Source organism: Vibrio sp. 10N.286.45.E10 (assembly GCF_002874195.2).
GTDB lineage: Bacteria > Pseudomonadota > Gammaproteobacteria > Enterobacterales > Vibrionaceae > Vibrio > Vibrio crassostreae.
In genome coordinates this window covers 2,076,178-2,191,520 of the sequence record NZ_MCWD02000001.1, presented here as the reverse complement: position 1 = coordinate 2,191,520, position 115,343 = coordinate 2,076,178, and the positions used below count along the sequence as shown (strand labels likewise).

Annotated in this window: 96 protein-coding genes, 3 tRNA genes and 2 pseudogenes (1 of these 101 running past the window's edge); 59 read left to right on the top strand and 42 right to left on the bottom strand. The window is 44.6% G+C overall.

Features of this window, described 5'->3' with window-relative positions:
* Positions 1-11: 11 nt before the first annotated feature.
* From odhB to sucD, 3 genes are all read left to right on the top strand, one after another.
* The gene (gene odhB / locus BCU34_RS09600; protein ID WP_009847318.1) at positions 12-1,220 is read left to right on the top strand and encodes a 2-oxoglutarate dehydrogenase complex dihydrolipoyllysine-residue succinyltransferase; all 1,209 of its coding nucleotides are present in this window, start codon (positions 12-14) and stop codon (positions 1,218-1,220) included.
* Between the two features lie 206 nt (positions 1,221-1,426).
* Positions 1,427-2,593 carry an ADP-forming succinate--CoA ligase subunit beta gene (sucC, locus tag BCU34_RS09595; RefSeq protein WP_010436793.1) on the top strand — a complete coding sequence of 389 codons (1,167 nt, stop codon included), beginning with the start codon at positions 1,427-1,429 and terminating at the stop codon, positions 2,591-2,593.
* Complete coding sequence (gene sucD, locus BCU34_RS09590; protein WP_004734209.1) at positions 2,593-3,465, top strand: succinate--CoA ligase subunit alpha; 873 nt, start codon at positions 2,593-2,595, stop codon at positions 3,463-3,465. Before sucC ends, sucD begins: the two co-directional genes overlap by 1 nt.
* Positions 3,466-3,581: 116 nt before the next feature.
* Here sucD and znuB read toward each other — a convergent pair.
* Together znuB and znuC are read right to left on the bottom strand one after the other, a co-directional pair.
* Positions 3,582-4,368, bottom strand: a pseudogene (znuB, locus tag BCU34_RS09585) (zinc ABC transporter permease subunit ZnuB).
* Complete coding sequence (znuC, locus tag BCU34_RS09580; RefSeq protein WP_048617861.1) at positions 4,368-5,147, bottom strand: zinc ABC transporter ATP-binding protein ZnuC; 780 nt, start codon at positions 5,145-5,147, stop codon at positions 4,368-4,370. Before znuC ends, znuB begins: the two are co-directional and overlap by 1 nt.
* 83 nt (positions 5,148-5,230) lie before the next feature.
* Here znuC and znuA point away from each other — a divergent pair, with 83 nt between their 5' ends.
* From znuA to BCU34_RS09555, 5 genes are all read left to right on the top strand, one after another.
* Entirely contained in the window at positions 5,231-6,115 is an 885-nt protein-coding gene (gene znuA, locus BCU34_RS09575; protein ID WP_102433588.1) for a zinc ABC transporter substrate-binding protein ZnuA, read from the top strand.
* Between the two features lie 247 nt (positions 6,116-6,362).
* Complete coding sequence (locus BCU34_RS09570) at positions 6,363-9,746, top strand: helix-turn-helix domain-containing protein (RefSeq protein WP_057622315.1); 3,384 nt, start codon at positions 6,363-6,365, stop codon at positions 9,744-9,746.
* A 751-nt stretch (positions 9,747-10,497) separates the two neighbouring features.
* Positions 10,498-10,719, top strand: coding sequence for a FeoA family protein (locus BCU34_RS09565; RefSeq protein ID WP_004734203.1), 222 nt, complete (start codon positions 10,498-10,500; stop codon positions 10,717-10,719).
* Entirely contained in the window at positions 10,720-12,993 is a 2,274-nt protein-coding gene (gene feoB, locus BCU34_RS09560) for a Fe(2+) transporter permease subunit FeoB (protein WP_102480711.1), read from the top strand.
* Complete coding sequence (locus tag BCU34_RS09555) at positions 12,990-13,220, top strand: FeoC-like transcriptional regulator (RefSeq protein WP_048660845.1); 231 nt, start codon at positions 12,990-12,992, stop codon at positions 13,218-13,220. Before feoB ends, BCU34_RS09555 begins: the two co-directional genes overlap by 4 nt.
* 66 nt (positions 13,221-13,286) lie before the next feature.
* Here BCU34_RS09555 and BCU34_RS09550 read toward each other — a convergent pair whose 3' ends face one another.
* The 3 genes from BCU34_RS09550 to argS all read right to left on the bottom strand — a co-directional run bounded on the left by BCU34_RS09550 (position 13,287) and on the right by argS (position 16,220).
* Positions 13,287-13,814, bottom strand: a complete 528-nt coding sequence (locus BCU34_RS09550) for a YqhA family protein (RefSeq protein WP_102433590.1) — start codon at positions 13,812-13,814, stop codon at positions 13,287-13,289.
* Positions 13,815-13,951: 137 nt separating this feature from the next.
* On the bottom strand, positions 13,952-14,380 hold the full coding sequence (locus BCU34_RS09545) for an HIT domain-containing protein (protein ID WP_048660843.1): 429 nt from the start codon (positions 14,378-14,380) through the stop codon (positions 13,952-13,954).
* A 106-nt stretch (positions 14,381-14,486) separates the two neighbouring features.
* Positions 14,487-16,220 (bottom strand): arginine--tRNA ligase, encoded by a 1,734-nt coding sequence (gene argS / locus BCU34_RS09540; protein WP_048660842.1) that lies wholly within the window; start codon positions 16,218-16,220, stop codon positions 14,487-14,489.
* 347 nt (positions 16,221-16,567) lie between these two features.
* On the opposite strand from argS, the gene BCU34_RS09535 reads away from it, so the two are divergent.
* Entirely contained in the window at positions 16,568-17,164 is a 597-nt protein-coding gene (locus BCU34_RS09535; protein ID WP_102433591.1) for a VOC family protein, read from the top strand.
* A gap of 288 nt (positions 17,165-17,452) precedes the next feature.
* Here the strand turns inward: BCU34_RS09535 and purU are convergent, their stop codons facing one another.
* On the bottom strand, positions 17,453-18,286 hold the full coding sequence (gene purU / locus BCU34_RS09530; RefSeq protein ID WP_048660881.1) for a formyltetrahydrofolate deformylase: 834 nt from the start codon (positions 18,284-18,286) through the stop codon (positions 17,453-17,455).
* Positions 18,287-18,567: 281 nt separating this feature from the next.
* Between purU and BCU34_RS09525 the strand changes: the two genes are divergently transcribed.
* The 8 genes from BCU34_RS09525 (at position 18,568) to rnd (ending at position 26,577) form a co-directional block, all read left to right on the top strand.
* Positions 18,568-18,768, top strand: coding sequence for a hypothetical protein (locus tag BCU34_RS09525; RefSeq protein ID WP_102480712.1), 201 nt, complete (start codon positions 18,568-18,570; stop codon positions 18,766-18,768).
* A 160-nt stretch (positions 18,769-18,928) separates the two neighbouring features.
* Entirely contained in the window at positions 18,929-20,857 is a 1,929-nt protein-coding gene (locus BCU34_RS09520; RefSeq protein ID WP_048660840.1) for an ATP-dependent DNA helicase, read from the top strand.
* A gap of 59 nt (positions 20,858-20,916) precedes the next feature.
* Positions 20,917-21,618: a tRNA (adenosine(37)-N6)-threonylcarbamoyltransferase complex dimerization subunit type 1 TsaB gene (tsaB, locus tag BCU34_RS09515; protein ID WP_048664625.1), complete on the top strand. Its 702-nt coding sequence runs from the start codon at positions 20,917-20,919 to the stop codon at positions 21,616-21,618.
* Positions 21,619-21,709: 91 nt separating this feature from the next.
* Complete coding sequence (locus BCU34_RS09510) at positions 21,710-22,015, top strand: hypothetical protein (protein WP_017074520.1); 306 nt, start codon at positions 21,710-21,712, stop codon at positions 22,013-22,015.
* Between the two features lie 39 nt (positions 22,016-22,054).
* On the top strand, positions 22,055-22,615 hold the full coding sequence (locus BCU34_RS09505) for a Slp family lipoprotein (protein ID WP_048664623.1): 561 nt from the start codon (positions 22,055-22,057) through the stop codon (positions 22,613-22,615).
* Between the two features lie 47 nt (positions 22,616-22,662).
* Positions 22,663-23,514: an alpha/beta fold hydrolase gene (locus BCU34_RS09500; RefSeq protein ID WP_048664622.1), complete on the top strand. Its 852-nt coding sequence runs from the start codon at positions 22,663-22,665 to the stop codon at positions 23,512-23,514.
* A gap of 106 nt (positions 23,515-23,620) precedes the next feature.
* On the top strand, positions 23,621-25,315 hold the full coding sequence (gene fadD, locus BCU34_RS09495) for a long-chain-fatty-acid--CoA ligase FadD (RefSeq protein ID WP_048660836.1): 1,695 nt from the start codon (positions 23,621-23,623) through the stop codon (positions 25,313-25,315).
* Between the two features lie 143 nt (positions 25,316-25,458).
* Positions 25,459-26,577, top strand: coding sequence for a ribonuclease D (gene rnd / locus BCU34_RS09490; protein ID WP_102433594.1), 1,119 nt, complete (start codon positions 25,459-25,461; stop codon positions 26,575-26,577).
* Between the two features lie 113 nt (positions 26,578-26,690).
* Here rnd and minE read toward each other — a convergent pair whose 3' ends face one another.
* The 3 genes from minE to minC are packed head-to-tail and all read right to left on the bottom strand — an operon-like array spanning position 26,691 to position 28,457.
* The gene (gene minE, locus BCU34_RS09485; RefSeq protein WP_004737949.1) at positions 26,691-26,954 is read right to left on the bottom strand and encodes a cell division topological specificity factor MinE; all 264 of its coding nucleotides are present in this window, start codon (positions 26,952-26,954) and stop codon (positions 26,691-26,693) included.
* Positions 26,955-26,960: 6 nt separating this feature from the next.
* Positions 26,961-27,773: a septum site-determining protein MinD gene (gene minD / locus BCU34_RS09480; protein ID WP_009848498.1), complete on the bottom strand. Its 813-nt coding sequence runs from the start codon at positions 27,771-27,773 to the stop codon at positions 26,961-26,963.
* Positions 27,774-27,794: 21 nt separating this feature from the next.
* A complete protein-coding gene (gene minC / locus BCU34_RS09475; RefSeq protein ID WP_017629530.1) occupies positions 27,795-28,457 on the bottom strand; it encodes a septum site-determining protein MinC in 663 nt (220 codons plus the stop codon).
* Between the two features lie 220 nt (positions 28,458-28,677).
* On the opposite strand from minC, the gene BCU34_RS09470 reads away from it, so the two are divergent.
* The 5 genes from BCU34_RS09470 (at position 28,678) to BCU34_RS09450 (ending at position 34,436) form a co-directional block, all read left to right on the top strand.
* The gene (locus BCU34_RS09470; RefSeq protein WP_017062372.1) at positions 28,678-28,968 is read left to right on the top strand and encodes a YcgL domain-containing protein; all 291 of its coding nucleotides are present in this window, start codon (positions 28,678-28,680) and stop codon (positions 28,966-28,968) included.
* Between the two features lie 30 nt (positions 28,969-28,998).
* Positions 28,999-29,997, top strand: a complete 999-nt coding sequence (locus BCU34_RS09465) for a lytic transglycosylase domain-containing protein (protein ID WP_102433616.1) — start codon at positions 28,999-29,001, stop codon at positions 29,995-29,997.
* A 134-nt stretch (positions 29,998-30,131) separates the two neighbouring features.
* Positions 30,132-31,052: a LysR family transcriptional regulator gene (locus BCU34_RS09460; protein ID WP_080967320.1), complete on the top strand. Its 921-nt coding sequence runs from the start codon at positions 30,132-30,134 to the stop codon at positions 31,050-31,052.
* Positions 31,053-31,257: 205 nt separating this feature from the next.
* Positions 31,258-32,457, top strand: a complete 1,200-nt coding sequence (locus BCU34_RS09455) for a NupC/NupG family nucleoside CNT transporter (RefSeq protein ID WP_019826134.1) — start codon at positions 31,258-31,260, stop codon at positions 32,455-32,457.
* Positions 32,458-32,621: 164 nt separating this feature from the next.
* Positions 32,622-34,436, top strand: coding sequence for a cation:proton antiporter (locus BCU34_RS09450; protein WP_102478253.1), 1,815 nt, complete (start codon positions 32,622-32,624; stop codon positions 34,434-34,436).
* A gap of 117 nt (positions 34,437-34,553) precedes the next feature.
* On the opposite strand, the gene folD is transcribed toward BCU34_RS09450, so the two are convergent.
* Positions 34,554-35,411 carry a bifunctional methylenetetrahydrofolate dehydrogenase/methenyltetrahydrofolate cyclohydrolase FolD gene (gene folD, locus BCU34_RS09445; RefSeq protein ID WP_017629535.1) on the bottom strand — a complete coding sequence of 286 codons (858 nt, stop codon included), beginning with the start codon at positions 35,409-35,411 and terminating at the stop codon, positions 34,554-34,556.
* Between the two features lie 211 nt (positions 35,412-35,622).
* Between folD and BCU34_RS09440 the strand changes: the two genes are divergently transcribed.
* Together BCU34_RS09440 and aroC are read left to right on the top strand one after the other, a co-directional pair.
* Positions 35,623-35,699, top strand: a tRNA-Arg gene (locus BCU34_RS09440).
* 270 nt (positions 35,700-35,969) lie between these two features.
* Positions 35,970-37,055, top strand: coding sequence for a chorismate synthase (gene aroC, locus BCU34_RS09435; RefSeq protein WP_004734182.1), 1,086 nt, complete (start codon positions 35,970-35,972; stop codon positions 37,053-37,055).
* A gap of 112 nt (positions 37,056-37,167) precedes the next feature.
* On the opposite strand, the gene BCU34_RS09430 is transcribed toward aroC, so the two are convergent.
* Positions 37,168-37,791 carry a trimeric intracellular cation channel family protein gene (locus BCU34_RS09430; protein ID WP_004734183.1) on the bottom strand — a complete coding sequence of 208 codons (624 nt, stop codon included), beginning with the start codon at positions 37,789-37,791 and terminating at the stop codon, positions 37,168-37,170.
* A gap of 299 nt (positions 37,792-38,090) precedes the next feature.
* On the opposite strand from BCU34_RS09430, the gene BCU34_RS09425 reads away from it, so the two are divergent.
* From BCU34_RS09425 to BCU34_RS09415, 3 genes are all read left to right on the top strand, one after another.
* Positions 38,091-38,621, top strand: coding sequence for an elongation factor P hydroxylase (locus tag BCU34_RS09425; RefSeq protein ID WP_102433596.1), 531 nt, complete (start codon positions 38,091-38,093; stop codon positions 38,619-38,621).
* A gap of 9 nt (positions 38,622-38,630) precedes the next feature.
* Entirely contained in the window at positions 38,631-38,894 is a 264-nt protein-coding gene (locus BCU34_RS09420) for a YfcL family protein (RefSeq protein WP_017632537.1), read from the top strand.
* Positions 38,895-39,069: 175 nt separating this feature from the next.
* Positions 39,070-39,591, top strand: coding sequence for an NADPH-dependent FMN reductase (locus tag BCU34_RS09415; protein WP_017632536.1), 522 nt, complete (start codon positions 39,070-39,072; stop codon positions 39,589-39,591).
* A 120-nt stretch (positions 39,592-39,711) separates the two neighbouring features.
* On the opposite strand, the gene mnmC is transcribed toward BCU34_RS09415, so the two are convergent.
* Entirely contained in the window at positions 39,712-41,862 is a 2,151-nt protein-coding gene (gene mnmC / locus BCU34_RS09410; RefSeq protein ID WP_102433598.1) for a bifunctional tRNA (5-methylaminomethyl-2-thiouridine)(34)-methyltransferase MnmD/FAD-dependent 5-carboxymethylaminomethyl-2-thiouridine(34) oxidoreductase MnmC, read from the bottom strand.
* A gap of 56 nt (positions 41,863-41,918) precedes the next feature.
* Between mnmC and fabB the strand changes: the two genes are divergently transcribed.
* Positions 41,919-43,145, top strand: a complete 1,227-nt coding sequence (gene fabB, locus BCU34_RS09405) for a beta-ketoacyl-ACP synthase I (protein ID WP_057622324.1) — start codon at positions 41,919-41,921, stop codon at positions 43,143-43,145.
* Between the two features lie 79 nt (positions 43,146-43,224).
* Here the strand turns inward: fabB and BCU34_RS09400 are convergent.
* Positions 43,225-43,518: pseudogene (locus BCU34_RS09400) on the bottom strand (hypothetical protein).
* 86 nt (positions 43,519-43,604) lie between these two features.
* Between BCU34_RS09400 and BCU34_RS09395 the strand changes: the two are divergent.
* The 9 genes from BCU34_RS09395 (at position 43,605) to purF (ending at position 56,899) form a co-directional block, all read left to right on the top strand.
* A complete protein-coding gene (locus BCU34_RS09395) occupies positions 43,605-44,738 on the top strand; it encodes a 4-phosphoerythronate dehydrogenase (RefSeq protein WP_048660828.1) in 1,134 nt (377 codons plus the stop codon).
* 12 nt (positions 44,739-44,750) lie between these two features.
* Positions 44,751-45,764 carry an aspartate-semialdehyde dehydrogenase gene (locus tag BCU34_RS09390; protein ID WP_102478340.1) on the top strand — a complete coding sequence of 338 codons (1,014 nt, stop codon included), beginning with the start codon at positions 44,751-44,753 and terminating at the stop codon, positions 45,762-45,764.
* A gap of 207 nt (positions 45,765-45,971) precedes the next feature.
* Positions 45,972-50,825, top strand: a complete 4,854-nt coding sequence (locus BCU34_RS09385; RefSeq protein ID WP_102478341.1) for a FimV/HubP family polar landmark protein — start codon at positions 45,972-45,974, stop codon at positions 50,823-50,825.
* 193 nt (positions 50,826-51,018) lie between these two features.
* Complete coding sequence (truA, locus tag BCU34_RS09380; protein WP_004734161.1) at positions 51,019-51,813, top strand: tRNA pseudouridine(38-40) synthase TruA; 795 nt, start codon at positions 51,019-51,021, stop codon at positions 51,811-51,813.
* 176 nt (positions 51,814-51,989) lie between these two features.
* Positions 51,990-52,916 carry an acetyl-CoA carboxylase, carboxyltransferase subunit beta gene (accD, locus tag BCU34_RS09375; protein ID WP_010436898.1) on the top strand — a complete coding sequence of 309 codons (927 nt, stop codon included), beginning with the start codon at positions 51,990-51,992 and terminating at the stop codon, positions 52,914-52,916.
* Between the two features lie 42 nt (positions 52,917-52,958).
* The gene (folC, locus tag BCU34_RS09370) at positions 52,959-54,221 is read left to right on the top strand and encodes a bifunctional tetrahydrofolate synthase/dihydrofolate synthase (RefSeq protein ID WP_102478342.1); all 1,263 of its coding nucleotides are present in this window, start codon (positions 52,959-52,961) and stop codon (positions 54,219-54,221) included.
* Positions 54,222-54,797, top strand: a complete 576-nt coding sequence (locus BCU34_RS09365) for an SPOR domain-containing protein (protein WP_048660824.1) — start codon at positions 54,222-54,224, stop codon at positions 54,795-54,797.
* 61 nt (positions 54,798-54,858) lie between these two features.
* A complete protein-coding gene (locus BCU34_RS09360; RefSeq protein ID WP_009848678.1) occupies positions 54,859-55,350 on the top strand; it encodes a CvpA family protein in 492 nt (163 codons plus the stop codon).
* A 34-nt stretch (positions 55,351-55,384) separates the two neighbouring features.
* A complete protein-coding gene (gene purF, locus BCU34_RS09355) occupies positions 55,385-56,899 on the top strand; it encodes an amidophosphoribosyltransferase (RefSeq protein WP_048660823.1) in 1,515 nt (504 codons plus the stop codon).
* Positions 56,900-56,975: 76 nt separating this feature from the next.
* Here purF and BCU34_RS09350 read toward each other — a convergent pair whose 3' ends face one another.
* On the bottom strand, positions 56,976-57,851 hold the full coding sequence (locus BCU34_RS09350; RefSeq protein ID WP_048660822.1) for a LysR family transcriptional regulator: 876 nt from the start codon (positions 57,849-57,851) through the stop codon (positions 56,976-56,978).
* A gap of 228 nt (positions 57,852-58,079) precedes the next feature.
* Between BCU34_RS09350 and BCU34_RS09345 the strand changes: the two genes are divergently transcribed.
* The 7 genes from BCU34_RS09345 to recR all read left to right on the top strand — a co-directional run bounded on the left by BCU34_RS09345 (position 58,080) and on the right by recR (position 64,022).
* Positions 58,080-59,183 (top strand): response regulator, encoded by a 1,104-nt coding sequence (locus tag BCU34_RS09345; RefSeq protein WP_048660821.1) that lies wholly within the window; start codon positions 58,080-58,082, stop codon positions 59,181-59,183.
* A 148-nt stretch (positions 59,184-59,331) separates the two neighbouring features.
* Positions 59,332-59,469: a hypothetical protein gene (locus BCU34_RS09340; RefSeq protein ID WP_017067606.1), complete on the top strand. Its 138-nt coding sequence runs from the start codon at positions 59,332-59,334 to the stop codon at positions 59,467-59,469.
* A 74-nt stretch (positions 59,470-59,543) separates the two neighbouring features.
* Positions 59,544-59,915, top strand: a complete 372-nt coding sequence (locus BCU34_RS09335; protein WP_029225617.1) for a YbaN family protein — start codon at positions 59,544-59,546, stop codon at positions 59,913-59,915.
* Positions 59,916-60,076: 161 nt separating this feature from the next.
* On the top strand, positions 60,077-60,622 hold the full coding sequence (gene apt, locus BCU34_RS09330) for an adenine phosphoribosyltransferase (RefSeq protein ID WP_019823185.1): 546 nt from the start codon (positions 60,077-60,079) through the stop codon (positions 60,620-60,622).
* Positions 60,623-60,640: 18 nt separating this feature from the next.
* Complete coding sequence (gene dnaX / locus BCU34_RS09325; RefSeq protein ID WP_057622326.1) at positions 60,641-62,863, top strand: DNA polymerase III subunit gamma/tau; 2,223 nt, start codon at positions 60,641-60,643, stop codon at positions 62,861-62,863.
* 152 nt (positions 62,864-63,015) lie between these two features.
* Positions 63,016-63,345, top strand: a complete 330-nt coding sequence (locus tag BCU34_RS09320) for a YbaB/EbfC family nucleoid-associated protein (protein WP_017062338.1) — start codon at positions 63,016-63,018, stop codon at positions 63,343-63,345.
* Positions 63,346-63,422: 77 nt separating this feature from the next.
* Complete coding sequence (gene recR, locus BCU34_RS09315) at positions 63,423-64,022, top strand: recombination mediator RecR (protein ID WP_019823189.1); 600 nt, start codon at positions 63,423-63,425, stop codon at positions 64,020-64,022.
* 99 nt (positions 64,023-64,121) lie between these two features.
* Here recR and BCU34_RS09310 read toward each other — a convergent pair whose 3' ends face one another.
* From BCU34_RS09310 to BCU34_RS09300, 3 genes are all read right to left on the bottom strand, one after another.
* Positions 64,122-64,769, bottom strand: a complete 648-nt coding sequence (locus BCU34_RS09310; protein ID WP_102478343.1) for a porin family protein — start codon at positions 64,767-64,769, stop codon at positions 64,122-64,124.
* 229 nt (positions 64,770-64,998) lie between these two features.
* Entirely contained in the window at positions 64,999-65,688 is a 690-nt protein-coding gene (aqpZ, locus tag BCU34_RS09305) for an aquaporin Z (RefSeq protein ID WP_102433604.1), read from the bottom strand.
* A gap of 93 nt (positions 65,689-65,781) precedes the next feature.
* On the bottom strand, positions 65,782-66,030 hold the full coding sequence (locus BCU34_RS09300; RefSeq protein WP_017059389.1) for a YkgJ family cysteine cluster protein: 249 nt from the start codon (positions 66,028-66,030) through the stop codon (positions 65,782-65,784).
* Positions 66,031-66,189: 159 nt separating this feature from the next.
* On the opposite strand from BCU34_RS09300, the gene BCU34_RS09295 reads away from it, so the two are divergent.
* Entirely contained in the window at positions 66,190-66,627 is a 438-nt protein-coding gene (locus BCU34_RS09295; RefSeq protein WP_017059388.1) for a YcgN family cysteine cluster protein, read from the top strand.
* Positions 66,628-66,786: 159 nt separating this feature from the next.
* Here BCU34_RS09295 and BCU34_RS09290 read toward each other — a convergent pair whose 3' ends face one another.
* The 5 genes from BCU34_RS09290 to rlmA form a co-directional block, all read right to left on the bottom strand.
* A complete protein-coding gene (locus BCU34_RS09290; RefSeq protein ID WP_102478344.1) occupies positions 66,787-68,364 on the bottom strand; it encodes an alkaline phosphatase in 1,578 nt (525 codons plus the stop codon).
* Positions 68,365-68,557: 193 nt separating this feature from the next.
* On the bottom strand, positions 68,558-70,444 hold the full coding sequence (locus tag BCU34_RS09285) for a BCCT family transporter (RefSeq protein ID WP_060982255.1): 1,887 nt from the start codon (positions 70,442-70,444) through the stop codon (positions 68,558-68,560).
* A 128-nt stretch (positions 70,445-70,572) separates the two neighbouring features.
* Positions 70,573-70,926 carry a hypothetical protein gene (locus tag BCU34_RS09280; protein WP_048611520.1) on the bottom strand — a complete coding sequence of 118 codons (354 nt, stop codon included), beginning with the start codon at positions 70,924-70,926 and terminating at the stop codon, positions 70,573-70,575.
* Positions 70,927-71,192: 266 nt separating this feature from the next.
* Positions 71,193-72,146, bottom strand: coding sequence for a ChaN family lipoprotein (locus BCU34_RS09275; protein WP_102433607.1), 954 nt, complete (start codon positions 72,144-72,146; stop codon positions 71,193-71,195).
* 75 nt (positions 72,147-72,221) lie between these two features.
* A complete protein-coding gene (gene rlmA / locus BCU34_RS09270) occupies positions 72,222-73,037 on the bottom strand; it encodes a 23S rRNA (guanine(745)-N(1))-methyltransferase (RefSeq protein ID WP_048660809.1) in 816 nt (271 codons plus the stop codon).
* A gap of 204 nt (positions 73,038-73,241) precedes the next feature.
* On the opposite strand from rlmA, the gene BCU34_RS09265 reads away from it, so the two are divergent.
* Complete coding sequence (locus BCU34_RS09265; protein WP_017063437.1) at positions 73,242-74,210, top strand: nucleoside hydrolase; 969 nt, start codon at positions 73,242-73,244, stop codon at positions 74,208-74,210.
* An 86-nt stretch (positions 74,211-74,296) separates the two neighbouring features.
* On the opposite strand, the gene BCU34_RS09260 is transcribed toward BCU34_RS09265, so the two are convergent.
* Positions 74,297-75,181 (bottom strand): D-hexose-6-phosphate mutarotase, encoded by an 885-nt coding sequence (locus BCU34_RS09260; RefSeq protein WP_102433609.1) that lies wholly within the window; start codon positions 75,179-75,181, stop codon positions 74,297-74,299.
* Between the two features lie 242 nt (positions 75,182-75,423).
* A complete protein-coding gene (gene gap / locus BCU34_RS09255) occupies positions 75,424-76,419 on the bottom strand; it encodes a type I glyceraldehyde-3-phosphate dehydrogenase (protein ID WP_017059382.1) in 996 nt (331 codons plus the stop codon).
* A gap of 319 nt (positions 76,420-76,738) precedes the next feature.
* Between gap and msrB the strand changes: the two genes are divergently transcribed.
* Positions 76,739-77,176, top strand: a complete 438-nt coding sequence (msrB, locus tag BCU34_RS09250; protein WP_080967323.1) for a peptide-methionine (R)-S-oxide reductase MsrB — start codon at positions 76,739-76,741, stop codon at positions 77,174-77,176.
* 179 nt (positions 77,177-77,355) lie between these two features.
* On the opposite strand, the gene BCU34_RS09245 is transcribed toward msrB, so the two are convergent.
* Positions 77,356-78,162: a DUF2989 domain-containing protein gene (locus BCU34_RS09245; RefSeq protein WP_102478318.1), complete on the bottom strand. Its 807-nt coding sequence runs from the start codon at positions 78,160-78,162 to the stop codon at positions 77,356-77,358.
* A gap of 113 nt (positions 78,163-78,275) precedes the next feature.
* Here BCU34_RS09245 and BCU34_RS09240 point away from each other — a divergent pair, with 113 nt between their 5' ends.
* Positions 78,276-78,557 carry a YeaC family protein gene (locus BCU34_RS09240; RefSeq protein ID WP_010437067.1) on the top strand — a complete coding sequence of 94 codons (282 nt, stop codon included), beginning with the start codon at positions 78,276-78,278 and terminating at the stop codon, positions 78,555-78,557.
* Positions 78,558-78,700: 143 nt separating this feature from the next.
* Here the strand turns inward: BCU34_RS09240 and ansA are convergent, their stop codons facing one another.
* Positions 78,701-79,717 (bottom strand): asparaginase, encoded by a 1,017-nt coding sequence (gene ansA, locus BCU34_RS09235; RefSeq protein WP_019823767.1) that lies wholly within the window; start codon positions 79,715-79,717, stop codon positions 78,701-78,703.
* A gap of 118 nt (positions 79,718-79,835) precedes the next feature.
* Entirely contained in the window at positions 79,836-81,686 is a 1,851-nt protein-coding gene (sppA, locus tag BCU34_RS09230) for a signal peptide peptidase SppA (RefSeq protein WP_102478319.1), read from the bottom strand.
* Positions 81,687-81,965: 279 nt separating this feature from the next.
* On the opposite strand from sppA, the gene BCU34_RS09225 reads away from it, so the two are divergent.
* From BCU34_RS09225 to BCU34_RS09215, 3 genes are all read left to right on the top strand, one after another.
* The gene (locus tag BCU34_RS09225) at positions 81,966-83,975 is read left to right on the top strand and encodes an NADPH-dependent 2,4-dienoyl-CoA reductase (protein WP_165886704.1); all 2,010 of its coding nucleotides are present in this window, start codon (positions 81,966-81,968) and stop codon (positions 83,973-83,975) included.
* Positions 83,976-84,181: 206 nt separating this feature from the next.
* Positions 84,182-84,730 carry an NAD(P)H nitroreductase gene (locus tag BCU34_RS09220; protein ID WP_017070328.1) on the top strand — a complete coding sequence of 183 codons (549 nt, stop codon included), beginning with the start codon at positions 84,182-84,184 and terminating at the stop codon, positions 84,728-84,730.
* A 115-nt stretch (positions 84,731-84,845) separates the two neighbouring features.
* Entirely contained in the window at positions 84,846-86,840 is a 1,995-nt protein-coding gene (locus BCU34_RS09215; RefSeq protein ID WP_102478320.1) for a DNA topoisomerase III, read from the top strand.
* Positions 86,841-86,858: 18 nt separating this feature from the next.
* Here the strand turns inward: BCU34_RS09215 and BCU34_RS09210 are convergent, their stop codons facing one another.
* Positions 86,859-87,860, bottom strand: coding sequence for a DUF3080 domain-containing protein (locus BCU34_RS09210; protein ID WP_102478321.1), 1,002 nt, complete (start codon positions 87,858-87,860; stop codon positions 86,859-86,861).
* Between the two features lie 7 nt (positions 87,861-87,867).
* The gene (locus tag BCU34_RS09205; RefSeq protein WP_102478322.1) at positions 87,868-88,554 is read right to left on the bottom strand and encodes an SDR family oxidoreductase; all 687 of its coding nucleotides are present in this window, start codon (positions 88,552-88,554) and stop codon (positions 87,868-87,870) included.
* Between the two features lie 261 nt (positions 88,555-88,815).
* Here BCU34_RS09205 and BCU34_RS09200 point away from each other — a divergent pair, with 261 nt between their 5' ends.
* A complete protein-coding gene (locus BCU34_RS09200; protein WP_102478324.1) occupies positions 88,816-89,736 on the top strand; it encodes a histone deacetylase in 921 nt (306 codons plus the stop codon).
* A gap of 65 nt (positions 89,737-89,801) precedes the next feature.
* On the opposite strand, the gene BCU34_RS09195 is transcribed toward BCU34_RS09200, so the two are convergent.
* The 4 genes from BCU34_RS09195 to BCU34_RS09180 form a co-directional block, all read right to left on the bottom strand.
* Positions 89,802-89,892 (bottom strand) — tRNA-Ser (locus BCU34_RS09195).
* Between the two features lie 445 nt (positions 89,893-90,337).
* A tRNA-Ser gene (locus tag BCU34_RS09190) sits at positions 90,338-90,428 on the bottom strand.
* 138 nt (positions 90,429-90,566) lie between these two features.
* The gene (locus tag BCU34_RS09185) at positions 90,567-92,375 is read right to left on the bottom strand and encodes a DUF3413 domain-containing protein (protein WP_102433622.1); all 1,809 of its coding nucleotides are present in this window, start codon (positions 92,373-92,375) and stop codon (positions 90,567-90,569) included.
* A gap of 28 nt (positions 92,376-92,403) precedes the next feature.
* Complete coding sequence (locus BCU34_RS09180; protein WP_017068253.1) at positions 92,404-92,631, bottom strand: YejL family protein; 228 nt, start codon at positions 92,629-92,631, stop codon at positions 92,404-92,406.
* Positions 92,632-92,715: 84 nt separating this feature from the next.
* On the opposite strand from BCU34_RS09180, the gene yejK reads away from it, so the two are divergent.
* From yejK to BCU34_RS09165, 3 genes are all read left to right on the top strand, one after another.
* Positions 92,716-93,720 carry a nucleoid-associated protein YejK gene (yejK, locus tag BCU34_RS09175; protein ID WP_102478325.1) on the top strand — a complete coding sequence of 335 codons (1,005 nt, stop codon included), beginning with the start codon at positions 92,716-92,718 and terminating at the stop codon, positions 93,718-93,720.
* Between the two features lie 105 nt (positions 93,721-93,825).
* A complete protein-coding gene (locus BCU34_RS09170; protein ID WP_102478326.1) occupies positions 93,826-95,223 on the top strand; it encodes an Hpt domain-containing protein in 1,398 nt (465 codons plus the stop codon).
* A 76-nt stretch (positions 95,224-95,299) separates the two neighbouring features.
* A complete protein-coding gene (locus BCU34_RS09165) occupies positions 95,300-96,478 on the top strand; it encodes a chemotaxis protein (RefSeq protein ID WP_102478327.1) in 1,179 nt (392 codons plus the stop codon).
* A gap of 112 nt (positions 96,479-96,590) precedes the next feature.
* Here the strand turns inward: BCU34_RS09165 and nhaC are convergent, their stop codons facing one another.
* Positions 96,591-98,027, bottom strand: coding sequence for a Na+/H+ antiporter NhaC (gene nhaC, locus BCU34_RS09160; protein WP_017063453.1), 1,437 nt, complete (start codon positions 98,025-98,027; stop codon positions 96,591-96,593).
* Positions 98,028-98,527: 500 nt separating this feature from the next.
* Here nhaC and asd point away from each other — a divergent pair, with 500 nt between their 5' ends.
* Entirely contained in the window at positions 98,528-99,646 is a 1,119-nt protein-coding gene (asd, locus tag BCU34_RS09155) for an aspartate-semialdehyde dehydrogenase (protein ID WP_017629874.1), read from the top strand.
* A 410-nt stretch (positions 99,647-100,056) separates the two neighbouring features.
* On the opposite strand, the gene BCU34_RS09150 is transcribed toward asd, so the two are convergent.
* Entirely contained in the window at positions 100,057-100,899 is an 843-nt protein-coding gene (locus tag BCU34_RS09150) for an ion transporter (RefSeq protein ID WP_102478337.1), read from the bottom strand.
* A 148-nt stretch (positions 100,900-101,047) separates the two neighbouring features.
* Entirely contained in the window at positions 101,048-101,686 is a 639-nt protein-coding gene (locus tag BCU34_RS09145) for a YchE family NAAT transporter (protein ID WP_004734056.1), read from the bottom strand.
* Between the two features lie 639 nt (positions 101,687-102,325).
* On the opposite strand from BCU34_RS09145, the gene adhE reads away from it, so the two are divergent.
* Positions 102,326-105,031, top strand: coding sequence for a bifunctional acetaldehyde-CoA/alcohol dehydrogenase (adhE, locus tag BCU34_RS09140; protein ID WP_048659757.1), 2,706 nt, complete (start codon positions 102,326-102,328; stop codon positions 105,029-105,031).
* 192 nt (positions 105,032-105,223) lie between these two features.
* Here adhE and BCU34_RS09135 read toward each other — a convergent pair whose 3' ends face one another.
* The 3 genes from BCU34_RS09135 to sodB all read right to left on the bottom strand — a co-directional run bounded on the left by BCU34_RS09135 (position 105,224) and on the right by sodB (position 107,521).
* On the bottom strand, positions 105,224-105,907 hold the full coding sequence (locus BCU34_RS09135) for an SDR family oxidoreductase (RefSeq protein WP_048659756.1): 684 nt from the start codon (positions 105,905-105,907) through the stop codon (positions 105,224-105,226).
* 278 nt (positions 105,908-106,185) lie between these two features.
* The gene (locus BCU34_RS09130; protein WP_276606082.1) at positions 106,186-106,689 is read right to left on the bottom strand and encodes a VC2046/SO_2500 family protein; all 504 of its coding nucleotides are present in this window, start codon (positions 106,687-106,689) and stop codon (positions 106,186-106,188) included.
* A 247-nt stretch (positions 106,690-106,936) separates the two neighbouring features.
* Positions 106,937-107,521 (bottom strand): superoxide dismutase [Fe], encoded by a 585-nt coding sequence (gene sodB / locus BCU34_RS09125; protein ID WP_004734050.1) that lies wholly within the window; start codon positions 107,519-107,521, stop codon positions 106,937-106,939.
* A gap of 269 nt (positions 107,522-107,790) precedes the next feature.
* Between sodB and BCU34_RS09120 the strand changes: the two genes are divergently transcribed.
* Both BCU34_RS09120 and BCU34_RS09115 read left to right on the top strand, forming a co-directional pair.
* A complete protein-coding gene (locus tag BCU34_RS09120) occupies positions 107,791-108,129 on the top strand; it encodes a Grx4 family monothiol glutaredoxin (protein ID WP_004741702.1) in 339 nt (112 codons plus the stop codon).
* Positions 108,130-108,227: 98 nt separating this feature from the next.
* Positions 108,228-108,857 carry a DsbA family protein gene (locus tag BCU34_RS09115; protein ID WP_102478329.1) on the top strand — a complete coding sequence of 210 codons (630 nt, stop codon included), beginning with the start codon at positions 108,228-108,230 and terminating at the stop codon, positions 108,855-108,857.
* A 42-nt stretch (positions 108,858-108,899) separates the two neighbouring features.
* On the opposite strand, the gene BCU34_RS09110 is transcribed toward BCU34_RS09115, so the two are convergent.
* From BCU34_RS09110 to BCU34_RS09100, 3 genes are all read right to left on the bottom strand, one after another.
* The gene (locus BCU34_RS09110) at positions 108,900-113,240 is read right to left on the bottom strand and encodes a transporter substrate-binding domain-containing protein (RefSeq protein WP_102478330.1); all 4,341 of its coding nucleotides are present in this window, start codon (positions 113,238-113,240) and stop codon (positions 108,900-108,902) included.
* A 46-nt stretch (positions 113,241-113,286) separates the two neighbouring features.
* Positions 113,287-114,630 carry a response regulator gene (locus BCU34_RS09105; RefSeq protein WP_240698009.1) on the bottom strand — a complete coding sequence of 448 codons (1,344 nt, stop codon included), beginning with the start codon at positions 114,628-114,630 and terminating at the stop codon, positions 113,287-113,289.
* 412 nt (positions 114,631-115,042) lie between these two features.
* Positions 115,043-115,343, bottom strand: partial view of a Na+/H+ antiporter family protein gene (locus BCU34_RS09100; protein WP_048659751.1) — the 3' portion only. It continues 1,025 nt past the right edge of the window; only the last 301 of its 1,326 coding nucleotides appear in the window; its start codon lies beyond the right edge, outside the window; the stop codon is at positions 115,043-115,045.

The window sequence follows — 115,343 nt, the reverse complement described above, 5'->3', positions numbered from 1 at the left end:
AAAATACAGACATGACAATTGAAATTCTGGTTCCAGATTTACCTGAATCTGTGGCTGATGCAACAGTAGCGACTTGGCACAAAAAACCAGGCGAAGCGGTTGCACGTGATGAAGTCATTGTAGACATCGAAACAGATAAAGTAGTTCTAGAAGTACCGGCTCCTGAAGCGGGTGTTCTGGAAGCTATCATCGAAGAAGAAGGTGCTACGGTACTTTCTAAACAGCTTCTGGCTAAAATCAAGCCGGGTGCTGTCGCTGGTGAACCAACGAAAGATACAACGGAAGATACAGAAGCTTCTCCTGATAAGCGCCACAAAGCGGCTCTTACAGAAGAGAGCAACGACGCACTAAGCCCAGCTGTTCGTCGCTTGCTTGCAGAGCACAACCTACAACCAGCTGACGTTAAAGGCACTGGTGTTGGTGGTCGTATTACTCGTGAAGACATCGACGCACATCTAGCAGCAGCGAAAGCGGCTCCGGCAGCAGCATCTGCACCAGCAGTTGAAGCGCCAGCAGCAGCTCGTAGCCAAAAACGCGTACCTATGACTCGCCTACGTAAGACAGTTGCAAACCGTCTTCTAGAAGCGAAGAACAGCACAGCAATGCTGACTACTTTCAACGAAGTGAATATGAAGCCAATCATGGACCTTCGTAAGCAGTACAAAGACCAATTTGAGAAGCGTCACGACACGCGTCTGGGCTTCATGTCTTTCTATGTGAAAGCAGTAACAGAAGCGCTAAAACGTTTCCCAGAAGTGAACGCTTCTATCGACGGTACAGATATCGTTTACCACAACTACTTCGACATCAGCATGGCAGTATCAACGCCACGTGGTCTAGTAACTCCAGTACTGAAAGACTGTGACACACTAGGTTTCGCTGACATCGAAAAAGGCATCAAAGAGCTAGCAATCAAAGGCCGTGACGGCAAGCTAACTGTTGATGAGCTGATGGGCGGTAACTTCACTATCACAAACGGTGGTGTATTTGGTTCTCTAATGTCTACGCCAATCATCAACCCGCCTCAAGCGGCAATTTTGGGTATGCACAAAATCCAAGACCGTCCAATGGCTGTTGATGGCAAGGTAGAGATTCTACCAATGATGTACCTAGCGCTTTCTTACGACCACCGTTTAATCGATGGCCGTGAATCAGTTGGTTTCCTAGTGACCATCAAAGAGCTTCTAGAAGATCCTGCACGTCTGCTGTTAGACGTTTAGTATCGCTAAAACGTCTAGTTAACCCCGTTAGCTAGACGTAAAAAGTTTCAAAGGCTAGGCTGCTCAACGTCTGGCCTTCACTTGAACTGTAAAGCCATTAGAAAATGGACAGCAGTTTATTTGAGAAGACCCTACAGACGTAACACAGGAAACTGTGTCGTTATGGAAATAATAATCCCTTAAGGGAAAATAAACGGAATATCAAAATGAATTTGCATGAATACCAAGCCAAACAGCTGTTTGCAGAATTCGGTTTGCCTGTACCAGAAGGTTTCGCATGTGATACTGCACAAGAAGCTTTCGAAGCTGCAGGTCGTATCAGTACAGCCAAGAAAGTCGTTAAGTGTCAAGTACACGCTGGTGGCCGCGGTAAAGCGGGCGGTGTAGAGCTACATGACACCAAAGAAGGCGTTAAAGAGTTTGCACAAAAGTGGCTAGGTAAAAACCTAGTGACTTACCAAACAGACGCTAATGGTCAGCCTGTAACCAAGATCCTAGTTGAAGAAGCATCAAACATTGCTAACGAACTTTACCTAGGTGCTGTTGTTGACCGCGCAACGCGTAAAATTGTATTCATGGCGTCAACTGAAGGCGGTGTGGACATTGAGAAAATCGCTGAAGAAACTCCAGAGTTGATTCACCAATCAGCGATCGATCCTCTAGTGGGCCCTCAAGCTTACCAAGGCCGTGAACTGGCGTTCAAACTTGGTTTAGTTGGCGATCAAATTAAACAGTTCGTTAAGATCTTCATGGGTCTTGGCCAAATGTTCTCTCAGTACGACCTAGCGCTGCTAGAAATCAACCCGCTTGTAATTACTGGCGAAGGCAACCTTCTTTGTCTTGACGGCAAGATCAACATTGACTCAAACGCAATGTACCGTCAGCCAAAGCTTCGTGAAATGCACGATCCTTCACAAGAAGACGAGCGCGAAGCGCACGCAGCTCAGTGGGAACTGAACTACGTAGCACTTGATGGCAACGTTGGCTGTATGGTTAACGGTGCAGGCCTTGCTATGGGTACGATGGATATCGTAAACCTACACGGCGGCAAGCCAGCAAACTTCCTTGATGTAGGCGGCGGCGCAACAAAAGAGCGTGTAGCTGAAGCATTCAAGATCATCCTTTCTGATGACAATGTTAAAGCAGTACTAGTAAACATCTTCGGTGGCATCGTTCGTTGTGACATGATCGCTGAAGGTATTATTGGTGCAGTTAAAGAAGTTGGCGTAACAGTTCCTGTCGTTGTTCGTCTAGAAGGTACAAACGCAGACCTAGGTCGCGAAGTACTTGCTAATTCTGATGTTGATATCATTGCAGCTGAATCTCTAACAGATGCTGCTCAGAAAGTTGTTGCTGCTGCGGAGGCTAAATAATGTCTGTATTAATTAACAAAGACACTAAAGTAATCTGTCAGGGTTTCACTGGCGGTCAAGGTACATTCCACTCAGACCAAGCTATCGCATACGGCACGCAAATGGTTGGTGGTGTTTCACCTGGTAAAGGTGGTCAAACTCACCTAGGCCTTCCAGTATTCAACACAGTACGCGAAGCAGTAGAAGTAACTGGCGCAACAGCAACAGTTATCTATGTACCAGCTCCTTTCTGTAAAGATGCAATCCTAGAAGCAATTGATGCAGGTATCGAACTGATCGTAACGATCACTGAAGGTATCCCTACAACAGATATGATCGACGTTAAAGTGAAGCTAGAAGAAACTGGCGTTCGCATGATCGGTCCTAACTGCCCAGGTCTTATCACTCCAGACGAGTGTAAGATTGGTATCATGCCTGGTCACATCCACAAGAAGGGTAAAGTAGGTATCGTATCTCGTTCAGGTACTCTTACGTACGAAGCAGTTAAGCAAACAACAGATGAAGGCTTTGGTCAGTCTACATGTGTTGGTATCGGTGGTGACCCTATCCCAGGTTCAAACTTCATTGATATCCTAAAACTTTTCCAAGAAGACCCAGAGACTGAAGCAATCGTAATGATTGGTGAGATCGGTGGTACTGCGGAAGAAGAAGCTGCTGAGTTCATCAAAGCAAACGTAACTAAGCCAGTTGTATCTTACATCGCTGGTGTTACTGCTCCTCCGGGTAAACGTATGGGCCACGCTGGCGCAATCATCTCTGGCGGTAAAGGTACTGCTGAAGATAAATTCGCAGCACTAGAAGCAGCAGGCGTTAAGACTGTTAAGTCTCTTGCTGACATCGGTAAAGGCCTACGTGAAATCACGGGTTGGTAATCAGCTGGCTTTTATCGATTGAGATAGAAGTTAACTGAACGATATTAAAAAGGCTTGGTCACTGACCAAGCCTTTTTTGTCTGTTTTCAATCTTACGAGATACGAAAATCGTACGCTTAAGCGCGACTTCTAATCATTTGAGATAACATAAACATTGCTGCAGCACTAATAACAACAGACGGGCCTGCAGGCGTATCATAGAACCAAGACAAGCTTAGTCCTCCGAACCACTGCGATAGAGCCAATAATCGATGCGATGAAGGCCATTTGCTCGGGTGTATTCGCGAATTTCCTTGCTGTAGCCGCAGGGATGATCAGCAGCGATGTCATGATTAACGCACCAACAAACTTCATACCGACAGCAATCACGATACCAACAAGCAACATCAAAATCAGACGCATTAAATCAATGTTGATGCCATCAACTGCCGCTAGGTCTTCGTTAACCGTCGTGGATAGTAGTGGTCGCCAAAAGATAGCAAGCACCAATCCAATCACAGCAGCACCCGCATAGATGAACACTAAATCAGTCGGCGATACCGCAAGCAAGTCGCCAAATAAGTAACTCATTAGGTCAACTCGAACGTTGTCTAAGAAGCTTACCGCTACAAGGCCTAAAGAGAGCGCACTGTGCGCCAAAATACCGAGTAGGGTATCGGTCGCGACCAGTTTTTGTTTTTGCAATGTTACGAGCAACACAGCCAGCATCAAACAACAGATCAGCAGCGCGAAGTACAAGTTAATGTTGAACAGGAAGCCAAGTGCTAATCCCATCAAAGAAGCGTGAGCAAGCGTGTCACCAAAGTAAGCCATCTTGCGCCAAACCACGAATGAACCTAGTGGGCCTGCAATCAGTGCAATACCCAAACCCGCCATAATAGAGGGAAGAAGAAACTCAAGCATTAGTGGTGTCCGTGTTTATGGTTTGAACATTCATGTGCACCGCCCGTTACTGGTTGGCCTGCAAGATCATGATGGTGATGTTCGTGTTGGTGGTGATAAAACGCTAGCGTCTCTTGGGTCGCGGTGCCAAAGAGCGCAATATACGAAGGATGGTGTTTGATGTCTGCAGGTGCACCTGAACAGCAAATGTGGTGGTGCAAACAGATAACATCGTCTGTTTTTGCCATCACTAAATGCAGGTCGTGCGAAACCATAAATACGGCACAACCAAAGCGGTGACGAATGGTGTCAATCAAGTCATACAGGTCAATTTGCCCTTGAACGTCGACTCCTTGAGCCGGTTCATCAAGAACCAGTAGGTCTGGTCTTCTTAGTAATGAACGAGCAATGAGCACACGTTGGTTTTCACCGCCTGATAACTGGTGCATGTTGCTCTTTTGCAGATGTTCAGCACCAACGAGCTTCAATGCTTCAAGGATTTCTTGCTGACTGAACTTGCCAGTGAGCTTTAGAAAACGCTCTACGTTGAGCGGTAGTGAGTCATTGAGCTTTAATTTTTGTGGTACATAGCCAATTTTCAGTTTTTTGGCTTTTGTTATTGTGCCTGAAAATTTGGTCTGTAAACCCAGTACCACTTTTACTAATGTCGACTTTCCTGCACCGTTTGGCCCAATCAGGGTGGTGATTCTGCCGCGCTCTAAATTTAGAGAGATGTTGTCTAGAACTTTTCGACCGTCAAATTCGACGCTCACAGAATCTAGTTGGATTAAGTTATCCATGAATAGAACTCATTTGCAATTCGCTGATGTTATAATGTAACATTTACCTCAAGCCTAAGCTACTTTTCTATTATCGAGGGATTATGTCACGTTCATCTTTTATACTTGCTACTTTGCTTTTAGCGCCAAGTGTCGCAAGTGCCAATACTATTCTAACAAGCTTTAAACCAATTCAAATGATTGTGACGGAATTAACGCAGGGCGTTAGTGAACCGGATGTGTTGATGAACAGCAATGCTTCGCCGCACGATTATGCGCTTAAGCCATCTGATGTCAAAAAAGTTCACAGTGCCGATATGGTTATCTGGTTTGGCCCTGACCTAGAAGCCTTTTTGACTAAGGTGATTGGTTCAAAAGAAAACGTTATCAAGATCAGCGAGATTCCAGGAATTAACTTGCGAGAGTTCGGACACGATGACCACGATGCTCATGAAGGACATAATCATGGTAGCCATGACCCGCATTTTTGGTTAGGTATCGATCAAGTTGAAGTGGCCGCAAAATACATCTCAGCAAAGTTGATTGAATCTGACCCTGATAACGCAATGGCGTATCAAGAGAACCTAGATTCATTCCTGATTGCTTTAAAAGAAAAGCAGCAGTCTATTCATGAACAACTTGCGCCAGTGAAAGACAAAGGTTACTACGTATTTCACGATGCGTATGGCTACTTTGAGCAAGAGTTTGAACTAAATAACTTAGGCCACTTTACGGTGAGCCCAGAGCGTAAACCGGGCGCAAAAAGCCTGATTGCTATCAAGAAAACCTTGGTGCGTGACAATGTTCAATGTGTATTCGCAGAGCCTCAATTTACTCCGGCTGTGATCGAATCGGTGACTCGTGGAAGTAACGCTAAACAAGGCCAGCTTGATCCGATCGGTTCAACGGTTGAAGTGAAGAGTGGAAGTTATTTCGATTTTCTTCAGCAACTTACAGATAGCTACACAAGCTGCTTAAGTGGGAAGTAATTCATAACGAGTATTCTTTACTCTACTTTGCTCTCGTTAATTTATGAATGATGCCGCTTTTTGCGGCATTTTCGTGACCGTTAAGATAAAACCTCCTAACAAATAGCAAACCTCCTTTCTCCTTTTCTAATTTCCGCTAAAATAGAAAGATAATAATAATCACAAAAAAACTCAGTTTTTGGTTCAGCAACGATAAGACGTTGTGGTGCCCAAAATTTCATGCGTTGTTGCTGTTCAGGATTAAGAGTTGTATCGAATTATCTTTAAAATGTTCATGTTTATGAGCATTTCATTTAGCGTTCTAGCGGTAAATACATCACCCTCCGTTTTCTATCCTTTGCCCGTTCAAGCGCAAGGGAATTTTCTTGCGGCTAAAAACTTGTACCTAGGTGCTGGAGGTGGGCTTTGGGTTCATGATGTGCATGGAAAAATACTTTTTTACGATGGCCGAACCTTATTTCCTCGCAAAGGTAGCTTGCTGCAATTTTCTTCAGAAAGAGTCGCGTTTCTTAATGATGAGTTTTGGACATTTTTCGACAACGAGGTGTATCGACATAGCCCAGGAATTGGCAATGAATTGGCGTTTAGCCTAAGTCCCGGCGCTGAAATAACGAATATCGGTGCATCAGGCGATTATATTTGGGTCACTGACGGCAGTAATTTTTATACCTACAACACTCAATCTTTAGAATTCAACACGTACTCTTTACTTAAATTGTACCGATACAATAACAGTAGTGACATTGCGATTAACGATGCGGAGTGGGTGCTGTCAAAGTGGGTACTGGCGACCAGTTCAGGTGTTTACCTTTCAGAGAATCAAGAGTTTACCCATGTCACCGCATCAAACAAGAGCCATATTGAGACGGTTTATTTTTCGAATGCTCGACGTGAGTTAGTGATTGGTACCTTAAATGGTGCTGTGATTGTTGATCTCGCGAACCCAGATAAAGAGACCATCGTTAAAGGGTCGCATGTTCTCTCGTTGGCCGAAACTTCGGACCAGTATTGGATTGGTACAGAGCACGGCCTTATTAGCTACAATTTTATTACGGGACAAATTACTCGATTCAAACAAGCCGCCAATCAAGACTTCTCGTTACCGGGTGAGAAAATATATTCATTGATCAATGACCATGCTGGTGGCATGTGGATTGCGACAAACAACGGTATCCGATATTTCTCACTGTTCAGCAAAACTTTTTCGAGAACGCCCCTAACTGGTATGGGCATGCATTCGAGTAGTGTGGTGATCAACAAAGTACTGCCTGTCAGTGACCAGTTATCTTGGGTCGCGTCTTCAATGGGGCTCTACTTGGTTGATTCTGAAAGTGAAGAGAATCCAATTCGTGTTTACTCTAATTCCGTTAATGATTTTGAGATTTTTGGCTCGTCAATTTGGTTGGCGACCGAAGAAGGCATCATTAGTCTAAATACGGAAACGCTACAACCTGAAGCCCTTGATTTACCAAGGCCGATTAAGGGAGTACACGTTGAAAACTTTGCGCTTCAGGCAGACAACGTACTTTGGATGACTTCTGGGCAAAACCTTTATTCGTTATCTATCGAAACCATGAAACTAACGAGCTATGGCACTGACTGGTTAGTCGACAAGTTTTTGCCTGCGAAGATCACTGATCTCAATATAGGCTTGCTCGGTCGTATCTATATAGGCACTGACCATGGCTTCTACTCGTTCATTGATAAACGAATTAGTTTTAGTCGTTCCAGCGAGCGTTTTGGCAAAGTCGTCGATATTGAAAAAGCGAAGGATGGGGCTCAGTGGTTTGCAAGCAGTTATGGCGTGTATCGAATCCCTGATGACAGCTCTATTATTCAAGAAATCACGCTTGTTGAAGATAATATTAGCCCTAACTGCTTGATAAGCGATGATAATGGTGTGTGGTTAGGCTCTTCGAAAGGCATCAGTTATTACGGGTTGGATGGACAGTTGCATAAACACATCGGTTCACCATTTGGTTTGATCACCAATGAATTGGCGGCGGGAGCATGTGCTCTGTTTTACAGCGAAGAGAGCCAATCTTCGAGGTTGGTTTTCGGCTCAAAGTATGGCGTAGTCAGCGCATTATCCAACGAATTACTGGTATCAACAACACCTCATAGCCGTGCCTTATTGAGTAAGATAAGTGTCGATCAACAAACGGTATCTCTTGGCGGAAGAACGGCTGAACTGGATGAGATCCCTTATGGTTCCTCGATGGGTTTTAAGCTAGGCATCTTACCAGCAACGTTCGCGCCTGCGATGGAGTATCGACTGAGCGATGATGAACCTTGGAGTGAGTTTGAAGGGGGATTGTTAACGCTCGACCATCTTCTTCCTGGAGATTACACACTTGAAGTGAAGCCGGTTAAGGACTCCCATTACCGCTTTGTGTCAACGAACCAAAGTTTTTCGATTGCGGAGCCTTGGTATCTGACGAATTGGGCTGCAGCAAGCTCTCTGATGTTACTGATTGGCGTTGTAACTATCTTGGTGTTTTGGCGTTCGCGTTATGTCACTTTTGCCAACAGGCACTTAAAAGCGCAAGTTGCATTGAAGACGGATCAATTGAGACACCAAAGCCGTATACTACTTACGACCAATCAACAGCTTAAAAAGCAGCTATCGGTTAAGAATGCGCTTGTATCTCACACTGCCAATGAACTCTCTTCTGAAGTGAATCATATTGCTGCGATGATCCCTAATTGGAATGACGAGCACGGGAAGTCGCCAATTCTAACCTTGAAAAATGGCTTAGCTCAATTGAGTAATACCCCTCAAGGGGAAGGGCAAGTTTGTTACGATATAATTTTAATCTTAGAGGCGGTACTCAAAGCTTGGCAAGATGACTTAGCCAAAGCCGGTATTGAACTGGATATTAAAGTCGAAACAAAGCAACGATATGTCTCTTTGCTGTATTTTAATCTCGATATTATCTTCAATAGCTTGGTTGCGAGCATCATCAAGAGAAACTTTAAGTCTCAGAGTATGGTGGTTCTGGTTGAAGAGGTTAAGGAGCATCTTGTTGTTACCATTCGAGATCATGGGATGCCTTTCCCTAAACTGGCATCAAGTATGAGTGACAATACCGGAAAGTCGACCGATCTTAACATCGAAAAGCTGCCTCTATTGATGAATCAAAGCGGTGGCGAGCTTAACGCCTTTGTTTCGGAATCTCAAAATAAGGTTCAGCTTTCGTGGCCAATTGAATATCAAGTACTCGATAATCTTGAAGCCAGCACAATTGAACAGATTGAAACCATTAAACTTACCGCTTCAACGCCAGAGCAGCAAAAACTGACAGCGGAACAAGAGTGGAAGAACAGAGTGTCTCAGCTTGTGAGTGAAAACTACGCTGATGCTGAGTTCAGCACTGCAACTGCTGCCAAGTATTTGTTCATGTCTGAGAGAAGCTTGCAGAGGCGCTTTAAATTGGCTTACAACAAGACCTTCAAAGAGCACTTGAATGAAGTACGTCTAGAGCATGCGTGCGAGCGCTTACTCGCTGGAGAAAAGATATCTGACGTCGCTTTTGATTCGGGTTTCAATGACCCTTCCTATTTCAGTCAAAGGTTTAAGCACCACTTTGGTATGTCACCATCTAAATTTGCGGAAAACAACGAAGAGTAGTGAGCTGCAGATAATAGAACATAGATAAAGATACTTTAGCCTCGACATTCGTGTTGGGGCTTTTTTATGTTCCTACGAGATACGAGATACGAGATACGAGATACGAGATACGAGATACGAGATACGAGATACGAGATACGAGATACGAGATACGAGATACGAGATACGAGATACGAGATACGAGATACGAGATACGAGATACGAGATACGAGATACGAGATACGAGATACGAGATACGAGATACGAGATACGAGATACGAGATACGAGATTAATATGGAGTGCAAAAAGGTTGTTGGGATAAAACAAAAGAGAAGAAAAAAAATATCGTGGTATAGCCGGGGGGACTATACCACGGGTGCCAATGACACCTTCGCTTGCTGCCGGAGTGATATAGCAAAGCCATATCACCTCTGGAATAAAATTAAAGAGAAGGAGTTTCTCTTCGATGGAATAACTATACGTTCAGGTACTTATTTTACTTATAAAATTAACGACAGAAGGCTATGAGAAAACCGACATTATTTTAAGTGATTGATAATTTTCAGTTTGTTTTTAGCGGGGGCGACTTGTACTAGTGAGGTAGTTCTCGCTAATTGTTGAAAGTAACGTTTTTGACGTAAACGTTTTTAACGAAATTTACGAGTATGTATTTTCGAAAACATTGATTTCACACAATGGAATTGTGGACATGTATGTGTATCATGGCGGTAATAACAATCTTTCTCATTATCAGTCACGAATTGGGTATTTATGAAACTCTCACAACTAGAGCAAGGAAAGGCGGCTTCTATTGTTGCACTAACAGGTTTAACTCCAGACGTAAGAAAAAAACTTATGGTCATGGGTATGTTGCCAAAAACCGAGGTGACGCTTATCCGCCGTGCACCTATGGGGGATCCGCTTCAAGTTGAAGTGAGAGGTGTTTCGATCGCCATTCGTGAAAGCATTGCAGAACAAATCGAGGTTATCTAAATGGATTATCAAGTTCTTACCGTTGGTAACCCGAATAGTGGTAAAACAACACTGTTCAATGCACTAACTGGTGCCAAGCAGCACGTTGGTAACTGGGTTGGTGTCACCGTAGAAAAGAAGACGGGTTTATACTCACACGCAGGTGATCAGTTCCAGCTTACCGACTTACCCGGTATTTATGCGCTAGACAGTGGTAATGACGCGAACAGCATCGATGAATCTATCGCGTCTCGCGCTGTTCTGACTCACCCTGCAGATGTGATCATCAATGTTGTTGATGCTAGCTGTCTAGAACGAAGCTTATACATGACATTACAACTACGTGAGTTGGGTCGCCCAATGATCGTTGTGTTGAACAAAATGGATGTATTAAAGCGCGAGCGTCAGGTGATTAACCTTAAAGCGCTAGAGAAAGAGCTAGGTTGCCCAGTTCTGAGCTTGTCCGCAAACGACAAAGGTCAAGTAGTTCGCTTTAAAGAACGCCTTCATAAACTGCTTGTTCAGGGTGTGAGTCTTGACCCTATCTCTATTGATTACGATGTCGCGTTAGAAGCTCTCATCCCTTCTGTTGAGTCACAATTTGATGATGCTGACGTATCTCACCGAGCGCTCGCGATTCGTGCTTTAGAAAATGACTACTTGGTATTGAATGGACTGGCTCCACAAACTCGCACTCAAATTGACAATGTGCGTCTAGGTGCCGATTTCGATATTGACCTTGCTGTTGCTGACGCTAAGTACACTTTCTTACATGACCTTTGTAAACGTGTTCGTCGCAGCGAAGGTAAACTAAGCCGAAACTTTACAGAGAAAGCAGACCAATTCATTTTGAACAAATGGGTCGGTATTCCTTTCTTCTTCGTCATCATGTACTTAATGTTCATGTTCTCTATCAATATCGGTAGTGCGTTTATCGATTTCTTCGATATTGGTGTTGGGGCAATATTAGTTGATGGTGGACACCACTTATTGGATGGTCATTTGCCGGTTTGGTTAGTTACTATACTTGCTGATGGTATTGGCGGCGGTATTCAAACCGTTGCGACCTTTATTCCAGTTATCGCAGCGCTTTACCTATTTTTAGCGGTGCTAGAAAGTTCAGGCTACATGGCTCGTGCTGCATTCGTACTCGATAAAGTGATGCAAAAGATTGGTCTGCCGGGCAAAGCATTTGTCCCACTTGTACTAGGGTTTGGTTGTAACGTGCCTTCAATCATGGCAACTCGTACTCTTGACCAAGAGCGCGAACGTAAATTGGCAGCATCAATGGCGCCGTTTATGTCATGTGGTGCTCGTTTACCGGTATACGCATTGTTCGCAGCGGCATTCTTCCCTGGCGCTGGCCAAAACGTAGTATTCGCTCTGTACATCATGGGTATCGTTGCTTCTGTATTTACGGGGCTGTTCCTGAAAAATACGATCTACCCGGGTAGCAGTGATAGCTTAGTGATGGAAATGCCAGATTACGAACTGCCGACAGTGCAAAACGTAATGCTGAAAACTTGGCAGAAGCTAAAGCGTTTCGTACTGGGCGCAGGTAAAACCATCGTGATGGTTGTGGCTATTCTTAGCTTCCTAAATTCACTAGGTATTGACGGTAGCTTTGGTAACGAAGACAGCGAAAATTCAGTACTTTCTAAGGCAGCTCAAGTAGTGACCCCTGTATTCCAACCAATTGGTATCACAGAAGAAAACTGGCCAGCAACAGTAGGTATCATCACTGGTATCTTCGCGAAAGAAGCGGTAGTCGGCACGTTGAATAGCCTTTACACAACACCATCAGACGAAGAAGCAGCTGAATTCGATTTGGCAGCAAGCTTGCAAGAAGCGGTAATGACGATCCCTGAAAACCTATCAGGCTTGAGTTACTCAGATCCGCTAGGTATTGAGGTTGGCGATTTAAGCGATTCAGGCGCAGTTGCTGAAGAGCAAGAGGTAGACTCATCAATCTTCGGTAACCTAAAAGACAAATTTGTTTCTGGTCATGCTGCATTTGCTTACTTAATCCTTATCTTGCTTTACACGCCTTGTGTGGCAGCTATGGGTGCTTACGTTCGTGAATTTGGTCAAATGTTTGCACGCTTTATTGCGGTTTGGACAATGGCGCTTGGTTACTTTGGTGCGACCTTCTACTACCAAGCAGCAAACTTTGCTGCACATCCGGTGACAAGTGCAGTGTGGATGGTGGCAATTGCTGGTGGTTTTGTGGTGACGTATCGCGTGTTCAAGAAAGTCGGCAGTAAGCAGAAAGCGCTAGAGGTGCAAGTCGTATGATTTTAACTGAACTTCATCAATACATTGATAGCCAAGGTGTTGCGGCTCGTAAAGAACTCGCTGCAAAGTTTGGCATGAGTGAAGATGGCGTCGATGCGATGTTGAGTGTGTGGGTTAAGAAAGGGAAAGTATCTCGCTTGGTCGACACCAACAAGCATGGTCATACAACACGTGTTCGCTACACCATCAGCAAACAAGATGGCCTGTCGCTGAATGTGATGATGTAGTTTGGTCAATATCTAATAAAAAACCGCAGCCTATGAACTGCGGTTTTTTTGTTTGTGTTTATAGACTTAAGACTCTTTGGTCTCACCTAACCCAAGAACTTTAAGGCCGATACTCAGTAACAGTATGGATACTGGAAGAACCAAAATGTCCCATCCAATGCTGTCGAAATTAACGAGCACAAGCTCCAAAAATTTCACGAAGAGAATGATGATAATCACTTCAGCCAAAATGTTTTTCAGGTGACCAATGTTGGGTGTTTTTATCCAACTCAGTACTTTGCTTTTATTGATTTGCTGGTCACTTTTCGCGGTATTACTTTTATCCGAGATGAATAAAGTGAACACACCGTGAGAAAAGATGAAGAGTACAAAAGCAATCAAGAATGTATCCAGAGACTTAATCAAGTACGAGATCGCGATATCTGTTGTGTCTAAATGCGCGAGCGATTCTGGTGGTACCTGATTGAGCATGAAGATCGCAAAAGCAGAGTAAGTCTTGGTTGCTCCCATAAAGAATAAGAGTAGGGAAGCGAGCATAGAACAGATGATGGCGATCCAGCTGATATGACGAAATAAGTTGAAGGTTTGTTTCATGATGCTCTCTCTATGTTGTGTGCAAGAGAGTATACGTGGGAGTCTATGTTGTGATAATTGGGTGTTTTTGTGAATCATTATTACGCAGTGGTAATAATGGTGATACCTAGCTAGGAGGCATCACCTGTGTCAGAAGGTTAAGCTTTCTTAAAGATAGAGCTTAGTGACAGAACGTTCTGAATACGAGTCAGAATAGCAGCTTGCTCTTCTTCACTACGTTGTTCACCTTTGGTGTTGCCCCATACAGGACCAGGCCAAGCAATGTCATCTTTGAAACGCGCAATATGGTGAATGTGCAGTTGTGGCACCATGTTACCCAGCGCGCCTAGGTTGAGCTTATCCGGTTGGAACGTTGCTTCTAGTGCTTGGCTTACCGCTTGAGATTCATGTAAGAACTGCTGTTGCTCTTTCATTGGTAGGTGGTGCAGCTCTTTCAGGTTGGCACGTTTTGGTACCAAGATAACCCAAGGCACTGCGTTATCTTTGCTTAGTAGTACTAGGCTCAGAGGAAACTCGCCGATAAGCGTGGTGTCTTTCGCTAACTGTGGGTGAAGTTCAAAGCTCATTATTATTATCCATTTCGATTTCTTGAATTCAGTATACGTTAGATAAAACAAAAGGTTGATGCTCTCACATCAACCTTTGTATTTATTCTTTGTAACCCTAAGGGAATTACATACGCTCTAGAGTATCGATACCTAGAAGCGATAGACCTTGCTTGATAGTCTTCGCTGTTAGTGCAGCAAGCTTCAGACGGCTCTGCTTAACAGTTTCGTCTTCAGCAACTAGGATAGGGCATGCTTCGTAGAAGCTAGAGAATTGACCCGCTAGTTCGAACAGGTAGCTACACATGATGTGTGGTTGACCTTCACGAGCAACAGACTGTACCGCTTCTTCGAATTGTAGAAGTTTCGCGATAAGTGCTTTCTCTTTCTCTTCAGTGATTTTAATTTCACCCTCAAGAGAGTCCATAGAAATGCCAGCTTTAGCAAAGATTGAAGCAACACGAGTGTATGCGTATTGCATGTACGGTGCTGTGTTACCTTCGAACGCAAGCATGTTGTCCCAATCGAACACGTAGTCAGTAGTACGGTGCTTAGAAAGGTCTGCGTACTTAACCGCTGCCATAGCAACCGTGTTAGCGATCACTTTCTTCTCGTCTTCTGCTAGTTCTGGGTTCTTAGATTCGATCAGTTGTGCTGCACGAACTTCTGCTTCATCAAGAAGATCAGCAAGACGAACAGTACCGCCTGCACGAGTCTTGAATGGCTTGCCGTCTTTACCTAGCATCATGCCGAACGCGTGGTGCTCAAGAGAAACAGATTCTGGGATGTAACCTGCTTTACGAACGATAGTCCAAGCTTGCATTAGGTGTTGGTGCTGACGTGAGTCGATGAAGTAAAGTACGCGGTCTGCGCCTAGCTCTTCAAAACGGTATTTTGCACAAGCAATGTCGGTTGTTGTGTATAGGAAGCCGCCGTCACGTTTCTGGATGATAACGCCCATTGGGTCACCATCTTTGTTTTTGTATTCGTCTAGGAATACAACTTGTGCGCCGTCATCTTCTTTAGCAAGACCTTGCTCTTTCAGATCCGCAACGATAGTTGGCAGCATGTGGTTGTACATGCTTTCGCCCATTACGTCATCACGTGTTAGAGATACGTTTAGACGATCGTAGTTGCGTTGGTTTTGAATCATTGTAACGTCAACAAGCTTCTTCCACATCTCTGCGCAGAACTCGTCGCCGCTTTGCAGTTTCACAACGTAGCCACGTGCTTTAACTGCGAACTCTTCGTCTTCATCGTAAAGCTTTTTAGACTCACGGTAGAAACCTTCAAGGTCAGCAAGTTCCATTGAAACTTCGCCAGACTCGGCCTGAACGCGCTCAAGGTTTGCGATAAGCATACCAAATTGAGTACCCCAGTCACCGATGTGGTTAGCACGGATAACGTTGTGGCCTAGGAATTCTAGAGTACGAACAACTGCATCACCGATGATAGTTGAACGTAGGTGACCAACGTGCATTTCTTTAGCAACGTTTGGTGCAGAGTAATCTGCAACAATAGTTTGCGTTTCAGCAACTGCAACACCAAGGCGAGAGTCAGCCAATGCTGCGTCTGCTTGTTTTGCTAGGAAAGCTTCATCTAGGAAGATGTTTAGGAAACCCGGACCTGCGATTTCAACTTTAGACGCGATACCGTCTAGGTTTAGAACGTCCAATACTTTTTGAGCAAATTCTCGTGGGTTAGTGCCTAGTCGTTTAGCAACGCCCATAACGCCGTTTGCTTGGTAGTCACCAAACTGTGGTTTTGCAGATTGACGAACAGCAGCAGGAGAGCCTGCAGGTGCGCCAGCGGCTTCTAGAGCCTGAGATACTTTGTCATTAATAAGTGCTTGGATATTCACACGCGTTTCCTTCAATTCAAGGATGATAAGAGTGGCCGTTAATTCTTGGTCATTAAACTGGTTAATTATGCTTCTAGTTAACGATTTAATGCCAAAATCAGCAGCAGACTCTGTTTAAGTTCACAGAAATGGCGGTAATCATACCAATTTTGTGGGGTTTCTTATAGGTCGAATTGATAGAAAATTAACATTTCCTGAGTGGTTTTTGACAATCGACTTTTACCAAGACGCGTTTGCATGTTTAAGGATCGGAAAGAACATAGTTATTGAGTATCTTTTGTAAAAGCAACGCTTGTTGCAAAAGGCAAAACTGATAACATGCAGCCATTATTTGGAGAACGCAGACAATGATGATGAGCCTGAAGCAAGCTGAACTAGAACCACAACAAATGATCGCCCGCCTTGATACCTTTATGGCAAAAATCGAGAACCTAGGAAATACACTGGGTTTAGATTTAAGCTTTGCTCAAGCGGATCATATTGCGCTGCGAGTCAATGACACTGAGTTAGCCAAATCTGCGCATCAAGCATGGTCTGAGTACGGCTCTACCATTTCAGAGGCGATGATCAATGGTCGTCCAATTGTGGTGTTGGCTTTCGATGAACCCTTGCAAAGCCTTGGCTGGAAAATTGAATGCTTGGAGTTGCCATATCCAGCAGAAGGTAAGATTTACCCAAGCCAAGATTGGGAACATGTAGAGTTTGTGATTCCGTCTCATGCCCAAACGGCTGATGAGTATCTAGCGGATCTTAAAGAAACTTACCCGCAGTTCGCTGCTAACTTTGAAACGCTGGCTGAGCAAGGTATTAAGATCAAACTCTCTAGTCCGAAAGGCGAGGGGGAACGCTTGAATAACCCAACAGTGGCTTTTAAACATCAAGGGATTTGCATCAAGCTGCACCCACACTCACTTAAGCGTATTGTTGAATCTGAACAGGCTTAATTTGAGTAGAGAGTCGCTAGGAAAAGATTCCTGAACTCGCCTAGGCTCGTCGGAATGACGGATGTGGGCTAGGCTTGTGCCTTACAATCATTCGGTTTGAGTGGATTGTTTCCGAGCCATAGTTTTTGCTAGCTAGAGAACGACGTCATTCCCGATAGCGACGAAGGAGCGTAGTCGGGAATCTCTTAAAGTTACCCTGAACATTAAATATAAAAAACGCGCAGTGGGTTAACCCTATTGCGCGTTTTTTATTGGATTCTAGCTGGAAGTCGAACTTAAATTAGCAACTTACAGAATCACAGTCTTGTTGCCGTAAACAAACACGTGATCATTGATCACCTTGTTTAGCGCCTTACTCAATACGTTCTTCTCTACGTCACGACCCGCTTGCGCCATGTCTTTCGCGCTGAAGTTGTGATCCACTGGAATAACGTCTTGCTTAATGATCGGTCCTTCATCGAGATCATTAGTCACGAAGTGTGCCGTTGCACCAATGATCTTTACGCCACGCTCATACGCTTGTTGGTATGGCTTCGCACCGATAAACGCTGGCAAGAAGCTGTGGTGGATATTGATGATCTTGTGGTTGTACCTTTCAACAAATCCCGGAGTCAGTACTCGCATGTACTTAGCCAAAACAAGGTAATCAGCCTCGTATTGGTCAATCACTTCTAGCATCTTCTTCTCATGCTCTTCACGGTTTAGCCCTTCGTGAGAAACATGGTGGTAAGGGATGTCAAAACGCTCGGTTAGGCTTTGTAGAATGTCATAGTTGCCAACCACTGCTGCGATTTCCACGTCTAAACTGCCATCGAAGTTCTTCATTAGAATGTCGCCAAGGCAGTGCGCCTCTTTGGTCACGAGTATCACAACACGCTTGCGAGATGAATCAACAAGTTTACGCTTCGTATTTTGTGGCAGCGCCTGGTCTAAATCGGCAAGCAAGGTTTCGTCATTGAAATACCCTTCAAGCTCGGTGCGCATAAAGAAGTGGCCACTTGTGTTATCTACGAACTCATTGTTGTGAATAATATTGAGTTGGTGCTTATAACAAATGTTGGTGATCTTAGAGATGAGGCCCGGGGCATCAGTACAATGTGTTAGTAAAGTTTTTCTTTCCATTTGCATCTTACTTCCATGAAATATTTTTATTCTTCAAATTAAATGCAGGCCGTCGAACGGTGAACTGAGCCGCAATATCACCGTTATAATTAATCTATTATCAAGTTGGTTTCAACAAATTCTGCTGCTCATTTATCGCTTTGATAAATTGTTTGATGTGGAAATATCAGTTTTTAGATAGGAAAACAGGCAGAAGCTTCATTTTTAAAGTTTTGACCGTAGTACGCATTTGAACTTCAACCGAGGCATTTACGCCTTGGCCAAAAATAGAGGTGATACTTATGGATAAAGAGTTACTAGCCAAAAAACTGTACTGCCAACGAGTGAATTCATTGGCGAGAGGTACCGAGTTAGATGGTAATATTCTAGATGAAATGTGGGAAAGTAAGACCCCACCAACCGATGCAGTGAAGGCCATACAACCTTGTGATAACCATTTTGAAGGCGCCTCTTGGTTGTCACGTTATCTAAGTCGAAAATAAAAATGACTCTCTAATTCTTACTTCTTCAGTTCTTACCTTTAAGGTAACTCAAGTCACGTCAAACTAAACCAAACACCTCCGGTGCGAAGTCATTCTTGATTCGCGCCGGCTCACTAAACCTGCCATAATTCGTCTTCTATTTTTCTAAACTTCGTACTCTATGATATCTAAAACGTTTTCTGCTGATGGTGCTCTGGGTAAAGCGATCCCCGGGTTTCAGCCACGACAAGCTCAGCTAGACATGGCTGAAGCGGTTTCACAAGCTATTGAGCAACAGAGCCAATTAGTTGTTGAAGCGGGAACGGGTACCGGTAAGACCTTTGCTTACTTAGTGCCAGCGTTGCTTAGTGGCAAGAAAACCATCATTAGTACGGGGTCTAAAAACCTTCAAGAACAGCTGTTTCACCGAGATTTACCATTGATGGTCGATGCGCTTGGCTTTTATGGTCAGGTTGCGTTACTTAAAGGGCGTTCAAACTATTTGTGTTTGGACAGACTCAGCCGTCAAATGATCGAGAGTCATGGTGCTCATACCGATCCAACACTGCTGGCTCAGTTAGTCAAAGTTCGTAGTTGGTCGTCATCCACTCAAACGGGGGATTTAGGCGATTGTGATGATATCGCTGAAGACAGCCCAATCATTCCTACGATTACTTCCACTAACGACAACTGCTTAGGTAAAGAGTGCCCAAGCTACACCGATTGCTTTGTGCTTAAGGCGCGTAAAAAAGCGATGGATTCGGATGTGGTTGTTGTAAACCATCACCTATTCTTAGCGGACTTAGCGATTAAAGAAACCGGGTTCGGTGAGCTAATCCCAGAAGCAGACGTGTTTATCTTCGATGAAGCCCATCAGCTTCCCGATATTGCCAGCCAATACTTTGGTCAGTCCGTGTCGAGCCGACAGATTAATGAGCTCGCTAAAGACATCGAGATCGCCTACCGAACCGAAGCGAAAGACATGCGTCAGTTACAAAAGGTGGGGGACAGGCTTGTTCAGTCAGCTGCCGACCTACGTATTGTGTTGGGCGATACCGGCTTTCGTGGTAACTGGCGTGAAGCACTAAAGTCTGAGTCAATTGCACGAGAACTTGTTCGTCTACAAGATGCGTTGCAACTGGCCGTCGATGTATTGAAGCTAGCATTGGGTCGAAGCCAACTGTTAGACACCGCTTTTGAACGTGCGAACATGATTAAGTCACGCATTGAACGTGTGTGCGATGTGTCGATTACGGGTTACTCCTATTGGTATGACACAACACCAAGGCAATTCGCTTTGCACATCACACCACTGTCGGTTGCGGATAAATTCCATGAGCAAATCGAACTTAAACCGGGCGCTTGGGTATTTACCTCAGCAACCTTGGCGGTGTCAGATGATTTCGATCACTTTACCTCTCGACTTGGCTTAAAGCCGTCGGCTCAGTTTTCACTGCCGAGTCCATTTGATTATCCGAATCAGGCACGTTTATGTGTGCCTCGTTATCTTCCAGAACCCAATAGTCCGGGTTTGGCGGATAAGTTAGTTCGAATGCTGACTCCGGTGATTGAGCAAAACCAAGGCCGCTGTTTTTTCTTGTGTACTTCACACAGCATGATGAAAGAGTTGGGTGAGCGATTCCGAGAAACCCTCACTGTACCAGTCCTATTACAAGGTGAGACAAGCAAGCAAAAAACCTTAGCCGAGTTCATGGAATTAGGTAACGCATTGCTCGTAGCTACCGGTGCTTTCTGGGAAGGGATAGATGTTAGGGGCGACGCATTAAGCTGTGTTATCATCGATAAATTGCCCTTTACCGCCCCTGATGACCCTTTACTTAAGGCTCGAATCGAGGACTGTAAATTAAAAGGGGGTGATCCTTTTGCACAGGTACAGTTGCCAGACGCCGTGATTACCTTGAAACAAGGTGTAGGCCGATTGATACGTGACAAGCGCGATAATGGCGCTTTGATTATTTGCGATAACCGATTGGTGACTCGCGATTACGGTGGCATATTTTTGGCGAGTTTACCGCCTATCCCACGTACCCGTGATTTAGGGGTCATTAAAGAATTCTTAGCTAAAGACCATTCAATCGCTGCTGAGTAATTGGCATTGTTGAGCTTAGCCATTATTTTTAGATTAGATAACAGATATTTGAGACACAAATGAGCGCGAAAATTCTTGCAGTAGATACCGCAACTGAAAACTGTTCAGTTGCATTAGTAATGGGTGACCAGGTGTTCGCACGTAGCGAAGAGGCTCCTCGAGACCATACAAAAAAAATTCTACCTATGGTTGATGAAGTACTGAAAGAAGCGAATGTCGCTTTAACCGATATTGATGCTATCGCGTTTGGCCAAGGTCCAGGCAGTTTCACGGGTGTACGTATTGGTATTGGTATTGCTCAAGGCTTGGCTTTTGGTGCGGATTTACCGATGATCGGTGTCTCTACACTGGCTGCGATGGCGCAAGGCAGCTACCGTAAATTTGGTGAAACTCATGTTGCGACAGCGATTGATGCGCGTATGAGTGAAGTGTACTGGGCTCGCTACAGCCGTGAAGAAGATGGTCGTTGGACTGCGGTTGATGCAGAGTGTGTTACACCACCGAGTGAGTTGGCAGCGCAGCTTGAAGCGGACTCTGAAACATGGGCAAAAGTCGGTACAGGTTGGGAAGCGTACGCAGAACATATGGATACTCTAGCGATCAACACCAAAGCATGTGAAGTGCTATTCCCAGAAGCTCAAGATATGGCTTTCCTTGCTCAATTCGCTTATGCAGAAGGCAAGGCGGTTGCAGCAGAAGAGTCTGAGCCTGTTTATCTTCGTGATAAAGTGACTTGGAAAAAACTGCCTGGCCGCGAGTAAATACATATTATTTTGGCTCTGCATTTACTTTGCGGAGCCGCTATTAAAGCCAGACACAAAGTCATTAAATTAGGTACAAAATTTCTTAAGCATGGTTTCAATAAACGGCTTACCTCCTTCTTCGATAGGCAATACATCCAAAACCAATCGAACCAATAAAAAGAATGAGGTAAAAAAAGGCGATGCAAAAACCTCAGTTGGTCAGCCAACTAAGGTCGCGAATGCTGTCTCGCATTCCATTCGCCAAGTCAAAGAATCTGAGATTCACAAAGCTCAGGTTCAGTATGATCTTCCAGAAGGGCGTGGTCGACGTGCGATGGAAGAGTATATGGATGTGATGAATCAAGCTAAAAAAGAGGAACTTGCGAAGCTTATTGGAGTCGATATTTACATCTAGCTTTGTGCTTTTATTTATCCTGTTCTAAGGACCGGCATTATGTTTTCTCTCATTTCTAAATCTCGCTTATTCTTCCTTATCGCTTTCTCTTCGATGGTGATGGGGTGCTCCTCGCTACCTCAAGAACTTAATGCAAACTCTGAACAAGTGGTCACCGATTACCAAGAGTGGGTTAACACAGTGCCTGATGCGGGTGACGTTCGCTTGGGTGGCGTGATTGCTAAAGTAACCAACTTGAAAGATAAGACTCGAGTTGAAGTGGTTAATTTACCTATTTCAAGCAATGGTAAGCCAGATATTGACGCCGAGCCAAAAGGACGTTTTGTTGGTTACATTGATGGCTACGTTGAACCATTGAGCTTTGCTGAAGGCCGCTTAGTCACTTTAGTTGGCACATCAAATGGCACTGAAGATGGCACCATTGGTGATTACCCTTACACCTTCCCAGTCATGAATGTCTACAATCAACGTTTATGGCAGATCACTGAGCGAGTGGTTATCAACGATTTTTCGCCGAACTATTACTCTTGCCGCAGTTTGCATTGTCGCAGTTTTCAAACCATGCCTAAGTCAGGGCGTGTGATTCAAGATGTGGAATAGTCGAACCTTACCCCGACACACTTAACGACAGGGACAACTTAAAATCAATGATTGAAAAGTCATACTCCCTTGCGAGCGGGACGCTTGCCACACAACAGATAGGCAACCCACAAACGACCGCAACGACGGTCGTTTTTATTCATGGGTGGTTGGATAATTCGTCCAGCTTTAATCAGGTTATACAGCAAGTCGCTAAGTTTGCGCCCAATGCTCACCTTGTTGCTATCGATCTCTTCGGACACGGCTTCTCGTCGCATAAATCGGGAAGTTATTACCCATTTCATGATTATATTGATGACTTGCATCAGTTGGTGACTAAATTATCGCCAAACAGACTGGTACTGGTAGGACATTCACTTGGTGCATTGATAGCAAGTTGCTATAGTGCCGCCTTTCCTGAAAAGGTGTCAGGATTAATTCAAATTGAAGGTCACGGACCTCTTTCTGAAGCTCCCCACGAAACAGTCTCTCGCTTGAGGGATGGGGTACTCAGTCGTCTTCGACAGCGAAGAAAGCCTTCACGTCCTTTGGCAAGCCTTGAGGATGCTATTAAGCTGAGAGCTCACGCCAACCAAATTAATGCTGAATTAATCGCTCCTATTGTTGAGCGAGGTATTGTCGAGTTCGAGAACTCTTGGCAATGGCGATGCGACCCTAATCTAAAATGTGACTCGTTATATCGAATGTCACAGGCGCACGCTGAAGCGATTATGGCGGCTATTGAATGCCCTCAATTAATAATCCTAGGGAATGGTGGATTCCGACATTTGCAGCATAATCGCTACAAATCAGTGCATAGTCCTCTGCATATAGAGACTGTTCCTGGCGGACATCATTGTCATTTAGAGAGCCCAGAGCTAGTTTCAGAGCTAATTCTTGGTGTAGTTAACAAAATTTAAACAAGTGTTTGAGCCTTTTAGTGCTCATGCACTAAAGCTGTGCTGTAATACCGCAATGATAAAAAGCGGCGAAGCAGTCGTCAGCTGATAAACGAGGAGTAACATCGTGGATAAACCTTGGCTTTCACGTTATCCAAGTGACGTACCAGAAACGATCAACCCAGATCAGTACCCATCTCTTGTAGAAATGTTTGAACAGTCGGTACAGAAGTACGCAGACCAACCTGCATTCGAGAACATGGGCTCGATTATGACATTCCGTAAGCTAGAAGAGCGCAGCCGTGCTTTTGCCGCTTACCTGCAGAATGACTTGAAACTGAAGAAGGGCGATCGCGTCGCGCTAATGATGCCAAACCTACTGCAATACCCAATTGCACTGTTTGGTGTATTGCGTGCCGGTATGATTGCAGTGAATGTCAACCCACTGTACACACCTCGTGAGCTTGAACATCAACTGAACGATTCTGGTGCAAAGGCGATTGTTATCGTATCTAACTTTGCGAGCACGCTAGAGAAAGTGGTTGATAACACGCCGGTTAAACACGTAGTTCTAACTAGCCTAGGGCAAATGCTGCCACGCGCGAAAGGTACAATTGTCGATTTCGTAGTGAAGTACGTAAAAGGCATGGTGCCTAAGTATGACCTGCCGGGTGCTATTTCATTCAGAAAAGCACTGCACAAAGGTCGCCGTCTTCAGTATGTGAAGCCGTTTATGGCGGGTGATGACATTGCATTCCTGCAGTACACGGGTGGTACAACGGGTGTAGCTAAGGGCGCAATCCTAACGCACCGCAATATGATTGCGAACGTACTTCAAGCGAAAGGGGCTTACGGTCCTGTTCTGCAAGAAGGCCGCGAGTTGGTTGTAACAGCACTGCCGCTTTACCACGTATTTGCACTGACCGTGAACTGCTTACTGTTTGTTGAGATGGGTGGTCGTAACCTTCTAATTACTAACCCTCGTGATATTCCAGGTTTCATTAAAGAGCTACAAAAGGTTCCGTTTACCGCGATTACTGGCGTAAATACCCTGTTCAATGCGTTGGTAAATAACGAAGATTTCCATGAATTGGATTTCAGTAACATGCGTTTATCTGTTGGCGGCGGCATGGCGGTTCAACGCGCTGTTGCTGAGCAATGGAAGAAAGCAACAGGCGTTCACCTATTGGAAGGCTATGGGTTAACCGAGTGTTCACCACTGGTAACGGGTAACCCATACGATCTAAAAGACTACACAGGTGCAATCGGCCTACCTGTACCATCGACAGAAGTTCGTATTGTTGATGATGAAGGGAAAGTAGTAGGCAATGACCAAGTGGGTGAGTTGCAGGTTCGTGGCCCTCAAGTGATGCAAGGTTACTGGCAGCGCCCTGAAGCGACTAAAGAAGTGATCGATCAAGACGGTTGGCTATCTACAGGTGACATCGTTAAGTTTGATGACGAAGGCTTGTTGTACATCGTAGACCGTAAGAAAGACATGATTCTTGTGTCTGGATTCAACGTTTACCCGAACGAGATTGAAGACGTAGTGGCTCTGCATGGCAAAGTGTTAGAAGTAGCAGCTATCGGCCAGCCTCATGAAGTGTCTGGTGAGCTGGTTAAGATCTACGTTGTTAAGCGTGACCCTAGCCTAACCAAAGAAGACATTATCGCGCACTGTCGTGAGCACCTAACGGGTTATAAGATCCCTAAATTAGTCGAGTTCAGAGATGATCTTCCAAAGACTAACGTAGGTAAGATCTTACGCCGCGTACTGCGTGAAGAAAACGATGCAGAACTTGCGAAACGCGCTAGCGAATAATTAGCCCGTTTACGCGAAAGTACTGCACCATAACCATTGAGGCGCTTAATCTAAGCGAGCGCTGAAAAATGGTGTTAGAATGCCGACAGTTAATGTCGGCATTTTTGTATCCGGCGATCAAATAGAAACCAGTGAGAGTTTTTGTGGATTATCAAATCATTACCCAATTGAAAGACCTTGAGCGAGTTTGCCAACAAGCACGTGAAGCCGATGTCGTTATGCTTGATACGGAGTTCGTTCGTACAAGAACCTATTACCCTCAATTAGGCTTGATTCAGTTATTTGATGGTGAAACGCTGTCACTGATTGACCCTATTGCTCTTGGTGAAATGACACCATTTGTTGGATTGTTGAAAGATGCTTCTGTTCTGAAAGTACTGCACGCTTGCGGTGAAGATTTGGAAGTGTTCCAGAACGCATTCGGTTGTACGCCAACTCCAATGGTCGACACACAGATCATGGCGGCTTTCTTGGGTCATGGTTTATCAACAGGCTTTGCTGCTCTGGTTTCAGAGTTTGTCGGTGTCGATCTCGATAAGAGTGAATCTCGCACTGACTGGCTAGCGCGTCCGCTTTCTCAAAAGCAATTGGACTACGCGGCGGCAGATGTGCATTACCTGATGCCAATGTACAACAAGCTTCTTGAAAAAGTGATGGAAGCTGGCTGGTGGGAAGCGGCTCAACAAGAGTCTGATTTACAAGTTGCCAAGCGCATCCGTAAAGTAAACCCAGATACTGCCTACCTTGATATTAAAGGGGCATGGCAGCTTAAACCTAAGCAGCTAGCGATCTTACGACCTCTAGCAACTTGGCGTCTAAAAGAAGCAATCAAGCGCGATTTAGCGCTGAACTTTGTCTTCAAAGAACAAGACCTATGGGCTGTGGCTCGTTTCGCGATGAAAGATCCTAAGCACATGGAGCAAGAAGGTTTTGATTACCGCTCTGTACGCCGCCATGGTGCGAAGATTAGCTCAATCGTTAAGTTGGCGGAACACACGCCTGAAGAAGAGTACCCAGCACCAGTAGAACGTTTAATGGACTTCCCTGGCTACAAGCAACTTTTCAAAGTGCTGAAAGATGAAGTGAAAACAGCATCACAGCACAGCGGTTTGGCTACGGAATTCTTAGCATCTAAGAAGCAACTTAACCAAGTGTTAAGCTGGGTGTGGAAGCACGATCGTAACCCAGAAAAACTGCCTGATGTTATGCAAGGCTGGCGTTTAGATCTGGTTGGCGAAAAGCTGAATAAAGCGATTAAGTAACCTGTTCTTGTTCTAAGAGTTAGCCAGCTACAGATATAAAATGCAGACACAAAAAAGAGAGCCTAGGCTCTCTTTTTTATTTAATCTGCTGACTACTTACAAGATAACGAAGATCACTTATCGTCTTCTGGTAGCTTAACATTCAGCTCTAATACTGAGATGTCGTCATCTTTGTGTTCGAACGTCAGATCAACCATTGATGGATCGACCTCAACGTACTTTGCAATACACTTCAAGATGTCTTCTTTCAGTTGCGGTAAGTACGATGGAGCAGGGTCGTCATGACTGCGGCGCTCAGCAACAATGATCTGCAAACGCTCTTTGGCTAGGTTTGCGGTCGTCTTTTTCTGTGGTCTGAAAAACTCTAGTAATGACATTGCGTATTAGCCCCCGAACAGTCTTTTGAAGATGCCTTTCTTCTGTTCCGTTAAGAAACGGAAGTCCACTTGGCTACCTAGTAGTCGCTCTACAGTATCATTGTAAGCCATACCTGCGTCGGTTGCTTCGTCAAAGATAACTGGAACACCCTTGTTCGATGCATTCAGTACCGCTTGGCTCTCTGGAATCACGCCCAGTAGAGAGATGTGTAGGATCTCTTCAACGTCTTCAACACTTAGCATCTCACCTTGAGTTACGCGTGCTGGGTTGTAGCGAGTCAGTAGAAGGTGTGTTTTCACTGGCTCTAAGCCGTCTTCTGAACGACGAGATTTAGAGTCAAGAATACCTAGAATACGGTCTGAGTCGCGTACAGAAGAGACTTCAGGGTTAGTCGTTACAATCGCTTCATCAGCAAAGTACAACGCCATTAGAGCGCCTTGTTCGATACCCGCAGGAGAATCACAGATGATGAAATCAAAGCCCATTTCATCTAGCTCATCAAATACGCGACGAACACCGTCTTTGGTTAGTGCATCTTTATCACGAGTTTGAGAAGCAGGAAGAATGAACAGGTTCTCTGTGCGCTTGTCTTTGATCATCGCTTGGTTCAGCGTAGCTTCACCATTGATAACGTTAACGAAATCGTAAACGACACGACGCTCACAACCCATGATTAAATCTAGGTTACGCAGACCGATATCAAAGTCGATAACTGCGGTTTTCTTCCCTTTTAAAGCCAGACCTGAGGCAATAGCTGCACTAGAGGTCGTTTTGCCTACCCCGCCTTTACCTGACGTTACAACGATAATGCGTGCCATTCTGTTTTCCTTTTATTTCTCTTATATTGCGAGGACGTCAACGTGTAATACATCGTTTGCCATACTGAACATGGTTTTCTTCTGCCAGTACTCGCTTTCAATTTGATCGCTGAGCCAGTAATTTCCCGCAATGGAAACCAGCTCGGCTTGTAAATCATTACAAATTATTTTTGCTTCAGTTTGACCACTTGCACCTGCAATCGCGCGGCCGCGTAATGTGCCATGTATATGGATGCTGCCATCGGCAATCACTTCTGCACCCGCACTCACATGGCTAAGGATCAACAGATCGCCATCTTTCGCATAAACCTGCTGACCAGAACGAATTGGGGTTCGAACCACCTTAATCGGCGCCATCTTAGCCGGTGCTTGCGATGGAGATTTACTTGCCGTCATGACTGCAAAGCCCGCTTCTTTCGCTAGATTTTGCATACGCTTATCAGAACAGCCAGCCACGCCAACCGGGATCATGCCCGCTTGAGAGATACCATTTTTCAGTTGCACAAAATCGATATCGCCTGCGACTTTACTGATGTTGATAACAACAGGCGCGGCGGCGAAAAACGTAGGTGCTTGGTCTACCTTCTCTTGAAGAAAAGACACTGCATTTTCGACTTGATCATCGGATAAGTGCAAAACAGATAGCGTAAAGCTGCTACCTTTTAGATCTGGGTTACTAGACATCGAAAAACTACAGGACCTCAATAGCGAATTGGTACAATTTCTTTATCAATAAAATAAAGGGCATTGCCTGAAACTAGGTTTATCATGTTATATTCCCAAACCAAGCACAGCAAGTAATCTTGTTGTCAAATGGACGTTTTGTTCCCAATATTTCCCTAACATAAACTATTGATCTCGCAAGTGAGAGTTTTGTAGTCATAATCAATTAAAAAGGTTTGTCATGCTGTGTTCTATATATAAAAGCTCAAAGAAAGAAGGAACATACCTTTATATCCCTAAGAAGGATGATTTTTCACAAGTTCCTGACGCATTGATGCAAATGTTTGGTAAACCTAGTTTTGTAATGGTAATTAAAATGGATGGCCGTAAACTGGCTCAAGTGAACATCGAAAAAGTGAAAGAATCACTGAATACCGATGGTTTCTTTTTGCAGGTTCCGCCACCACCAGTTAACGAACTTGAGCTTCATAAAGAGCGTAAAGCTCAACAGAAATCTCAAGACGAAGAGTGATAGCCACCTCAATTCAAGGAGGAGTGATTGTTGAGTAAATTTTCGAAAACCATATTGGCTGTGTCGGCATTACTATTGGGTAATAGCTTGACCATTAGCTCAGTGCACGCTGAAGAATTGAGCTTCGAACAATATGTAGAAAAACTAAAGCAACAAGGCCGTGAAGAAGGCATCTCTGAAACGATCATTGATGAAGCCTTTGATGGTGTAACGTTTAAGCCAAGAGCGGTGAAAGCCGACAAGAATCAACCTGAGAAAAAACTGACTCTGGATGAATACATTCCACGAGCAGTGCCTGATTGGAAAGTGAAGCAAGCCAGATCACTTTATAAGAAGCATTACACAGCGCTAAAGCGTATTGGTGATGAATATGGTGTTCAACCAAGATTCATTGTCGCGCTATGGGGTGTTGAGAGTAACTTTGGTAAGTTCACTGGTAACTACAGTGTTATCGATGCGCTAACGACCATGGCTTACGAAGGACGCAGAGAAGCGTTTTTCCGCAGCGAAGCGATGGCGGCGTTGAAGATTCTTGATCAAGGCCATATTGCACCAAAAGAGATGAAAGGCTCTTGGGCGGGCGCAATGGGTCAGCCTCAATTTATGCCAAGCTCATTCTTAGCATATGCGGCTGATGGTAATGGCGACGGTAAGAAAGACATTTGGGGCACTGAAGAAGACGTATTTGCTTCAGCGGCAAATTATCTCAGCCAATCAGGATGGGATGACAAATATACTTGGGGTCGTCAGGTTCATGTTCCGTCATCTGTGTCGATCGATTTACAAGGTCGAACTGAAGACAAAGCGAAATACTTAAAAGAGTGGTCTGAACTCGGTATTAAGCGTTATGACGATCGCCCACTGCCAACACTTGATGAAGACATTAAAGCTTGGTTAATCATGCCGGATGATGAAACCGGACGTTCGTACCTCATTTATAACAACTACAATGTGTTAATGAAGTGGAATCGTTCTTACTACTTTGCTTTGGCAGTAAGCCACCTAGCCGACAGAATTAAGTTTGATTAATTGGCATAGCTTGCTTTGATAGCATTTGGCTTACCATAGGCAGAACGAACTAAAGGACTCTTCGGAGTCCTTTTTGATTTTATATTTTAGAGATTTGAGAAGGTGGCCTTGTGCTAACAGATAGAGCTGCACAGATGGTGATATTCCATGCGTTAATTAAGCATGAAGGCTTTACCAGTGCTGCAAAGAGCTTAAATGTTTCAGTGTCTCATATCAGCAAGCAAGTCGCTTTGCTTGAAGACTCGATAGGAATCAAGCTGGTGCAAAGGACGACACGAAGCCTCACGCTTACCGAAGCGGGAGACGTGTTCTATCAACACTGTGAGCAGCTGTTTAACACGGTGAAATCAGCTCAGATGGATATGGACAGCCAGCGCGATGATATCTCTGGAATACTGCGCGTCGGTTTGTCGCAGTCATTTGGCACGCTGCATATCATTCCCGCGATCGACCAACTCAGACAGCTTTACCCACAGCTGAGAATCGAGGTTCACTTGTTCGATTATAAGGTGGATATGATTGAAGAGCGTTTGGATCTCTGGATCACCAACAATGAAGACTTGCCTGAAGGTTACATTGCGCAGCGATTAGCCGACAGCCAGTTTGTAGTGGCTGCATCACCGGATTATCTGATTAAGGCCGGGACGCCGCATGTGCCTTCTGATCTGATTGACCACAATTGCCTTATCTATCGCAGCCGAGAGCGAGATTACACATCGTGGGCGTTTGATAACGGGCAAGAAAACCTTAGTGTTAAAGTCGCGGGCGATTACTCAGTCGATTTGGCTGAGGCTGTACGAGACGCAGCAGTATCAGGGTGGGGTGTTGCTTATTTGGCGACTTACTTAGTGAAAGAAGAGTTTAGAACGGGTAAGTTGATTCAAGTATTACCAGAGTGGAGAGCCAGTCAGCTGATGCCATTCTATGCTGTTTACCCAAGCAGAAAGAACATGCCGAAGAAGCTTTCAGCGGTGATTGAGTTCATTAAAGATCATATAGGGTCGCCGACGTATTGGGACAAAAACCTCAAAACTTGTGTTGAACTGCATCGCTAACTGTTTCCTAATCTATAAATATAATTTCCATATGGAAAAAGTACGCTTTTTAATCAAAGTTAATTATTAAAATTCAATAACTTAATTATACTCATAGTTAAACCTTGATTATCCCAACATCACGTTAACAACCTCAGCTTGCCGCAAACGATTTCCTCTATAGAATGCGTCGCCTTTCCTATCTATAACTTTTAGGTTGACGCACATGGCTTCCCTACTTGGAATTATCACTATTTTAGTTGCCGCTTGGTTACTATCTACGGACAGAAAAAATATTCCACTAAGAACAGTCTCTTTGGCTTTCTTATTACAAATCTCATTCGCGCTGTTGGTTCTGTATGTACCAATGGGTAAAGAAGCGTTGAATGCAGCCACAGGTGCGGTATCTAGCTTGATCAACTACGGTCAAGAGGGGATTAACTTTCTATTTGGTGGCCTAACGAATAACGGATTTGTTTTCGCGATTAATGTTCTTGGCATCATTATCTTTTTCTCTGCATTGATTTCAGGTTTGTACCACATTGGCTTTATGCCAAAGGTGATCAACCTTATTGGTGGTGCGCTACAGAAGTTCTTGGGTACAGGTCGTGCAGAATCACTGTCTGCGACTGCCAATATCTTTGTCGGCATGATTGAAGCGCCATTGGTGGTTAAACCTTACCTAAAGCACATGACGGATTCACAACTGTTTGCTGTGATGGTGTGTGGTTTGGCTTCTGTAGCTGGTGGTACGTTAGTGGGTTATGCATCTCTTGGCGTTGACTTAAACTTCCTGATCGCTGCGGCATTCATGTCTGCACCAGCCGGTCTACTGATGGCTAAAATCTTAGTACCTGGCAGCCCAGATGACGCTCAAGAAAATATTGAGTCTGATGTAGAAATTCCACGAGCAACAAACGTAGTTGAGGCAATGGCAGATGGGGCTATGTCTGGACTTCGTATTGCCGTTGCAGTGGGTGCAACACTTCTTGCCTTTATCAGTGTGATTGCAATGCTGAATGGCTTGCTAGGTATTGTTGGTGGCTGGTTTGGCGTAAACCTAAGCTTCGAACTTATCCTAGGTTATGTGTTTGCACCCGTTGCATGGCTAATCGGTGTACCGTGGTCTGAGGCTGTGGTTGCAGGTTCATTGATCGGTAACAAGATTGTCGTGAACGAGTTCGTGGCTTTCATCCAACTAATGGATGCTAAAGAGGCACTGAGTGAGCACTCTCAAGCGATCGTAACTTTTGCTCTATGTGGCTTTGCTAACATCTCTACCATGGCAATTTTGATCGGTGGTTTGGGTAGCTTAGTTCCAGAGCGTCGCTCTTTCATCTCACAATATGGCTTCAAAGCAATTTGTGCGGGTGTGTTTGCTAACTTGATGAGTGCAGCGATTGCTGGTGTTGTACTTTCTCTGTAGCTAACTGATCATGACTTTACTCTCCCTATAGTAAAGTGACTGATTAATCACAATAATATTCGGTTAGCGTGAAAAAGAGAGCCTATAGTGTAAGAACGTAGGCTTTCTTATTTCATTGAATAGTTTGTACCACAGGGTGTGGTGCAAACCTTTTAGGGGCACAAATGGATTTGTCGATTACTTCTTCTTTGGCGTTAATTGGACTCTTGTCTTTAGCTTGTCAGCTGCTCGGTTGGCGTTTACGTCTTCCCGCGATTCTTCCTCTCCTTATCGTCGGCCTATTGTTAGGTCCTGGCTTGAATATCTTAAATCCCGATGCCATTTTTGGTGATGTGTTGTTTCCTATGATTTCATTAGGGGTTGCCATCATCCTGTTTGAAGGGGCATTAACCCTAAATTTTAAAGAAATCAGAGGCCATGGCCGGATGGTGACTCACCTCGTGAGTTTCGGTATGTTGATTACCTGGGCCTGTATCGTGGTGGGTGCTTACTACTTTGTGGACTTTAGTTGGCCGTTAGCCGCATTGTTTGGTGCATTAGTCGTGGTAACTGGCCCAACGGTGATCGTACCCATGCTTCGCAGTATTCAGCCTAAATCTTCTCTAGGCAGTATCTTGCGATGGGAGGGGATAGTGATTGATCCCATTGGCGCTCTGTTTGCTGTTCTGGTTTATGAATACATCGTCTCTTCGGCCGACCCTACAGGACATGTACTTTCAGCTCTGGGACTAACCTTAACCATTGGTTTAGGTTTAGGGATCATCGGTGGCTATTTGATTGCCAAGATGCTGCAAGGGCATTGGGTACCGCACTATTTACGTAATGTGGCTGTATTGACGCTAATGCTCGCTGCGTTCTCTTTCTCGAATGACTTGAGTGAAGAATCGGGTTTATTAACCGTGACCATCATGGGGATCTGGCTTGCCAACGTGAAAGGCTTGGATATCGAAGACATCATCGAATTCAAAGAAACCCTGACCGTATTACTCATTTCAGCGTTGTTTATTCTGTTAGCGAGTAGACTCGATTCAGGAACCTTCCTCTCGATAGGTTGGGGCGGTATTGGTTTATTAGCGGTGGTTATGCTGGTGGCTCGCCCGTTAAGTGTGTGGATCAGCGGGATCGGCACGGATCTTACCTCTGCGGATAAATGGTTTTTGAGCTGGATGGCGCCGCGCGGGATCGTTGCAGCCGCGGTTTCTTCTCTGTTTGCAATCAAGCTTCAAGAAAAACAATTAATAGAAGGCGCAGACCTGCTGGTACCAATGGTGTTCTTGATCATCATCGGTACAGTTGTGATTCAAAGCCTCACCGCGAGTTGGTGGGCAAGAAGGCTAGGTGTGACTCAAGAGAAGGCACAAGGCGTTATCTTCTTTGGTGCGACTCAGTTTTCACGCCAGTTTGCCAAAGTATTGGCGACACACAACATCAATAGTGTGCTTGCCGATACCAACTGGGAAAGCATTCGCTTAGCACGCATGGATAACTTGAATGTCTACTTTGGTAACCCAGCTTCGAGTCACGCTGAAAATAATCTGGAATTGGATGGAGTAGGGCGTGCGATGATCGTCTCGCCTTATCGTCAAACCAACCCATTAGTTAGCATGCACTATCAAGACGAGTTTGGTGAAAATAAGGTGTTTGAGCTTGAGTCATCAGAGAATAAACATGAAAGGCATCAGGTGAACCGCGATGGCAACAGAAGCTTGTTTTCGGAAGGAGTTACCTATTCCAAGCTTAACTCGTTGATGGCTCAGGGTAGCCAAATTAAAAGTACAGGTTTGACCGAGGCATTTGATTTAAACGAGTTTAACGCGCTGTACCCTAAAGCCATTCCTCTTGGGGTGATTACTGGCGGTGATTTCCGTGTAATTACACAAGGATCTGAGTTGGAAAAACTCATATCAACGGAGTGTGAGCTTATTAGTTTATTACCGCCTTCTGAACAGACGGAAAAAGTCGAGAATCCAGATAAGTAGCGAATAGCAGTGCATCAAAAGCGAGTCGCCCTGTTTCAAAACGAATGTCTAAGTATCAAAAAAGCCGCAGCGTTCATCACGTTGCGGCCTTCTAATTTTATTTATATGCGCTGCGGATTACTTCGAGTGAAATTGCTCACAAGCGATCATGGTGTTCTCGATTAGGCTCGCCACCGTCATTGGACCAACACCACCCGGTACAGGCGTGATGAAGCTTGCGCTTTCTTTCGCTACGTCGTATTCAACGTCACCCACTAGTTTGCCAGATTCCAAACGGTTGATACCCACATCGACCACAACAGCGCCTTTCTTGATCCAAGCACCTGGAATGAAGTTTGGCTTACCTACTGCAACTACAACAACGTCTGCTTGACGCACGTGGCCTTCAAGGTCTTTGGTGAAGCGGTGACATGTTGTCGTTGTACAACCTGCTAGAAGGAGCTCTAGCGTCATTGGGCGACCTACGATGTTTGATGCGCCAACGACAACCGCGTGCTTACCACGTAAATCGATGTTGTAACGGTCAAGCAGCGTGATGATGCCTTTTGGCGTACAAGAGCGAAGCTTAGGCATACGCTGAGCCAAACGGCCGACATTGTATGGGTGGAAGCCATCAACGTCTTTTTCTGGCGTGATACGCTCAAGAACGTGAGTGCTATCAATACCAGCAGGTAGAGGCAGTTGAACCAGAATACCGTCGATCTCTGGGTCTTGGTTCAGTTGGTCTACCAGTGTTAACAATTCGTCTTCTGTCGCAGTGGCTGGCAAGTCGTAAGATTTAGACACGAAGCCAACTTCTTCACACGCTTTACGCTTACTTCCAACGTAAACCTGAGAAGCAGGGTCTTCACCCACTAAAACAACCGCTAGGCCCGGAGCGCGTAATCCAGCTTCAGTACGAGCTTTTACACGTGCAGCAACTTCGGAGCGAACCGTTTGAGAAATTAGCTTTCCATCAATATTTTGAGCAGTCATGAATTTCCTTAGTATTGATATTCAAGTTAGTGGCTGATGTTTTTGGCGCATTATTCCAGAAAATCTTTTTGATTACCATCAAGCAAACGTTTGCTTTGTTCTATTTTCCAACACTTATATGTTTGTTGCCCTTTTTTTACTCACTTAGATCAGAATGTTACATAAAGCCGTTGCTTTACTGATTCGAATTCGTATAATTCGTTCCTGTAGCGCGCCCTTAGCTCAGCTGGATAGAGCACCTCCCTTCTAAGGAGGTGGTCGAAGGTTCGAATCCTTCAGGGCGTGCCATTATTTAAAGAAACCCGATAACTCTCCGAGTTGTCGGGTTTTTTGCTTTCTTACCATAATAAAAATACTCTTCTCAAAGCGCCACTCATTTCCCCGCGTTATTCATTTCATTCGGCTCATGTAATAGAAAGTTAAAATTGTTCGTTTTTTGGGGTTTACATCATTTGGTAATAAAGCCACTATGAATTCACGAAGAATAGACAAGTAAAGCTGTTAGCCAGTCGGTTTCGGAATCAAACCTTCTGCTCAATAGCTGATTTAGAGGAAGTAATGGCAGGAAACAGTATCGGACAACATTTCCGCGTGACCACGTTCGGAGAAAGTCACGGTATCGCACTAGGATGTATCGTAGATGGGTGCCCACCAGGATTAGAAATTACCGAAGCAGACCTTCAAAGAGATTTGGATCGTCGTCGCCCTGGTACTTCTCGTTATACAACGGCTCGCCGTGAAGCGGATGAAGTGAAAATCTTATCAGGTGTATTTGAAGGCCAAACTACGGGCACTTCTATTGGTCTATTGATTGAAAATACAGACCAACGCTCTAAAGACTATTCCGAAATTAAAGACAAGTTCCGCCCAGGCCACGCTGACTATACGTACCATCAAAAGTACGGTGTACGTGATTACCGAGGTGGTGGTCGTTCTTCAGCTCGTGAAACTGCAATGCGCGTTGCTGCAGGTGCAATAGCGAAGAAATACCTAAAACAAGAATTTGGTGTTGAAATCCAAGCATACCTTTCTCAAATGGGTGATATCTCAATTGATAAAGTGGATTGGAACGAGATTGAAAACAACGCTTTCTTCTGCCCAGATGCCGACAAAGTACCAGAATTTGATCAACTGATTCGTGACTTGCTAAAAGAAGGCAACTCGATTGGTGCGAAGATTCAAGTGGTTGCGACTAAAGTGCCTGTAGGCCTTGGTGAGCCAATTTTTGATCGTCTAGATGCTGACATTGCTCACGCTCTAATGAGCATCAATGCGGTGAAAGGTGTTGAGATTGGTGATGGCTTTGACGTCGTTAATCAACGCGGTAGTGAACACCGTGATCCATTAACGCCAGAAGGTTTCAGCAGCAACCATGCTGGCGGTATCTTAGGTGGTATTTCTACTGGCCAAGATATTGTTGCAAGCATTGCGCTTAAACCAACATCAAGCATTACCGTTCCTGGTGACACGATCACTAAAGACGGTGAAGCAACGCAACTAATCACTAAAGGTCGTCATGACCCATGTGTAGGTATCCGTGCCGTGCCGATCGCAGAAGCGATGTTAGCGATTGTATTGCTTGATCACTTGCTACGTCACCGTGGTCAAAACTTTGGTGTGACAACTGAAACGCCAAAAATCTAGTTCTGCTTCGTTGTAATCAGAACAGATTTGAAACTGATTTGATAAAAACAAAGAGGGTTGCTTCGTGATGAAGCAACCCTTTTTATATTCTGCGTAATTGAGAATATATCATTTAATGTACCGAGCTTTCAGGATCAAGCTGGAACGAAGGTAAACGCCACTTGAATCGTACAGCTGCCATACGCAGCAAGTAACCAACTACAAGCGTCACAATCGTCGCGGTTACGTCGTTAATGCCAAGTTCAAGCAAACCTAGATATAAACCTGAAGCGACAAGTGCAACAGAGGCATACAGCTCTTCATGCAACACCAATGGTGTTTGACGACAGATAAGGTCGCGCAGTAAACCACCAAAGACACCCGTGACTAGCGCAGACACCATGCAGATCATTGGATGTAGACCCATGGTCATCGCTACTTTAGTACCAATGATACTGAACACGATAAGCCCTAGTGCATCTAAACGAATGAATAGCCCTTTGAGCTTGATAACCCATTTAGCCAGTCCGGTTGTAATAACACCTGCGATACAGGTGATTGCCAGATACTGTGGGTTTTCAACCCAACCTAAAGGGTAATGGCCGAGTAAGATATCTCGTACTGTACCGCCGCCAATTGCCGTTGCACTGGCAACCAACATTACACCAAACCAATCCATTTTTTGTTTGCCAGCACTGAGAGCGCCGGTCATGGCTTCTGCCGTGATGCCAATGATATACAAAACACTTAGTAGCATTGCTGTAGCTCTATAATATAGGTCTATAAATTGGAGTCTTATAGGCCTTAGGGATATAAAAATGAAGCGCGAGTGTAGTAGTAAAAACGCTGATTGACGAATGAATATTTGTACCGTGAATGGGTGTTTCAGATTAGCTAAACTAATCATTCGCCTCAAAGTAGTGTAATCTGGGATCAGCAATCGATTGTCACAGTAAAGTATTGGGGGCAACCTAATGCCATTGCTCGTGATAGGGCTTTACCGAGCGCTTAAAAAAACGCAAAATGCCCCGGTTCTTTTTACTTAAATTTGATTTTATGACGCACCAATACCCAGACATCATCGATATTTTCAATCAAACCTTTTTCGAGAGTTACAATACCAAACTCGAACTGGGTGCAGACGAGCCTATTTACCTGCCAGCCGATGGGGAGGTTCTTCATCACCGTATCGTATTTGCTCGCGGATTTTATGCGTCTGCACTTCACGAGATAGCGCACTGGTGTGTCGCTGGTCCTGAGCGTCGTTTGTTGGAAGATTTTGGCTATTGGTATGAGCCTGATGGTCGAACTGAGTCGGTTCAAGCTGAGTTTGAAAAAGTAGAAATTCGCCCACAAGCGTATGAATGGATCATTGCGATGAGCGCAGGCTTTCCTTTTAATGTCAGCTGTGACAATCTACACGGCGATTTTGAGCCAGATCGTTTGGCCTTTATGAATAAAGTACACAGCGAAGTCATGGGTATCTTTGAAGCTGGCCTTCCGCCTCGCGTAAAAATGCTCTCTGAAGCATTACGCAGCTTCTACGATGTAGAACCTTTATGTACTAGCCAATTTATTGTGAAATAAGAGAATATTATGATTATCGAATTTGAAGAAAAACTACTTGAAGTAATTGATGCTCGCATTGAAAACGCATCAGACGATGAACTGTTTGCTGGTGGTTACTTACGTGGTCATATTTCTCTGTCAGTGGCTTCATGTGAAGAAGAAGGCATTGAAGACGTAGCTGAAGTAAAAGCACGCATCGAGAAGAGCCTAGATGACGCTCGCTCTGAACTAACGCCAGCAGATCGCACCATCGTTAATGACCTTTGGGTTGAACTGCAAAACCAAGCTTAATAGCTAACAATTTATCACTATCCGCTCAGTCCCTTCCTTTCCATTTTGCTGAGCTGTTAATTATTTGAGACTCATTCGAAATTTTTGAATGAGTCCGTTCAATCCTTGTGATGGTTCCATTTTCTGACTACGTTATTCTAATCCCACTTAACGGATTTACAGAAAAGGTCACATCATGAAAGTTATCGCATTCGGCGCAAGCACAAGCTCTACTTCTATCAACAAAACTCTAGCAACTTACGCAGCTAACTTGATTGAAGGTGCTGAAGTTAAAGTTCTAAACATCAACGATTACAACGTTCCTATGTTCAGTGAAGACACTGAAAAAGAGATTGGCCAAGCGGAAGGCGCACAAGCATTCTTACGTGATTTAGCTGAAGCAGATGCGTTTGTTATCTCTTTTGCTGAGCACAACGGCCACTACCCAGCTGCGTACAAAAACCTATTTGATTGGGCGACACGCATTGAGCGCTCTGTGTTTGGCGAGAAGCCGGCGGTTTACTTAGCGACTTCACCTGGCCCAGGCGGTGCACAAACGGTACTTGGCGCAGCAACAGGTTCAGCGCCATACTTTGGCGGAAACGTAAAAGCGTCAGTTTCAGTACCAAGCTTCTACGATAACTTTGATTTTGAGTCTGGTTCTATCAGCAACGAAGAGATTGCTCAGCAGATCAAAGACGCGGTTGCTAAGCTGTAAATACAAGTTAGATCAACACGAACAACAAAAAGCCCGAGGGACATAATGTCGCTCGGGCTTTTTAGCTTTTAGTTTCAGGTATTTCCAATATTTAGATATTCAGAATAGTTGAACTAGAAACTACTGATTTGTTTTTGAGTGCTTATCTGCAACCCAGCCAGCGGTTAATGCTTTACCTTTACGCAGCCTGCGTACCCACATTCTGCTTGGGTGAATCGCTTCAAGCACATCGACAGGTAAGGGAAGCGGATCGCCACAAATTTGTGATGCTAACACTTCAGCCAATAATGGCGCAGAGCTCAAGCCACGTGAGCCTAATCCGATAAAACAGTATAGGTTAGGGAAGCTTGTCACCGTTTCAACATCATCAACCGAGTCACGCTGTGGGTTAAAGTTGTGTAGATCTTGGTACTGATCTTTAATGGCTTCGAAATCGCCCACATTGCCAACAAATGGCAAGTGGTCACGGCTCACGCTACGGATACCTTGGCGCGCTAGGTTGCTACTGGTATCGACATCTTTTGTCCATGCTTGGTCTGGCAGTGACCCATGCAGACGCTCGCCATTATGTTGCTGAACCTCAATATCAAACTCTTGGTCGATGTTGGTTTTGTCGTAGTTTGCGCCAATACAATGGTGTCCATTGTTTGGGTTTTGTGGTGTTAAGTAACCATCAAAGCACAACACGGTTTTTAGTTTACTGAGGTTATCCGTGGTCGGAATGTGGCTCACTTGACCTTTAACCGGTGTCAGTGGTACTGGCTGAGTCTGCTCAAACTGAGTGAACTTGTGGCCGTTCGCAACCACCACTTGGTCATGCTTGGTTTGAATCTCACCTTGTGGTGTCTCAATGATGAGCAACCATTGTTGTTCAGTTTCGAGCCATTCTAGTTGAGTCACTTGATGTTGATAGTGAGTGCTAACTTGGTGGGTCTCTTCTAACTTCCCGATCAGGCCTTGTGTCAGTTGCAGAGGGCTCAACCAACCACCCAGTGGGAAGTAAACGCTCTCTTTATCGACCGGTAGGCCAATCTTTTCATTCGCTTGTTCTGGCGATAAACGCTGAATCAAATCTGTATGGAAATTGCCTTCCAACATGCGGTTGAGCTTTTTAGTGGAGCCTTCGTCCCACATCAAAATGTTCACGCCACACCAACTGTGGTCAAACTGAATAGATTGCGCCGCCTGATTAATGAACTGGCGAGCAAACAGTAAGCCTGGTCCAAACACGCGAGACACGTTCGAGGTGGCTTCGCTTAACAATGGATAAATCGCACCTTGATTGTTGCCTGATGCATTACCCGCTGCTTGTGGGTGCTCACAATAAAGCGTGATGTCTTTACCACGGCGGCTCAGCGTTTTAGCGAGTGCTGCACTAGCAACACCACCACCGATGATAGCGATGTCTTGCGATTCGTTGTGCTGTGATAGGCCATACCAAGGTTTGATGTTGGTGTGAGCATGCTTTTCGCCAAGTCGGCCTGCAATCATTTCTCGCTTGGTGCCAAAACCTTTGACCTTCTTCATTTCAAAGCCAGCTTCAATTAAGCCACGGCGCACAAAGCCAGCCGCGGTGAAAGTCGCGCAACTACAATCTTGCTTGGCGAGCTTGGCCATACCGTTGAATAGGTTTTGATTCCACATCTCTGGGTTCTTGCTCGGAGCAAAACCGTCTAAGAACCAAGCATCAACCAAACCTTCACGTGGGGTTGGTACGTTAGGCATGCAATCTTTAATATCGCCAAACCATAAATCAAGCGTGATTGCACCGTCGCCAAGCACAATGCGGTGACATTCAGGCAGGGCGATAGGGTAGTGTTGTTGGAGTTGCGTCGCATACTCGGCTAATTCTGGCCACGATTGGTGTGCTTTGATGAGATCCTCTTTATTTAAAGGATATTTTTCAAAACTGATGAAATGTAACTCTTTGGTCATCGCTTGTGGGTTATCTTTAAGAAAAGCATCGAACCATTGCCAAACTGCAAGAAAGTTCAAACCTGTGCCAAAGCCGGTTTCTGCAATCACAAAACGGCGTTGTTCATGTTCAAGCCAACGCTCTGGAAGGTGGTTTTGCTTTAAAAAGACGTAGCGAGTTTCTTCTAAACCGTTAACATTGGAGAAGTAAACGTCGTCAAATTGGTCTGAAACTGGCGTGCCAGACTCATTCCATTCCAGTTCTGCATTAGTAATTGAAGTCATAAAATCTATCATTTTGTGATTTGAAGCGATATGTTGGTAGGGATTGTACGAATTTCTAGGAAAGCTGACCACTTTTGTTAGGCTTCTTAGTTATCATCTAGCTGAATTTAGAATTATAGGAATGTCACATGAAACGAGTCGTAATCACCGGTATGGGTATTGTTTCAAGTATCGGTAACAACGTCGAAGAAGTTTTAGCATCACTGAAAGAGGGTAAATCTGGTATTACCGCTTCAGAGCAGTTCAAGGAAAATGGCTTGCGCTCTCAAGTATGGGGTAACCTAAAAATGAACCCTGCTGACCATATCGATCGCAAAAAAATGCGCTTTATGGGTGATGCAGCGGCATTCGCTTATCTTTCAATGGAGCAAGCAATTGCTGATTCTGGTTTAACTGAAGATCAAGTATCTAATGACCGCACGGGTATCGTTGCGGGTTCAGGTGGTGCTTCATCTCTAAACCAAGTAAACGCGGTAGACATCATTCGTGAGAAAGGCGTGAAGCGCGTTGGTCCATATATGGTTCCACGTACAATGGCTTCTACGGTTTCTGCTTGTCTAGCAACTCCTTTCAAAATCCGTGGTGTGAACTACTCTATGAGCTCTGCATGTGCGACATCTGCACACTGTATTGGTCACGCAATGGAGCTTATCCAACTTGGTAAGCAAGACGTTGTATTCGCTGGTGGCGGTGAAGAACTGGATTGGTCTCTGACTATGATGTTCGACGCAATGGGCGCACTTTCTACTAAGTACAACGACACTCCTGAGCTGGCTTCTCGTACTTATGATGCAGACCGTGACGGTTTCGTTATCTCTGGTGGTGGCGGCATGCTAGTAATCGAAGAGCTTGAGCACGCAGTTGCTCGTGGCGCAAAAATCTACGGTGAGATCGTAGGTTACGGCGCAACTTCAGATGGCTACGACATGGTTGCTCCTTCTGGTGAAGGCGCGGTTCGTTGTATGAAGATGGCTATGCAAAACGTTGATGGCGTTGACTACGTGAACACTCACGGTACTTCAACTCCAGTTGGCGACGTGAAAGAGCTAGGCGCTATCCAAGAAGTTTTCTCTCAAGGTAATGGCGGCGGTAACAGCCCAGCAATTTCTGCAACTAAAGCGATGACAGGTCACGCTCTAGGTGCAGCTGGCGTACACGAAGCGATTTACTCAACGCTAATGCTAGACAACGGCTTCATCGCTCCAAGCATTAACGTTTCTAACCTAGACGAAGCAGCTGCTGGCCTAGATATCGTAACTGAAGCTCGTGAACAAGAGCTAACAACGGTTATGTCTAACAGCTTTGGTTTCGGCGGTACGAACGCAACGCTAGTAATCAAAAAGTACCAAGCTTAATTTAGGCTTGAGTCAGATATACAAAGGTTAATCGTTAAAGGGTTACGCGAGTGTAGATTCAACACGCACAGGTAACTCATTAATTATGAACCACAGAACAAAGCTTTATAAACATGGGTTTTAAATCTAGGTTTAAAAGTTGAAAGGTTTCCAGAGCTTGATCAGTAGTGACTTAGTTAGTACTGGTTGAACAGACGCAAGACTCTGTCTCCTGGAGAGCGAGATAGGATCCTTTTGTTCTGGATGTTTGCCCGATTGTTTATTCAATCGGGCATTTTTCGTTTTAGCCGTTTGATCTTGGGTGTTCACTTTGGTTTCGGTTCTTGTCTGTCAAGGCTAGCCGATTCAGCCCTTTATTTATAATGTATTCCAATTGCTACTCGACACCGTGTGTGGAATTTTGCACAATCATTTCAATTCACATTTAGGTCGATAGACCCCAACGAAAGTACTCGCCAAATGAAAATCTTAATCGACGAAAATATGCCTTACGCTGAAGCGCTATTTAGCCAGCTAGGGGAAGTGACAATGAAGTCTGGTCGCACATTAACAGCTGACGACCTAGTTGACGTAGACGCATTGATGATTCGCTCTGTTACCAAAGTAAACGAGTCATTAATCAGCAAAGCCAATAAGCTGAAGTTTGTCGGGACTGCGACGGCTGGTATGGATCACGTTGACCAAGAATTGATGAAAGAGCGTGGCATTTTCTTTACTGCGGCTCCTGGCTGTAACAAGGTGGGTGTTGCTGAGTACGCGTTCAGTGCGATGATGGTTCTTGCGCAGCAGCAAGGCTTCTCTGTTTTTGATAAAACGGTTGGTATTATCGGCTGTGGTCAAGTGGGCAGCTACTTAGCGAAGTGCTTAGAAGGCATAGGTATTAAAGTTCTGCTGAACGATCCTCTAAAACAACAAGAGGGTGATTCTCGCGAATTTACTGAGCTAGAGACTCTGCTTGAGCAATCAGACGTTATTACATTGCACACGCCAATCACTAAGACGGGTGAGTTTCCAACGCATCACTTGATCAATGATCAAGTGCTGAACAACTTACGTGCTGATCAAATTCTGATTAATGCCGCTCGTGGCCCTGTGGTGGATAACCAAGCGCTAAAAGCTCGTTTACAAAAAGCTGATGGATTTACTGCGGTTCTTGATGTGTTTGAATTTGAACCTGAAGTCGACTTTGAACTTCTTCCGTTACTCGCTTTTGCAACTCCTCACGTAGCGGGCTACGGTTTAGAGGGTAAAGCGCGTGGTACCACGATGATCTTCAACAGTTATTGTGAGTTTTTAGGTACTGAACAGCGTGCGTATGCAAGTGACTTATTGCCGACAGCGCCTGTACCTCAAATGAAATTAGATAGAGCTTGGGATGAAGCAACACTGCACAATTTGACTCAGTTGATCTATGATGTGCGCAAAGACGACGCCTTATTCCGTCGCAATATCGCTACGCCGGGTTCTTTTGACAAGATGCGTAAAGAATATTGGGACCGCAGAGAATACAGTGCAGTCGAGTTAACGGGCGACGAATCTTGTAATTTAACGCCGTTATCTAAACTCGGTTTTATGGTAAAGCCAACTTTATAAAAGAGAGAAACAATGAGCCAAGAATTTAATATTGCTATTTTAGGTGCGACTGGTGCGGTTGGTGAAACCATTCTTGAAGTACTTAAAGAGCGTAAATTCCCTGTCGGTGAACTGCACTTACTAGCAAGTGAACGTAGTGAAGGCAAAACTTCCCGTTTTAACGGCAAAACAATACAAGTACAAAACGTAGAAGACTTCGATTGGTCTCAAGTACATATTGCGTTTTTCTCTGCAGGTAGCGAACTTTCAGAGCGTTGGGCTCCAATTGCTGCTGATGAAGGTGTTGTTGTTATCGATAACACATCACGTTTCCGTTACGAATACGATGTTCCTCTGGTTGTGCCTGAAGTGAACCCTGAAGCAATTGCTGAGTTCCGTAACCGTAACATCATCGCGAACCCTAACTGCTCGACTATCCAAATGGTAGTAGCGCTAAAACCAATTCACGATGAAGTGGGCCTTGAGCGTATTAACGTTTCAACTTACCAATCTGTGTCTGGTGCAGGTAAGCCAGGTATCGATGAGCTAGCGGGTCAAACGGCTAAGCTTCTTAACGGCATGCCAGCTGAAAATTCAGCGTTCTCACAACAGATCGCTTTCAACTGTATTCCTCAAATCGATGAATTTACAGAGAACGGCTACACGCGTGAAGAGATGAAGATGGTTTGGGAAACTCAAAAAATCTTTGCTGACTCTTCAATCACAGTGAACCCGACTTGTGTTCGCGTACCAGTATTTTACGGTCACGCAGAGTCTCTACACATTGAAACTCGCGCGCCTATCGGTGCAGAGCAAGTCGTTCAGCTTCTAGAGAACACAGAAGGTGTTGAAGTATTCCAAGCGCTAGACTTCCCAACTCAAGTTCGTGATGCAGGCGGTAAAGACCACGTAATGGTTGGTCGTATTCGTAACGACATCAGCCATCACAGCGGCGTGAATATGTGGGTTGTAGCTGATAACGTTCGTAAAGGCACAGCAACAAACGCAGTGCAAATCGCTGAAGTTCTGATTCGCGATTACTTCTAAGCTTTATTGCTTTGATAAACAAGCCTCACTCTTTAGTGGGGCTTTTTTAATCGATTAAAAATATTGTTAGTCAAATTGTGTGAAATTGCTGCGAATATTGTTGCTGCAACACATTTTTTGTTTTCATCTCTATAGTTTTACGTCATTTATCCGATATATTTAATAGATCATCACTTTTCCGAATTTAAGCACCTAGCTGAGCCTTTTATGTTTCAAATTTTCAAGCCGTGGTTAATGCCTTTTGCCTTTATCATTGCGACTCAGATTTCCGTTGTTCGTGCAGATTCCATTCGAGTTGTAGGGCCTAATGGTCAGATACAATCAGCGCCTACGTTTTCAGAACCTCTTCAAAGAGCGCAATCGAATAGCGCTGAGCCTTCACGTTTCTATGGTCCAACTCGCGGCTCAGAGACATTGTGGTCTATTGCTTCAAAGTTACGCCCTGATAACTCCGTTTCAGTCCAACAAACCCTGTTGGCTATTTATCGCTTAAACCCACAAGCGTTTGAAAACCAGAATATCCATAGTCTGCTATCTGCCAGCAATTTACGTGTGCCTTCTTTAGAACAAACACGTGCAAGTTCGACGCAGCAAGCTATCAACATCATGAACTCACATCTTGCTAAGCTTGATGCTCCTGCGAGCAAGCCTGTCGCTTCAAAACCAAAAACCTCGAGTTCTGATGCAAAAAATACTACTCCTGCCAAGCAAGTAAGCTCTGCTGAAACTGCAAAAAAACCATTGTCTCCAACTCAGTCTTCTCTAGAACAATCCGCTCCAACCCAAGAGATGAACAAGTTAGAGAAGCAGCTAGAGCTTTCAGAAACTGAACTCTTGTCACTTGAAGAGAAAAACCACCAACTTCGTTTGATGTTGTCGAATGTTCAATCGGAAGTTGATGAACTAAAAACTGAGCTCAGTGATGAAGACCGCATTCGTAGCGAAGTGGAAAAGCTGCTTGATGAAGAGCGCAGAAAGAACGCCGAAATTGAAAAGATGGCACCAAGTGCCATGGACGAATTGTTATCGAATGGTTGGTTAGTGGCGGCTCTTGCGATTATTCCAGGTCTGCTACTTGGTTTGATCATTGTGATGTTGTTAGGCCGTCGTTCTAAAAATGATGAGCAACAGCAAACTATTCAAGAGCAACCGATTCAGCCAGAACCAAGCGTCGTCGCGCCTATTGCATTGGGCGACGAGATGGATGACCTTAACGAGCTGTCGTTAGACGATGATTTGTTTGGTACGGAAGATGACGCCAACAAGTTGTTTGACGATCAAGCGCTAGCTGAAGAAGACGATGTCTTTGCCGGTTTAGATGAGTCGGATCTCGATTTTAACCTCGACGGTGAAGATGATGACCCGTTTGCCAGCATTGGCGAAAACGGTGATTTAGACACCAACTTCGATGATCTTGATTTAGACAGCAGTAACGGCATTAGTGTTAATGGCGAAGAGAAGGCTCTTGGTCTTGAAGAGATGGAGCGCGCGCTCGATAAAACCGCGGAAAGCGCACTTGATACAGATGAAGTCGATTTTGACCTTTCTGATGATAACGCAATGTCTGCTGATGACATTGAAGCCTTGTTATCTCAAGAGGGTGAAACTGAGGACTTAGGCTCTAACGAGCTAGACCAATCTTTATTAGATGATCTGTTTGCTCTTGATGACGAAGATGATGACAGCTTTGATATTGATGCGTTGATTTCGGAAGAGCAAAGTAATTCGCCGTCTAACACTGAAGCACCAGCAAGCGATGATTTTGACATTGATGCACTTATCTCAGAGCAACAAAGCGATACCAAGCCTGCTGATTTGAGCAATGACGATTTTGATATTGATGCTCTAATCTCTGAACAACAGAGCCCTGAGCCTGCGTCACCGACAGCAAATGATGATATTGATGACATCTTTGCCCAGGTTGCCGCTCAGAACGATCAGGCGAATGACCCTTTCAACCTCGATAATGACGATGAGATTGCCACTAACCTAAACAGTGGTTTAGCGTCTGATGATGATATCGAAAACATTTTGTCTCAGTTCGATAAGCCAATCGTAGATGAAGAACCTCAAGACAGCGTTGATCTGCTTGATGAGCAATTGGCTGGGGATGACGTTGATCTAAGTAACTCGACCGACCTTCTTGATGAAATGTTGGAAGACGAATCGGGTGATGAGTCTGAAAGTGAGCCTTTAGGTTTTGATTCATTATCTGAACTTGAAGAGCTTTCTGGTTTGTCGACCGATGATGACCTAAACATCGCAGAAGACAGCACGGAAACCTTGGATGAACTGATAGGTGATTCTGACGATGATGATTTCGAACTTGATGCCGAAAGTACCGACTTATTGGATGACTTCCTTGATAGTGAATTGTCAGATGATGGGCTGTCAGCAGACGAAGCAGATGCCCCAAAAGCGGAATCTTTAGACCCGTTTGATGACTTACTGACAACTGGCATTGAAGACGAGCTTGAATCTGAAGAGAATGCGTTTGATAAAGAGCTAGACGCAGCCTTTGGTTTTGACAACGCTAACGATGAACCTGAAGTGGGCTCAGACGTTGACCTTACTCCGTTAACCTCAGAAAAATCTGAAGTTGAGCCTGAGCACGCGTCGGATATTAGTGAAACACCACAACCTGAAGCAGTTAGTGATGAATCGTTAGATTCGGAACTGATCCAAGAAAGTGCTGACGTTAAGCCAGAAAATGATGAAGACTTTAATCGTGATGACTTTATCGATGATTTGTTCGGTGTCGCACCGGCAACGGATGCTTTACTTGATGACTCGCTAGAAACGACAGACGAAGCGTTGATTGATGAGTTAATGACTTCTGATGACAACGATTCGCTGCCAGCGACAGAAGAGCCAGCTGAACCATCTCTTGAAAATACGGTTGAACCAGAGCAAACGTCTCTTTCAGATAGCAACCAAGTATCAGCGGAAGAAACTGAATCATCGGTTGAAGATGATGAACTGGATATCGACTCGCTGTTATCTGAGAATTCTGATTTTGACAAACCAGATTTTGAAGAGCGAGTTCAAGAAGAAACCGCACAACAAGAACCAGAGCCGAAAGAAGCCGACGTCCAAGAGCAACGTGAAGACATCGCTGCTAGCTTTGAAGATCAAGCTTCACCATCCTCTTTAAATGATATCTCTGACGATGATGAAGAGACGGTTGAAGATTGGTTAGCTGAAGCGATCGACGATGTAGAGTCGCCTGTGAACGTTACCTCTGATTTTGACTTTGAACCGAAGATCCAAGGTAGCGATCAGTTTGAAGATGTCGTTGAATCCTTGCCAGAGCCAGAGCCAGAGCCAGAGCCAGAGCCAGAGCCAGAGCCAGAGCCAGTTCGTGCTGCCAATATGCCAGAAATTATTCCAAATGAATTTGGCGTACCACAAGACGACGATTGGCTGATTGAAGATGAGACGTCTGCACCACAAGCATTAGCAGAAACTGACGCAACACCAGAACCTGTAGCACCTGTTGTTGAACCTAAATTAGACGCTGAATCGCAAGTTGAAGCTACTCCACAAGCGGAAGTAGCAGAACAAGAAAGCGAAGACGAATTCTCGTTTGATGACTTCGAATTACCTGAGTTTGGTGAAGAAGACGCACTGGCGGAAGCTGATGCTGAAGCAACACCAGAATCAGTAGTACCTGCTGTTGAGACTCAAGCTGAAGCTAAGAGTCAAGACGACGAAGAGTTTTCGTTTGATGACTTTGAGTTGCCAGAGTTTAGTGAAGAAGACGCACTGGCGGAAGCTGATGCTGAATCAACAGCAGAGCCAGCAACGCCTGATATCGACTCTCAACCAAGTGTTGAATCGCAACCAACCGCTGAGCCTCAGCTAGAGGCTGCACCACAGGCTGAAACTGCGAAACCAGAAAGCGAAGAAGAGTTCTCGTTTGATGATTTTGAGCTGCCAGAATTCGGTGAAGAAGATGCATTAGCTGAAGTTGTTAGCGAACCAGACGAAGCTCAATTAGAACAAGATCTATCTGATGGCACTGAGAAGTTCGAATTCGATGACCTTGATCTGCCTGAATACGATGAAGAGAGTGCGAAAGCCGATTCTGTCTTAGATGATATTGAGCAAAGCAGTGCTGAGCCAGTAGCAGAAGATGAAGGCGTAGAGTTCAATGAACTTGATTTACCAGAATACGGTGAAGATGAAGCCATCTCTGATGCTTTTGCTGAGAAGCCAACACCGCTAACGTCTTTCAGTCCACAAGGCGAAGAGCAGGATGCGTTGCATGATTTGTTCTCAAACCCGCAGAGCTTCAGTCACGCTGAAGATTTCTCGAATGCACAAGATTCTGAGTTGGCTGGTTTTGCACAGCCAGAAGAATCACTGAGCGCTGCGTCAGAGCTAAACTCAACGCCTGCAGCGGTTCAAGACGAGCCACTAGAAGGCTTTGATGACTTTGATGAGACAGCATTAGCTGAGTTGCTTTCTGAAGATGTTCAAGACTCTGTCGACAACATGTTCGATAAGCCATTGGATGCAACATCGATTGATAGTGCAGGGCTAGATATTGATGCCATGCTAGAAGTTGGCGGCGAAGACTGGAAAGGCTTTAACCTAGCGCCAGAGCAACAATCGAGCATGCATAATGATGTGCCTGATGACCAACAAGAGATTTGGGCGTCGGCTGAACAGCAAGCTGAACCGAAGATCAAAGAAGAGAACTGGGCTCAACAAGACAACCTAACCGAATCAGGCAGCAGCCGTGATAAGCAATACATGACCATTGATGAACTGATGGCTCAAGTCGAGCAAGAAGGTGAAGAGGTCATTAATCCGGATGATGAAGAGCTTAAACTGGATGTTGGCCTAAATGAATTCCCAGACGTTATCGGCGACATTGGCAACTATGATGTTGATAGCAACGCAGAGGCTGCAGGTAAGCTTGATTTGGCTAAAATTTACATCGAGATGAGTGACTCGCAAGGTGCAATTAAGCTTCTAGAAGAGGCAATCGTTGACGGTAGCGATGATATTCGTCGAGAGGCAAAAAACCTGATCGATTCGTTAAACGGTCGATAAATTAAAAATCATAAAGGGTAGCGTTGGCTACCCTTTGTTTTAAGGCGATACAGAGCGCCATTGTATTATTTGGTTTCTTAAAAGTATCGTCTCGGTCGATGCTGATTGTTTATTGAAGTTTTAGCCCCATCCTATTTGGGCTAGCACTGATTTCCGTATATACTTCTCGCCCATTTTCAAAGAGAACAAGAACATGAAAATTGCTTTAGGTATTGAATATAACGGTACCCACTACTTTGGTTGGCAGCGCCAACGAGACGTGAAAAGTGTCCAAGAAGAATTGGAAAAGGCTCTTTCAGTTGTCGCGAATCACCCTGTAGAAGTTATGTGCGCAGGTCGTACAGATGCCGGTGTTCACGGTACGGGACAAGTCGTTCACTTTGAAACTAATGTCGATCGTAAAATGGTGGCATGGACAATGGGCGCGAATGCCAACATGCCAAAAGATATTGCGGTTCGTTGGGCGACAGAAGTGAATGAGGATTTCCATGCTCGTTTCTCAGCAACTGCCCGCCGTTATCGCTACATTATCTTTAACCATGCACTTCGCCCAGGCATTTTGAATTCAGGCGTGAGCCATTATCATGGTCATCTTGATGAGAAAAAAATGCACGAAGCGGGTCAGTACTTACTTGGTGAGAATGACTTCACTTCGTTCAGGGCAACACATTGTCAATCCCGTAGCCCATGGAGAAACATGATTCACTTGAATGTGACTCGCCATGGACACTACATTGTGATCGATATTAAAGCGAATGCGTTTGTTCACCACATGGTGAGGAATATTACTGGTAGCCTTATTGCCGTTGGTAAGGGTGAGCAGAAACCAGAGTGGATCCAGTGGCTTTTAGAAGCTAAAGATCGAAAAGTAGCCGGCGCAACTGCAAAAGCGGAAGGTTTGTATCTGGTGGATGTTGATTATCCCGAACATTTTGAACTACCACGAGAGCCAATTGGTCCTCTATTTTTGCCGGATAATTTGAACTAAATGTGAGACTTAGGTTCAAAAATTATTACGGTTTAGTGCGTAAGATAGTCCCAGAAAATAGGTACAACCAGTTTTTTATCTACAGTCGCTGTTTTATGTGCTTTAATTCCCACGCATAATTCCCAAATTTATTTCTTTCGCAATCAAGCGGAAGAATCGAAACAAAAAGGTCTTCCATGAGTTGGCTTGAAAAGATTTTAGAAAAAAGCAACATCGTAACATCTCGTAAAGCGTCTATCCCTGAGGGTGTTTGGACTAAATGTACTTCTTGTGAGCAGGTTCTGTACCATGCTGAACTAGAGCGTAACCTAGAAGTATGTCCAAAATGTGACCATCACATGCGCATGAAAGCACGTCGTCGTCTGGATACATTCCTAGACAAAGGTGAACGTGTTGAACTAGGTACTGATCTTGAGCCACAAGATAAGCTGAAATTTAAAGATTCTAAGCGTTACAAAGAACGTATCTCTGCTGCACAGAAAAACAGTGGTGAGACAGATGCACTAGTTGCAATGAAAGGCGAACTGCTTGGTTTACCTATCGTAGCGTGTGCTTTTGAATTCTCATTCATGGGCGGCTCAATGGGTTCTGTTGTAGGTGCTCGTTTCGTGAAAGCGGTAGATGCTGCTATCGAGAACAACTGTGGTTTAGTTTGTTTCTCTGCTAGTGGTGGTGCGCGTATGCAAGAGGCATTGATGTCTCTAATGCAAATGGCGAAAACCAGTGCTGCTCTAGAGCGTTTATCGGCGAAAGGCCTACCGTTTGTTTCAGTAATGACTGATCCAACAATGGGTGGTGTTTCTGCAAGTTTGGCGATGCTTGGCGATATCAACATTGGTGAGCCAAAAGCTCTTATCGGTTTCGCTGGACGTCGTGTAATTGAACAAACGGTACGTGAAGACCTTCCTGAAGGTTTCCAACGCAGTGAGTTCCTACTAGACCACGGTGCTATCGACATGATTGTTGACCGTCGTGAGATGCGTCAGCGCGTTGCAAGCCTTGTTGCTAAAATGACCAACCAGCCTTCACCATTAGTAGTTTCTGTGAACGATTCACCGAATGAAGCTACTTATGAAGTACCAGAAGCGCCAGAAAAAGGGTAAAGTACCTTCTAACAAACCAACTTAATTATGGTTATGAGTTAGATGAGTCAACAACCTATTCCTCAAGCCACATCCTCTTTGGAGATGTGGCTTGATTATTTATCAAACATCCACACAAGCGCTATTGATCTTGGATTAGACCGAGTTCAGGCCGTCGCCTCTAAGGCAAACCTCACCAAACCTGCTCAACATGTTATTACTGTTGCCGGAACCAATGGCAAAGGCTCAACATGTGCACTGATGGAAGCGATTCTATTGGACGCTGGTTACTCAGTTGGTGTCTACAGCTCTCCTCACTTAATTCGCTATAACGAACGTGTTCGTATCAACGGCCAAGATCTCTCTGATGAAAAGATGGTTCAGTCTTTCGATTTTATTGAGAAAGAGCGTGGCGAAATCAGCCTGAGCTTTTTCGAATATGGCACTTTAGCGGCGTTACGTGCATTTCAAACTGAAGCGGTTGATGTTGTGCTATTAGAAGTTGGTTTAGGCGGACGTCTAGACGCGACCAATATCGTTGAGCATGATGTTTCCGTGATTACTAGTTTGGCTGTCGACCATGTTGACTGGCTAGGTGATGACATCAATGTGATTGGTTTTGAGAAAGCGGGCATTTATCGTAGTGGTAAACCCGCTATTTGTGGTCAACCTAAACCACCGGCAACGGTTGCAGCGCACGCTGATGACATTAAGGCTGAGTTCTATCAAGTTGGTATTCAATACACTTATGATGTTGACGGTGATACGTGGGACTGGCGCAGTGGTGCATTCCAGCTGGAATCGCTACCTATTCCGAGCTTGCCGTTACCTAACGCTGCAACAGCGCTGATGGCATTGGGCACATCAGAGCTTAATATTAGCGACGTGAACGTTGTTAACGGCATGAAGAATGCGAAGCTTCCTGGGCGTATGCAGCAAATTAGTGATCAACCCGTGATTGTGCTTGATGTGGCGCACAACCCGCATTCCGCTGAATACTTTGCGCAGCAAGTTACGAAAAAGTATGCGGGTAAAAATTTACACGTTGTAGTCGCCATGCTTCATGACAAAGATATCCCTGCGACATTGGAAGTATTAGCGCCAATCGCAACTCATTGGTATCCAGCTTCATTGCAAGGGCCACGTGCAGCGACAGCAGCTGAATTGTGTCAAAGCCTGCCTGAAGGTGTAGAGCAGTATCTAAACCCTGTAGCAGCGTTTGAAGCGGCTTTAGCTTCTGTTAAAGGTGATGATGTTGTGTTGGTGGTCGGTTCTTTCCATACCGTAGGCGAAGTCTTGGAGCATTGGCAGAAAAAAGGAAACTAAATGGCAAGTAAATTCCAAAGCCGATTAGTCGGCACCATCATTTTAGTGGCCATTGGCGTGATTGTATTGCCCGATGTGCTAGATGGTAAGAAGCTCCACTATAAAGAAGAGTTTGCAAGCATTCCGATTAAGCCAGAGCTTGATAGTAATGTTGAAGTGTTTGAAGTACTCGATCCCGTTGAAGATCAGATAGCGCTACCGGATTCTCCAGTTGAGCAAGTGGTTGAAAGTGGTCGTACTGATAATTCAAACACGCAAACCGCGTCTTCTTCCAATAATAAAGAAGCTGACAAAGTGGCAGTAGTAGTTAAGCCAGTACCGGAAAAAAATGAATACCAAGACAGTGCTTGGATTATTCAATTGATGGCTTTGAAGAATGCTGACAACGCAAAAAATGTTGTTGAGGATCTGCAAAAGCGTGGTTATCAGGCTCACACCAAGCAAGAAAAAACTTTTACGCGAGTAATTATTGGCCCGGATGTCTCTAAATCCAAACTTGAGCGACAAATTAAGGAATTAGAAAAAATTACGGGTTCAAAAGGCCAATTGCTCAAATTTAAACCGTTAAATCCATAAGAAAACGTTTGCGTCAGCATTTTTTCTGTTAAAATGCGCGCCAACTTAAGATGAAGAATTCATGAATTGGTTAGATTTTGTCATTTTAGGCGTGATCGGCTTCTCTGCCGTGATCAGTTTAGTTCGTGGTTTCGCTAAAGAAGCCTTGTCACTCGTAATTTGGTTTGGAGCATTTTTTATTGCTAGCCAGTACTACGCTAAATTAGCGATGTACTTCACCAATATCGAAGATGAGATGTTTCGAAACGGAACTGCGATAGCAGCATTGTTTGTTGCAACGTTAGTTGTTGGTGCCTTAGTTAACTATGTCATCGGTCAGCTAGTTCAGAAAACAGGCCTGTCAGGTACAGACAGAATCCTCGGTGTCGTCTTTGGTGGCTTACGTGGTGTTTTGATTGTTTCTGCAGTGTTGTTTTTCATGGATGCGTTTACTGCATTCCCAAGTTCTGAGTGGTGGAAGAATTCGCAATTGGTTCCGGAATTTAGTCGAATCATTGCGCCGTTCTTCGAGCATTTACAAGCAACATCTAGTTTCTTATCTGGCGCGCTCTAGCGCCAGTTAATGTCGAAAAATCGAGGATTAGGACATGTGTGGTATTGTTGGAATCGTGGGTTCAACACCTGTAAACCAGTCTATTTATGACGCTTTAACGGTATTGCAGCATCGTGGCCAAGATGCCGCTGGTATTTGTACCATAGAAAGCAATCGTTTCCGTCTGCGTAAGGCGAACGGTTTAGTAAAAGATGTTTTTGAAGCAAAACACATGCAGCGCCTACAAGGTGAAGTTGGTATTGGCCATGTTCGTTATCCTACAGCGGGTAGTTCAAGTGCGTCTGAAGCTCAGCCTTTCTACGTAAACTCTCCTTTTGGCATTACGTTGGCGCACAACGGTAACCTGACGAACGCAAACGAAGTTCGTGAGAAGTTGTTCGAAAAAGACCGTCGCCATGTAAACACAACCTCTGACTCTGAAGTTCTACTGAACGTATTGGCTCATGAGATCGATACTGTTAAAGGTAACGTGACTTCGGATGATGTTTTCCGCGCTGTGGCAAATGTGCACCGCACAATTCGCGGTGCTTACGCCGTAACTGCGATGATCATCGGCCACGGTATGATCGCATTCCGTGACCCACATGGTATTCGTCCACTGTGTCTTGGTAAGCGTGAAGTTAATGGTAAAACAGAGTACATGGTTGCGTCTGAATCGGTAGCACTCGATGCTGTTGGCTTCGACTTCATGCGCGACGTAGCGCCAGGTGAAGCTATCTACGCAACATTCGACGGTGAGCTTTTCACTAAGCAATGTGCAGACAACCCACAACTAAACCCATGTATCTTTGAGTTTGTATACTTTGCACGCCCAGATTCATTCATCGATAAAATCTCGGTTTACAGCGCACGCGTTGAGATGGGTGAGATGCTTGGTAAGCGTATTAAAGAAGAGTACGCAGACTTAGATATTGATGTGGTTATCCCAATCCCTGAAACATCAAACGATATTGCGCTGCGAATCGCTCAAGCGATCAATAAGCCATACCGTCAAGGTTTCGTAAAAAACCGTTATGTTGGCCGCACGTTCATTATGCCTGGTCAGCAACAGCGTAAGAAGTCGGTTCGCCGTAAGCTGAACGCAATCCGTTCTGAGTTTAAAGGTAAGAACGTTCTATTGGTTGATGACTCTATCGTTCGCGGCACAACATCAGAGCAGATCATTGAAATGGCTCGTGATTCTGGCGCAAACAAAGTGTTCATGGTTTCAGCAGCTCCAGAGGTTCGCTTCCCTAACGTTTACGGTATTGATATGCCGAGCGCGACAGAGCTGATTGCTCATGGTCGTGATAACGAAACGATTTGTAAGCAGATTGGCGCAGATGCCTTGATTTTCCAAACACTACCAGATCTGATTTCGGCAGTGGGCATGGGCAATCAAGACATTTCTCGTTTCGATACTTCTGTATTTAACGGCGAGTATGTAACGGGTGATATCGACCAAGCGTACCTAGATTTCCTAGACTCTTTGCGTAATGACGACTCAAAGGTTCAGCGTGAGATTCAACAAGATCTAGCGAACCTAGAGTTACACAACGAAGGTGCTTAGTTTTCGTTAGTGGCAAGAATATAAAAAACCAGAGCATCGGCTCTGGTTTTTTTGTTTACGGAGAAGGGGATTGACCTTAATGAATGTGGTACGCGATCACAAAATCAATAAACAATCTAACTTTCTCTGGTAGATGGTCTTTGTGGTTATAAAGCATGTAAATATCACGAGGGTTAGCGCTCCAGTCTTCTAAGACTTGGACTAAGCTGCCATCTTCAATGTATTCACGGATCATCACGTCAGGCATTAGGGTGATACCTAGGCCTTCTGAACAGGCTTGTCTCACGACATTAAGCGCATTCGCATTGAAACGGCCTTTCTCGCTATTCACCACCGTCTCTTCATTCGAATTACTCAGCTGCCACTTAATCAGCGGGTAGCCTTTGAGTAGCGAATGGTTCGCTAGCTCTTCAGCATGGCTTGGTGCTGGGTTCTTCGCTAAATACTCAGGGCTCGCGATAAGAATATCTTTTACTTCACTGATTTTTCGAGCGATTAGGCTTGAATCACGTTGTGGGCCGACACGGAAAATCACGTCCCACTCAGTTGGGTCCAGCTGATCCGCTTGGTTGTTCATCATCAGCTCAATATTGATATCAGGGTATTGAGTCATGAAATCGCTGAACATTGGCATCATCATGCGCTTGGTCAGGTTGGAAGGTGCCGTAATACGAATCTTACCGGAAGCTCCTTTGCACACGTCAGTTAACTCTTCAGCAGTAGAAGAGAGACGCTGCAATAACGGAGAGCATTCATTGTAGAAACGTTCGCCAGCCTCTGTTAAAGAAAGTTTACGCGCGTGTCTATTGAGAAGCCTAAGGTTCAAAGAGTCTTCTAAGGCTTGGATGCGTCGTGTGATGGTCGCAACCGGAATCATAGTCTTGCGCGATGTTGCGGTGTAGCTCCCATTTTCAACGACGAGTCGAAAGAGGTTTAAATCATCTAATTTCATAAATCCAGACACATTTGTTTACAATCTCATCTAATTTATACGTAACAGTGAGATCAATGTTTGCGTTACGTCAACTCGTTGCACTATTTACAAGTATTCCAACCCTCGTCACGAATTACCAGCAAAGAGTGCAAATTTGTGTATTTAGCATTTTATTACTAAGTTTTATATTAGTTCTTAGAACAGATAACAATAATAATTCGACTTAGTTTTGTGAGGTTATAGATTATGTACAAAACTCACAGTCAGCCAGTAATGACCTCGGCTCAGGAAGTAATTAACCAAAAATGCGTGATGTTGGTTGATGATGATCCTATTTTTCGCCGGATAACCAGCGCATACCTAGACAAGGTTGGTTATAAAGTGGTTGAGGCTGAAAATGGGCTGGACGCTCTGCAAAAGCTTAGAGACTCAGCGCCAGATTTAATTGTGTGTGACTTATCAATGCCGATACTTGATGGCATCGAGCTTGTGGAAGAGCTCAGTTTAGAGTACCCGTCGCTGCCTATGATCGTTGTGTCCGGCACAGATGACATGTCTGATGTGGCGAAAGCATTGCGATTTGGTATTAAAGATTTTTTAGCGAAACCGTTAGAGGATCACGGTCACTTAGGAAGTGCGATTGCGAATACATTGACAGATTCGTTCGATAACATTTCAGACCAACGAGATTTTTCAAGCCAATGGTTCTGCGTTGATGACGGGGGAGAGATCCCTGAAGACCAAGAGCTACATTGGCACCTGAATTACCTGCAAGAGAACCCTAGTGCGGCAAGAGACTTATTGCACGCGTTGCTACCAGAGAAAGACACACGACAAGGTTCATGGCGTTGCAGTTACCGACTACTGCAATCAACAGAGATGATGCCACTCGTCTTTGATTATGCTTGGATGATGAATGGGCAATTTGCTTTTTACCTCGTTGATTCGTCTTCTGCCGATAATGGCAGTTCAGCGTCAACACTTCTGGTGAGAGCCTTATTCCACGATTACATAAGAAATCGAAAAGATTTTAATGTTGATCTCAAAGATATTGCCGAGATTTTAGAGAAGGGGATTGAGTGCTCGAAATGCGCAACGCCCGTTAACGCTTTGTTTGGTGTCGCCAATCTTGCCGAGGGTACTATCTCTATTTTGCCTGCGGGTTTAGATGGACAATGGTCTAATGGTGAATTGAATCAACATATTGCCGCGGGCGAACGCTTAGGTGAGAATTGTAAGAAGAACTTCATTACACGGGATCTGCCGATTGAACAGGGCTGCCAACTTTCGTTGAGCCTGCTTGGTTCGGCGAGTTTTAGCTTAGACATACATCAAGGGTCTACTGATTAACCCTATATTTCCTCGGTTTTTGTGAATAATTGATTAAGGTATAGTTGCGCAAATGGTGTTGCTATGCCTTTTTTGTTAAATGTCGATTTAGCAAAGCGGGTTTGGTTCGCCAGACACTTACCTTTACTAACAAAAACAAGAAGTAATCATGGCAGATAACAAAGACTTTCAAGACCCGTTTAATGTATTCTACTTTTTAGGATTTTTAGCCGCATTTTTAATGATTCCATTGCTACCAGCAACACTTACGTTGATCCGTGTATTCAATGGTTACGCAACATTCTAGTGACGTTATCGTCGCCAATTGGCGATAGCTAACTCAAGGAGGCCACAATTAGCGTTCGAGTTTTAAGCCTCAATATTGCTGGTGGCCTTTGTATATTTCTTGCAGTTTTAGGGATAGTTTTACCCGTTCTGCCCACAACACCTTTCCTCCTTCTTGCTAGCGCATGCTTCATGCGAAGTAACCCTAAAGTTCACAAATGGATGCATGAGCATAAAACGCTCGGCCCGTTACTGAACAATTGGTATCAGCACGGTGCTGTGACTAAACAAGTTAAAACGCGTGGCGTATTCTTTATCTTGTTGAGTTTTGCGTTATCGATCTACTTTGCCCCTATCATTTGGGTCAAGGCTTTCCTAATTTGCGTACTTGTTATTCTTCTCACATGGTTTATGCGACTTCCAACTCATGAGTTGGTTGCTGACAGCAAAGAAAATCACTACCATTAAGCCAGTGTGCCTGCTTGTATAGCGGGCGTTTATTATTTCAGCAACCAGAGTTATGACTCTCGTTGCAATGAATACCAATCGTACCTTTCCTTAATTTCGAACGTTGATGTTTAATTCGTTAACGAGAGTTTGGAAAGCGGCCTAATGAAGTGCATAAGATTATGAACACAGAAAAAATCTCTCTGATCAAAGCAAGCATCAAAAGCATTCCTGATTACCCTAAAGCGGGTATTTTGTTCCGTGACGTAACAAGCTTGATGGAAGATCCAGCAGCTTACAAAGCGACTATCGATCTGCTAGCGGAAACATACAAGGACATGGGCTTTACTAAGATCGTTGGTACTGAAGCTCGTGGTTTCCTATTTGGTGCGCCTTTGGCACTTGAGCTAGGTGTTGGTTTTATCCCTGTTCGTAAACCGGGCAAGCTGCCTCGTGAAACTGTGGCACAATCTTATGAGCTTGAGTACGGCACTGATACGCTAGAAATCCACACTGACGCTATCGTTGAAGGCGATAAAGTGTTGATGGTTGATGATTTGCTAGCAACGGGCGGTACGATTGAAGCAACAACAAAGTTGATTCGTCAGCTAGGTGGTGTGGTAGAACACGCTGCATTTGTTATTAACCTTCCAGAAATCGGTGGTGACAAGCGCTTACAAGGCTTAGGTCTAGAAGTGTTTAGCATCTGCGAATTCGACGGTCACTAATCCTTTTCGGAATTATTCATGAGCTATCTTGCGTTAGCGCGAAAATGGCGACCAACCAAATTTAAAGAAGTGGTTGGTCAAGCCCATGTTTTAACAGCATTAGAGAATGCACTTAGCCAAAACAGGTTGCATCATGCATACTTGTTCAGCGGGACTCGAGGTGTCGGTAAAACGACTATCGGCCGTTTATTTGCTAAGGGTCTAAACTGTGAAACAGGCATTACCTCTACACCTTGTGGTGAATGTGCAACCTGTAAAGAGATCGATGAAGGTCGTTTTGTTGACTTGCTAGAGATCGATGCGGCATCACGTACAAAGGTAGAAGATACCCGCGAGCTTCTGGACAATGTTCAGTACAAGCCGGCGCGTGGTCGCTTCAAAGTTTACCTTATCGATGAAGTACACATGCTTTCTAGGCATAGTTTCAACGCGCTTCTAAAGACGTTAGAAGAGCCGCCTGAGTATGTGAAATTCTTGCTCGCAACGACCGATCCACAAAAGCTTCCTGTGACTATCTTGTCGCGTTGTCTGCAGTTCCATCTTAAGCCGATCAGCGTTGATAATATTCACGAGCAGCTTGACCACATTCTTGAACAAGAGAGTGTGACGTCTGAGTCTCGTGCGCTTGGGATGATTGCTCATGCTGCTGACGGCAGTATGCGTGATGCGCTAAGCCTTACGGACCAAGCTATCGCATTAGGTAACGGCAATGTCGTGACAGACACCGTGGCTCACATGCTTGGCACGCTAGATACCGACCAAGCTATCCACTTGCTTGAAGCGATCAGCAGTAAGCAGCCACAACAAGCGATGGCGTGTATCCAAAGTCTTGCTGAGAATGGCGTAGAGTGGGATGGTTTGTTGAATCAGCTTGCGACTCAACTGCATCGTTTGGCGATGTTCCAAGCTCTGCCGTCAACCTTAGATAAAGCACAGCCGGATGCTGAGAAGCTAGAACTGTTGAGTAAAGCGCTAAGTCCACAAGACATTCAACTCTACTACCAGATCGTGTTGAAGGGTCGTGAAGACTTACCATTATCGCCAACCGCTCGCGTTGGTATTGAGATGGTGGTTTTACGCATGTTGGCATTTAGACCGGCTGAACAAGCGGTTGCTACGGTAATCTCGACTCAGTCAACAAGTCCAGCGCCAGCAGCTCAAGCTCAGAGCGTTGCTCAGCCTGTTAGCCAATCTGCGCCAATGGCAGCTCCGAGACAGCCTCAGATGCAACAACAGGCGCCTCAACAGCAGCCTATGCAGCAGCAACCCGTACAACAGGCTCCGCAGCAGAATCAAGCACAGTATTCAGATTCGCAAGGTTACGCTGATCACTCAGGCAACCAAGGTTATCCAGAGCAGGATTACCCGCATAGCCAGTATGACGCGCCTCCTGCTTATGATGAGCGTCCAAGTTACGGTGCAGAGCAGCCTCAGCAGCAACAAACGAATTATCAAAACCAGAGTCCGGTTCAACAGCCAAGCGCTGCACCTTCTGCTCCGCAAGAGCAGCCAGCGCGTGCAACTTCGCCTGTGAGTGGTTTACGCCACCAATTACGTTCTCAACGTAGAGGCAGTTCGGCAACAGAAAACAAAGGCTCGGCGCCAAAAAAGGCTAAAGCGACACCAGCTAAAACTTCAGTTCTTGATCGAGTTGCTCAGCAACACGGTGGTTCTGAGCGGGTGTCGCCAGCTTCTTTGTCAGCCTCTTCGACAGAAAATGTGACCAACGATAATGAACCTTATCGCTGGAAACCGTCTAAACCTGTAGTGAAAGAGGTGAGCAAAGAGCTTACACCTACTCAGATCAAGCGTGCGTTAGAGCATATTAAGACACCAGAAATGGTCGATAAATTGCTTCAAGAGTCGATTGCTCAAGATGAATGGTCCGCTACGATTCAAAAGCTAGAGACAGCCAAGCTTGTTGAACAGTTAGCATTGAACTCAGTGTTTGCTAAAAACGACACATCAATCACTTTAACGTTAAGGGCGAGCCAAGCTCACTTGAATACGGACCGTGCACAGAGTGAGCTATTGCAGTCTCTCAATACAGTGCTCGGAGAAGAGTGTCATTTGAGTGTTGAAATCGGTGATGGTGGAGAAACACCACTAGAATTACGAGAAAGGTTGTACCAAGGCAAGTTGAAAGACGCGTTTACCAGTTTGGAAAACGATGCCAACGTACAGTTTATCGAAAGACGTTTTGCTGCAGAACTCGACAGAGACAGCGTTCGTCCTATCTAGAACATTTTCTCGTTTAGTGACTTGCATATCATCCCAGATAAGCAAATCTGAGAACTGAACATCGAGGGGTTGAATCGCACTGGCTTAACCCCCATTTAAGCACGTATAGCTTAATTAATTTTAATAAACCAATTAGACCAGAGAGTATTAACATGTTTGGTAAAGGCGGTATGGGCAACATGATGAAGCAAGCCCAGCAAATGCAAGAGCGCATGCAAAAGCTTCAAGAAGAAATCGCAAATATGGAAGTTACAGGTGAGTCAGGTGCTGGCCTTGTAAAAGTAACGATCACTGGTAGCCACAGCGTTCGCCGTGTTGATATCGATGAAAGCCTAATGGAAGACGATAAAGAGATGCTTGAAGATCTTATCGCTGCTGCTTTCAACGATGCGGCTCGTCGCGTTGAAGAAACTCAAAAAGAGAAAATGGCTAGCGTAACTGGCGGAATGCAACTTCCACCAGGTATGAAGATGCCTTTCTAAGAAACTATTTCTAAAGGTTTATTCAAGCTGCGGTTTATCTTGAGTAAATCGTTACTTGAAAATTAGAACGGTTAAATATGCGTACCAGTCATATGCTGGAGCATTTGATGGAGGCCTTACGTTGTCTACCTGGGGTTGGCCCCAAGTCGGCGCAGCGTATGGCCTTTCATTTGTTACAGCGCGATAGAAAAGGCGGCCTACAGTTGGCTGAAGCTCTTAGCCAAGCAATGACCGAAATTGGTCACTGTAATGAGTGCCGTACTTTTACTGAAGAAGATACCTGCCACATTTGTACCAATCCCAAACGTCAGGAAAATGGTCAAATCTGTGTAGTAGAGAGCCCAGCAGACATTGCAGCTATCGAAGCAACAGGCCAATATTCTGGTCGTTACTTTGTGCTTATGGGTCACCTTTCACCACTTGATGGTATTGGTCCAAGTGATATCGGTCTCGATGTTCTGGACTACCGCTTACGCCGTGGTGATATCTCTGAAGTAATCCTAGCGACTAACCCAACAGTTGAAGGGGAAGCGACAGCGCACTACATTGCTGAGCTATGTAATGCCCATGAAGTGAACGCAAGCCGTATCGCTCATGGTGTTCCCGTTGGTGGTGAGCTAGAGCTGGTGGATGGCACCACGCTTTCGCACTCCTTACTCGGTCGTCATAAGATCTAAAAAAGCCGCTTGGTGAATCATCACTAAGCGGCTTTTTCTTTATTAAGGCAGTCTGAATATCTTCCCTATATTCACTTCAACTGAATATGACTAACCCAGTTAGAATCGGTAGTCGACAGACACGGTAAATTCGCTGTTATTTGGAACCGATAGTTTCACATCTTCTACTGACTCAGAATATGATTCAAACATATGGCGATATTGGAAATCGGCAGAAACGTTTTTCATGATCTTGTATTGAACACCTGCTTGAAGACCGAAAACAAAATCGGTTTCACTTCCACTTTCCTTTCCAAGCTCTGTATCTTTAATGGTTAGCTTATTTTTAACAAAACCTGTTGATGCACCACCGAAAACTGAGAAATCATTGTTCAGAGCATGAACATAGTCGTATGAAACTAAGAATTCAGTTTGGTTTAAGTCAAGAGTCGTAACATCTCCTTGTCCCCAGTTATAGTTGACCAGTTCATTGTCACCGGTGAAGTTAACTGTACCAGTAATTCGGTGATTTTCTTGAATATAAGCACCGCCACGAATGTGAAAAGCAGTGCCTTTGGCTGTTTCACTTTCTTTAAAGCCAGGCCCTGAAATTTGAGCTTTAGCAGAGTGGTAGCCTAAACCACCACCTACAAAAAACTCGGTCTTAATTGGTTCTGGCATTAATTCTGGGGTTGGTGCTGATTCACTAGCGAAAACTGTTGTTGTCGTTAAAGAAGAGATTGCTAGTACAAGTAATGTTTTTTTCATTGTTATGTCCATCGGTATAGGGAATGAGGTGCATTATGCGTAGCCCAGATACCTGCGGCTAATGATTCGATGGAATAGTCTTGTTAACCAAAAGTTATTAAGCTAATGGTGACAGGTGTGATAGGAAGATACAGATAGAGCTTGATAAGTAACTAAACGACATAAAACACAAAGCCGCTAATTTAGCGGCTTTGTGTTGATTGAATGTGTTTTTTGTGAATCAGAGAGCCTAATCAGAACCTCTTACCGCTTTGTAGATCATCGCGCCAATCACAGCACCAATAATCGGTGCCACCCAGAATAACCATAATTGCGAAATAGCCCAATCACCTACAAACACCGCCACACCAGTACTTCGAGCAGGGTTCACGGAGGTATTGGTTACAGGGATGCTGATAAGGTGGATCAAGGTTAAACAGAGACCAATTGCGATCGGTGCAAATCCAGCAGGTGCTTTCGAGTCCGTTGCACCCATAATCACGAAAAGAAACACCATGGTCATGACTACTTCACAAACGAGAGCTGCTGTGAGCGAGTAGCCGCCCGGAGAGTGCTCACCATAACCATTTGAAGCAAAGCCTGACGAGACAGCATCAAAACCAGCTTGGCCTGAAGCAATAACGAATAAAACGCCACCCGCAATAATACCGCCAATTACTTGGGCAATAATGTAGGGTGCAACATCTTTAGCATCAAAGCGACCACCACTCCACAGCCCGATAGTAACAGCAGGGTTGAGGTGGCAACCGGATATATGGCCAATAGCGAAAGCCATGGTGAGAACGGTTAAACCGAAGGCGAGGGAGACCCCGAGTAAGCCGATACCTACATCTGGAAAAGCAGCGGCCAACACGGCACTACCACAACCCCCTAATACCAACCAAAACGTACCGAACATTTCTGCGATATACCTATTCATAACTATCCTTATTAATCTTTACCAGTATCAATAAGATAGTTTAGATCTATCAAAGTTGTGAAATCTTGGGCATATATAAAAAGAAAAGTATTGTTAGGTTATTGCTTCGAGTTCAATCAGGTTATCAAGCGCTTCTTGATCTGTTTTACCACAGATGACAGGGCAAGCTTTAAATTGGTGACACACCTTAGGGCGTGAAGGTTGACCAAATAACTTACACAGATCTTGCTCATTTAATTGGATGCAGCGTACGCCAGCAGGCTTACCATTAGGCATTCCAGGAATTGCAGATGTAATACTTGGAGCGATACAACATGCTCCACAACCTAGGCGACATTCCATCAAATTAAACTCACTAAATAACAGGGTGCGCGATAGTAGCAAAAAATGATGAGAGTGACAGCTGTTGATTGAATCAAAGAATGAACAATTATTATCCTTGAACTTTTTATGGGCTAGCGGTATAACACGCACCCCAGTAAAAGAGTAAGAAGTAATCCTATGACGAATCCATTTTGGCAAGAAAAGACACTAGAGCAGATGACCGAGAACGAGTGGGAATCACTGTGTGACGGTTGTGGTAAGTGTTGCCTACATAAATTAATGGATGAAGATAGCGATGAAGTTTACTACACCAATGTGGCGTGTAGCTGGTTAAACGACAAAACATGTTCGTGTAAAGATTACCCGAACCGCTTCACTTCAGGTGAAGAGTGTTTAAAGCTGACTCGTGACAAGATCGATGAGTTTCACTGGCTACCAGACACTTGTGCTTACCGCCTTCTATCAGAATCTAAGCCGATCCCTGAGTGGCATCCATTGATCACCGGATCAAAAACGGAGATGCATGCAGCAGGTGAAAGCGTTCGTAATAAAGTGGTATACGAAATTGATGTTGTCGATTGGGAAGACCACATCCTGAATCACCCGAATCGCTAATTATTTTAAAACAGCCGCTCTTGAGCGGCTGTTTTGCTATTTGGCGTCGCCTAAATTTAAACTTACTTAGTTTAAAGGTTTAAAGGTTTTAAGACTTAAAAAATTAAAACAAAAAACGCCCCGAAGGGCGCTAAGTGAAACGAGCAAAAGAGATTCAGGCTAGTTTACTTGTTGTTTAATGTACTCACCCAGTTCTGAGTGGTGCATGATTTTTGAAACTGGCAATATCTTCTCTGCTGGGCCCCAAGCAAACACGTTCACTGGTGTGTGAGTATGTGTACCTGTACCCCAAACGATGTTTTGGCCTGTTGCTTGTTCGCGAGCAAGCAAGTTGCCACGGTCGTTATATGGGAAGAAAGCATCGAAATCGTTGATAGCAGGCACTTCTTCTGCTGATAAATATTTGTGTTGAGCCAATCGGTATGGATTCGGCTTACTCGCTAACACGTTTTTCGCTTGTTCCGCTGTGATAGGGAACTCACTACTTTTGTTAACGATTTCAGCGAGCTTTTCAGGTGTTTGCTGCGCTTTATCCAGCTTCTGAAATTCACTGATCATGCCGTAGTAGCTTTGCTTCTGATTATATAAACCATCAAGAATATTGAATGCGCCAAAGTTAAAGTTAGGTGCATAGTCGCGGTCGGCGAAGGCTTCACCAGAGCGTTTCTGTGGTTTTGGTAGGTCGTTAGAAGAGTAGCTGAAGCCAAAAGATCCTGTTTCGTGGTCTGCGGTCACAATCACGAGCGTGTCTTCACGATCTTTCGCCCATTCATACACAGTTTGGATCGCTTCATCGAACTTTAGTAATTCATGCAGCATCGTACCTGCATCGTTACTGTGGCCTGCCCAGTCTATTTGGCCACCTTCGACCATTAGGAAAAAGCCATCTTCATCTTTGGATAGGATGTTGAGCGCTTTTTGTGTCATCTCTTTCAAGCTTGGCTGAGTTCGTTCGCCACTCTTTTTCTTATTGCTATAAGCGATGCCATCGTCCATGCCTGAGTAGGCAAACAGACCAAGTAACTTTTCGCCTTTAGCGTCGTCTAGCATGTTGCGGTTAAACGCTAATTGGTAGCCGTCTTTCTCTGCTTCGGTAAGAAGGTTACGGTCGTCTTTACGCTTTGATTTTAGGTAAATGTCACCTTGAGTCAGTTGCTCAAGTTGCTTATAAGTTTCACCTTTGTCGTTGGTCGATTTAGGAATCCAATGACGTAGTCCTCCAGATAGCATCACATCGGCGCCCGTTGCTAGCATATCGGATGCGATTTGATTCTCTAAAGATCGGTGAGGTTGGTGAGCGGCAAAAGAAGCTGGAGTCGCGTGAGTTAAGCGCGTGTCGGAAACTAAGCCAGTCGCTTTGCCTGCTTTTTTCGCTTTCTCAAGTACTGTCTCAACATGGTTACCTTGGGAATCGATACCGATTACTTCTGAACCGCTGTAAATACCCGTTGCAAGCATGGTCGCAGAGCAAGCTGAATCCACTACGATTGCGTCTTCCGGATGTGTTAGGGATGAACCAATAACCCCTTCTTGAGCAAGTTGATAAAGGGCCGTTTTTTTCCCTTTATAGATGGAGTTTGGCGCTTGGTTTGCGTAGGTTTCCAATAAACCAACTTGCTGAGGTCCCATACCATCGCCAATCATCAGAATGACATTTTTGATTTCTGCTGAAAGTACGTTGAATGAGAGTGTAGAGGTTACCACTGCGGTAACAATTGGTTTCATAAAGTGCTTCATTAGTTATCCCTTTTTATATAAGCGGGATGATTAGAACACCGATTTGTGTCAAATTCGTTTCATATTTATTTCATCAATATGAAATTGAGCATTAACTCAAGTTTTTAGAAAAGCATAAAAAAAGGCTCACATTTCTGTGAGCCTTTGTCGTATTTAGGAGGGTCCAAATCAATGGACTGTGTCATGGCTAATGTCAAGCAAGCGGTAAGTCTGCAACCACCTGGTTGAACGTGATACGAGCATTCTGAGCTTGCTCAGATAACTCGATCTTTTTCGCTTGTGCGGCACTAAGATTACTCTCGGCCTGCTCAAGTGCTTGTTGTAGGTTCTCTGGTAACTCGTGAGTTTCCATTTGTGAACCTTGTTCTAACACATAAGCGCGAATTTCTTTCTTCACTGCGGCAAGTTCTGTGTAAGCAACACGCTCAAGTTCTGCGGCTTCTTGCGCAGCATCTTTTTCTTTCTCAAATTGAGCCAGTGCCATACCTTCAGCAGACCAAGGGTCCATGTCTGGTAGTTCTTCGATGTTGATCGTTGGCTCGATGTACGCATCTTGATGACGTAGGTCGAGGTTAGTCGCACGAACGGCTGAAATCATCAACATGACAGAGATAGCAAGCAGCGGTAGGCCACCAACAATCGCCGCCGTTTGTAGTGTACTTAGACCGCCTAGGAACATCAGGATCGTTGGCAAAAACGACAGAGTAAATGCCCAGAACATACGGTTCCAACGCATTGGTTCTTCAGTCACGTTGTTTTGAACCACAGACGCAAGAATGTATGAGATAGAGTCAAACGTCGTTGCTGTAAAGATGATACAAAGCAAAGTGAATACTGCGATAACTAGCGTGCTCATTGGCAGTTGTGCAAGCATCGAGAAGATAGCTTTGGTTGCGCCTTCTGCATTCAGGATGGCAACCACATCTAGCTCACCAGAAAGCTGAAGTGATAAGCCGTAGTTACCTAGAATCATGAAGAATAAGAAACAACCTAGAGAACCGAAGAAGATAGAACCTGACACCATTTGTTTGATGGTTCTGCCGCGAGAGATACGCGCAACAAACAGACCCATACTCGGTGCAAATACTAGCCACCATGCCCAGTAGAAAATCGTCCAGTCTTGTGGGAAGTGAGTGTTTTCGAATGTACCGTAGCCACCAAATGGTTCAGCCCACGTTGCCATCACGAAGAAGTTAGACAGTAGACGACCAATTGAGTCTAACCCCGTTTCTAACATGAAGATTGTTGGACCTGCAATCAGAACGAAAGCCAGTAGGCCCATCGCACCCCAGAAGTTGATGTTACTTAGGATCTTGATGCCTTTTTCCAATCCAGCATAAGATGAGTAAGCAAAAATCGCAGTACACACTAAAAGCACCATCACTTGCGTTAGGTTATTTTTAGGTAGACCAAATAGGTGATTCAGACCTTCAGTGATAAGAGGAGCGGCTAAACCTAGCGTTGTTGCAGCGCCGCCTAATAGACCGAAAATGAAAAGGATATCGACGATTTTTCCAGGTACGCCTTTACTGCGGTGTTCACCAAGAACAGGCATTAACGCACTAGAGATCTTTAGAACTGGCTGTTTACGTACATAGAAGAAGTAAGCGATAGGAATCGCAGGGATCAGGTAGATAGACCAAGCGATTGGTCCCCAGTGAAACAGACCGTAAGTTGCCGCCCAACGAACTGCTTCTTCACTGCCAGGTTCTAGTTGGAAAGGCGGTGATTGGTAGTAGTAAGCCCACTCAATACAGCCCCAGTACAAGATACTAGCACCGATACCGCCACAAAATAGCATTGCAGCCCATGATGCTGTTTTGAATTCAGGCTCTTCATCAGCTTCGCCTAGTTTAATTTGTCCCATATCACTGAACACAACGTAAACCATAAATGCACAGGCAGCGAGGCCTAGCGCAAGATATAGAAATCCTAGTTGATCCGTCATGAATGTTTTCGCAACCGCAATCCAGTCTGCGCCCTGAGCTGGGAACAAAATGAGCGGGAAAACTATCGTGAGTAGGAGTGCAATCGCACCAAAGAAGGTAGGCTTATCAATAAGCTCAAAAGTGTTTTTCACGAGTATTATTCCATTAAAATGAGAGCGGAATTATGGAATGAACTCGTTTTTTAGACCAAATCTGGTCTGTTGTCGTGACGACAAATCGCTTTAATGCAGAGAGGAAGGTGCAGTAACAGAGGGGGAAGTTAGATTAAGGCAAGTAGAATGCCACCCACGGTTGCCGCTGCGGATAAGTATTGCCCAGCTGAATAAGAACCATCGTCCTCTTCTTCAATCTTATCTGGATGATCCATACCTAAAGCGCCATGAGCAAATGACTCTACTTTATCGGTTACGGTCGCGTTTTCAGCTTCGACCTTCTTGGCTTCTTTATCGATTTCTTTAAGGGCAGATAATAGGGCTTTGCCTTCATCAGAAAGCTTGACGGTATTTTGTTCAACCTTAAGCGGTGCAGGCTTTTCAGCTTCAGTGCTTTTAGCTTGTGCATTCATTTGCGAAGGTGAATACAGCTGAGTATTACTCGTTCCTACTGGCGTCATATCGCTCTCCTTACCTATCCTTAAATATAGTATCGGCAGAGGTGTGAAAAACTTGTGCAATTAATCATCGGTAGTGATGTTTTTTTATTCGCACATTACATTTTCATCTGCTTGGTTAAATCGTCTATTTACTAAGCAAATCTTGTGCCGATAAGAATGTTTGATTTTAGATAGAGTTGGGATGAATGATGGGAACGTGATCAAGTTGTGACGATGGGCTAATTATCTAGGATTAGCCCACCGACTCTTCAGCTTAGAAGAGTGGTTTAGTCGCATTCTAGGCTAGCGCTGCGTTTTGATAGGTGCTTGTATGCCTTCATTCGGTTCTCTTTCTTAACAAAGCGAGCCGGTGGCGAAAGCACTTCAAGCTGATAATCGCTGCTATCCGATGAGATCTCTTCAACTGGGCTGATGATGGCGATTTTCAAATCAGGGTTACGACGTAGAATTGATGCCGCCGTCCCTAAACCACCTTCTGTGTGGAATTTACCGGCTACATGAATCACTTGTTTCTCTGGGTTTGATGCTAGGTAATCCACAATCGATTCGGCCATGGTCTCGTCCCATGTGACCTGAGCGGCAAACTGCTTTTCCGTTTGTTCTGGTGTACCGTGATGCATGGAAGCCATAAACTTTTCTTTGTAAGGGCTATCACCCGTATCGACTTCGGCGGCAATCCATTGGCGTTGCTCGGTCGATAACTGATCTAAGTAAGGTAACCCTTTACGGCCAATACACTGAACGAAAGGCTTTGGTGCGTTTGCTGCAATAACATCGATGTCGTTGGTTTTGGCGAACTCAACGAGCGCACGGTAATCACTTTCGTAGTTTGGCCACGCTGCCGCTTGAGACAGGAGAATTTGTTCGCCAATTTCACCGTTTAAGTATTGGTCGAGTGTGGCTTGGTGCTCTCGAGTAAACTGTTCCATTGAAAGAGCAATGTTTGATGTCGCGTTAAAGCGCGCTTTTAAAAAATCGGTTTGGAAGCGGTGAATAGCAGAATGAGTGTGCCATTCGCCAATAAGAATTACATCAGCGTCAATTAGCTGTTTAGGTAATGCATCGAGAGGAAGTATTTCGCCTTGTGGAGAAGCGAACTGGTAGTCATAGAATGTGGAAACAGATTCCTTTTGAGTCACTTTTTGAGAAGTGTCTTTTGCTGGTTGACTAGCACAAGCCGTGAGAAGAGTCGCTAATCCGATAAGAATAATACGTTGCATGAAATGCCTCCTTGAAGAACACGCATACTAAAGGAGGCAAGATAAGAATTCAATGCAAACGATAATCAATATCAATTAATTTTGTTTGCGATACACCCGCAGCATAAAGTCAGCTTCACAGTTGAATTGCTCGGCTTCGGTGAGTTGTTGTTTAAACTCTTCACTCGCCTTCCAAGCAAACGGCGTCATCTGTAGCAGGTCGAATGCATCTGACCCCGATAGTTCCATCATATAGTTTAGTTGCTCTTGATGCTCAAGCATAAAACCTTCGATCATCTCTGGATCTTCATCGTGCAAACGAACGCCATCATAAATCGCATCACGCAGCTGATAAAGGTGTCGGCTAGCGGGTGTTACGGTGATCACCACACCATTATCTTTGATGGTGCGTTGTAACTCTTCAGCCTTGCAAGGTGCGTAAATGCGTAGAATGCCGTCTAAGCTATTTTCCGCAAAGGGAAGACGATGGCTTGATGCAACTGAGAAGTCGACAGCAGGGTAGCGCTTAGCGGCGTATTTGATAGCAATTTTAGAAATGTCTAGGCCAAAAGTAGCACCATTCTTTTCTTGAAGATTCACAGCAATTTCGTTGGTGTAATACCCTTCGCCACAACCAATATCCAATAGGCTAGGCGCCTCTTCTGGTAGGTAGCGAGAACACAACGTCACCACCGCTTGGCGCATTGGGTCATAGTGGTTACCTTCAAGGAAGCGACGACGTGCCTGCATCATCTCTTTGTTGTCACCTGGATCTTTTGAGCGTTTGTGGTGCGCAGGCATCAAATTGACATAGCCTTCTTTCGCTAGGTCGAACTGATGGTTCTTTTCACACTTAAACGTACGATCGTTTTGAGATAAAGGTTGGTGACACAAAGGGCATTGGTAGGTCATGACGATCTCAGAGGCATAGAGTTGGGCGAAGATTCTATCAAAAAGGTCTGCATCAGGCTAAATAAAAAGGCGAGAATATCCGCTTCTAGAATAGTGAGCTTATGGCTTATTACAATAAAAATCAGAGCTTAGGTTTAGGTCACGTTTATCTGCGTTTTTTCTGGGTATCGTCTACGCTTTCCTACTGTTTAATTAGAAGCTGATATGACAAAGAAAATCATTCTAGATACAGATCCGGGCATCGATGATGCAATGGCCATCCTATTTGCGGAAGCACATCCTGATATTGAGTTAGTGGGCATCACTACTGTTTATGGTAATGCGACGATAGACAACGGGACTCAAAATGCCCTTTATCTGAAGCAGAAGTTTGGAATGAAGGCGCTTGTGGCTAAGGGAACGGATAAGCCGTTAATAAGAGATCCTGTTGGAGCCACGGTTGTGGTGCATGGCGAGGCTGGATTTGGGGATGTGAAAGCGCCAAGTTCATTAGATGTTACAGCGCTTGATAAGCCGGCTTACCAGTTCATTATCGATAGTGTTCGAGCTGAACCGGGAGAGATCACTCTTGTGGCGGTTGGCCCTCTTACTAACCTCGCGCTCGCTCTGGAAGCGGACCCTGAAATTGTCGACTTAGTAAAAGAAGTGGTCATTATGGGGGGCGCGTTCGGTGAAAATGACCATCGAGGTAACGTGACGCCATTTGCTGAAGCGAATATCCATGATGATCCTCACGCTGCGGATAAGGTGTTTACGGCATCATGGCCTGTCGTGATTATCGGATTAGATGTCACTGAGGAGAGCTTCTTTACTGGTCAATACCTTGATGATTTACGAGATGATGCTGGAGAGGTAGGGCAGTTTATCTGGGATGTTAGCCGTTACTACTTAAAGTTCTATTCTGAAAAAGTAGGAATGGAGGGTTGTCATGTTCACGATCCTTCAGCCATTGCTTATGTTATCCAACCATCTCTATTTACCTGTCGTAGTGGCTCAGTCAGAGTAGTGACTGATGGCCCCGCTGAAGGGATGACAATTCAGAAAGTTGATCAACGTAAATATATGAATGATGAGTGGAGTTCATTCCCTGCACAAAAGGTCGGCGTTCAAGTGGACAACAATGCTCTATTGTCACTCTATAGAGAAACTTTAGTTCACTATTCACAGCAGTAAAGCTAACTAATCGTCATCGTAGTGTTGTAAAAAATAGCTGTAAAAAAGGCCGGATAAACCGGCCTTTGAAGAGTTTTTTGAGTCGCTTACTGAGCTGAAATCACCGTAATCAGCTGGTGGCTTTCGCCAGGCTGTAATGTTTTTCCTGCTTCTAGGCTTGGTGCGTGCAGTGTTGATTCAACACATAGCATGGTTAGGTAACCGTCGTCTTGCATGTCGCCCATACTAGCGGCGCCTTCTGCCCACGGGTTCCACAGTACTGCAGAGTTATGACCGTGGTTTTCAACGGTTAGCGTGCGATCTAGCTTCTTGTCAGCAACAAAAATTTGCGCTTCTGGTTGCGTGTAAACACGGTCAATCGTGTCGGTTAGTACCAGTTCATCACCGCCTTGGCAGATCTTGCCACCTTGCAGGCTGTCGATGTACTTAGCGCCCATACCTGTGGTGGTGGTGTTATGAATGTCTGCAACGTTTAGGTAAGTGTGCAGCGCACCAGAGAAAGTCCATGGTTGTGAATCTGTGTTCTTCACGTCCAGGGTTACTTTTAGTTGCTCACCGATCTCAACATTCAAACGTGCATCGAACTGATGAGGCCATACTGCTAGCGTCTCTTCGCTTGGCTTCAGACCTAAGCTAACAATCACGCCAGCTTCGCTTTCACGGTGCTCAACCAATTGCCATTCACTTGAACGAGCAAAACCATGTGCAGGTGCTGCAATGCGACCAAACCAAGGCCAACATACTGGAATACCACCACGCAGAGCCGTTTTACCATCGAATTTAGCTTGTTGGCTCATCCAAATCAGGTCTTCTTGACCTTGCGGTTGGAATGACACCACATGGCCGCCAAACAGTGAAATCGCTGCGTTTGCTTTATCGTGGATAACGCGAACCAGTTTTACACCTTCGTGTTCAACGATAGTGACGTTGTCAGAAAGTACCGCCAGTGCAGGTAGAGTAGATAAATCCATTACATGATCCTTCTAAGGAAATTGAATTCAAATGCTGACTAGAGTGATGCTTGTGTTTTCATAAGTAACAAGCAGAGCCAGTATTAGAATTGAATTTTGCATTTGGGCTATCTTTATGAGCTTAGATAGACGCGGTTTAAAAGATAGCAGGTATTAAAAAGGCGACACTAAGGTCGCCTTTTTCAAAGTCTGCTCAAAACAGTCTTCGCTAATGCTTATCTAAAGCTATTTCTAAAAAGAAATTACTTAGAGATGTGAGCGATTAGGTCTAGAACTTTGTTTGAGTAACCGATTTCGTTGTCGTACCAAGATACAACTTTAACGAATTTGTCAGTTAGAGCAACACCAGCTTTAGCATCGAATACTGAAGTTTGAACTTCACCGATGAAATCTTGTGATACTACTTGGTCTTCAGTGTAACCAAGAACGCCAGCCATTTCGCCTTCAGAAGCTTCTTTCATTGCAGCACAAATTTCTTCGTAAGATGCAGCTTCTTTTAGGTTAACTGTTAGGTCAACTACAGATACGTTAGCAGTTGGTACACGGAAAGCCATACCAGTTAGAAGGCCGTTTAGTTCTGGAAGAACAACGCCTACAGCTTTAGCAGCACCAGTTGAAGATGGGATGATGTTTTGAGAAGCACCACGGCCACCGCGCCAGTCTTTAGCAGAAGGGCCATCTACAGTTTTTTGAGTTGCTGTAGTAGCGTGAACTGTAGTCATAAGACCAGACTCAATGCCCCACTTATCGTTAAGTACTTTAGCGATAGGTGCAAGACAGTTAGTAGTACAAGAAGCGTTAGAAACGATGTCTTGACCAGCGTAAGATGCTTGGTTAACGCCCATTACGAACATTGGAGTTGCATCTTTAGAAGGACCAGTAAGAACTACTTTCTTAGCGCCAGCAGTGATGTGCTTACGTGCAGTCTCGTCAGTTAGGAAAAGACCAGTTGCTTCAGCAACTACGTCTACGTCGATAGCATCCCACTTAAGATCTTCTGGGTTACGCTCAGCTGTAACACGTACAGTTTTACCGTTAACGATTAGGTTACCGCCTTCAACTTCAACAGTACCGTTGAAACGGCCGTGAGTTGAGTCGTACTTAAGCATGTATGCCATGTACTCTACGTCGATTAGATCGTTAATACCTACTACTTCGATGTCTGCACGCTCTTGAGCTGCGCGGAATACGAAACGGCCGATACGGCCAAAACCGTTAATACCTACTTTGATAGTCATTGTAGTTGCTCCACAACTTAATTTCTGATTAAAGATAACTGGTAGTAAAATTACAGAATCCAGTATACATCTGCAATAGATAATCCGACTTAACTTGTTTAATGTCAAAAAAAAGCGACGCTTTTCTTAACAATTGGGTGTAAGTGGTTGAAAATTGACCATTGCAAGTGGCTCTGTACCCTTCCAGTTGGGTAAAATACCCCTAAATGATGATTCACTTATGAGTGTATATGTACAATGTTTCCTGGTGAGAAAGTATGTGCTACAAAACGACTGATATGCAAGCCTTTATAGAAAAAAGTAAATATAATAACTGAGAATGTGGAGAAATATTAACGTGATTCAAAAGGGAGGAAATATGATAAAGCCTGATGAATACTGGCGTGAGCGCCTAACAGACGACGAATTTGCAGTGTGTCGTGAACGTGGTACTGAAGCCCCATATAGCGGTAAGCTACTGCACAACCATAAGACTGGTGTCTATAGCTGCACATGCTGTGAAAGCCCTTTGTTTCTGTCGGATAACAAATACGACTCTGGGTGTGGTTGGCCAAGTTTTGATGCCCCAGTGAATGATGAAGCAGTACGCTATATAGAAGATCTAAGTCACGGAATGAAGCGTGTAGAGATCCGTTGTAACGCCTGTGATAGCCATTTAGGTCACGTTTTTCCTGATGGTCCGAAGACCACAGGTGAACGATTCTGTGTTAATTCGGTGTCGTTAATTTTCAACAAAAATGACGAAAGTACGAAATAACTTGTAACTATTGTCTAATCCTTACAGGTCGCATTTGCCGATTTAGGAATGCTGAATGACCCAAGATTTCAGAATTAACTCTAGTACAAATAAAAACAGCTACCAGAAAGGTAGCTGTTTTTTTTTGAAAGCGGGTGAATGAATCGGAAGCTTAGGTTAGAACACACTAAATGGTGCGCTCAGTAACTCGGGACGATTGAAGGGCTGTAAACTCCATCCTCAATAGCTTCGACGATCTTGTCTGCGTCTTTATTTAGCTTCTTATAGGTTGCCTTGTCGAAACGGTACAGCACAGTTAGCTCTGCTTCAGAAGCAATCGGCACGTCAAAGTCTTTGGCAACCATCGCCCAAATGTACGCTTTTTCCATATGGCCAAGGCTATGGTTGATACTTGCCATCGACTTGAAGATTTCAGTGTTGGCTACTGAGCCATTAGAAAGCGTTAGCGCATTATTGAGTAACTTAAGTGTCTTTGCATGATCGCGGGTGGTGTAGAAGGTTGCCAAGGCATATTGCATCTCTGCTGTATTTAATGCTTCTTTTCCTTCTAGCTGTAGGAAACTGCGTCTGGCGTTGGTGTCCCCAGTTTGCGACCACAAGAAGTAAAGCGTTTCTGGTGTATCGGATTTCGATAGCTCATCAACAATGCGCTCAGACTCTTCGATACTGTGCATTAAAGAGGTAAAGCGACGCTCTTGCAGCTTAGATTGATCGATTGTTTCGATCTGCGCCGCGAGTTCTAGGCACTTTTTGTAGGCCGTGACTAATTCGAATTCTTTAATTTTGTTTATTTCGGTGGGTTGCTTCTGAACTTCAAATCGATGCCAGATAAGATCGGTACGTGCTACGCGACATTGCCCATCGTTCATATTCAATTGTTCACACTGAAGGCCCGGGTTGCTTTGGCACAGTTGATCGGTATTTTTGTTCCCTTCAAGACACCCAACCAGAGTGAAAGGCAATAGGCTAATCGCCAACCATTTCATAATTTTCATATTCCTTCACTTGTGATCAAATGCACTTATTATCGGTCAGGTTCTTGACTCAATTTTGTTACGGGTTATTTTCTGGTGAAAATTGTTAAAACTAAGGCTTTACCATGGATGCAGAACAACTTCTTAGCGCAATGACTCCCGAGGTCTACGAACGTTTAACCTACGCAGTTGAAACGGGTAAATGGCCAGAAGGTACGGCGCTCTCAAAAGAACAGCGTGACTCGTGTATGCAAGCGGTTATGTTATATCAATCTAAACATAACTCTGAAGCTCAACATATGACAATTGCAGCTGGTGGTGAAATTAGCTTTAAATCTAAGTCTGAACTAAAGAAACAGTTTAAGTCAGATCAAGAAGACATTGTTAGGGTTAACCCGAATCATTAAGCTTAAATTACAACAAAGGTGTGGCAATGTGCCACCCCTTTTAGTTTAACTCGTTTATTTATAAGCAATAAAACGATTTAGTTCACGTTAAGCCGCCGTTGCTATCATCGAATAACTGGGTTTAACATGAATCTGTGAACTGGTTATAAACTCATCTCGCCACGCAACACTTGTTGCATTTGAGCCTTCACTTCTTCGTAGCCTAGGTTTTGGCTTAGTAGATAATGTAACTTCGCCAGTGCCGCTTCCGGTGTCATATCATAACCGCTGACAACGCCAGCTTCTGCCAGTGCACAACCTGTCGCGTAACCCCCCATATTCACTTTACCCGCTAAACACTGAGTAAGGTTCACCACGATAACACCACGCTCTGATGCGTCTTTAAGGTGTTGAAGCAGTTCTGGGTTTTGTGGTGCATTACCAACACCAAAAGTAAGCAGAATCATTGCGTTCACAGGCTGCAATAACGTGTTGCGAATCACTTCGTGTGAGATGCCAGGGTACATTGTGATTACGCCAATAGGTTGCGGAGTAATGTTATGAACCTTGAAAGCGCCTTCAGGTTGTTCGTTTACCTTTACGTTATTGCTAAGTTGGATATTGATACCCGCTTCTAGCAAAGGATTCAGGTTTGGAGAAGTAAACGCATTGAAGCCATCTGCGTGTGATTTTGTGCTGCGGTTACCACGCATCAACTTGTTGTTGAAGAACAGTGTCACTTCGTTGATAGGGTAGTTTGCTGCAATGTGCAGTGCATTCAGCAGGTTTGCTTGTCCGTCTGAACGAAGCTCTGCTAGGGGGATCTGAGAGCCCGTAACAATCACAGGTTTGCCGAGGTTTTCAAGCATGAAAGACAGTGCAGAGGCGGTGTATGCCATAGTGTCTGTACCATGCAGGATAACGAAGCCATCGTACTTATCGTAGTTCGCGCGAATGTCATCAGCGATGGTCTGCCAATCAAGTGGCGTCATATCTGAAGAGTCCATTAATGGAGAGTATTCGTGAATGGTGTACTCAGGCATCTCTGGGCGATGGAATTCAGGCATGCCGGCTAGCTGCTTATCCATGAAACCTGCGACAGGAACATAGCCGTGGTCAATAGACTTCTGCATGCCAATTGTGCCGCCGGTGTACGCGATATAGATGTGTTTTCTTTCCATGGCGATTAATACTTAGTGTGATATAGGGAACAGGGGGGCGATTATAGCGAATTATCATGCAATAAAAAGAGGCGCCTCACACAGAGGTGCCTCTTGATAATAAAGCGTTGAGCTTATCTTATTGAACTTGGCAGTTTAAGCAGAAAGCGTATCGGCCTTGTGGGTCGTTAAAGTTGCCTAACAGCTGGCTATCTTGAGCTAACTGTTGAGTAACGGGCTGTAAACTGCTTGGAATCATTGACTGAATATCAAGGCCTATCGACATCTGAATTTGGTTCATAAATTCTTGAATAAATTGCTCAGTCGCCGAAAGTGGTTCTTCAACCCAGTAGATGTTGTAACTTTCAAGCTCTGCAAGTGAAGCCGCCGCTGCAACCGCATCATCGAAATCGCCAATCTCATCGACTAAGCCTTTCTGAATCGCATCTTGACCTGTCCAAACTCGACCTTGAGCAATCTTGTCGACCGCATCGACTTCCATGCCGCGATTTTCTCCAACTAGGCTGATGAATCGACGGTATCCGTTTTCAATGCCCATTTGGAACGCGTCTTTCGCGCCATCGCTAAGTCCAGTTGTAATCCCAAGACCTGAGAAAGGTGACGTACCAACGCCATCTGTGTAAACACCAATATCATTCAGTCCTTTTTCGAAGGTAGTGATAACACTGAAGATACCAATCGAACCCGTTAGTGTGGTTGGCTGAGCTAGGATCTTATCTGCGCCCATCGAGATCCAGTAACCACCTGAAGCAGCAAGACTCGACATCGACACAACAACTGGCTTACCCGCTTGCTTGATCGCTTCTATTTCATTACGAATAACTTCAGAAGCAAAGGCACTGCCACCTGGGCTATCTACACGAAGTACAACGGCTTTCACTTTATCGTCGTTACGTGCTTGGCGGAGTAGGGCTGCAGTGGTATCTCCGCCAACTGTGCCACGTGGCTGCTTGCCATCCATAATTGCGCCGCTGGCAACAATCACGGCAACGTCGTGTGATTCACTGGTCATGTCGGGAAGCATGGTTGCACGGTATTCGTAGTAACCAAACGCGTTGTAGCTGTCTTGACCGTCACTGCCGAAAACATCTGCAAGCTCTAGGCGAACTTGTTGGCGTGTCGCTAACTCATCCACTAAGCCAAGTTTTTCAGCCAGTTTTGCAATGTCACCATCGACAGACTCAAGTTCTTTCAAGAAGGTGTCCATGCTTGGGTTCAGTGTTTTAGCATCGATCTGACGGTTGTTACTGACGTCATCAACGTACGCACCCCATAGTTGGCTTAACCAACGAGAAGCGGACTCTTTCGCTGCATCTGACATGTCGTCACGAATGAAAGGCTCAATAGCTGACTTGTAAGTACCAACGCGGAACACATGAGTGTTCACATCGAGCTTCTCTAACAAGGTTTTGTAGTAAAGCGAATAAGCGCTGTAACCTTTAAGAAGAACGCCGCCATCTGGTGATAGGAAGACTTTAGTTGCGTAGCTTGCTAGGTAGTATTGGCTTTGGTTGTAAAAGTCACCCACCGCATAAATAGGTTTGCCTGCCGCTTTGAACTCATTCAACGCTTTAGCGATGTAGCGCAGCTTGGTTAGGTTGGTTTCTGGCAACTCTTTGAGTGCTAAAACGATACCTGTAACCTTGTCATCGTCTTTTGCGTAGCGAATCGTTTCAACGATATCAAACAGGATGTTCTCTTTTGGAAGGTCTTTGCCAAGCAGCGAACCCGTGACCGAATCCATCGGATTGATATAGCGACTTTGTTCTACAATAGGACCAGACAGGTTAAGCACCAGAGCTGAATCCTGTGGAACCGTCGGTTGAGCCGTATCTGAATGGAAGTACACAAAGTAGATGATGGCGATACTGAGTAAAAAGACTAGGTTAACCAGCGCAAGACGTACAAACGTAATGAGCTTCCAAATCCCTTTAAAGATCATACCTATAAATTTGAATATTTTTTTCATTCTGTCTCCGCAGTGAGATCAAGTCGCTTTAACAAGCCGTAGTACCATTAATCTCAATCATATGAACTGCTTAGTATCCTACGATAATTCCCAAGCTCAAACTACACCAAGAATTGTTAATCGATATATATTCTCATTAAGTGTAGTCAAATTAAGGGGTTCTGAACGATTAATACCTTCAGCATTATGATCGGTGTTACAAAAATGTAAACGGTTGTTTGAACTTTTGGTGATTGAACTATACTGTGGTCAGACCACAAGGATAAAATAATAGAAGTGATGTCTGCCATGTACCCACATTTACTTGAACCACTCGATCTTGGATTTACTCAGTTACGTAACCGTGTATTGATGGGATCAATGCACACAGGTTTAGAAGAAAATAAAGAAGGCCTACACAAACTTGCCGCGTTTTATGAAGAGCGAGCAAAAGGAGGCGTTGGTCTTATTGTTACCGGTGGTTTCTCTCCTAATTTACGTGGCAGATTAACCCCATTTAGTGCTGAATTCAGTAAAGTAAAGCACGCCAAAGCGCACCAAGTTGTTACCGAAGCCGTCCACAAGCACGGCGGTAAAATTGCGCTTCAACTATTGCATGCCGGTCGTTATGCGATGCACCCATTCGCGCAAAGTGCTTCTGGCATTAAAGCGCCAATCGCTAAGTTCGCACCCAGTGAGATGAGCCCTCGTCAGATCAAAAAGACCATCGGTGCCTTTGCCAATAGTGCAGAGCTCGCTCAGGTTGCTGGTTATGACGGCATTGAGATCATGGGCTCGGAAGGTTACTTGATTAACCAATTCATTTGTAAGCGTACCAACATGCGTTACGACGAGTGGGGCGGTTCTTACGAGAAGCGTATGCGTTTCCCGCTAGAGATCGTCAAATCGATTCGCGAAGCGGTGGGTAAAGATTTCATTATTATTTTCCGACTGTCGATGCTGGATTTGGTTGAGCAAGGTAGCACCTTTGAAGATGTTGTTCTTTTGGCTCAAAAGCTAGAAGAAGCGGGCGTGACTATCATCAATACTGGTATTGGTTGGCATGAAGCTCGTGTTCCGACTATCGCGACGCAAGTACCACGCGGTGCATTCTCTTGGGTAACCGAGAAAGTGAAACCATACGTGTCGATCCCAGTGGTGACATGTAACCGAATCAACACGCCAGAAGAGGCCGAACGTATCCTCAGTTCAGGGCAGGCCGACATGGTTTCAATGGCGCGCCCATTCTTGGCAGATCCGGACTTTGTTAATAAAGCCGCTCAAGACCAAGCGCAGTTCATCAATACCTGTATCGGCTGTAACCAAGCTTGTCTTGATAACGTGTTTAAGGGTAAGCGAGCGAGCTGTTTGGTTAACCCACGAGCTTGTTACGAGACTGAAATTGTTGTTCAGCCAGCGCAAGCGACTAAGTCCATTGCGGTTGTCGGCGCAGGCCCAGCCGGTTTAGCCTGTGCAACGACTTTAGCGCAGCGTGGACACAAGGTTGACTTGATTGAGAAAAATGACCGTATCGGCGGCCAGTTTAGATTAGCAATGCAGATACCGGGCAAAGAAGAGTTCAGAGAAACGATTCGTTATTTTGCTAACCAAATCGATGCATCCGGCGTGAATCTGAAATTGGATACCGAAGCAACGTTTGAGATGTTGTTGAAGTACGATGAAGTGGTGATGGCTGCTGGCGTAGAGCCAAGAAAGCTCGATATTGAGGGCATTGACCAAGAAAACGTGGTCGATTACCAAACCTTGATTCGTGAAAAGACACCAGTCGGCGAAAAGGTCGCGATTGTTGGTGCTGGTGGTATCGGTGTCGATGTGGCAACCATGCTGACAGAGCCGACTTCACACAGCCTAGACGATTGGCTGCATGAGTGGGGTATCGATAAGAACATGGAACACCCTGGTGGTTTGTATCCTTACCCGGATTCATTCAGCGACAAAACGGTTTGGGTGATGCAGCGTAAAGCGGGGCGCGTTGGTAAAGGCCCGGGTAAAACCACAGGCTGGATTCATAAACGTACGCTAGAAAAGCGCGGCGTGAATCTACTGGGTGGCGTGAGCTACAACAAAATTGATGACCAAGGTCTGCATATCAGTATTGGCAAGAAAGAACAGGTCCTCGATGCCGATTCCGTTATCGTGTGTGCAGGTCAGGTGTCAGTTCGTCCATTTGAAGATATGTGGCAAGAGTTTGGTGGCAAACTGCACGTGATAGGCGGTGCCGATTATGCCGGTGAGCTGGATGCAGTACGTGCTATCCGTCAAGGTGTTGAGTTAGCTATTAAGTTATAGAATCATCTATCAAACTGTAATCTTATCGGTAGATATTGTTACTTAATTTGCTGAGCTAGATTTTGAACAAGGCTCCTAAGTCATAGATTTAGGAGCCTTTATTGTTTCTAATCTAGCCCAAATTGACAGCCGTTGAGATTTATTATCGTTTGTATTCTGTGCTAAAGTTCAACTATACAAACAATAAAAATTAGTAAGGACTTCAAATGGATGCTTTGGATCTATTGCTCAACAGACGCTCAATCGCAAAACTCTCTGATCCAGCACCTGAAGGTGTGGCGTTAGAAAACATCATTAAAGCAGGGCTGCGCGCTCCAGACCACGGTGCACTAACACCTTGGCGCTTTGTTATCGCGCAAGGTTCTGGTCTACAAAAGCTTTCAGACATCTTGGTGCGTGCCGCTGAAGCGGATGAAAGCGAAGAAGCGGTTATCGAGAAAGTAAAAAAAGCGCCGTTCCGAGCTCCGATGGTGATCACCGTGATTGCTAAAGTAACCGAGCATGAAAAAGTACCAGCGATTGAACAACATCTTTCTGCAGGTTGCGCTGCTCAAGCGATGCAAATGGCTGCAGTCGCACAAGGTTTCCAAGGCTTTTGGCGCTCAGGTAAATGGATGTTCCACCCAGAAGTACACCAAGCATTTGGCCTCGAAGGCGATGACGAAATTGTTGGCTTCTTATACCTAGGTACTCCGGGCTGTACGCCAATGAAAGTGCCAGAGCGTGACTTCTCAAAGTTTGTTGAGTTCTTATAAAGAAAGCTGAAGCTTGAATAGTGGAATGCTAACTGTATAAACAACCAGTTTTTCTTGATTTATTAGGGCCACATTAGATAATGTGGCCCTAATTGTTTGTAGCATCTGGAAAAACATGTCTCGCCTTATTATTGCTGAAAAACCAAGCCTCGGCCGCGCGATCGCCGCTGCACTGCCTAATCCACAGAAGAAAGACCAAGGGTTTATCAAATGTGGCAATGGGGATGTGGTGACTTGGTGTATTGGACACTTATTGGAGCAGGTTGAGCCGGATGCTTATGACGACCGCTACAAGAAATGGAACTTGGCCGATCTTCCTATCGTGCCAGAGCAGTGGCAGCTAAGACCTCGTAAGACATCCAGCAAACAGCTTACGGTGATCCGAAAGCTACTGAAGGACGCCACTCAAATTATTCACGCCGGAGACCCGGATAGAGAAGGGCAGCTGCTGGTTGATGAAGTGATTGATTACTGCAAAGTGTCCAAGGCCAAAAAAGAGTCGATGGACAGGTTATTGATCAGCGACTTGAACTTACCTGCCGTAAAACGTGCACTATCCCAAATGCGCAGTAACCGTGACTTTATTCCACTGTCTATTTCTGCATTGGCACGCTCTAGAGCCGATTGGCTGTATGGCATGAACATGACCCGAGCTTATACCTTGCTTGGTCAAAAGGCTGGCTACCAAGGCGTGTTGTCGGTAGGGCGAGTACAAACACCTGTACTTGGTTTGGTCGTAAGGCGTGATGAAGAGATCGAAAACTTCATTCCAAAAGATTACTTCACTTTGCATGCCTTGATTCCTTACCAAAACAACGGTCAGAGTTTTGATATTCGTGCTCGTTGGAAACCAAGTGAAGCGTGTAAGCCGTGGCAAGATGAAGAAGGACGCGTGCTCAATCGAAAGCTGGTTGAGAACGTTGCTCAGCGAATTGCGAATCAACCCGCGACGGTGACGGAATCAGAGCAAAAGCAAAGTAAACAAGCTGCGCCACTGCCTTACTCGCTGTCAGCTTTGCAGATTGATGCGTCTAAGCGTTTTGGTATGAGTGCTCAGCAGGTGTTAGACACTTGTCAGTCTTTGTACGAGAAACACAAACTCATCACTTACCCGCGTTCTGATAGCCGCTATCTACCTAAAGAGCACTACTCGCAGCGAGAATCGATCGTTGATGCTATCGCTAACAATGCGAAAGAGCTGCAAAGTGGCGCTCAAGGTGCGGACCTTTCTCTTAAATCAAAAGCATGGAACGACAGTAAGGTGGATGCTCACCACGCAATAATCCCAACACCGAAGAAGTCATCGGTGAATGGTTTATCTGCCAATGAGATGAAAATCTATCAGCAAATCGCTCGTCAGTATCTAATGCAGTTCTACCCACCTGCGGTTTTTGCCGATGCTAAGCTGGTCTTTGATATAGCTGGTGGTGTGTTCATTGCGAAAGGGCGTCAGCTTATCAACCCAGGTTGGAAAGTGTTGATGGGCAAAACGGACACCGAAGAGAAAGGTGATGGCACGGATACGGTTCCTCCATTGGATAAAGGGACTGTGTTGACGTGTCGTGAAGGCGTGATTGGTGATAAAAAAACTGAGCCACCAAAACACTTTACTGAAGCGACCTTGCTTCAAGCGATGACAGGTATCGCGCGTTTTGTTGCGAACAAAGACCTCAAAGCCATTTTGAAAGAGACCGATGGCCTTGGCACAGAGGCAACCCGTGCAGGCATTCTAGATACCCTTTTCAAAAGACAACTGCTAACGCGTCAAGGTAAGAGCATACATAGTAGCCCTGCGGGTAGAGGTTTGATTCATGCTCTACCGGAGGATTCTACCTTTCCTGACATGACGGCACACTGGGAGCATCAGTTACAAGGTATGGCTGAGCGTAACCAAGCGTACCAACCTTTCATGCAAGCGCTAGAAAGCAAGATTGATGGCTTAATGGGGACAGTGAAAACAGGGGAAGTGCCTGAATCACTCCGCCACCTTCCTAAAGTCGAAAGACCAGCGTTTAAACGTCGTAAAGGTGGTGGTGCTAAGAAGTCTTATGCCAACAAAGGTACGTATGCTAAGAAAGGCTCTTCCGCTAAAAAGGGCACTAAAAGCTAAGACTTATTGAGGTTAGGATTAACGTCCGACTTTACGCCCACAACGTTTAAACAGTTGCTGCCAATAGTCCACATGGCGGCGAGTTGATGCGCGAAAGGCTTGGTGCGTATCTTTGATGGGGAAATAATAGCTGTGAAGTTCTGGCTGAGCATCAAACATAACAAGCTGCGATGCTAACTGCTGATAGTAGCCATCCAGCTGAGCCATGTAAGGCTGAACCTTGCCAATATACTGTTGTTCGAACACATTGTTGAGATAACGAAATTTAGTGGTGTCTCGTTGCTTACCACAGATGATATTGGCATCAAAGGTGGTGAGTTGCTTAGTAATGGTATCCAATTCTGCCGAAGCACGAGCGAGCGAGTAGTACAAATCTCCAAGCGTAGAACTTTTCTCCAGTACTTCTTGCACCTCAATGGTTTTACCCGAAACGAGCGACGTGTTTAACGCTTGATTAATATGTTTTAGGGCGTCGCTTGTCTGTCTTACTTGATCGCCAATATCCGCACGCAACCACTGACTCCCCCGCATTTGCGACTGCATGGCATCACTGGCATAGATGAGATTCCATTGATGTAGCGGAAACTGTGCGAGTTTCTGTTGCTCAATTTCTTTTAGTAATTCTACGATCTCTGGGTCTAGCTTGTGATTAGCTAAACATTGACCCACACCTTCCAGTAGATCGACCTGATAATCATAATTTCGGAACTCGTCCGCGACTTTTCCGAGTACTGAATTTCTTTCTGCAATCAGATTGAACAATCCACACTGACGAAGGTGGTAGCTGTCGATGAGGCCGATAGAGAGTGAGGGCACGTCAAGCAGCAGCTCTCGTTTTCTCGGTAGGCTTTCAAATTCCCATTTCTCTTTTATCTCGTCAGCGTCTTGTACCCTGGCTATTTTAGTTTGATAGTCGTCAAATAAGTCTCCAGGGCCTTCCCCAAAACACCCACCGAGCACCACGGTTAACAAAACCAGTGGCGAACGTCGCAGTAAATTTGCAAGAAGGCGAGGATTCATGGGGAGCCTACCAGTCTATCTCGGTGCCATCGAAATTGAAGAAGTGACCACTTACTTCGGTATTGGCAGATTCGATGACTTTGATAAGGCCTGATGCCGAAGTGTCTGTATCGATTAGAGCATTTGGCCCCCCCATTTCAGTCTGTACCCAACCTGGGTGCAGCGCTAACACAGTAAAGCCATTATCGGTTAGGTCGTTGCTTAAACTCTTCACAACGGAGTTAAGAGCCGCTTTAGAGGAACGATAGATGTAGCCACCGCCGGAGGTGTTCTCTGCCATGCTGCCTACTCGAGAAGACAAGCAAGCGACCTTTTTCACGTCACTGTTTTCTAGAACAGGTAATAGCATTTCGACAAGCTTCAATGGCGCAATCGTATTGACTTCAAAAACACGTCGCCACTCTTCGACATCGGTGTTACCCAGTCCGTAACCTTTTGGCCCATAGTAGCCAGCATTGTTAATCAAGATATCTATCGACGGAATCTGAGAGGGAAGTTGGCTCACCGTTTGGTAATCGGTTATTTCTAACTGAATGCAGGTTAAGTTGCTGTTGTGGTCTGCGAGTGAGAGCAGTTCTTTTGCTGAAGAGGCGTCACGGTAAGTTGCGTACACCTTGTGATTACCTTTCAAGTATTGTTGAGTCAAACTTAAGCCAATGCCGCGGTTCGCTCCAGTAATAAAAATAACGCTCATGGTGATTCCTTTTCAGTTCAATTAGTTAAGTTTGATGGCTTAACACGAGAAAATCAACGGCCCACCAACTGGCCATTAGCATTCCTACAAAAATCATTACTGCAGCCATCGAGCCGCAGATCACCCCAAGGATGAGTATTACGTTTTTCATTGTTGCCTCTAAAATGGATTTAAGGTAATGATAATTGTTATCATTAATTAAGGTTGTCGCCAAGTCTGAGGCTGTTATGATTTTGAGAAAGATACGCAATTAACTTGATTATGATTCCTTTAATTTACCACCCAATCTATTCGCAACTGCCTTTACCTGAAGGTCACCGTTATCCGATTAACAAATATCAGTTGTTACACAGTGCTGTTGAGGCGCTAATGGATAGCGAACCCTTGTGGAAGAGCAAGTTTGAAGTGTTCCAACCAACGCCCGTTTCGGTTGAGCAAGTAAAACAGGTACACGATAGCGAGTATGTCGATTTGCTTGTTTCTGGAAACCTGCCTGCGGCAAAGATGAGGCGTATCGGCTTTCCGTGGAGTGAGCAACTTATTGAAAGAACGCTCTATTCCAGCGGAGGAACTTGCTTGGCCGCAGAAATGGCGATAGAGAGTGGTTTAGCGATTCATTTGAGTGGTGGCTACCACCACGCGCATCATGACTTTGGCAGTGGCTTTTGTCTGTTGAATGATCTTGTGCTGGCAGCAAAGCACGCGTTGACCTTTGAGCACATAGATAAAGTGTTGATTGTCGATAGTGATGTTCATCATGGCGATGGCACTGCGACGCTTTGCCAAGATAGCGATGAGATTATTACTCTGTCTTTCCACTGTGACAAAAATTTCCCTGCACGAAAGCCATTATCGGATTTAGATGTGCCATTAAGCCGTGAAACTGAAGATGAAGAGTTTCTAAGGTGTTTCGAACAAGTCACTAAGCTGGCGATTGCCCATCATCAACCTGATCTCATCATCTATGATGCGGGTATCGACATCCATCAAGACGATGAACTGGGCTATTTGAATGTGTCTACTCAAGGCATATTTGAACGCGACTGCTTGATGATCGGCTTAGCGAAATCAGACTCCATTCCGATGGCGTGTGTTGTTGGTGGTGGCTATCGAACACAGCATCAAGATCTGGTTCCTATTCACATGCAGTTATTGAAAGCGGCACTAGCCGTGAATAGTTGACCTGTTGAACTAGGTTTTCTCCAGATACAAAAAAGCCGCTGATTTCTCAGCGGCTTTCTTTAATGTGGTGGAGGGATAGGGATTTGAACCCTAGAACCGCTATTAACGGTTGCCGGTTTTCAAGACCGGTGCTTTCGACCACTCAGCCATCCCTCCAATGGCGCGTATAATATAAGGGTGGCTTTCGCTTGTAAATACCCTTATCAACTGACTGCTTTTTTTATGAACGCTTTTTGGTGTTTTTGTTCTGGATGGTTGTTTTTCGCTCGGTTTATTAAGAAGCAGACCAAACCTTATATTCAATAAGCCAAGAATTCTTAACTTTCGTTATACGCGAAGTGTTTCCGTGCCATTAAAAAGAAAGTATCTATTTGGCTTGCAGGTAAAGTTATGAGGGAAGTGGTTTAGGCATAAGAACTTTCAGCTAGGGACTCTTAACTAGGAGCTTTTAGCTTAGAACTCTGAGATCGGAATTTAAGAGTAGGTATCAAGTGAATGGGTTTGAAAATGAGAGTGGATAGAGTCTTGTTAGATGAGCTTTATATTTTAAAAAGCTTCAGATGCAAAAAAGCCGCTGATTTCTCAGCGGCTTTCTTTAATGTGGTGGAGGGATAGGGATTTGAACCCTAGAACCGCTATTAACGGTTGCCGGTTTTCAAGACCGGTGCTTTCGACCACTCAGCCATCCCTCCAGTGGCGTGAATAATATAAGGGGCAGAGGATCTTGTAAACCCTTAATTTTCATAATTTTGTTTTGTTGCTTGTTTTCTAATCACTCACGGCAATAAAAAAGGGAAGCGCTTGGCTTCCCTTTTCTGTGTGCTGATTATTTAGTCATTTTTTGTGTAGAAACGCTGTAGCTCGGTTAGGCCTTGCATCAACACAGGTAAGCGAGGGCTTACGTTTTTCAAGCGTTTGTAATTCTGGTCGTACAATTTGTAGTTGCCAAATTTATCTAATACCGTTGTTTGTTGGTCAGTAACAAGAGCAAGTTCACGAGAGTCGCCCGCTAGGATCCACTTTCTCTTACGCTCATTAAACAGGCTGCGACCACTACTGAAGTCCGTTGGGTTCGAAGATACGCCCAATAGCTCTTGCATCAGTGTTACTGATACGTCTAGATGACTAGAACGGTGCGTGTATTCAGAAGCAGACTTACCTGGCCAGCTGATAAACAGCGGTACTTGTAACTGATAACGACTGTAGTTGGAGTTTGCACCCCAGCTGTTGGTTTTGGTTTCGTTAAACTCAGTACCGTGGTTAGAGGTAATGATAACTACTGTGTTGTCGGCGAGCTCTAAGCGTTCCAGTTCAGCGTAGATAGTTGCTAACTGAGCATCGGCCGCTGTTGCTGACTTTTGATAATCTGCAGCAAAACGTTCTGCTGTTGTTAACGTTGAGTCCGACTCTGAACTTGAATCGTAGCTGGCGAAGTTATCCAGTGTAGTCAGTTCAATAAAGTTAAACCAAGGGCGTTTAGCTTGTGGTGATTGAATCCAATCAGACCAAGCTTTGATTGCACTCTGGTCATCATAAGTTGCTTGCTGTGGCATAACATCACGGCCTCGGAAGATAATATCCGAGTAAAGTGTATCGCTAAAGTTGTCGCCGCTGAAAGCAGCAAACTTATAATCGTGATTATCTAATACATCCAACAGTACTGCGCTTGACCCTTGAGCTTCGATGCTGCTTGCGTAGCTGCTCGGCAGGCCGTAGAACAAGCCGAAAATACCAAACATATCGTTACTTGAACTGTAGTGGTTGGTGAAGTTGATCGACTGTTGTGCGTAAGCATAGCTGTTTGGCATCGCTGTCGCATTTAGTGCGTCAGCGCGAAGGTTGTTCACACTCACCATCAGGATATTAAGATCATCACTGCGGCGGTTGTATTGAATTTTTTCTAGCGGATAGCTAACTAGGTTTACGTTCTCTTTGTTCGCTTCTAAACGCTCAAGGTACTCTTCACGATCTAATAGGCCATGTTTTTCCATAAAGCTTTTCGCTGTCATTGGGTAAGACAGTGGGAAGTTCGCTTTCTGGCTAGTAATTGGGTTATAGAAATACGCATCAGCCCACATGTAGGTCAAGTGGCTGCTGATGAAACACAAGAAGAAGACGGCAGTAATCGGACGGCCAATGTGTTTATGAGACAGTTTACGCTGCTTACGCCAAACCCACTCAGACAGACCAAGCTGTAGTAAGAAGATAAATGGCATAACAATGAAGAGGTGCTGCAAATCAGATGTGAATGCAGATTCCTCTCCACTGAATAAAACCTCCCACACGACAGGTGTCAGGTGGAGGTTTATATTTTGATACGTTTGGGTATCAATCAGTAGGACAGTTAAACCTATGGTCGCAAAACAAACCGCAACCAAACGTAATAACTTCCTCGACGGAAGAATAAAAGTGAGCGGGAACAGCACTAATAGATAGAGCGCGAACACTAAAAAGCCAAAATGACCAACCCACGATGCAGCCAAATAAAATTGACCTAGCAAGGTTTCTGGCCAAGCAGATTGAGTAATATAACGAGTACCAATCAACATCGCAGCAATGATGTTGAAAAATGCAAACCAGTGACCCCAACCAACCAGTCGAGATACACGATCGCTATATGAGTTTGCGCTGTCTACCATTTATAATTCTTTTATCCGTCAATCAAATTTAGTGAGACTTTTTATCTTCAAGAGAAGAAATTAAAGCCTCGGCAAATTTTTCAGCAATTCCTTTGCGTTGTGAAGCAGCAACATTCTGATTTAAGACATTGGTTGCGATATTTCCAGCGATCATCAGTGAAAGCTCTGGCGAAGCTTTGTGCTTAGATAGTACAGCACCTACTTCAGCTAGGATTTTTTCAACTTGATCATCTGTGTATTTAGATATAATCGGCATAAGGACTCTAATAATGATAGTAAAAGCGGCTTATGATAACCTACTATGCACGACAACTGAAACCTGAACGGTAATATTTTCACTATGAGCCTTCACCTTTCCAACGTAATTTTACACCAGCTGAGTAAGAACGATCAGGATGAGCTGATTGTTAACTATCGTGCTGAATCTCTAGAAAACGATGCTTCATCTGAAAGCCTAGTTGCTGAACTTCACCGTGTTTTTAATTCAAAAGCAGGCAAAGGGTTTGGTTCTTTCAAATCTGACAGCGAATTCCAGCAGTGGTTGCATCAACTTCGTGCTGGTGAGGCAAACTTTTACGATTTTTCTCAAAAGAGTGCGCAACGTCTAAAAGACGAACTATCAAAGTACCCATTCGCTGACGAAGGTATCTTGGTAATGGCTGAATATCAGTCACTTGCAACAGATTACCTTTTCATTGGTTTATTGCCTTCAAACCAAAGCCTAAAGGTAACTGAAGGGCTTGATATTAGTGCGACTGACTACCTTGATATCTCAAAAATGGATATCGCGGCTCGCCTAGACCTTTCTACTTATGAGACTGATAAAGAGTCAAACCGTTACTTAACTTATATTAAAGGACGTGTTGGCCGTAAAGTCGCGGATTTCTTCTTAGATTTCTTACAAGCTGAAGTCGGTTTGGATGCGAAACAGCAAAACCAAGTACTGATGCAAGCGGTAGAAGACTTCGTTTCTGACTCTAAATTGGAAAAAGAAGAAGCGATCAGCTACAAAAAGCAGGTTGCGGACTACTGTAACGAGCAGCTTAAAGCCGGTGATGAAGTACAAGTGCGTGAACTTTCTGGAGAATTGCCAGCAAGCACAGATGGTACCAGCTTCTTTGACTATACTAGTGAGCAAGGCTACGAGCTAGAAGACAGCTTTCCAGCCGATCGCGCAACTATGCGTAAACTAACAAAATTTGTTGGTGCTGGTGGCGGTTTGAATGTTAGTTTTGATAGTCTGCTTCTAGGCGAACGTATCTTTTACGATCCGGAGACAGACACGCTTACGATTAAAGGCACTCCACCGAACTTACGTGACCAACTGACTCGCAATAAGTCATAGTCCGAAGTTAACGGATAAAAGCGGCAGCAGGATGTTGTCGCTTATTTTGCGCTTAATCTTTTAGTAAGTGTCATGGCTTCAAGTTAACACGCACAAGGAATATAGATGGAACAATCAGTAGCAAAGCCCAAACGCTTTAAAAAACCAGCGACCTTCTTGGTTGTGCTCTTGGCTCTGTGGCTACTTCCTTCATTGGCTCTTCTTAATCTAAGCCGTTCCTACACCAATTCTCTTGCTCAAATCGAAGAGCTCGGTATTCGAGTCAACGAATTGAGGCAATCGCTCTATTTCTCAGAACCGCTTCGAGTCTCTCGTATCAATGATCTCGCACTCGACGCTCAGTTAGTTTATTCGATCCGACTGCAGATTGAATCTGATTTCCAACACGCCTTGTTTCGTCCTGATGTGAACCAACTGTTGTACGTAGCCGATCAGTTCCTAGAAAAGTTCGATGAGTTCATTCCGATCGAAAGCCAAGTTCAAGACATTGTTGATAACATTAAGATGTTGCGTGCTGATAAAGAGCTTTCCCCTAAGCTAAAGCCACTACTAAATGAATTCGGAGTTGTGGTATTTGAAGCAATGTACTCTGACAATCAAAGTTCGTCAGCGACTTATCGATCCTTTGATTCCATTCTAGAAAAATCTTATTCATTAGAAACCGAAGAACAAGATGCACTCCAACAACTACTGGCTGATGCGTCAGCATTGTTGAGTGATTATGCTCAGCTTAACTATTTGGTCGATAAGATTAAGAAAAACTCAGTGAATGAACAGATCATTAAACTCGAAGCTGAGTTCCACGATCGTCAGTTCAACTTATTGTTGGTGATGCTAGGTCTAAGCTTAGTGGCAATGAGCGGGATAGTGTTGTGGGGCGTTAGATCCAAAAAAACGATTACAGAAGCCGGTCACGAACTCAGTTCTGAGCCTGAAATTGATTCCAGTAAAGAAAAGGCTTCTTCAAGCGACGTGGTTTCCTCAGCCGTGAAACAAGCAGATAATGACGCTTATGTGCCCGAGAACACGTCAACGAACCAGTATTCCGACCCTCAACCTCCGCAGAGTGTTAGCGTCTCAAGGCATGTTCAGCAACACTCTGTTGAGCAAGGCCTTGAACCGACGCCAGTAGAAGAAAAGCACATTGCTAGTGTGACAGATTCAAAGCCTGCAATTGATATCGAAGACATGTTAGAAACACTCGATGGTGATGCTGAATCTGTCGAACTGTTGCTTGGTGTGTTTGTACAAGATCATGCCGGTGACTACGAGAAGTTTAAATCTTTGCTGACCAAAGATGAAACCTCTGCCGCTCGCATTGTACATAGCTTAAAAGGTGTGGCTGGCAGTATCAAAGCGTCTCGGTTGGCGATTATTGCCGCGAGTATTGAAATGACAATGAAGCAGTCCAGAGCCATCAGCGAACACGACTTAGAAGAACTAGAGCAGGCAATAAAAGCCTCTGCGGATTCTGCTCATGAATATTTAGACAGTCAGCGTTAACTTTTACAGGAATTTTGACAATACTCTGACGAAGCGCTCATACAATCCGCGCCCTTAGTCTTTGTCAGAGGTTTATATGTTACGAGTTTCGATTCGAAGTTGGATGGTGTTGGTGCTTAGCATTGTGCTAAGTGGTTGTTCTCTCTTAGAAGTTAAGTTAGATAGTCAAACGACGCCTCTCACTCAACAAGAGTTAAATGCTCGGCTCATGACGCGTGAATACGCCAAGATGTTTTTTACACGAGTAGAAGACTCGGCTGATTTAATCGCGCAATCTTATCCTGCCGATGACACTTTACATCAATCTTATGTGTTGCTTTGGAAGATCCATGCAGAGCAGGGATTACAACAAGCGGCTTACCAAACTTCCCCAATGTCTGCGTTAATTGACTCGTGGGTTTTCACTGCCCAAATGAATCAGTTTTATAGCCAAGGCGATGGCGCGGACCTGTTCGCGACGGATGATGCGGTAGAGGCTGCTCGTTTTCTTGACCAAGAAGCAGAGAAATTGGCAAAGGGTGTATTGAACTCCAGTGATTTCAAAAAAAGCAAAGCGTTCGTTGCTCAGTTTGCCGCTAGCCACCCATTTAAAGATCTCACATTCAGAAGCACGCCTGCTTACCGTGAATGGCTAAGTTACCTTGGTAAAGACGAGTCGCAAATCGTCCAGAGCTTAGGCACCATGCCAGAAGCAATGAGCGATGCATCAGATCGCTTAAGCTTAATGGCTGACCAGACACCGAAACTGATGACGTGGAAAGCCGAGTTGGTTGCATTGAATAGCTCGCTAACGGGTGAAGACCTATCGATGACGTTAGAAAGCCTTCGTCAAACATCAGCAAGCATGCAAGACTTTATTGAGAACAACCCAGAATACATGCAAACGCTAGCCTCTATTATGTCGACAGAAATGCAGCCATTGCTCAATGATCTTAGTGACAAAACAGACCAAAAACTGGCGATGTTGAGCGATGAACGTGTGGCTTTAGAAAAAATGGTGACACGTGAGAGAGAAGCACTTGTAGAGATGATAGCCAAAGAGCGCATCGAGATTGCGGGTATTGTGACTTCAGAGAGAGAACTGTTCACACAAGACCTTGATCGCGTCTCTCAAGAGGTGGTGGTACTTGCGATTGATAAACTGATGGAGTTAATAAAAGGTGTGATTATCTACTTCATCCTGTTTATCTTAGTGGTGTTCTTTGCTCCGTTAGGTATCGGTTACTGGTTGGGTAAACGAACCGCCAATAAATAGATAAATAGATAGATAAGTAAATCAGCAGATCAAAAAAGAGCGCTCTAGGGCGCTCTTTTTGCATTTAACCATTAACGTTTTGAGTTACGTTCGAAAGCGTTAGCTCCTGAACTTAAGCTTGTTGCTTGCTTAACTCTGTTGCTTCTTCAGCTTCAAACGCTGGTGCTGTTGGTTCACACTTATCAACGAACCAACCCATGTAAGATGTCACGATAGTCACGATGATACAGATGAAGCTTAACCACATGAACGGTGCGTAAGACAGCGTCGCAACACCAAGAATGCTCGCCATGTAGATACCGTTATCACTCCACGGAACCATACCCGACGTTAGCGTGCCACCAAACTCAGCATTACGAGATAGATTCTTACGCTTGTAGCCTAAACGGTCGTAGTTTTTCGCACAGATTTTTGGCGTAAGGATTAACGATACGTACATTGCAGAACCGAACACGTTACCCATGAAGGCCGTACCAATTGTGCTAGTCGCTAGTGAGCCTGCGCTGTTTACGCGGCGCTCAAACACCTTAGCGATTGTCTCTAGTACGCCCACTTTATCCAGTAAGCCACCGAAACCTAGACCAAATACGATAACCGCAACTGAACCCAGCATTGAAGACATGCCGCCACGGTTAAGAATCGAATCAATAAACTCTACGCCAGATGAGATTGAGAACGGTGCCCAAGCCGTATTGAATGCCGTTAGGAAGTCGATATCTTGGATCATGACCGCCCAGATAATACCCAGCAGAGAACCAAAGCTGATTACCGGGAATGAAGGCATACGGAAAGCCAACAGACCAAGCACGATCAGTACCGGAACGAATGAGTAAGGCGTGATGTAGAACTGAACTTCCATTGCTTTGATTACAGAGTCTACTTGGCTCATGTCCACGTTACCCGCATAGTGGAAACCAAACGCAGTAAACATGATGCCTGTAATCACGTAGCTGATTAATGCAACTGGAAGCATGCCCTTGATGTGTTCAACTACTTCAACACCAGACATTGAAGAAGCCAGAATCACTGAATCAGAAAGCGGAGACATCTTGTCACCGAAGTAACAACCTGACAGCACTGCACCTGCAGTAATCGGTGCTGGAACACCTAGGCCTTGGCCGATACCCATCATCGCGATACCTGCTGTACCCGCAGCTCCCCAAGAAGTACCGGTCGCCAATGCGGTTAGAGAACAGATAATCATGGTCGCTAAAAGGAAGATAGAAGGGTGGATAGCTTTCAGACCATAGTAAATGATAGTAGGTACGATTCCGCCTGAGATCCAAGTACCAACAAGAGCGCCAACGGCTAAAAGTATTAAAACCGCGCCTAAGCCATTGGATATTCCTTTGAGTGCTGCTTTTTCTAAGTCTTTGTATTGGTGTCCAAGACGAATACCAAGAACCATGATAATGAACCAGCCAATATACAAGGCAAGTTGAATTGGAAGGTCAAGCTTTGCAGTAAAGGAAAAAGCAAGGGATAGAAATAGTCCTAACGCGATGAATACCTGTAATAGGTTCGGTAGGCGAGTTTTACTCTGCTTCATAAAAGCCTCTTGTGATTTCGAGCATTTATAGTGCTTCGTTATAGTGTGTGGTGCAGGACGGACACTACAGTAATTAGTTTATTATATCGAAAAAATACGCCCAAGTTGTGATATTTAACTATTAACCCAATCAATTGTGGTTTCATAATCTAAAATATTGTTAAATTCATGATTGTTACATGTTGAAATCTGTCGCACGTTGTTTTCGTTTTGTAAAATAAAACTCTGATTAACCTTGGTTTGAAAGAGGGATTTACTGTTTGTGATGGGCGTCGACTCAATCGGTTTTGGCGTTGTAAATGTTTGAATTTGTCGATAATGAGCGCTTAATCAATGAGGTGGAGATGGAATGCCGATACAGAGATAACTGCACGATTCATTACGTTCACTTAAAAGAAACGAAAAAGTTACACTTTTTGACAAAAAGCACTTGAGTTCTGTTTCTGAAAAACTTATAGATGGGGGAGAGCAATTTTTAATTTATACATGGAGAGTGAGCGATGAGAGTAGGTCTAGTTGGTTGGCGTGGTATGGTTGGTTCTGTACTGATGCAACGTATGGTTGAAGAGAAAGACTTCGACTTGATTGAGCCTGTTTATTACAGCACATCTCAGATTGGTATTCCTGCCCCTGTTCTAGGCGGCAAAGATGCGGGTCTACTTCAAGACGCTTTTGATATTGATAGCCTAAAACAGCTTGATGCTGTGATTACCTGTCAAGGTGGCGATTACACATCAAAAGTATACCCAGCGCTGCGTCAAGCTGGTTGGAAAGGTTACTGGATTGATGCGGCTTCTACCTTACGTATGGATGCTGATTCAATCATCACTCTTGATCCTGTTAACTTGGCTCAAATCCAGCAAGGCATTCACAGCGGCACCAACACTTTCGTTGGCGGTAACTGTACTGTGAGCTTGATGCTTATGGCACTAGGCGGCCTATATGAAAAAGGCATGGTCGAGTGGATGAGTGCGATGACTTACCAAGCGGCATCGGGTGCTGGCGCTAAGAATATGCGTGAGCTGATCTCACAAATGGGTGTGATCAACGACAGCGTAAGCTCTGAGTTAGCAAATCCTTCAAGCTCGATTCTTGATATTGATAAGAAGGTTGCGGATACGATTCGTTCATCTTCATTCCCAACAGACCAATTTGGTGCTCCTCTTGCTGGCTCATTGATTCCTTGGATCGATGTGAAGCGTGAAAACGGCCAAAGCAAAGAAGAATGGAAAGCGGGCGTTGAAGCGAACAAGATTCTTGGCCTAGATGGTCAGCCAATCCCTATCGATGGTACTTGTGTACGTATCGGTGCAATGCGTTGTCACGCTCAAGCGCTAACGATTAAGCTTAAGCAAGACGTTCCAATGGACGAAATCGAAGAGATCATCGCGACACACAATGATTGGGTTAAAGTGATTCCTAATGACCGCGACATCACAGCACAGGAGCTAACACCAGCGAAAGTAACAGGCACTATGTCTGTACCAGTCGGTCGTCTGCGTAAGATGTCGATGGGTAACGACTTCCTAAACGCATTCACTGTTGGTGACCAACTGCTTTGGGGTGCTGCAGAACCACTACGTCGTACTTTACGCATTATCTTAGCTGAGAAGGCGTAATCGAAAGCTCTTTCTATTCAGAAGTTAAAGCAGGCGCCACTCTTTGTGAATGCTTAGCTTCGTGAGAGACAAAGGCCGGTGTTAATACATCGGCTTTTTTGTTTGCGGAAGGTTGATTAATTTCACTCGCGACTTCACTTAAATCTTCTCATTGGAATGGGACAAGGAAGAGATCCCCAACTCGTTCGTTCCTCACTCTTGAGGATGACGTTTTTCTTCTAACTTAAATTGCGTCATTCCCGATAGCGACGAAGGAGCGTAGTCGGGAATCTCGTTTTGGCTCAGTGAACCAACATCAAAAAAGGTGACGATAAACGCCACCCTTTTAGTATTTTTGTGTCACATACTCAAATCACGAAACTGCTATTAAATCTTTTTCGCATCTCGCTACCCGAATCTCGCATCTGCTTTTATTTCTCTTCAGTGACGACACGCTTGTCTGGATCTGCCAATTCGCTTGCACAGTGTTTGCAATACATGGCGTCAGAATCATGACCCGCTCGGTTGCAGTTAGGACACTTAACCAACTCTTTGTGTGAGTTCATTTCATTACTGAGTTCCGCAGTAATAATTCCTGTCGGCACCGCCAAAATTGAGTAACCCAATAGCATGGTCAGTGATGCTATGGCTTTGCCAAGCGCGGTCTGCGGCACCATGTCACCATACCCCACTGTCGTGATAGTTACGATTGCCCAATAGATGCTGTGAGGAATACTGGTGAAGCCATTTTCTGGGCCTTCAATAACAAAGATCAGAGCACCAAAGATAACGACTAAGATCCCAACTGTGCTGAAGAAGATAAGTATCTTTCGTCTTGCCATTAACAGTGAGCGCAACAGAATATTGGAATCTTGCAGGTAGCGAACCAGTTTTAGGATTCGGAAGATACGCATCACACGAAGCAGCCTCACCACACCCATAAACGAAGCACCAGGGAAGATGATCGCTAAGTAGGTTGGAAGAATCGCTAATAGGTCAACGACACCGTAAAAGCTGGTGGCATAAGATTTTGGTTTTGGAGAGCAATAGAGCCTCAACAGATACTCAAGCGTAAAGAGGGCCGTAAAGCTGTATTCAATGTAACGCAACTGCTGTGACCACTCGGTCATCACATTAGGGATCGACTCTAAGATAAGCACCAACAGCGAAGCCAAGATTGCAACGATCAGTGAAATATCAAATGCGCGTCCGGCTGGAGTGTGAGTACCAAAGATAATGACGTACAAATGATGCTTAAGTGGCTTACGTGACATAAGGAGAGATTCATCTTCTGTTAAATGCATTAACAGTCATTATACTAGCTTCATAATAACGAGGCGAGTGAAAGCCCAATTGCTTTACTCGCCTCATCTATATATCAATCTTGATTGCCCGCAATACACGAGCTAATACCGCTAAACGTTATGCTAACCCTGGGAATAGGTTACGTAAGCCGTTGGCGATGAATTCGATGCCTAGCGCACCAAGGATCAAGCCCATGATACGTGTAATAACGTTGATACCGGTTTGACCAAGGAAACGAACGATAACTGGCGCTGAACGGAACAAAAGCCAAGAGCAAGTTGCGAAGGCAATAATGCTAATGCCGATGCCTACCGTATCAATAGCAGCAGGGTAGCGAGAACCGTAAACAATGGTCGAGCTGATTGCTCCCGGACCTGCCATTAGCGGCATAGCCAGCGGAACAACGCCGATCTGCTCTTTACTGATGTATTCCGATTTTTCTTGTTTGTTCTGCTTATCTTCACCGAGCTTACCGCTCATCATCGAAAATGCGATGCTCAATAACAGTAAGCCACCTGCAACGCGGAATGAATCTAACGAGATGCTAAACATATCAAGAAGCATTTGCCCCGCAACAAGCGACACAATCAAGATAACGGCAACAGCAATGTTGGCTTGTAAGGCTGTCCTGTTTCGCTCTTCTGGTGGCATATGAGCAGTTAGAGAAACAAAAACAGGCATGATGCCGATTGGGTTTACGGCTGCAACAAGCCCAAGGAAGAATTGCATAAAGATTGCGAGTTCTAAACCTTGCATGAGAGCGATCTCCAGTAACGTTAAGTAGGATAGTGGGTTTGATCTGACCTTTGTCAGAGTGCGTAATGTAAGGGACAAATTCAATGAGAGCGAATGAAAAAAACTAACTTGAAGAAGGGGCTATTTTTTAGAAAAACTAATTGAGTGTGAGATGTGTAATGTCAGTGTTACAAATTGTTTTCTCGTGTTTCGTGCTGTAACGTAATTTGAACTAAATGTTATCTCACGCACGCTTTTAATAAAAATTATGACAGTTTCTAGCTCGTTGCAACGGTATGGATATACTCTCAGTAGCACGAATATAGCTGTATACATGTAATTTAACGGACTAGAAATGAAACTTTTTTACAGTTTATGACGCAATGTAGAAAAAAGTCGTCTGTTTGCTTGTTTTTTGTGCTGATGGAAAGTGTGATTTTAATCTATTTAAATCAGCGTCTTAGGTTCATTTTTGCGATTGCCTTACTACTTTTTGGTTAATTCTTTTTGGGTAACTGATCTGGGTCAATTTTTTTCATACAGTGAAATAATATACTCAGTCCTGAAAGCAATTTACTAAGAACGTTGTTGTTTGAGGTTAAAAGCAAGCAGCGAAATTAATAAAAAGTTTTTAATATTTATTATTTTAGGAGATCCACCATGCCTGTAACTAACTTAGCGGAACTTGATGCTCTAGTAGCTCGCGTTAAAGCAGCACAAGAAGAGTTTGCAACATTCTCTCAAGAGAAAGTAGACGCAATCTTCCGTGCAGCTTCTCTTGCTGCTAACCACGCTCGTATTCCACTAGCACAACAAGCAGTTGCTGAATCTGGAATGGGTATTGTTGAAGATAAGGTTATCAAAAACCACTTTGCATCTGAATTTATCTACAACAAATACAAAGACGAAAAAACATGTGGCATCTTAGAAGAAGATGACAACCTAGGCACAATGACTATCGCCGAGCCTGTAGGTATCATCTGTGGTATCGTTCCAACAACGAACCCAACTTCTACAGCAATCTTCAAATCTCTAATCTCTCTTAAGACACGTAACGGCATCATCTTCTCGCCACATCCACGTGCAAAGAACTCAACTAACGACGCAGCGAAACTGGTTCTAGACGCAGCTGTTGCAGCTGGTGCTCCAAAAGACATCATCGGTTGGATCGACCAACCATCTGTAGAGCTTTCTAACGCGCTTATGAAGCACGACGGTATCGCACTTATCCTTGCTACTGGTGGTCCAGGCATGGTTAAAGCAGCATACTCTTCTGGTAAGCCTGCAATCGGTGTTGGTGCTGGTAACGTTCCTGTAGTTATCGATGAAACAGCTGACATCAAACGTGCTGTAGCATCTATCCTAATGTCTAAAACATTCGATAACGGCGTTGTATGTGCTTCTGAGCAAGCAGCAATCGTTGTTGGTGAAGTATATGACGAAGTTAAAGAGCGTTTCGCTTCTCACAAAGCTCACGTTCTATCTAAAGCTGACGCTGATAAAGTACGTAAAGTGCTTCTTATCGACGGCAACTTAAACGCTAAAATCGTAGGTCAACCTGCTCCAGCAATCGCTGAAATGGCTGGTGTTAAAGTTCCTGCTGATACAAAAGTACTTGTAGGTGAAGGTCTTGGTAAAGTTTCTTACGATGACGAATTCGCTCACGAGAAACTATCTCCAACTCTAGGTCTATTCCGCGCAGACGACTTCGAAGACGCTGTTGCTCAAGCGGTAACTATGGTTGAAATCGGTGGTATCGGTCACACATCTGGTCTTTACACTAACCAAGATACTAACGCAGACCGCATCCGTTACTTCGGTGACAAGATGAAGACTGCTCGTATCCTAATCAACATCCCTACTACTCACGGTGGTATCGGTGACCTGTACAACTTCAACGTTGCACCTTCTCTAACTCTAGGTTGTGGTTCATGGGGTGGTAACTCTATCTCTGAGAACGTAGGTCCTAAGCACCTTATCAACAAGAAAACTGTAGCGAAGCGAGCTGAAAACATGTTGTGGCACAAACTACCTAAGTCTATCTACTTCCGTCGTGGTAGCCTTCCAATCGCAATGAGCGACCTAGAAGGTAAGAAACGCGCATTCCTAGTAACTGACCGTTTCCTATTCAACAACGGTTACGCTGATGACGTAGTTAGCCTGCTTAAAGCACAAGGCATCGAAGTTCAAACTTTCTTCGACGTAGAAGCAGATCCAACGCTATCTGTTGTTGAGAAAGGTGCTGAAGCAATGAAGAGCTTCCAACCTGACGTAATCCTAGCTCTAGGTGGCGGTTCTCCAATGGATGCTGCTAAGATCATGTGGGTTATGTACGAGCACCCAGAAACTCACTTCGAAGAACTAGCAATGCGCTTTATGGATATCCGTAAACGTATCTACAAGTTCCCTAAAATGGGTCAAAAAGCTGAGCTAGTATGTATTACTACTACTTCAGGTACGGGTTCAGAGGTTACTCCATTCGCTGTTGTTACAGACGACAAGACTGGTGCTAAGTACCCACTAGCTGACTACGAAATCACGCCAAACATGGCTATCGTTGATGCGAACCTAGTAATGAACATGCCTAAGTCTCTAACAGCGTTCGGTGGTTACGATGCAGTAACTCACGCTCTTGAAGCTTACGTATCTGTTCTAGCGAACGAATACTCAGACGGTCAAGCTCTTCAAGCTCTTAAGATGCTTAAAGAATACCTACCATCAAGCTACAAAAATGGTGCGGCTGACCCAATCGCTCGTGAGAAAGTACACAACGCAGCAACTATCGCTGGTGTAGCATTTGCGAACGCATTCCTAGGTGTGTGTCACTCAATGGCTCACAAAATTGGTGCTGAGTTCCACCTACCACACGGTCTTGCTAACGCACTACTTATCTCAAACGTTGTACGTTACAACGCGAACGATAACCCAACTAAGCAGACTGCATTCTCTCAGTACGACCGTCCACAAGCACGTCGTCGTTACGCTGAAGTTGCTGACCACCTAGGCCTAAGCCAAGCTGGTGACCGTACTGCTCAGAAGATTGAACGTCTACTGACTTGGTTAGAAGAGCTTAAGAAAGACCTAGACATCCCACTATCTATCCAAGCTGCGGGTGTTAACGAGTCTGACTTCATCGCTAAACTAGACGAGCTAGCTGTTGAAGCGTTCGATGACCAGTGTACAGGTGCTAACCCACGTTACCCTCTAATCACTGAGCTAAAAGAAGTGCTAACAACTTCTTACTTCGGCCAACCATACGTTGAAGGCGAAACTTTCGAAGGTACTACAGTTATCCTTAAGAAAGCAGACCAAAAGCCAGCTGAAGCGAAAGCGCCAAAAGCTAAAAAAGAAAAAGCTAACGCATAATAAGTAAGCATTAGTTTTGAGATAAGTTTTCGCTAGCACGATACTTATCTATCGGGAAAAGATGAAAGCCCCAGTCGAGAGACTGGGGCTTTTTTTATGTTTGGTTCGTTTATAAAACAGATTGAAAGGCGATAGCTCTTGTACTCAATATGAGCTGTGTTCGTCACTATATATTTTGGAGTCGGGAACGGGTTAAACCTCTGCCGCCACAACTCGCCCACTGAAGTAGTCGTTCGAGACAATGTATTCGGTTGTTCTAGTAAGTTCATCTTGCAGCTGCGCCCAATGGCATCGGTTGAGTTTGCCATCAGAGTTATGAACAGCGGGGACAACACCCCCGACTCGAATACCATATGGAGTCAGTTCTTTAGCCCAACTATGGGTAAAGCCAGTGATCATAGAGTTTGCGCTCTCTAAACCGGACATATCGTGAAAGTCATCATGAGATATCACATTCACAATCACGCCTTCTTTATCTTCCTCTCGCAACCTCTCGGCACTAATTTGCCCAAATGCAAAAAGGGTCGATGCCATCGATGAGAGATCATTAATAAAGCTGCTGACAGGCTGATCACCAATTAGGCTTGGCATTGGGGAGCTTATCCAATTGTTGACCAGCACATCAGGTGTAGTGTTGAAGGTCGATTGAATAAAATCATATACGCTGATAATCGCTTGGTTGTCATTGCCTTTGAGCGGGTAATGGTAAACAGAGTCAGAAAATCGGGCACATTGTAAATAAGTTGCCTGAAGTGCTTCTGAGTCCTTATCACAAAGGATGACTGTGGCTCCAAGGTTAACAAAGTGGTTCGCAATCGTCCCTCCCAGCCGCGAGCCAGCAGATGTCACCAATATGATTGAGCTTTTTATTTTCATCCCAGTACCTAAACAAATCGTCCATGTCGAACAAGGATGGGTTAAATTTCATACAATGGGTGTGAATTGGTTCAAACTAAGCTGTACCCATTAATAAGTTTTTATGAACTTAGTGGCACGTCACATTTTGCAGTAACTTCAAGCGGTAACCGACATCTAGTGTTTTTAGCTTGCCTAAGGCTAGTGGTTCATATCACTCGCATGAATGCTTTAATGTGCGCGAGTTAATTCAAGAATAGCGGTGGATAGACAGCGAAAAAGGGAAAGTTAGGTGACCGCTATACTTGAGCTTGAATTTGATACTGACGTTGCGCGGTAGTTAGATCATTGTAGAGCGTGGCATGTGGCAAATCAGGTGATTCCTTGCTTGCTAGTTTGCGTCGGTCATGACCAGAAAGATTTTGATAAACCTCTTCGGGTAAGTCGCCCGTATCTTCAGGCATGAAGGCAAGCGCTTCAGGCTTTAAGTAATGGCTGAGCTTGGCGCTGGCAAGGCTGGCTTGATGAAAATGATTAGATTGTTGAGCTGAAATTTCATACGACGACTGGTTTGAACGCAGTTGTTGAGGTTCTGCTACGCCGAATTGTTTACGGAGGCGATCTTCATTGGTCTCTGTGATTTCAATGGTGTCAATCGGCGTGCAATCACGAACATCATTAGAAAACATAGATAACAGCAACGCGAAATCTGCACGGCGACCTTGCTCAACCGCTTGGCTGATCCCGATGCCGAACTTCAGTTCATTGATGATTCCTGCTTTGTCTAAAGTATGTATTTGCATGTCGCCTCTCATTGGATACACCTTTAACGGCATGGAGTCGGCAAACTTTAGTGTTTAATGACAGGCAAATAGAGAATTTATACAACGGGGGGAAGAACGATATCAATAGGTCGAGAAGTAATCTCTATCGGCAAGTTGATTACGAAATGTCGAGATTTTGTGGAATACGACAGATACAAAAAAGCTCACGCCGAAGCATGAGCTTTCAATAGATAACTCGCTATAAATAGCGCAGCGTAAGTAATAATTACTTAGCTAGGTTCTCTTCTACGAAAGACCAGTTTACTAGGTTCCAGAATGCAGCCATGTAGTCAGGGCGAACATTGCGGAAATCGATGTAGTAAGCGTGTTCCCATAGGTCAACAGTTAGAAGTGGAGTAACACCTTCTTCTGTTAGAGGAGTAGCAGCGTTAGAAGTGTTAACGATGTCTAGAGAACCGTCAGCTTTCTTAACTAACCAAGTCCAAGAAGAACCGAAGTTGTTGATTGCTGAATCAGTGAATTTCGCTTTGAATTCTTCGAAAGAACCGAATGCAGCGTTGATAGCTTCTGCAACAGCGCCAGTTGGTTCGCCGCCTGCTTTAGGAGCAAGACAGTGCCAGTAGAACGTGTGGTTCCAGATTTGAGCAGCGTTATTGAAAACACCACCAGTAGAAGTCTTAACGATCTCTTCTAGTGTTTTGCCTTCAAACTCAGTACCTGGGATAAGACCGTTTAGCTTAACAACGTAAGTGTTGTGGTGCTTACCGTGGTGGAAATCTAGCGTTTCTGCTGAGATGTGTGGTTCTAGCGCGTCTTTCGCGTAAGGAAGAGCCGGTAGTTCAAATGCCATTGCTCAATTCTCCATTGATATGAAAGAGTTAACTCTTTCGATTGCTTCCAGTGATATTATTATTCATGGCTCGCTATACTGCCAACCATGGTCAATTTGCTGACTTGCGATATAGTTTAGCAAGTTTTTACTTTATTAAAAGCTTATTTCATCACTTTTGTGTGAATTGTTAGCTTAGCTTGTTAACCGCTTTTTTTATATGGTTTTTATTCTTTTGGTTTGGGGTAGAATAAAGACAATAAAAGCCGTAATCCATTAACGAGGAAGCAATGGAAACTATCGATAAAATCAAACAGCAAATTGAAGAAAACACTATTCTACTGTACATGAAAGGTTCTCCTAAGCTACCTAGCTGTGGTTTCTCTTCTCAAGCGTCTCAAGCTCTAATGGCATGTGGCGAAAAATTTGCTTACGTAGATATCCTACAAAACCCTGATATCCGTGCAGAGCTTCCTGCTTACGCACAATGGCCAACTTTCCCACAACTTTGGGTTGAAGGTGAGCTAATCGGTGGTTGTGACATCATTCTTGAGATGTTCCAAAAAGGCGAACTTCAGCCAATCATCAAAGAAGCAGCGGCTAAAGTTGCTGGCGATGACGCTGAATAAGTTCTAGCCTTTGCGCTGAATAGTTAAAATGAGGGGCCTTAATTAGGCTCCTTTTTTGTTTGAATTGATCGAATCATTGACTCGATAAGGAATGAACAATGAACGTAAAACTTCATTATGTGCATGATCCAATGTGCAGCTGGTGTTGGGGTTACAAGCCAACACTTGAGTTATTGAAACAACAATTGCCTGCGAGCATTGAGTTTAACTATGTAGTGGGTGGTTTGGCCCCGGATTCTGATGAGCCAATGTCAGAAGAGATGAAAGGCAAGCTGCAAGCGATTTGGAAGCAAATCGAAGCTAAACTAGGGACTGAGTTTAACCATGAATTTTGGACTGAGTGCCAACCTGTTCGTAGTACTTACCCTGCATGCCGTGCTGTGATTGCCGCTGGTTTTCAAGACCACTACGAAGCGATGCTTGAAGCGATTCAACATGCTTATTATCTTCGTGCGATGTTGCCACATAGCCAAGAAACGCATCTGCAGTTGGCTGAAGAGCTAGGTATGAATGTTCAACAGTTTGAAAATGACCTTTCTAGCAAGTTATTGGAAAGTGAGTTAGATGACCAGTTAGGCTTTAAAGAAGCGATGGGAGTATTCTCTTATCCGACTTTAATGCTTGAAGTGAACGGCATCTTTAGTGAAGTTGAATTGGATTACCATTCAACGGAAGCAACGCTTAAGTCTATTCGCGAAATTCTAGTGAGTAATGCTCCCGCTGTGTAATTCAGCGAGAGTTGTCTGTATTGGCGCAATGACTTCTAAGGCTTACTCATAAGAGTAAGCCTTTTCTTTTGTCTGACGTAGTTGGTTTATTTCCTCAGTAAATCGTTCAAATGTGGAATTCACTTCCTCGATTGACGCTTCAATTTTTGATTCGACTTGCTCTAAGTCCGTGTCTTCGGTTACCAGGTCGTTTGCTCGTGCCTCAATGATTGCGAGCGGAGAAGCAATCCTGTCACATGCGACCATTTTCGCTGCGCCTTTAAGTCGGTGCGCTGTGGTTTTTAGTTCCTTGTATTCCTTGCTCGCCCAATATGTTTTTATCCGTTCATTATCTTCAATAAAGCTTGCGGCAAACTCATTAAGCAAGGTCATTACGACATCGTGATCTTCGAAGAGATCGTAGAAGGCGGCGTAGTCGATCACTTGATTGTTGGTATCGCTGAAGGCGTCTTGGGTGATTGCAGGAACGAGATCTTCGCTTGGCTCTCGGCTCTGATTATCCTCGAAACTCTGTTCAATATCTTGGAACAGCATCGAAAATTCATTGGCTTCTTCGTCTTTAGGTGAGGAGTTTGATGAAGCACTGACTTCCTGATTCTGTGCCTTTAATTCCTTTGCATCGTAAACATCAGTTTCACGAACCGGGTTGGAATCGTCGATTGCGGGCAGCCACTTCTCAATGGTTAATCTCATCTGTTTAATAGAAACGGGTTTGACCAAGAAGTCATCCATACCGTGCGCGTAGCAGTTAGCATCTTCACCTTGCACAGCATTTGCCGTCAGCGCGACGATTGGCAGTCTTTGAGTCTCTTGGTTAAGTTCCTCTTTGCGTTGTTCTATTTGACGAATGCTTGATGCAAGTGTGTATCCGTCCATTTCGGGCATGTGGCAATCGGTTAGCAATAGCCCATAGCGTTTATCTTTCAAGGCATTCAGAGCCAGCACTCCGTTATCAACTATGTCGGCATGGACACCAATATTTTCAAGTTGCTTAGCGATGACTTGCTGGTTGATAGGGTGATCTTCCGCGACCAGAATCAGCCTACCATTGTTCTCAGCTTGTTCGCGAGTCTCTTCAGCGATAGGCGCTTTAGCTTCGCTATCCACTGGTGAGATTAGATTGTCGTGACTGACGGGTTTCGTTAGAACATGCACAAGGTTATCGGGTAGCAGCGGATTGACCGACAAGCACCAAGAGTTGCCTAAAGGCTCAGGCGAGAGCATTGGATTTTGGTTGATCACCGTGAAGCGTGTTGAGCTTGTATGTTGTTGAATCCAGGCATCGGTAATCGCCAGTTGTTGCCATACAGACATCGCCACAAAGATGTGTTTTGGCTGATGTTTGACGACCATCTCTTTGAGTAGGTGCTTTTGATTAATATGCAGAACCTTTGGTTCAAGGCCGAAGTGTTTCAGATATCGGCACAGCTCTTCTTGTTGCAGAACGTAACCAACCACATACACCTCGTGAGAGTGATTGCCCACACCTAGTTCAATAGTATTTTCAACATCCGAAGTGCAGAGTAAAGTTTGTGGCAGAGCCAAAGCGTTGTTGACTGCCTGTTCAGGAGTACAAGTTGGGAGAGTAACGGTAACCGTAAAGTGGCTGCCTTTTCCTTCTTCACTCGACAACTCTATGGTGCCATTCATCTGTTCAATCAACTTCAAAGCGATAGACAGCCCAAGCCCTGTGCCCCCAAAACGGCGGCTGGTGGTTTTGTCGGCTTGTTCAAAAGGTTGGAATAAACTTTGTTGTCTGTCTTTCGGGATACCGATGCCCGTATCTGAGACGGTGAGGCTAATTCTCTGTTGATGTTCGTTTTTCTCAATAACGTCGACATGTAACGAAATAGTGCCATGTTCGGTGAACTTAATCGCATTATTGAGGCAGTTATTTAGAATCTGGTGGAGTCGTATGTCGTCTGCAAACAACCACTGAGCGAGGTTTGGGTCTTGCCAATAGTGGAAGGCCAAGCCTTTTTGTTGTGCATGAATGGATTGCGGTTGTACGATGCGCGCTAATACTTTGCCTAATTCAATCTCGGTAGGGTTAAGTTCTAGTTTTCCCGCTTCAATCTTGGAGTAATCGAGTACGTCATTAACGATGTGCAGTAAGTTACGAGCAGACTGATTCAATCCACCGTGTAAGTTCAGCAACTCTTCACTCAGCTGATGTTCCTGCATTAACTCTAATAGCCCTAAGATCCCACTGATTGGGGTGCGAACCTCATGACTGATAGTCGCTAGGAATTGCGACTTAGCAGCGGTGGCACTTTCAGCTTTCTGGCGAGCATTGTCTAAAGCTTGTTGTTGTTTCTTCAGCAGGGTGATGTCTGTTATCACCGTGTTCCATTCTATAGCCTTGCTGTTCGATATCTGGCTATTAAATTTCACCCATTTCACTTCACCAGACGCTAGTTGTACTTGTTGTTCGCTTTCCCAATGCCCAGATTTAATAGCTTCGAGCATACTGGTTTCAAAGTGGGGCAAGTCCTCCTTCGAGATAAGATCAAACAGGTGTTGAGGGTGCTCTTTTACGCTATCCACGGATAAGCCGAATATATCGGTTACACCTGCGCTGACGAAGCTAAACTGGATATTCAAAGCCAGTTTGGGGTTTGTTTGGATATGTTTGAGCACAACCCCGTCAATATTGTCGGCCAATGTTTGTAAATGAGCTTCTGCGGCTTTGGCTCGTTGTTCTGCGACTTTTCGCTGCTCGATTTCCGCTGCCATCTTGCGATTCCAGAATACGATCACGAAGATGACTATAAAGATCCCAAGCCCGATGATCACCGACCATTTAGCCACTTCTCGTGGCGACAAGCCTTCTTGGTATTCATAGGTCAGCCATTTATTTTCCAAGCGCTCAAGTTCATTGTCAGGCAATGCGCTAATGGCTTTGTTGATAATGCTCAGTAGCATGGGATGGCGGAAGTTGACCGCGAGAGCTAAAGGAGCGCTGTTTTGCTCATTAATGGTGCCAGTGATTTTGAATTGCCCTACATAGTTTTGATGCAATAAAGGCGCAGCATGATGAAGTGAAGCAAGCACAAAACTGATTTCGTCTTTCTGTAATGCTTGGAAAGCGCTCACGTGATTGATGTAAGGGACGGCTTGGCAAGTCAGGCAGAGAGAAGGTAGAACTGTTGTGCCTCCAGAATCTTCAATCACACCAATCGCTTCGTTGCCACTTGGCGCAAAGTTGCCTAAGCGATCAGAGCGACTCAATAACACCCATGGTTCAAAACTGTAGGCTTGAGTGAAGTCCATGTATCGCGCTTTATCTGTGGTTGGCGTGATGTTGGTTAGCACCATTGTCTCACCATTATTGAACGCGACCTCTGCCGCTTCTGGTGTTAGGTAAGTGGTACTTTCAAATGATACGCCGAGCACATTACTTATCAGATTTAACACATCAGCAGATAAGCCTGAGTGTTGTTGTTGCTCATTGGTAAAGTCGTAAGGATACCAATTGGCGTGTGTGCCTACAGGGATAGAAGGGTTGTTATCAAGCCAGTTCTTTTCGTCTTGGGTTAAGTTCAATGTTCCATAATCCAGCAACATCGAGTGTTGAGAGGGAGCAAGCCATTGATTGTAAATCGACTGCAGCGAACCTTGCTTGATGTCCTCTAAAGCAAAGTTGATTCGGCTGAGTAGTTTATGTTTTCCTTTTTTGACGGCGAAGTGCAAGTGGTCAGCTGGCAGATCAGGAAGGACTGATAGTGTGAGTGAGTCTTTAGGCTGTTCACGTAGCAGCGCAGAAAGGGCAAGCGCATCCCCAATGTAAGCGTCGACACGATTATCTTCAATCGCCGTGAAGGCCGCTTGCGTGCTGTCTAATGTTGTAATTCGACTATCAGGAAGCAGGCTAGGAAGAAGATCATTGAGCGCAAACCCTTTCTCTAGCGCTAAGTTTGCGGTTGCCAGTTCACTCAAGTCGTTTATTTTCAGGTTTTGAGTAATGACCGCTCGTCGAATCGAGAACATCGGTTCACTAAAGGTCATGTATTCTTGGCGCTCTTTGGTCGAAGAGACACCGACCAACAAATCTAATTCACCCTTTTCAAATGCACTAAGTACGCCGCTAAATGTTGGGTACAGCTCAATCTGATATTTGAAGCCTGCGTTTGCCGATACCTCATCCAACATGCTGATAAGTAGCCCTTCTGAAACTCTGTTCCCAGAGGGAGTTTGATGTTGATAGCTATAAGGAACCATGTTGTAAGAAGGCAGGCCGACACGTAATACAACTTGGTTATTCGACGAGTTTTCTAAAGGTTTGCTTTCAGCAAGGATCTGCAGTGGCCACATGAATACCGTAAGGCAACTCAATAGAAAGGCGACACACCCCGTTTTCGTTTTTGTAGCATTGTTCTGCATAAAGACATCCTGTCGTTTACGTATTCATTTGGGTTTGACTGTGTGCTCAACTAACGGCGGCCAAAGGCTTTTTGGTTAGTGTGGGTAATGCAAAATTGTCTGCTTGCTGTAATGCCATACGCTGCAAAAGGGCGAGGCTGGTTTGGTCTGCTTTTAGGTGGATCTCAATTTGGCGCTTAATTTGCTCGAGCTTGTCTTGTAGGCCCAAGGTTTGATAACACAATGCCAACAAGAAGAAGGCTTCGACATCATTGTCTGAGAACTCATTCATTGAGATGCTCTCAATACGCTCTTTCGCAACCTCTTGCTGATCAAGTTGAATGAGCTGCAAGGTACGGCAAAGCTTCAATAGTGGTTTACTAAGCGCATTCGATTTTTCGGAGTGAGAGAGCCTTTGCCAAGCGGCTTCTGGCTTCCAGTTTACTAACTCTTTTTGAGAGAGGGCTAAACTGTCTACCCACAAGATAAGGGCTCGCTTACCTGCTGAGTCCCAAATCGAATGCGGGACTAATTGGGCTAGCGATTTGAGGTACAGAGTCGCTTGTTCGACATTGTTATCGAGCAATTGAAGCCAAACCATGGTGTTGGTCAGTTCGATGTTGCTGCCATTGACGGTGAGCACTTGCTCAATGAGAGTGTTAGCTGACTCGAAGTCACTGGTATTTAAGCAGATCTTAACCTTAAGCTGTTGTAGCTTGATATTGCGAGGGTTGTCTTCAATCAAGCCATCTATTTGACTGAGGGCGTCGTGATAATGCTGTTTGGCGATATGGATTTCAACGAGCTTGATCTTTGCAGGCTGGTAATCATGGAGCTGCAGCAGTCCATTCAACATGGCTTGTGCTTCATCGAGGTGTTGGTTTTTTATCAGAATGTTCGCCATATAGATGATGGCATCTTTCAATGTCGACGAGTCAGGGGCTTGTCCAAAGAGTGGCTTTACCGCGTTGAGTCCGTTCTTGAGATAGGCCTGCTCTAATGTTGAAAAGTATTGTTGTCGAGAGAGTGCCGACGTAACTCTTTTTATTATGTCATCGGCACGTATTGGTTTAATCAAGTAACCATCAGGCTCGAAGTTAGCATAACCAAAGAAGGTATCTTGGCTGTCATTACCAGTGACGATAAAGACAATCGTTTGTGGCTTGACCAATTCTTTTTGCTGCAAAAACTCAAGCAGTTGTAAGCCATTACTTCCTGAGCCTAAATCGTGGTCAATCAATAAGATATCGAACCGATGTGTGCGGCAAGCCCCAATCGCATTTTGTGCATTGGAAGCACTAATTACATTGTTATTTGGTACGCCTAACTTGATAAGCAGTGCGCGTGTTGCACTTTGAATCACACTGCTGTCATCAATGATGAGATAGCGCGAACGGGCGAGTATATCCATATAGTAGCCTTCTGACGTATTGAGTCTTGCCACTTTATTACCCCAATCGTAGTAAACAACTAATCATCCTAGCTGGTTAAAACGCTCGATAACTGCGTTAGAATTTTTGATTGTAGAATAACTACTTACCAAAAAATCTGCCTTGTTCTCGAACCTTTTTCCTGCGCTATTTCTGAGCATTTACTTACTGTGATTGGTATTCTCTATGAATTAGCGGCTTATTTATTAACCACTTAAGTGTAGAAGTGATTTCAATGAATAGCCATAAGTTGCATATGAATGCGCGCGGGGTAATGTATAGAAAGTGACGTTGGTTCAGAAGGTTAGCGTGTTTGAAAAGATAGGTAAGAATCCAGATACAAAAAAGACCGCACGAGGCGGTCTTTATAAAAGATAGCGTAGGACTCTTTAACTACAGAACCATAGCTGCAATCCAACCGAATACGATCAGTGGGATGTTGTAGTGCAAGAACGTCGGTACTACGGTTTCCCATACGTGCTCATGTTGACCATCAGCATTTAGACCAGACGTTGGACCTAATGTTGAGTCAGAAGCCGGAGAACCTGCATCACCAAGTGCTGCTGCTGTACCTACTAGAGCGATCGTTGCCATTGGTGAGAAACCAAATGCTGCTGCTAGTGGAACGTAGATAGTTGCAAGGATTGGAATCGTAGAGAACGAAGAACCAATGCCCATTGTTACCAGTAGACCA

Bases quoted from the DNA above. Each gene is read 5' to 3' on its own strand.
- odhB (WP_009847318.1), top strand. From the start codon at position 12: ATGACAATTGAAATTCTGGTTCCAGATTTACCTGAATCTGTGGCTGAT.
- sucC (WP_010436793.1), top strand. From the start codon at position 1,427: ATGAATTTGCATGAATACCAAGCCAAACAGCTGTTTGCAGAATTCGGT.
- sucD (WP_004734209.1), top strand. From the start codon at position 2,593: ATGTCTGTATTAATTAACAAAGACACTAAAGTAATCTGTCAGGGTTTC.
- znuC (WP_048617861.1), bottom strand. From the start codon at position 5,147: ATGGATAACTTAATCCAACTAGATTCTGTGAGCGTCGAATTTGACGGT.
- znuA (WP_102433588.1), top strand. From the start codon at position 5,231: ATGTCACGTTCATCTTTTATACTTGCTACTTTGCTTTTAGCGCCAAGT.
- BCU34_RS09565 (WP_004734203.1), top strand. From the start codon at position 10,498: ATGAAACTCTCACAACTAGAGCAAGGAAAGGCGGCTTCTATTGTTGCA.
- feoB (WP_102480711.1), top strand. From the start codon at position 10,720: ATGGATTATCAAGTTCTTACCGTTGGTAACCCGAATAGTGGTAAAACA.
- BCU34_RS09555 (WP_048660845.1), top strand. From the start codon at position 12,990: ATGATTTTAACTGAACTTCATCAATACATTGATAGCCAAGGTGTTGCG.
- BCU34_RS09550 (WP_102433590.1), bottom strand. From the start codon at position 13,814: ATGAAACAAACCTTCAACTTATTTCGTCATATCAGCTGGATCGCCATC.
- BCU34_RS09545 (WP_048660843.1), bottom strand. From the start codon at position 14,380: ATGAGCTTTGAACTTCACCCACAGTTAGCGAAAGACACCACGCTTATC.
- BCU34_RS09535 (WP_102433591.1), top strand. From the start codon at position 16,568: ATGATGATGAGCCTGAAGCAAGCTGAACTAGAACCACAACAAATGATC.
- purU (WP_048660881.1), bottom strand. From the start codon at position 18,286: ATGGAAAGAAAAACTTTACTAACACATTGTACTGATGCCCCGGGCCTC.
- BCU34_RS09525 (WP_102480712.1), top strand. From the start codon at position 18,568: ATGGATAAAGAGTTACTAGCCAAAAAACTGTACTGCCAACGAGTGAAT.
- BCU34_RS09520 (WP_048660840.1), top strand. From the start codon at position 18,929: ATGATATCTAAAACGTTTTCTGCTGATGGTGCTCTGGGTAAAGCGATC.
- tsaB (WP_048664625.1), top strand. From the start codon at position 20,917: ATGAGCGCGAAAATTCTTGCAGTAGATACCGCAACTGAAAACTGTTCA.
- BCU34_RS09510 (WP_017074520.1), top strand. From the start codon at position 21,710: ATGGTTTCAATAAACGGCTTACCTCCTTCTTCGATAGGCAATACATCC.
- BCU34_RS09505 (WP_048664623.1), top strand. From the start codon at position 22,055: ATGTTTTCTCTCATTTCTAAATCTCGCTTATTCTTCCTTATCGCTTTC.
- BCU34_RS09500 (WP_048664622.1), top strand. From the start codon at position 22,663: ATGATTGAAAAGTCATACTCCCTTGCGAGCGGGACGCTTGCCACACAA.
- minE (WP_004737949.1), bottom strand. From the start codon at position 26,954: ATGTCATTACTAGAGTTTTTCAGACCACAGAAAAAGACGACCGCAAAC.
- minD (WP_009848498.1), bottom strand. From the start codon at position 27,773: ATGGCACGCATTATCGTTGTAACGTCAGGTAAAGGCGGGGTAGGCAAA.
- minC (WP_017629530.1), bottom strand. From the start codon at position 28,457: ATGTCTAGTAACCCAGATCTAAAAGGTAGCAGCTTTACGCTATCTGTT.
- BCU34_RS09470 (WP_017062372.1), top strand. From the start codon at position 28,678: ATGCTGTGTTCTATATATAAAAGCTCAAAGAAAGAAGGAACATACCTT.
- BCU34_RS09460 (WP_080967320.1), top strand. From the start codon at position 30,132: ATGGTGATATTCCATGCGTTAATTAAGCATGAAGGCTTTACCAGTGCT.
- BCU34_RS09455 (WP_019826134.1), top strand. From the start codon at position 31,258: ATGGCTTCCCTACTTGGAATTATCACTATTTTAGTTGCCGCTTGGTTA.
- BCU34_RS09450 (WP_102478253.1), top strand. From the start codon at position 32,622: ATGGATTTGTCGATTACTTCTTCTTTGGCGTTAATTGGACTCTTGTCT.
- folD (WP_017629535.1), bottom strand. From the start codon at position 35,411: ATGACTGCTCAAAATATTGATGGAAAGCTAATTTCTCAAACGGTTCGC.
- aroC (WP_004734182.1), top strand. From the start codon at position 35,970: ATGGCAGGAAACAGTATCGGACAACATTTCCGCGTGACCACGTTCGGA.
- BCU34_RS09430 (WP_004734183.1), bottom strand. From the start codon at position 37,791: ATGCTACTAAGTGTTTTGTATATCATTGGCATCACGGCAGAAGCCATG.
- BCU34_RS09425 (WP_102433596.1), top strand. From the start codon at position 38,091: ATGACGCACCAATACCCAGACATCATCGATATTTTCAATCAAACCTTT.
- BCU34_RS09420 (WP_017632537.1), top strand. From the start codon at position 38,631: ATGATTATCGAATTTGAAGAAAAACTACTTGAAGTAATTGATGCTCGC.
- BCU34_RS09415 (WP_017632536.1), top strand. From the start codon at position 39,070: ATGAAAGTTATCGCATTCGGCGCAAGCACAAGCTCTACTTCTATCAAC.
- fabB (WP_057622324.1), top strand. From the start codon at position 41,919: ATGAAACGAGTCGTAATCACCGGTATGGGTATTGTTTCAAGTATCGGT.
- BCU34_RS09395 (WP_048660828.1), top strand. From the start codon at position 43,605: ATGAAAATCTTAATCGACGAAAATATGCCTTACGCTGAAGCGCTATTT.
- BCU34_RS09390 (WP_102478340.1), top strand. From the start codon at position 44,751: ATGAGCCAAGAATTTAATATTGCTATTTTAGGTGCGACTGGTGCGGTT.
- BCU34_RS09385 (WP_102478341.1), top strand. From the start codon at position 45,972: ATGTTTCAAATTTTCAAGCCGTGGTTAATGCCTTTTGCCTTTATCATT.
- truA (WP_004734161.1), top strand. From the start codon at position 51,019: ATGAAAATTGCTTTAGGTATTGAATATAACGGTACCCACTACTTTGGT.
- accD (WP_010436898.1), top strand. From the start codon at position 51,990: ATGAGTTGGCTTGAAAAGATTTTAGAAAAAAGCAACATCGTAACATCT.
- folC (WP_102478342.1), top strand. From the start codon at position 52,959: ATGAGTCAACAACCTATTCCTCAAGCCACATCCTCTTTGGAGATGTGG.
- BCU34_RS09365 (WP_048660824.1), top strand. From the start codon at position 54,222: ATGGCAAGTAAATTCCAAAGCCGATTAGTCGGCACCATCATTTTAGTG.
- BCU34_RS09360 (WP_009848678.1), top strand. From the start codon at position 54,859: ATGAATTGGTTAGATTTTGTCATTTTAGGCGTGATCGGCTTCTCTGCC.
- purF (WP_048660823.1), top strand. From the start codon at position 55,385: ATGTGTGGTATTGTTGGAATCGTGGGTTCAACACCTGTAAACCAGTCT.
- BCU34_RS09350 (WP_048660822.1), bottom strand. From the start codon at position 57,851: ATGAAATTAGATGATTTAAACCTCTTTCGACTCGTCGTTGAAAATGGG.
- BCU34_RS09345 (WP_048660821.1), top strand. From the start codon at position 58,080: ATGTACAAAACTCACAGTCAGCCAGTAATGACCTCGGCTCAGGAAGTA.
- BCU34_RS09340 (WP_017067606.1), top strand. From the start codon at position 59,332: ATGGCAGATAACAAAGACTTTCAAGACCCGTTTAATGTATTCTACTTT.
- apt (WP_019823185.1), top strand. From the start codon at position 60,077: ATGAACACAGAAAAAATCTCTCTGATCAAAGCAAGCATCAAAAGCATT.
- dnaX (WP_057622326.1), top strand. From the start codon at position 60,641: ATGAGCTATCTTGCGTTAGCGCGAAAATGGCGACCAACCAAATTTAAA.
- BCU34_RS09320 (WP_017062338.1), top strand. From the start codon at position 63,016: ATGTTTGGTAAAGGCGGTATGGGCAACATGATGAAGCAAGCCCAGCAA.
- recR (WP_019823189.1), top strand. From the start codon at position 63,423: ATGCGTACCAGTCATATGCTGGAGCATTTGATGGAGGCCTTACGTTGT.
- BCU34_RS09310 (WP_102478343.1), bottom strand. From the start codon at position 64,769: ATGAAAAAAACATTACTTGTACTAGCAATCTCTTCTTTAACGACAACA.
- aqpZ (WP_102433604.1), bottom strand. From the start codon at position 65,688: ATGAATAGGTATATCGCAGAAATGTTCGGTACGTTTTGGTTGGTATTA.
- BCU34_RS09300 (WP_017059389.1), bottom strand. From the start codon at position 66,030: ATGGAATGTCGCCTAGGTTGTGGAGCATGTTGTATCGCTCCAAGTATT.
- BCU34_RS09295 (WP_017059388.1), top strand. From the start codon at position 66,190: ATGACGAATCCATTTTGGCAAGAAAAGACACTAGAGCAGATGACCGAG.
- BCU34_RS09290 (WP_102478344.1), bottom strand. From the start codon at position 68,364: ATGAAGCACTTTATGAAACCAATTGTTACCGCAGTGGTAACCTCTACA.
- BCU34_RS09280 (WP_048611520.1), bottom strand. From the start codon at position 70,926: ATGACGCCAGTAGGAACGAGTAATACTCAGCTGTATTCACCTTCGCAA.
- BCU34_RS09275 (WP_102433607.1), bottom strand. From the start codon at position 72,146: ATGCAACGTATTATTCTTATCGGATTAGCGACTCTTCTCACGGCTTGT.
- rlmA (WP_048660809.1), bottom strand. From the start codon at position 73,037: ATGACCTACCAATGCCCTTTGTGTCACCAACCTTTATCTCAAAACGAT.
- BCU34_RS09265 (WP_017063437.1), top strand. From the start codon at position 73,242: ATGACAAAGAAAATCATTCTAGATACAGATCCGGGCATCGATGATGCA.
- BCU34_RS09260 (WP_102433609.1), bottom strand. From the start codon at position 75,181: ATGGATTTATCTACTCTACCTGCACTGGCGGTACTTTCTGACAACGTC.
- gap (WP_017059382.1), bottom strand. From the start codon at position 76,419: ATGACTATCAAAGTAGGTATTAACGGTTTTGGCCGTATCGGCCGTTTC.
- msrB (WP_080967323.1), top strand. From the start codon at position 76,739: ATGTGGAGAAATATTAACGTGATTCAAAAGGGAGGAAATATGATAAAG.
- BCU34_RS09245 (WP_102478318.1), bottom strand. From the start codon at position 78,162: ATGAAATGGTTGGCGATTAGCCTATTGCCTTTCACTCTGGTTGGGTGT.
- BCU34_RS09240 (WP_010437067.1), top strand. From the start codon at position 78,276: ATGGATGCAGAACAACTTCTTAGCGCAATGACTCCCGAGGTCTACGAA.
- ansA (WP_019823767.1), bottom strand. From the start codon at position 79,717: ATGGAAAGAAAACACATCTATATCGCGTACACCGGCGGCACAATTGGC.
- sppA (WP_102478319.1), bottom strand. From the start codon at position 81,686: ATGAAAAAAATATTCAAATTTATAGGTATGATCTTTAAAGGGATTTGG.
- BCU34_RS09225 (WP_165886704.1), top strand. From the start codon at position 81,966: ATGTCTGCCATGTACCCACATTTACTTGAACCACTCGATCTTGGATTT.
- BCU34_RS09220 (WP_017070328.1), top strand. From the start codon at position 84,182: ATGGATGCTTTGGATCTATTGCTCAACAGACGCTCAATCGCAAAACTC.
- BCU34_RS09215 (WP_102478320.1), top strand. From the start codon at position 84,846: ATGTCTCGCCTTATTATTGCTGAAAAACCAAGCCTCGGCCGCGCGATC.
- BCU34_RS09210 (WP_102478321.1), bottom strand. From the start codon at position 87,860: ATGAATCCTCGCCTTCTTGCAAATTTACTGCGACGTTCGCCACTGGTT.
- BCU34_RS09205 (WP_102478322.1), bottom strand. From the start codon at position 88,554: ATGAGCGTTATTTTTATTACTGGAGCGAACCGCGGCATTGGCTTAAGT.
- BCU34_RS09200 (WP_102478324.1), top strand. From the start codon at position 88,816: ATGATTCCTTTAATTTACCACCCAATCTATTCGCAACTGCCTTTACCT.
- BCU34_RS09185 (WP_102433622.1), bottom strand. From the start codon at position 92,375: ATGGTAGACAGCGCAAACTCATATAGCGATCGTGTATCTCGACTGGTT.
- BCU34_RS09180 (WP_017068253.1), bottom strand. From the start codon at position 92,631: ATGCCGATTATATCTAAATACACAGATGATCAAGTTGAAAAAATCCTA.
- yejK (WP_102478325.1), top strand. From the start codon at position 92,716: ATGAGCCTTCACCTTTCCAACGTAATTTTACACCAGCTGAGTAAGAAC.
- BCU34_RS09170 (WP_102478326.1), top strand. From the start codon at position 93,826: ATGGAACAATCAGTAGCAAAGCCCAAACGCTTTAAAAAACCAGCGACC.
- BCU34_RS09165 (WP_102478327.1), top strand. From the start codon at position 95,300: ATGTTACGAGTTTCGATTCGAAGTTGGATGGTGTTGGTGCTTAGCATT.
- nhaC (WP_017063453.1), bottom strand. From the start codon at position 98,027: ATGAAGCAGAGTAAAACTCGCCTACCGAACCTATTACAGGTATTCATC.
- asd (WP_017629874.1), top strand. From the start codon at position 98,528: ATGAGAGTAGGTCTAGTTGGTTGGCGTGGTATGGTTGGTTCTGTACTG.
- BCU34_RS09150 (WP_102478337.1), bottom strand. From the start codon at position 100,899: ATGTCACGTAAGCCACTTAAGCATCATTTGTACGTCATTATCTTTGGT.
- BCU34_RS09145 (WP_004734056.1), bottom strand. From the start codon at position 101,686: ATGCAAGGTTTAGAACTCGCAATCTTTATGCAATTCTTCCTTGGGCTT.
- adhE (WP_048659757.1), top strand. From the start codon at position 102,326: ATGCCTGTAACTAACTTAGCGGAACTTGATGCTCTAGTAGCTCGCGTT.
- BCU34_RS09135 (WP_048659756.1), bottom strand. From the start codon at position 105,907: ATGAAAATAAAAAGCTCAATCATATTGGTGACATCTGCTGGCTCGCGG.
- BCU34_RS09130 (WP_276606082.1), bottom strand. From the start codon at position 106,689: ATGCAAATACATACTTTAGACAAAGCAGGAATCATCAATGAACTGAAG.
- sodB (WP_004734050.1), bottom strand. From the start codon at position 107,521: ATGGCATTTGAACTACCGGCTCTTCCTTACGCGAAAGACGCGCTAGAA.
- BCU34_RS09120 (WP_004741702.1), top strand. From the start codon at position 107,791: ATGGAAACTATCGATAAAATCAAACAGCAAATTGAAGAAAACACTATT.
- BCU34_RS09115 (WP_102478329.1), top strand. From the start codon at position 108,228: ATGAACGTAAAACTTCATTATGTGCATGATCCAATGTGCAGCTGGTGT.
- BCU34_RS09110 (WP_102478330.1), bottom strand. From the start codon at position 113,240: ATGCAGAACAATGCTACAAAAACGAAAACGGGGTGTGTCGCCTTTCTA.
- BCU34_RS09105 (WP_240698009.1), bottom strand. From the start codon at position 114,630: ATGGATATACTCGCCCGTTCGCGCTATCTCATCATTGATGACAGCAGT.